Annotated in this window: 102 protein-coding genes, 1 tRNA gene and 1 pseudogene (2 of these 104 only partly in view); 44 read left to right on the plus strand and 60 right to left on the minus strand. The window is 32.7% G+C overall.

All coding sequences use genetic code 11. The features are described 5' to 3' along the window. The 7 genes from STERM_RS16965 to STERM_RS16995 all read right to left on the minus strand — a co-directional run. A protein-coding gene (locus tag STERM_RS16965; protein ID WP_012862857.1) for an autotransporter domain-containing protein crosses the window boundary here: on the minus strand, positions 1–1440 show its 5' end (the start). 4905 nt of this gene lie to the left of the window's left edge; the window shows 1440 of its 6345 coding nt (coding positions 1–1440); the start codon lies at positions 1438–1440; its stop codon lies off the left edge, out of view. Between the two features lie 330 nt (positions 1441–1770). Then, positions 1771–1977 carry a hypothetical protein gene (locus STERM_RS16970; protein ID WP_041310089.1) on the minus strand — a complete coding sequence of 69 codons (207 nt, stop codon included), beginning with the start codon at positions 1975–1977 and terminating at the stop codon, positions 1771–1773. 148 nt (positions 1978–2125) lie between these two features. Beyond that, positions 2126–9091: an autotransporter domain-containing protein gene (locus tag STERM_RS16975; protein ID WP_012862858.1), complete on the minus strand. Its 6966-nt coding sequence runs from the start codon at positions 9089–9091 to the stop codon at positions 2126–2128. 13 nt (positions 9092–9104) lie between these two features. Beyond that, positions 9105–9371 carry a hypothetical protein gene (locus tag STERM_RS16980; protein WP_012862859.1) on the minus strand — a complete coding sequence of 89 codons (267 nt, stop codon included), beginning with the start codon at positions 9369–9371 and terminating at the stop codon, positions 9105–9107. 20 nt (positions 9372–9391) lie between these two features. Beyond that, complete coding sequence (locus STERM_RS16985; protein WP_012862860.1) at positions 9392–9670, minus strand: hypothetical protein; 279 nt, start codon at positions 9668–9670, stop codon at positions 9392–9394. Positions 9671–10371: 701 nt separating this feature from the next. Next, positions 10372–11166 (minus strand): SDR family NAD(P)-dependent oxidoreductase, encoded by a 795-nt coding sequence (locus tag STERM_RS16990; RefSeq protein ID WP_012862861.1) that lies wholly within the window; start codon positions 11164–11166, stop codon positions 10372–10374. A 12-nt stretch (positions 11167–11178) separates the two neighbouring features. Beyond that, positions 11179–12021, minus strand: coding sequence for an aldo/keto reductase (locus STERM_RS16995; protein WP_012862862.1), 843 nt, complete (start codon positions 12019–12021; stop codon positions 11179–11181). Between the two features lie 136 nt (positions 12022–12157). On the opposite strand from STERM_RS16995, the gene STERM_RS17000 reads away from it, so the two are divergent. Next, positions 12158–12517, plus strand: coding sequence for a winged helix-turn-helix transcriptional regulator (locus STERM_RS17000; protein WP_012862863.1), 360 nt, complete (start codon positions 12158–12160; stop codon positions 12515–12517). Between the two features lie 118 nt (positions 12518–12635). Here STERM_RS17000 and STERM_RS17005 read toward each other — a convergent pair whose 3' ends face one another. From STERM_RS17005 to STERM_RS17055, 11 genes are all read right to left on the minus strand, one after another. After that, positions 12636–13643 carry a helix-turn-helix transcriptional regulator gene (locus tag STERM_RS17005; protein WP_012862864.1) on the minus strand — a complete coding sequence of 336 codons (1008 nt, stop codon included), beginning with the start codon at positions 13641–13643 and terminating at the stop codon, positions 12636–12638. 373 nt (positions 13644–14016) lie between these two features. Then, positions 14017–14955, minus strand: a complete 939-nt coding sequence (gene arcC, locus STERM_RS17010) for a carbamate kinase (protein WP_012862865.1) — start codon at positions 14953–14955, stop codon at positions 14017–14019. A gap of 11 nt (positions 14956–14966) precedes the next feature. Continuing rightward, a complete protein-coding gene (gene aguA, locus STERM_RS17015; RefSeq protein WP_012862866.1) occupies positions 14967–16067 on the minus strand; it encodes an agmatine deiminase in 1101 nt (366 codons plus the stop codon). A 21-nt stretch (positions 16068–16088) separates the two neighbouring features. Beyond that, positions 16089–17456, minus strand: a complete 1368-nt coding sequence (locus tag STERM_RS17020) for an APC family permease (protein ID WP_012862867.1) — start codon at positions 17454–17456, stop codon at positions 16089–16091. A gap of 104 nt (positions 17457–17560) precedes the next feature. Next, on the minus strand, positions 17561–18577 hold the full coding sequence (ptcA, locus tag STERM_RS17025) for a putrescine carbamoyltransferase (RefSeq protein ID WP_012862868.1): 1017 nt from the start codon (positions 18575–18577) through the stop codon (positions 17561–17563). Between the two features lie 672 nt (positions 18578–19249). Beyond that, positions 19250–20230, minus strand: a complete 981-nt coding sequence (locus tag STERM_RS17030) for a sugar ABC transporter substrate-binding protein (RefSeq protein ID WP_012862869.1) — start codon at positions 20228–20230, stop codon at positions 19250–19252. A gap of 18 nt (positions 20231–20248) precedes the next feature. Further along, positions 20249–21193: an ABC transporter permease gene (locus STERM_RS17035; protein ID WP_012862870.1), complete on the minus strand. Its 945-nt coding sequence runs from the start codon at positions 21191–21193 to the stop codon at positions 20249–20251. 14 nt (positions 21194–21207) lie between these two features. Beyond that, the gene (locus tag STERM_RS17040; protein WP_211205105.1) at positions 21208–22707 is read right to left on the minus strand and encodes a sugar ABC transporter ATP-binding protein; all 1500 of its coding nucleotides are present in this window, start codon (positions 22705–22707) and stop codon (positions 21208–21210) included. A 3-nt stretch (positions 22708–22710) separates the two neighbouring features. Beyond that, positions 22711–23889, minus strand: coding sequence for a hypothetical protein (locus STERM_RS17045; protein ID WP_012862872.1), 1179 nt, complete (start codon positions 23887–23889; stop codon positions 22711–22713). Further along, positions 23864–24799 carry a BadF/BadG/BcrA/BcrD ATPase family protein gene (locus STERM_RS17050; protein WP_012862873.1) on the minus strand — a complete coding sequence of 312 codons (936 nt, stop codon included), beginning with the start codon at positions 24797–24799 and terminating at the stop codon, positions 23864–23866. Before STERM_RS17050 ends, STERM_RS17045 begins: the two co-directional genes overlap by 26 nt. 10 nt (positions 24800–24809) lie before the next feature. Beyond that, complete coding sequence (locus STERM_RS17055; protein WP_012862874.1) at positions 24810–25829, minus strand: ROK family transcriptional regulator; 1020 nt, start codon at positions 25827–25829, stop codon at positions 24810–24812. A gap of 323 nt (positions 25830–26152) precedes the next feature. On the opposite strand from STERM_RS17055, the gene STERM_RS17060 reads away from it, so the two are divergent. The 6 genes from STERM_RS17060 (at position 26153) to lacG (ending at position 31434) form a co-directional block, all read left to right on the plus strand. Beyond that, positions 26153–26911, plus strand: coding sequence for a DeoR/GlpR family DNA-binding transcription regulator (locus STERM_RS17060; protein WP_012862875.1), 759 nt, complete (start codon positions 26153–26155; stop codon positions 26909–26911). Positions 26912–27040: 129 nt separating this feature from the next. Then, positions 27041–27463, plus strand: a complete 423-nt coding sequence (gene lacA, locus STERM_RS17065) for a galactose-6-phosphate isomerase subunit LacA (RefSeq protein ID WP_012862876.1) — start codon at positions 27041–27043, stop codon at positions 27461–27463. A 42-nt stretch (positions 27464–27505) separates the two neighbouring features. Continuing rightward, positions 27506–28021 carry a galactose-6-phosphate isomerase subunit LacB gene (gene lacB, locus STERM_RS17070; protein WP_012862877.1) on the plus strand — a complete coding sequence of 172 codons (516 nt, stop codon included), beginning with the start codon at positions 27506–27508 and terminating at the stop codon, positions 28019–28021. A gap of 23 nt (positions 28022–28044) precedes the next feature. Next, complete coding sequence (locus tag STERM_RS17075; protein WP_012862878.1) at positions 28045–28359, plus strand: PTS sugar transporter subunit IIA; 315 nt, start codon at positions 28045–28047, stop codon at positions 28357–28359. 16 nt (positions 28360–28375) lie between these two features. Beyond that, on the plus strand, positions 28376–30016 hold the full coding sequence (locus STERM_RS17080) for a PTS lactose transporter subunit IIBC (RefSeq protein ID WP_012862879.1): 1641 nt from the start codon (positions 28376–28378) through the stop codon (positions 30014–30016). A gap of 11 nt (positions 30017–30027) precedes the next feature. Beyond that, positions 30028–31434, plus strand: a complete 1407-nt coding sequence (lacG, locus tag STERM_RS17085; RefSeq protein ID WP_012862880.1) for a 6-phospho-beta-galactosidase — start codon at positions 30028–30030, stop codon at positions 31432–31434. Positions 31435–31526: 92 nt separating this feature from the next. On the opposite strand, the gene STERM_RS17090 is transcribed toward lacG, so the two are convergent. Continuing rightward, on the minus strand, positions 31527–32096 hold the full coding sequence (locus STERM_RS17090) for a DKNYY domain-containing protein (RefSeq protein ID WP_012862881.1): 570 nt from the start codon (positions 32094–32096) through the stop codon (positions 31527–31529). A 53-nt stretch (positions 32097–32149) separates the two neighbouring features. Then, on the minus strand, positions 32150–32566 hold the full coding sequence (locus tag STERM_RS17095) for a hypothetical protein (RefSeq protein WP_012862882.1): 417 nt from the start codon (positions 32564–32566) through the stop codon (positions 32150–32152). 618 nt (positions 32567–33184) lie between these two features. Here STERM_RS17095 and STERM_RS17100 point away from each other — a divergent pair. Genes STERM_RS17100 through STERM_RS17115 form a run of 4 tightly spaced genes read left to right on the plus strand, consistent with a single transcriptional unit; the run spans position 33185 to position 37874 of the window. Further along, a complete protein-coding gene (locus tag STERM_RS17100; protein ID WP_425277049.1) occupies positions 33185–33442 on the plus strand; it encodes a (2Fe-2S) ferredoxin domain-containing protein in 258 nt (85 codons plus the stop codon). A gap of 48 nt (positions 33443–33490) precedes the next feature. Next, entirely contained in the window at positions 33491–35221 is a 1731-nt protein-coding gene (locus tag STERM_RS17105; RefSeq protein ID WP_012862884.1) for a [Fe-Fe] hydrogenase large subunit C-terminal domain-containing protein, read from the plus strand. Next, positions 35214–36392, plus strand: a complete 1179-nt coding sequence (locus STERM_RS17110) for a SpoIIE family protein phosphatase (RefSeq protein ID WP_012862885.1) — start codon at positions 35214–35216, stop codon at positions 36390–36392. Before STERM_RS17105 ends, STERM_RS17110 begins: the two co-directional genes overlap by 8 nt. A 15-nt stretch (positions 36393–36407) precedes the next feature. Beyond that, entirely contained in the window at positions 36408–37874 is a 1467-nt protein-coding gene (locus STERM_RS17115) for a 4Fe-4S dicluster domain-containing protein (RefSeq protein WP_012862886.1), read from the plus strand. A gap of 113 nt (positions 37875–37987) precedes the next feature. On the opposite strand, the gene STERM_RS17120 is transcribed toward STERM_RS17115, so the two are convergent. From STERM_RS17120 to STERM_RS17150, 7 genes are all read right to left on the minus strand, one after another. Next, positions 37988–38749: a histidine phosphatase family protein gene (locus STERM_RS17120; protein ID WP_012862887.1), complete on the minus strand. Its 762-nt coding sequence runs from the start codon at positions 38747–38749 to the stop codon at positions 37988–37990. A 37-nt stretch (positions 38750–38786) separates the two neighbouring features. Further along, on the minus strand, positions 38787–40214 hold the full coding sequence (locus STERM_RS17125) for a family 1 glycosylhydrolase (RefSeq protein ID WP_012862888.1): 1428 nt from the start codon (positions 40212–40214) through the stop codon (positions 38787–38789). A 48-nt stretch (positions 40215–40262) separates the two neighbouring features. Next, on the minus strand, positions 40263–42110 hold the full coding sequence (locus STERM_RS17130) for a beta-glucoside-specific PTS transporter subunit IIABC (protein WP_012862889.1): 1848 nt from the start codon (positions 42108–42110) through the stop codon (positions 40263–40265). Further along, positions 42107–42964: a PRD domain-containing protein gene (locus STERM_RS17135; RefSeq protein WP_012862890.1), complete on the minus strand. Its 858-nt coding sequence runs from the start codon at positions 42962–42964 to the stop codon at positions 42107–42109. The genes STERM_RS17130 and STERM_RS17135 overlap by 4 nt, the downstream gene beginning before the upstream one ends. A gap of 341 nt (positions 42965–43305) precedes the next feature. Beyond that, complete coding sequence (locus tag STERM_RS17140) at positions 43306–43545, minus strand: hypothetical protein (protein ID WP_012862891.1); 240 nt, start codon at positions 43543–43545, stop codon at positions 43306–43308. A 36-nt stretch (positions 43546–43581) separates the two neighbouring features. After that, positions 43582–44055 (minus strand): NTF2 fold immunity protein, encoded by a 474-nt coding sequence (locus STERM_RS17145; RefSeq protein WP_012862892.1) that lies wholly within the window; start codon positions 44053–44055, stop codon positions 43582–43584. 87 nt (positions 44056–44142) lie between these two features. Then, a complete protein-coding gene (locus STERM_RS17150) occupies positions 44143–44859 on the minus strand; it encodes a GntR family transcriptional regulator (protein ID WP_012862893.1) in 717 nt (238 codons plus the stop codon). 248 nt (positions 44860–45107) lie between these two features. Between STERM_RS17150 and STERM_RS17155 the strand changes: the two genes are divergently transcribed. The 5 genes from STERM_RS17155 to STERM_RS17175 are packed head-to-tail and all read left to right on the plus strand — an operon-like array spanning position 45108 to position 48683. Beyond that, positions 45108–46100, plus strand: coding sequence for a phosphoheptose isomerase family protein (locus tag STERM_RS17155; protein WP_012862894.1), 993 nt, complete (start codon positions 45108–45110; stop codon positions 46098–46100). A 25-nt stretch (positions 46101–46125) separates the two neighbouring features. Further along, positions 46126–46563, plus strand: a complete 438-nt coding sequence (locus STERM_RS17160) for a PTS sugar transporter subunit IIA (RefSeq protein WP_012862895.1) — start codon at positions 46126–46128, stop codon at positions 46561–46563. Positions 46564–46578: 15 nt separating this feature from the next. Continuing rightward, entirely contained in the window at positions 46579–47049 is a 471-nt protein-coding gene (locus STERM_RS17165; RefSeq protein WP_012862896.1) for a PTS sugar transporter subunit IIB, read from the plus strand. Further along, positions 47039–47845, plus strand: a complete 807-nt coding sequence (locus tag STERM_RS17170; RefSeq protein WP_211205106.1) for a PTS mannose/fructose/sorbose/N-acetylgalactosamine transporter subunit IIC — start codon at positions 47039–47041, stop codon at positions 47843–47845. The genes STERM_RS17165 and STERM_RS17170 overlap by 11 nt, the downstream gene beginning before the upstream one ends. Next, on the plus strand, positions 47832–48683 hold the full coding sequence (locus STERM_RS17175) for a PTS system mannose/fructose/sorbose family transporter subunit IID (RefSeq protein WP_244407194.1): 852 nt from the start codon (positions 47832–47834) through the stop codon (positions 48681–48683). The genes STERM_RS17170 and STERM_RS17175 overlap by 14 nt, the downstream gene beginning before the upstream one ends. Positions 48684–48991: 308 nt before the next feature. Here the strand turns inward: STERM_RS17175 and STERM_RS22420 are convergent, their stop codons facing one another. Then, positions 48992–49762 carry an MATE family efflux transporter gene (locus STERM_RS22420; RefSeq protein ID WP_244407286.1) on the minus strand — a complete coding sequence of 257 codons (771 nt, stop codon included), beginning with the start codon at positions 49760–49762 and terminating at the stop codon, positions 48992–48994. Beyond that, complete coding sequence (locus STERM_RS22590; protein WP_244407196.1) at positions 49692–50339, minus strand: MATE family efflux transporter; 648 nt, start codon at positions 50337–50339, stop codon at positions 49692–49694. The genes STERM_RS22420 and STERM_RS22590 overlap by 71 nt, the downstream gene beginning before the upstream one ends. Positions 50340–50566: 227 nt before the next feature. Between STERM_RS22590 and STERM_RS17185 the strand changes: the two genes are divergently transcribed. Continuing rightward, positions 50567–51460, plus strand: coding sequence for a LysR family transcriptional regulator (locus STERM_RS17185; RefSeq protein WP_012862899.1), 894 nt, complete (start codon positions 50567–50569; stop codon positions 51458–51460). A gap of 112 nt (positions 51461–51572) precedes the next feature. Here the strand turns inward: STERM_RS17185 and STERM_RS17190 are convergent, their stop codons facing one another. After that, the gene (locus tag STERM_RS17190) at positions 51573–52325 is read right to left on the minus strand and encodes an IclR family transcriptional regulator (RefSeq protein WP_012862900.1); all 753 of its coding nucleotides are present in this window, start codon (positions 52323–52325) and stop codon (positions 51573–51575) included. Positions 52326–52613: 288 nt separating this feature from the next. On the opposite strand from STERM_RS17190, the gene rhaT reads away from it, so the two are divergent. From rhaT to STERM_RS17235, 9 genes and pseudogenes are all read left to right on the plus strand, one after another. Further along, positions 52614–53615 (plus strand): L-rhamnose/proton symporter RhaT, encoded by a 1002-nt coding sequence (gene rhaT / locus STERM_RS17195; RefSeq protein WP_012862901.1) that lies wholly within the window; start codon positions 52614–52616, stop codon positions 53613–53615. A 46-nt stretch (positions 53616–53661) separates the two neighbouring features. Further along, complete coding sequence (locus tag STERM_RS17200; protein WP_012862902.1) at positions 53662–54738, plus strand: Gfo/Idh/MocA family protein; 1077 nt, start codon at positions 53662–53664, stop codon at positions 54736–54738. Between the two features lie 19 nt (positions 54739–54757). After that, positions 54758–55642 carry an amidohydrolase family protein gene (locus STERM_RS17205; protein ID WP_012862903.1) on the plus strand — a complete coding sequence of 295 codons (885 nt, stop codon included), beginning with the start codon at positions 54758–54760 and terminating at the stop codon, positions 55640–55642. Between the two features lie 22 nt (positions 55643–55664). Next, positions 55665–55988 (plus strand): L-rhamnose mutarotase, encoded by a 324-nt coding sequence (locus tag STERM_RS17210; protein WP_012862904.1) that lies wholly within the window; start codon positions 55665–55667, stop codon positions 55986–55988. A 15-nt stretch (positions 55989–56003) separates the two neighbouring features. Further along, positions 56004–56873, plus strand: a complete 870-nt coding sequence (locus STERM_RS17215; protein ID WP_012862905.1) for a dihydrodipicolinate synthase family protein — start codon at positions 56004–56006, stop codon at positions 56871–56873. A 40-nt stretch (positions 56874–56913) separates the two neighbouring features. Continuing rightward, positions 56914–58047: an extracellular solute-binding protein gene (locus STERM_RS17220; RefSeq protein WP_012862906.1), complete on the plus strand. Its 1134-nt coding sequence runs from the start codon at positions 56914–56916 to the stop codon at positions 58045–58047. 1 nt (position 58048) lies between these two features. Continuing rightward, on the plus strand, positions 58049–59218 hold the full coding sequence (locus tag STERM_RS17225) for a CaiB/BaiF CoA transferase family protein (protein WP_012862907.1): 1170 nt from the start codon (positions 58049–58051) through the stop codon (positions 59216–59218). Next, positions 59205–60374, plus strand: a pseudogene (locus STERM_RS17230) (CaiB/BaiF CoA transferase family protein). Before STERM_RS17225 ends, STERM_RS17230 begins: the two are co-directional and overlap by 14 nt. Further along, complete coding sequence (locus STERM_RS17235; protein ID WP_012862908.1) at positions 60352–60795, plus strand: MaoC family dehydratase; 444 nt, start codon at positions 60352–60354, stop codon at positions 60793–60795. The pseudogene STERM_RS17230 and the gene STERM_RS17235 overlap by 23 nt, the downstream one beginning before the upstream one ends. A gap of 347 nt (positions 60796–61142) precedes the next feature. Here the strand turns inward: STERM_RS17235 and STERM_RS17240 are convergent, their stop codons facing one another. The 5 genes from STERM_RS17240 to STERM_RS17260 form a co-directional block, all read right to left on the minus strand. Beyond that, entirely contained in the window at positions 61143–62501 is a 1359-nt protein-coding gene (locus STERM_RS17240) for a DUF1214 domain-containing protein (protein ID WP_012862909.1), read from the minus strand. A 29-nt stretch (positions 62502–62530) separates the two neighbouring features. Further along, on the minus strand, positions 62531–63514 hold the full coding sequence (locus STERM_RS17245) for a haloacid dehalogenase-like hydrolase (RefSeq protein WP_041310095.1): 984 nt from the start codon (positions 63512–63514) through the stop codon (positions 62531–62533). A 284-nt stretch (positions 63515–63798) separates the two neighbouring features. After that, complete coding sequence (locus STERM_RS17250; protein ID WP_012862911.1) at positions 63799–64602, minus strand: hypothetical protein; 804 nt, start codon at positions 64600–64602, stop codon at positions 63799–63801. 548 nt (positions 64603–65150) lie between these two features. Next, on the minus strand, positions 65151–65681 hold the full coding sequence (locus STERM_RS17255; protein WP_012862912.1) for a flavodoxin domain-containing protein: 531 nt from the start codon (positions 65679–65681) through the stop codon (positions 65151–65153). Between the two features lie 184 nt (positions 65682–65865). After that, entirely contained in the window at positions 65866–66765 is a 900-nt protein-coding gene (locus STERM_RS17260) for a LysR family transcriptional regulator (protein WP_012862913.1), read from the minus strand. A 104-nt stretch (positions 66766–66869) separates the two neighbouring features. Here STERM_RS17260 and STERM_RS17265 point away from each other — a divergent pair, with 104 nt between their 5' ends. From STERM_RS17265 to STERM_RS17280, 4 genes are all read left to right on the plus strand, one after another. After that, positions 66870–67412: a chromate transporter gene (locus STERM_RS17265; protein ID WP_012862914.1), complete on the plus strand. Its 543-nt coding sequence runs from the start codon at positions 66870–66872 to the stop codon at positions 67410–67412. Next, a complete protein-coding gene (locus STERM_RS17270; RefSeq protein ID WP_012862915.1) occupies positions 67409–67963 on the plus strand; it encodes a chromate transporter in 555 nt (184 codons plus the stop codon). The genes STERM_RS17265 and STERM_RS17270 overlap by 4 nt, the downstream gene beginning before the upstream one ends. Positions 67964–68133: 170 nt before the next feature. Then, positions 68134–69189: an alpha/beta hydrolase gene (locus STERM_RS17275; protein ID WP_012862916.1), complete on the plus strand. Its 1056-nt coding sequence runs from the start codon at positions 68134–68136 to the stop codon at positions 69187–69189. Between the two features lie 275 nt (positions 69190–69464). Next, entirely contained in the window at positions 69465–70508 is a 1044-nt protein-coding gene (locus STERM_RS17280) for an aldo/keto reductase (protein ID WP_211205110.1), read from the plus strand. Positions 70509–70591: 83 nt separating this feature from the next. On the opposite strand, the gene STERM_RS17285 is transcribed toward STERM_RS17280, so the two are convergent. From STERM_RS17285 to STERM_RS22855, 3 genes are all read right to left on the minus strand, one after another. Then, on the minus strand, positions 70592–71509 hold the full coding sequence (locus tag STERM_RS17285) for a 2-thiouracil desulfurase family protein (protein ID WP_012862918.1): 918 nt from the start codon (positions 71507–71509) through the stop codon (positions 70592–70594). Positions 71510–71534: 25 nt separating this feature from the next. Continuing rightward, positions 71535–72896, minus strand: a complete 1362-nt coding sequence (locus STERM_RS17290; protein ID WP_012862919.1) for a deoxyribodipyrimidine photo-lyase — start codon at positions 72894–72896, stop codon at positions 71535–71537. 62 nt (positions 72897–72958) lie between these two features. Further along, a complete protein-coding gene (locus STERM_RS22855; protein ID WP_081439693.1) occupies positions 72959–73096 on the minus strand; it encodes a lipocalin family protein in 138 nt (45 codons plus the stop codon). Positions 73097–73428: 332 nt separating this feature from the next. Here STERM_RS22855 and STERM_RS17295 point away from each other — a divergent pair, with 332 nt between their 5' ends. Together STERM_RS17295 and STERM_RS17300 are read left to right on the plus strand one after the other, a co-directional pair. Next, positions 73429–74457, plus strand: a complete 1029-nt coding sequence (locus STERM_RS17295) for a linear amide C-N hydrolase (protein ID WP_012862920.1) — start codon at positions 73429–73431, stop codon at positions 74455–74457. A gap of 23 nt (positions 74458–74480) precedes the next feature. Further along, positions 74481–75794: an OmpP1/FadL family transporter gene (locus STERM_RS17300; RefSeq protein WP_012862921.1), complete on the plus strand. Its 1314-nt coding sequence runs from the start codon at positions 74481–74483 to the stop codon at positions 75792–75794. Between the two features lie 81 nt (positions 75795–75875). On the opposite strand, the gene STERM_RS22310 is transcribed toward STERM_RS17300, so the two are convergent. The 7 genes from STERM_RS22310 to STERM_RS17330 form a co-directional block, all read right to left on the minus strand. Then, positions 75876–76106, minus strand: a complete 231-nt coding sequence (locus STERM_RS22310; protein WP_041310098.1) for a hypothetical protein — start codon at positions 76104–76106, stop codon at positions 75876–75878. A 151-nt stretch (positions 76107–76257) separates the two neighbouring features. Continuing rightward, complete coding sequence (locus STERM_RS22860; protein WP_211205111.1) at positions 76258–76368, minus strand: family 1 glycosylhydrolase; 111 nt, start codon at positions 76366–76368, stop codon at positions 76258–76260. 36 nt (positions 76369–76404) lie between these two features. Beyond that, positions 76405–76788 carry a VOC family protein gene (locus STERM_RS17310; protein ID WP_012862922.1) on the minus strand — a complete coding sequence of 128 codons (384 nt, stop codon included), beginning with the start codon at positions 76786–76788 and terminating at the stop codon, positions 76405–76407. Positions 76789–77156: 368 nt separating this feature from the next. After that, complete coding sequence (locus tag STERM_RS17315) at positions 77157–77888, minus strand: 4Fe-4S binding protein (RefSeq protein ID WP_012862923.1); 732 nt, start codon at positions 77886–77888, stop codon at positions 77157–77159. A gap of 416 nt (positions 77889–78304) precedes the next feature. Then, positions 78305–78964: a hypothetical protein gene (locus tag STERM_RS17320; RefSeq protein WP_012862924.1), complete on the minus strand. Its 660-nt coding sequence runs from the start codon at positions 78962–78964 to the stop codon at positions 78305–78307. A gap of 70 nt (positions 78965–79034) precedes the next feature. Next, complete coding sequence (locus tag STERM_RS17325; RefSeq protein WP_012862925.1) at positions 79035–80024, minus strand: hypothetical protein; 990 nt, start codon at positions 80022–80024, stop codon at positions 79035–79037. A 362-nt stretch (positions 80025–80386) separates the two neighbouring features. Continuing rightward, a complete protein-coding gene (locus STERM_RS17330; RefSeq protein WP_012862926.1) occupies positions 80387–80881 on the minus strand; it encodes a lipocalin family protein in 495 nt (164 codons plus the stop codon). Positions 80882–81241: 360 nt separating this feature from the next. Here STERM_RS17330 and STERM_RS17335 point away from each other — a divergent pair, with 360 nt between their 5' ends. Continuing rightward, positions 81242–82237, plus strand: a complete 996-nt coding sequence (locus tag STERM_RS17335; protein ID WP_012862927.1) for a YeiH family protein — start codon at positions 81242–81244, stop codon at positions 82235–82237. Positions 82238–82493: 256 nt separating this feature from the next. On the opposite strand, the gene STERM_RS17340 is transcribed toward STERM_RS17335, so the two are convergent. Next, positions 82494–82871: a nuclear transport factor 2 family protein gene (locus tag STERM_RS17340; protein WP_012862928.1), complete on the minus strand. Its 378-nt coding sequence runs from the start codon at positions 82869–82871 to the stop codon at positions 82494–82496. Between the two features lie 215 nt (positions 82872–83086). Between STERM_RS17340 and STERM_RS17345 the strand changes: the two genes are divergently transcribed. Together STERM_RS17345 and STERM_RS17350 are read left to right on the plus strand one after the other, a co-directional pair. Beyond that, the gene (locus STERM_RS17345; RefSeq protein WP_012862929.1) at positions 83087–83509 is read left to right on the plus strand and encodes a MarR family winged helix-turn-helix transcriptional regulator; all 423 of its coding nucleotides are present in this window, start codon (positions 83087–83089) and stop codon (positions 83507–83509) included. After that, a complete protein-coding gene (locus STERM_RS17350) occupies positions 83502–85760 on the plus strand; it encodes an ATP-binding cassette domain-containing protein (protein ID WP_012862930.1) in 2259 nt (752 codons plus the stop codon). The genes STERM_RS17345 and STERM_RS17350 overlap by 8 nt, the downstream gene beginning before the upstream one ends. A 255-nt stretch (positions 85761–86015) precedes the next feature. On the opposite strand, the gene STERM_RS17355 is transcribed toward STERM_RS17350, so the two are convergent. Further along, positions 86016–87989, minus strand: coding sequence for an alkyl/aryl-sulfatase (locus STERM_RS17355; protein WP_012862931.1), 1974 nt, complete (start codon positions 87987–87989; stop codon positions 86016–86018). 548 nt (positions 87990–88537) lie between these two features. Further along, complete coding sequence (locus STERM_RS22315; RefSeq protein WP_169305419.1) at positions 88538–88687, minus strand: hypothetical protein; 150 nt, start codon at positions 88685–88687, stop codon at positions 88538–88540. 383 nt (positions 88688–89070) lie between these two features. Between STERM_RS22315 and STERM_RS21425 the strand changes: the two genes are divergently transcribed. Together STERM_RS21425 and STERM_RS17365 are read left to right on the plus strand one after the other, a co-directional pair. Then, positions 89071–89628 (plus strand): TetR/AcrR family transcriptional regulator, encoded by a 558-nt coding sequence (locus STERM_RS21425; protein ID WP_012862932.1) that lies wholly within the window; start codon positions 89071–89073, stop codon positions 89626–89628. Positions 89629–90243: 615 nt separating this feature from the next. Continuing rightward, positions 90244–98487: an autotransporter domain-containing protein gene (locus STERM_RS17365; RefSeq protein WP_012862933.1), complete on the plus strand. Its 8244-nt coding sequence runs from the start codon at positions 90244–90246 to the stop codon at positions 98485–98487. 226 nt (positions 98488–98713) lie between these two features. On the opposite strand, the gene STERM_RS17370 is transcribed toward STERM_RS17365, so the two are convergent. After that, a complete protein-coding gene (locus tag STERM_RS17370; protein ID WP_012862934.1) occupies positions 98714–99172 on the minus strand; it encodes a hypothetical protein in 459 nt (152 codons plus the stop codon). A 549-nt stretch (positions 99173–99721) separates the two neighbouring features. On the opposite strand from STERM_RS17370, the gene STERM_RS17375 reads away from it, so the two are divergent. The 3 genes from STERM_RS17375 (at position 99722) to STERM_RS17385 (ending at position 102163) form a co-directional block, all read left to right on the plus strand. Continuing rightward, positions 99722–100177, plus strand: coding sequence for a DKNYY domain-containing protein (locus STERM_RS17375; RefSeq protein WP_012862935.1), 456 nt, complete (start codon positions 99722–99724; stop codon positions 100175–100177). Positions 100178–100233: 56 nt separating this feature from the next. Continuing rightward, positions 100234–100476 (plus strand): hypothetical protein, encoded by a 243-nt coding sequence (locus tag STERM_RS17380; protein ID WP_012862936.1) that lies wholly within the window; start codon positions 100234–100236, stop codon positions 100474–100476. Positions 100477–101050: 574 nt separating this feature from the next. Beyond that, positions 101051–102163 (plus strand): SLC13 family permease, encoded by a 1113-nt coding sequence (locus STERM_RS17385; RefSeq protein ID WP_256595020.1) that lies wholly within the window; start codon positions 101051–101053, stop codon positions 102161–102163. A gap of 296 nt (positions 102164–102459) precedes the next feature. Here STERM_RS17385 and STERM_RS17390 read toward each other — a convergent pair whose 3' ends face one another. From STERM_RS17390 to STERM_RS17430, 9 genes are all read right to left on the minus strand, one after another. After that, a complete protein-coding gene (locus STERM_RS17390) occupies positions 102460–102660 on the minus strand; it encodes a 4Fe-4S dicluster domain-containing protein (protein WP_012862938.1) in 201 nt (66 codons plus the stop codon). Between the two features lies 1 nt (position 102661). Further along, complete coding sequence (locus STERM_RS17395; protein ID WP_012862939.1) at positions 102662–104356, minus strand: FAD-dependent oxidoreductase; 1695 nt, start codon at positions 104354–104356, stop codon at positions 102662–102664. An 18-nt stretch (positions 104357–104374) separates the two neighbouring features. Beyond that, positions 104375–104593 (minus strand): hypothetical protein, encoded by a 219-nt coding sequence (locus tag STERM_RS17400; protein ID WP_012862940.1) that lies wholly within the window; start codon positions 104591–104593, stop codon positions 104375–104377. A 121-nt stretch (positions 104594–104714) separates the two neighbouring features. Next, positions 104715–105191, minus strand: coding sequence for a MarR family winged helix-turn-helix transcriptional regulator (locus STERM_RS17405; protein WP_012862941.1), 477 nt, complete (start codon positions 105189–105191; stop codon positions 104715–104717). Positions 105192–105993: 802 nt separating this feature from the next. Further along, a complete protein-coding gene (locus tag STERM_RS17410) occupies positions 105994–106419 on the minus strand; it encodes a VOC family protein (RefSeq protein ID WP_012862942.1) in 426 nt (141 codons plus the stop codon). Between the two features lie 48 nt (positions 106420–106467). After that, the gene (locus STERM_RS17415; RefSeq protein ID WP_012862943.1) at positions 106468–107268 is read right to left on the minus strand and encodes a helix-turn-helix transcriptional regulator; all 801 of its coding nucleotides are present in this window, start codon (positions 107266–107268) and stop codon (positions 106468–106470) included. A gap of 807 nt (positions 107269–108075) precedes the next feature. Continuing rightward, a complete protein-coding gene (locus tag STERM_RS17420; protein WP_012862944.1) occupies positions 108076–108783 on the minus strand; it encodes a tetratricopeptide repeat protein in 708 nt (235 codons plus the stop codon). A 152-nt stretch (positions 108784–108935) separates the two neighbouring features. After that, positions 108936–109103, minus strand: a complete 168-nt coding sequence (locus STERM_RS22595; protein WP_280109829.1) for an ATPase, T2SS/T4P/T4SS family — start codon at positions 109101–109103, stop codon at positions 108936–108938. A 961-nt stretch (positions 109104–110064) separates the two neighbouring features. Further along, a tRNA-Leu gene (locus tag STERM_RS17430) sits at positions 110065–110151 on the minus strand. A gap of 522 nt (positions 110152–110673) precedes the next feature. Here STERM_RS17430 and STERM_RS17435 point away from each other — a divergent pair. From STERM_RS17435 to STERM_RS17450, 4 genes are read left to right on the plus strand one after another with little or no spacing between them, the layout of a single operon-like run. Next, positions 110674–111699 carry a methionine ABC transporter ATP-binding protein gene (locus STERM_RS17435; RefSeq protein WP_012862947.1) on the plus strand — a complete coding sequence of 342 codons (1026 nt, stop codon included), beginning with the start codon at positions 110674–110676 and terminating at the stop codon, positions 111697–111699. Then, on the plus strand, positions 111683–112333 hold the full coding sequence (locus STERM_RS17440; RefSeq protein ID WP_012862948.1) for a methionine ABC transporter permease: 651 nt from the start codon (positions 111683–111685) through the stop codon (positions 112331–112333). The genes STERM_RS17435 and STERM_RS17440 overlap by 17 nt, the downstream gene beginning before the upstream one ends. Positions 112334–112351: 18 nt before the next feature. After that, a complete protein-coding gene (locus STERM_RS17445) occupies positions 112352–113170 on the plus strand; it encodes a MetQ/NlpA family ABC transporter substrate-binding protein (protein ID WP_012862949.1) in 819 nt (272 codons plus the stop codon). A 16-nt stretch (positions 113171–113186) separates the two neighbouring features. Then, positions 113187–114383 (plus strand): M20 family metallopeptidase, encoded by a 1197-nt coding sequence (locus tag STERM_RS17450; protein WP_012862950.1) that lies wholly within the window; start codon positions 113187–113189, stop codon positions 114381–114383. Positions 114384–114593: 210 nt separating this feature from the next. Here STERM_RS17450 and STERM_RS17455 read toward each other — a convergent pair whose 3' ends face one another. Together STERM_RS17455 and STERM_RS17460 are read right to left on the minus strand one after the other, a co-directional pair. After that, positions 114594–114956 (minus strand): DUF2023 family protein, encoded by a 363-nt coding sequence (locus STERM_RS17455; RefSeq protein WP_012862951.1) that lies wholly within the window; start codon positions 114954–114956, stop codon positions 114594–114596. Next, positions 114926–115343 carry the 3' portion of a flavodoxin gene (locus STERM_RS17460; protein ID WP_012862952.1) on the minus strand. 77 nt of this gene lie beyond the right edge of the window, so the window shows 418 of its 495 coding nt (coding positions 78–495); the start codon falls outside the window, past its right edge; the stop codon is at positions 114926–114928. The genes STERM_RS17455 and STERM_RS17460 overlap by 31 nt, the downstream gene beginning before the upstream one ends.

Raw genomic sequence — 115343 nt, forward strand, 5'->3', positions numbered from 1 at the left:
TCCGCCTTCTGATCTCAAACCTATGGAATTTTCTCCTGCAATATTAATGTTTCCATTATTTGCTATCGCATTTGTATTAGCCGAAGTAGCATAAATACCAAACGAATTTTTAGCAGTTGAAGTTAAATCAATCACTCCGTCATTTTTAGCATTTACCCCTCCTGATAAAACAACTAAACCGCCGGAATTTTCTTCTTTTATAGTTATATTACCTGTTGAAGAATTTTCGATTAACGAACCAGCTCTTAGATTTGATCCGGCCATTATAACCAAACCATAACTTCCGCTTCCGTTCATTGTAATATTTTTATTATTTACAGCAGTTACTAAATGGCCTCCTGCTGCACTGTTTATTGCCATTCCCAGTGAACTATTCCCATTCATGATTACAGTTCCATTATTTGTCAAAGCATATGAATCAGCACTATAAGATTGTTCATTTATAAAAATTAATGCTGCCTGACTATTATTATTTCCATTAATTGTTCCGACATTTGTAGCCTTCGGGCTGCTGCTCGGATTACTCTCCATAGCTATTCCGGCAGTATTTATTGCATTTAATTCCATTGTACCGTTACCATAAAAATCTACTGTACTTCCATCTATTGAAACTGCTTTTTTTCCGGCTATATCAACTATCATTGTTGAAGCTGCGTCTGAAGTTCTGACTCCGCTGGCACCGCTATAATCTATAATAGCATCTACTACTCCATCCCCGCTGATTAGGTTAAGAGGATCGCTTGTTTTATATGTACCGGCAGGCAGATTAGTATCTCTTCCATATACCAGATCCGGTTGTCCGTGATTATATACAGCCAGATTAGGAGGTGTTATAGATACTGCAGCCGGAGTCAGCGGAATTATTTCAGGCTTTAGCGGATTAAACTCGAATAATTCCAATACAGGAACATCTAATGAATTTACCGGATTCATTCCCTGTATAGCTGAAATTAACGGCTTAGTTACATTTGGATTTATATTTACCTGCAGTCCCTCTCTGTTTATTCCTTTTAACGGTATACTTATCCCTAATTCTATTGTTTTAGGTTCCTGTTTATCTTTATACGGCTTCCCTGAAGATGATGACACATATTTTCCGTTTTCATCAAAGTATCCTTCAGTCTTTGAATTATATCTTGCATTCCCGCTTGTATTATCTCCATTCCCTCTTTCAGCATAAAAGCCTGTTGCAAAAATCTGCCATTCTAAATATTCGGGCTTTACTATGTAGTCTCCCTGTGCATATAAGTCTTTTAATTCTCTGTTTCTCTGAACGAGTATTCGCTCTATTAGTTTATATGAATCATTATTTGATTTTCCAGTTGTAATATTTTTTGTTATTTTATCATACATTTTATCATAGCCTATTTCTTTTGCACTTACAAAAGACGACGCTGCATTCAATGCTAAAAATAATAACAATTTATTCTTGTTCTTCATTTATCCTCCATTCGTTTATGGTAAAAATTTTATTTCCCGGATATCCACAGATTTCCTTAGAAAATAATTAGTAATCTATTTTACTATTTTATTTTTAATTTGTCAACATGTCAATTTCTTAATTTTAATCAAAACATTTTAACAACCTTAATAAATATCCAACTAACCGGATAGCCGTATTTAAAAATTTATATTCTTCAAAAAAAATTAAATAAAAATAATGAATACTTATTATTAACACTGTATTGTTATAAGATATATAATCAATATATGAGAGATAAAATGATATGCCGAAGGCTTTACAGCAGTTTATGACATAATGACACCTCCTTACCCTTTTGGATCAAAATTATTAGCATGACCGGCTCTGCCAAATGAAAATAATATCTTGATAAAAGTTCCTGAAGAAACTTTTAACTGTGTCAAACTGAAAATCAAAAACGGAGCATGCATCCGTGCCGTACCGTCTAAACATCCTGATTCTGCTGTAAAAATCCCTGAAGATTGTACAGACCGCCTAAGGTTGTCATATGTCACAGGCTCCGGTGCTTATCCGAATAAAAAATACAGAATCTGTATTTACCTTATTATATATAAAAACTATCTGTCAAAATAAGAAAGGAGTATTTCCGGATCGAACATACCACTATTTTATCCGAAAATACTCGCTTTTTTATCTGATTAATTAAAATACTGCCTTTAATGTTAATCCTGCCCTGTATTCTTCCTGATCATCATTTCCTATCAGATATTCTCCTGTTAAGAATATTCCGTAACGGTCGACTACTTCTACTCCTATTGAAGCTCTCGTTCTTAACGAACCTTTTTCATCTTCCGGTTTTGATAAGTTATGATATCCGTCTTCTATAGCTATGAGTCTTGCTTTTTCTCTTTCGTTCAGATTTGCAAGCTCATATTCATATGCTGCATCAAGGCTTCCTTTTAGCTCCCATGCAGTTTTTGGTCCTAACGGCAATGAAGCCTTTAATTCTATTCCCGCTCTTGGTTTTGCACTCCATGCGTCATTTCCGTCTACCTGCAGACGCTCAAGACCGCTTTCTTCAAATGAAGGTCTTGTTACATACATTGCTCTGAATGCGCCATAAGGCATTATGCTTGCTCTTTTCCCAAGTGCTATTTCTTTTCCTAAAATATTATCCGAAGTAATAGAATATGTTTCAAAATTTCCGTTCATTTCAGATCGTTCCACACCGGATGTCTGGTCAGGCCAGTCTATATTTCTGTCTACATTATGAAAGCTTACTCTTCCTGTAAGATCATTCATCAGCTTCCATCCGTTCAGCGTATATTTATTATGTAATCCTAATTGTATTGTATCTACCCATTCCTCACTGTCATTATGATCTTCGAATTCAAAGCCTGTATGAAGATATCCGAGTGAATATCCGAATGTGTGTCTGTATGTACGTTCTACTTCTCTTAGTGCAATTGCTCCCGTCGCAGTATATTTATACGGCACAACCCCGTCAGTATCCTCTTCTGTTTTACCTTTTACAGCAATTACATTTATCTTTATATTTTCTTTTGTATTATTTTCAGAATTCTGGAGCATATGCAGTGAATTTTCCAAAACTCTTGCCATATCCTCTTCTCTCTGGTTCAGGTTAGCATATACATTTCCTGCAAGACTGGCCATTGAGTGTCTGAAATTAGGTTCTGTCTGTATCATATCAATTTTGTCGTATATTTTCAGAGCATCTCCTGTCTGGTTAGCATATTTTTCATTTAATACTTTTCCAAAATCCTCATACCATAATCCGTCAGTAAATTTAGTATACGCTATTCTTGTCATTACTATATCCATTCCCTGACCTGTTGCATCCCATGTAAGCGACTGGCTGATATATTCTCCCGTTCCGTCCATTCCTCTGAATATATTTTTAAATACATATCTGTCAGATGATGTTCCCTGTGAGAAATCAGCGGCTATTTCCAGTTTTTCCGGAATTGTAGTACCTGAAAATCCTATTTTATCAGTAAAATTCGTTGTAGCTTCATTTGTGGAAGGATCTAATTTTACGATTACACGCATTGAATCATAAGAAAATTTATTTCCTACATCTATGGTAATTTCTCCAGAATTTATAAGGGTAGGTAATTCAGGCAGCGAATATCCCGCTGTTGTATATCCGTTATTTATGTATCCTGTACCTGTAATATTTCCCAGTCCGCCTACCAAACCTGTTGCTTCATCAAAATCAGATGTATATCTTATTCCGACCCCTGTATCATCTGACGGATCTCCTGTATTGGTAATTATGATATGACCTTTATTTTCTACCTTTGTTGCTGCTCCCGACAGATAAATCCCGGTTACGTCTTTTCCTGTTACCTGTATCACACCTGTAGACGCATTATAGATATATGCTCCGTTTCTTCCCGCCATACCTATAACTCCGTCTCCTGTCATCTGTATCAGTCCGTGGTTCTCTATTCTTGTATTATCAGCAAACATTCCTATTGCTCTGTCTCCATTACCTATTATATTCCCGTAGTTATATGAGGTAGTTCCCGCATCACTGGCAAATATACCCACGCCCTCTTTTCCTACAGTTATAGTTCTTCCTCCATTATTAACCACGCTTGATCCTTCACCGTACATACCAACCGAATATCCCGTTTTTACACCGTATGCATCAGTAACAAGAAATGAATCTCCCAAGGTTATATCTGCGTTATTTTCTATATACCCTTCAGTTATAAGCCCTTCCAGCTTCATAGTTCCGTCTGCCTGAAGTACTTCTGTAGTATAAACGCCTCTGTTATAAATACCTATATTTCCGGTTCCCGCAGTACCTGTAATATTGGCATTATTTATTATACTTCCGCCTTTTACCATATAAAAGACTGTATTATCTGAACCGGTAATATTTACAGCACCGTTATTTACTATTCCGCCTGAATTATTTCCGTAAGTAAATATACTGTTGTCTCCTAAAGTTATTGCTGCCGAATTCAGAAGAGTAGCCCCCGATTCCGCAATTATTCCATAGCTTCCGTAACCTATATTAAATATTGCCCCGCTGTCCGCAGTAATTCCGGCTCCGTTTATACCGTATAATCCGGCTGCTTCTCCGGCAAGCGCTTCTATTACTGCACCTGAATGAATTCTTAATAATCCTGTATCCTTATATATTCCTGTTCCCTCACTACCCGCCTTTATAGTTCCGGATACATGGTCGACCTGAGTTCCCAGACTGTAAATACCGAGTGATCTTGAACCAGCTTCTATGTTTCCTGTATTAATAATTGTATCAGTTATATTATTAGTGTATATTCCTATACTTGGATCGTTCATCAGAGAAGAATTCCCCAGTTTTATAGTTCCTGAGTTAATAATATTCTGTGTGCTGCCCATTGCATAAATTCCTATTGATTTATCGCCCTGCAGATCTATCAGAGCTGTATTATTAATTATCCCTGTATTACTATCGGTATACATTCCTACAGCACCTGTTCCTGTTCCGTTTATAGTACCGTTATTTATAATGTTTGTTCCATTATTCTGATAAAGTCCTGTAGAATTATTACCTAAAGTTATTATCCCGATATTTTCCGTTTCAGAATTAACTCCGACGTTATAAACTCCTACGGAATTTGATCCAAGTGTAATATTTCCGCTGTTTTTCAGCCTTGTTCCATTTTTACCGTAGACAGCCGCTGAATCATTTCCTAATACTATCGTTCCTGCATTTTCTCCATCTGCTGAGTAGCCCGCAGGAAAGGGCAGTCCGTATCTTCCGTCCAGAAGCATTACTACGACTCCTGTGGAAGAAGAGCTAATATTTGAAGTACTGTCTATCAGCATTGCCGAATTATTTCCATTTAGAAGAACACTGTTTGAAAGCAGTGTATTTGTCCCTGAATGAGTATAGACTGCATTTGAAAGATTTCCTACTACGTATGTAGAACCCGGAGCAGCATTTACTGCCAGATTATTTGTAAATGATGAATTTACAAGATTAAACAGTACGACATTTTTTCCGGTTATATTTATTGTCCCTGAATTTCCGTTAAACTGGCTGTTTGTAAGATAAAAACCTACTGCATTATCTCCGTTCAGATTTATTTCCCCGCTGTTTATATTTATTTCAGAGTCATCTGCATATACTGCTATACCATTTTTCCCCACAGTTATTTTTCCGTCATTTGTCAGTGTAGATTTAAATGCACTAACTCCCACGCCGCCGTCCTGAGCCGACATATTTATTTCTGAGCCTGCAAATAATTTAATCGTAGAATCTGCCCTTGTTAATGAAACATCATTATTTAGTGCATAGATTCCATAGCTTGTTGCACCGGCTGTCGCAGTTGTATTTATTAATCCTTTATTTTCTATCTCTATTTTTGCGTTACCGTAGCTGGCATTTCGTTTATTTTCTCCGTAAATTCCGGTACCGCCTTCTCCTACTGTCACTGTATTGTTATTTTGTGCAAATGATCCGTTATAAGATACTATTCCTATAGAATTTGTCCCTGTAGCAGAAATCAGCCCGTTATTTATTATCTCTCCGTAATTGGCAATTATTCCTGCCGAACCGGAACCTGTCATATTAATGACACCGCCGTTATTTACCACTATGGAAATCTCATTTCTTCCCAAAGTCCCTGCGTAATTCTCCTGTCCTATTGCATATTTGCCTGCTGTAACACTTGTCATTGTTTTTCCAGCCTGCAGTGTTACTTTTGAAGATAAAAATTCTGATCTGTTATATGCATCTGTGCTGTTATCAATATTTACGTCCATATCTATATTTAATCCGCCTTTAAATACAGAATACGGCTTATAGTTGGGATCACTTGAAGCATCTATTGTAACATTGGAAGGCAGACTCCCAATTATTCCCGCCGAAGTAGTATCACTCAAGTTTATTACCCCTCCGGGATTGTCAAGAACAAAAAGACTTGAAGTGGAATCTGTCAGTTTTATATTTAATGATCCCGGACCTATTATCATGTTGCTTAAGAAGGTATTGATTCCAGACGGTATTCCTTTGAAGTAAAAAGCTGTACCTCCTGCATTTATATCTGCCTGTATTACAGCTCCTACATTAAATTTACCTACGGGGTTTCCGCTTGTACCTGAGTAATTATATAACATAAGACCGCTGCTGTTTACTTCCAGCTTTGCAGTTCCCGAGAGATTTATTGTTGCACCATTTCCCAGATTTCCTTTATCATCTGCATAAAGTCCTATTGCACCATCAGCCACTCTAATGGTTCCTCCGGAAATTGTAGTAACTGCCGAACTATTTTTAGCATATACTCCTATCCCTTTATTTACTGAAACATCTATAAGACCTGCTGTCATATTAAAGGTTCCTTCATTATAAACACCAACAGAGCTTTCGCTTAGATCAGCTGCCGAAACCTTGGATATCAGAATATTCCCGGAGTTAGCCCCGCTTGCATCGGCAAGTATTGCCATTCCCTGTGAAGCTTTTACATCATTATTTATTTTTATTGTTCCCGTATTATTTATAAATCCTCCGAAAGCCTCATTGCTTTTTACGGCAAGCATACCAACCGACTTTTCTATATATGAGCCGGGAGTTGCATCATTATCTTTTATTTCAATCAAAGCATTGTTTTCTGCCACGGCACCGTTTGTTCCGTTGCTATCCACAGCTATCATTCCAAAGTTTTCAGATCCTGTAACATTAATTTCAGCTGATCCGGTTTTGTTATAAGCTGCGGGACTTCCTGTAAGAGCCCCTACCGAACCATAGTCCACTCTTATTCCGGCATTTTTCACTCCTGAAACATTTATTATTCCTTCATTGGTTATATCGTCCGGAGCTTTTATTTTCAGGTACATACCTGTATTTCCCCTGCTTCCGGAAACATTTATCGTCCCTAATGATGTATTTTTTACCAGACCGGTATATGCTCTTATTCCTGCTGCATTTTCTTCCAATACTGCCATTCCTGACGAAACTGAGTCTACTACTCCGTCTCCTCCGTTTATGTTTATTATTCCTCTGTTTTCAAAAACATTGTTTGTAGTATTTCTTAAAATAGAGGAAAGCTTCATCCCGTAACTTTCTATACCTCCCATTGTAATAGTCCCGGTATTTACTGCTGCCACTTCCGTATTGCCGAAATTAGGTGCAAAAATCTGTATTCCTATAGATTTTTCTCCTTTAAATGTGATTGTCCCATTATTAAATAAATTGTAAAAACGTCCGGCTGTATTATCTTCTGCAGTTAAGATCAATCCTACCTTATATCCCGTATACCCTTCAGCTGTACGTTTTACAGTAATAGTTTCGTTTCCTGCTGACGGTGAAGTTATAAGGCTTGTTTGTGTTCCTTTGGCAAGTACTCCGTCCAGTGCTGTTGATGTAGTTTCGCCTAAATCTGTTATAGTCCCTGAATTTCTTAATGTTACAGTACCATTCCCGATACTGTCTGTCTGCATTTCAAAGGCCACAACCAATGGACCTACAAGATTTATTGTACCCGTACTGTTTAGTTCCGTACCGGTTCCTACATTATCTACAGTTGCTATTCTTGATCCTCCGACCAGAAAATCCTGTGTATTCCATGTTCTGCCGCCTTCAGCAGTCTTTTGTGCAGCACTAAGCGGATTTATTGAATCAATTGTCAGGTTATCGGAAAAATTAGACACGATACCTCCGCCGCCTGTCAAATCAAAATATGCCCGTAATAAAGTAGAACTATATGCACTCCATGAATATCTTAAAGATGAAGTTCCGTCTGCTATACCTGATATAGCTCCGCCGCTGTACGAACGTGCTGTTCCTATAGCCGGATTATAAGCAGCTCCGTCTATTCCCACACCGCATGAGGTCATATTATTACAATAAGAACTGAGTTTTATGTTAAAAATAGGTGCAACGGCCAGTACCGGTGTATCTACCTGAGGACTTACCGGATTAAATGCTTTTATTGTAAGTGAAGGAACTGTCGGTGTAAGCGGTGCAGTAGGGACGAATGACGGTGCCTGTACATTAGGCGGTGCCGGAATTCCCGGTGTCGGATTTAACGGCTGTCTGTTTATTATCTTGGGAGGTATGTTAATCCCCAGATCTATTTCTTTTGGATTTTGAGGATGCTTGTATATCTTGAACCCGTCAGTTTTATTTATACTGTCCAGTCCTGAATAAAGCATTTCCCTGATTACTTTTTGCTCGCTCACTCCGAGGCTGTTTATTACATTATAATGTCCCGCCATTATTGCACTAAGCTGAACATCACTTAAAAGACCTGTGGCAGCAAGGTCTGAGTATAATTTATTATATGCATCCTCGTTATAAGTTTTTTTCCCGCTGTAAGTCTGGGAAACTGAATAATAACGGGCATTTTCAAGAGTGTTGTCCCCTCTCGTTTTTTCAGTATAAAGACCTGTAAAAAATACCTGCCATTCGAGATATTCAGGTTTTACAATATAGTCACTCTGCAGATACAAATCCTTTAATTCATTATTTCTTTTCTTTAGTACCTGTTCGACTATCCGGTAGTTGTTTTCGTTGGATTTTCCCTGTTCTATATTTTTTATAATACTGCTGTACATTCTTTCATACTTGGCAGTGGCGGCTTCTCCATAAGATGCCACTATTGCATGTAACGCTAAAAAAGATATTAATAATTTTTTATTTCTTTTCATCATTCCTCCCTTACTACCTAATATTATTTTCCGCTTTATATTGTTCTATTCTAAATAATAAATCCTCTATTTCCTGTATTTCACTCACCTTCTTATCTATCTGTCTGTCTACCTTTGTCAGCTCTTTTTCCAGTCTCTGACCGCTGTTCAGGTGTTTTCTCAGATTTGTCCACTTTCCTCTGGCTCCCTCTCTTAATTCTCTTCTATACTCATAAGTAGGTGCTGCATGCATTATTGTTCCCATCATTACCAAAAATATCCATACTATTATTTTTTTCATTTTACCTCCTGCTTAAAGTGTTATTTTCTTCTTATTCTTGCCTTTTCATCAGGCATCAGCTCATCCTCTTCTGCTTTTATTCTGTCAAGAATCGTATACCAGTAACCTCTTTTTTCCGGTAACGTTACATATATTGAACCCTGTGCATTTCTTAAAGCTCTTTCATATGAAGAGTATTTCCCGTCCTGATCATAATCTTTTGTTACGCTTTCTTCTACTGACTTGTCTACGCTTATTTCATTACTGCAAAAACTAAATGACGATATAATTAATAATAAAATAAATATAAATTTTCTCATTTTACCTCCTATTTTATAAGTTTATCAGGATATTTTATTTTTTTATCCGGTTTCGTTTTATGCTATAAAATTTCCTTTTTGAAAGTGACCTGATTATTTCTTTATTTTTCCTCCTTTCAATATTGTTTACAAGTGCTGCTTTTTTTGAATAATCTCTTATAAATATTTTACTAAATCTCATCTTTAAAGTCAATTTTAATTCAAAAGGAATAAAATTATAATAATTTGTCAGACTATTATCCGTTTGTTAATTTGTTAATTTTAACTGCAAAATATAGAAAAATCAACTGTCTAACTAAAAAATAAAAACTTTTTCGTAATTTCCCTATATATTTTAATATTATTTTTTTACAATTCGAAAACAACTTTTACTTTTGTTCTTTACAAAGTCATAAAACACTTGTTTCAAAAAAATAATTTTATTTTTTTTATATATAATATGTAAAATATTTTATATAAAATTAATTAATTTTCATTTTTTTATTGTAAAAACATTTGTTAATACATGTTTATTTGGAAACAATTTTTATTTCACAGCTATTTTTAAACTATCAGTCCACTTTCATTCAAATACATATGAAACTGAAAAATAAACAGAATCTTCTTTTGTAATATCAAAAATAAATTATTATAAAAAAATAAACAGAAGTTATAGTTTACATGATTTATACTATAACCTCTGTCTTTTTATTTTCAGTATTTTAAAAAATAGTAGGAACCAAACCTCCGTCTAGCCTTAATGCGGCGCCGGAGAAAGAAGATGCAAAAGGACTGGATATATACGCTGCAAATCTTCCGATTTCTTCCGGGCGGATAAGGCGCTGAATCTGAGAAAGCGGTCTGTGATTCTTCATAAAGTCAGACTCCCATTCAGATTCCGGAATTGTACTGTTTTGATACATTTTTCGTATCATATCCTCTACTCCTTCTGTTAAAGTCGAACCCGGCATAATTGTATTAACTGTAACATTTGTCCCTTTTGTAAGCTTGGAAAGACTTTTTGCCAATGACAGATTCATAGTCTTTGTCATACTGTACTGCGCCATTTCTCCGGACGGCATAACAGCCTCCTCGCTTGCTATAAATATAACTCTGCCAAAATTATTTTCCAGCATCTTCGGCATATAAAACTTCGCTAAGGCATTCCCTGACAGGACATTTGTATCAAAGAATTTATTCCATATATCATCTGTAATATCCCAGTATTTCATAGGCTGAAATATTCCCATATTGTTTATTAAAATATCAATCTCGGGAACCTGTTCAAATAAAAAGAATCTCTCTGCTTCTTTTGCCAGATCAGCTGCTGCACCTGTTATTGAGACATCGGGAAATTGATTTTGCAGATTCTCGACGATCTGGTTCACTTCTGTTATATTACGTCCGTTGATAACAACATCGGCACCCTCACGTGCTAGTTCTGCGGCAATAGCTTTCCCTATTCCTTTTGTCGAACCGGTTACCAGAGCTTTTTTCTTTTTCAAACCTAATTCCATGCTTCTCCTCCTTTAAATAAAATCAAATGTATCCGGATTTGGTCCCACACGAAGATTTTCATTTAAATTACTGATTATATCCATTTCTTCCTTTGTCAGTGAAAAATCATCAAGTTCTGCATTGCTTATTATTCTCTCTGTTTTTACAGATTTAGATACCAGTAAGATATTATTTTGAAGCCCCCAGCGAAGAACAATCTGAGCGGCATTACGGTTATGGATTTCTGCAATTTTCAGTATTGTCTCATTTGTTAAAATCTGTCCCTGCATCAGAGGAGACCATGCCTGTACTAAAATATCGTGTTTTTTACAAAAATCGATCAAATCTCCCTGAGTCAGCTTTGGATGGTATTCAATCTGATTTAATACAGGTGTGACTGATGAAAAAGAAAACAGCTCTTCTAAATGTGATTTATTAAAATTACTCACACCGATTGCACGTATTTTTCCCTCTTTATACAAAAATTCCAGTGCCTTCCATGATTCTTCAAAAGCATGATTTCCCGGCCAGTGAATCAAATACAGGTCAAGATAGTCCAGACCCAGCTTGTTTAGGCTTTCATAAAAAGCCGCGATAGTTTCATCATAAGAAATATGATTATTCCAAACTTTTGATGTAATAAAAATATCTTCTCTTTTCAGACCTGCCGCTTCAAGCCCTGCTTTTATTCCCCGTCCAGTCCCTTCCTCATTGCCGTATATCTGGGCGGTATCAATCAAACGATAACCATTAATAATTGCATTTTTTACATTTTCTCCGGCTTCATCATCCGATACCTTAAAGACTCCCAGCCCAAACTCAGGAATTTCCACTCCGTTATTTAATTTCACTTTCTTTTTTAATATATTTGACATCTAGTATGTCCTCCTTTTGACTAATTATTTAATATATTATATAATAATATATATAAATTAGTCCAGTACCTACTTTTAAGTTCTATACAGACAAAAAAGTAAGTTTTGTAAAAAATATGGCTTTAAGGAGAATAAAATGAATAAAAAAATTTATAATATAGGTGTAGAAGCAACTATGGAAGTAATTGGCGGAAAATGGAAGCCCATTATTTTATGCAACTTACGGTATGAGACATTAAGACCAAGTGATTTACAAAGAAAAATTCCGGAAATCAGTCAGAAAATGCTTATACAGCAATTAAGAGAACTCGAAAAAGATAATATTGTTACCAGAAAAGTATATCAGGAAGTCCCGCCAAAAGTAGAATATTCATTAAGCAGCTACGGAAAATCTCTGGGAAAGGTTTTGGATATTTTGTGCAGCTGGGGCGAGCTTCATGTTAATCATCTGATTGAAAAGGGTGAAAATGTTCAGCTAAACTGTAATAATATATAAAAAAGTACGGTTAAATCGAAACCGTACTTTTTATTTATTTTCAGAATTAAACTAATTCAGATATATTGCAAAATTTTTAAATAAGCAAAAAAAACAAGTACTTTTGCTCTGTTTATTATTAGTATATTACTTGATTTTCTATCCATTTATTATATAACTGAAGTAATTCACGCCTGTTTGATACATCTGTTTTGATAAAAATATTATGTACATGAGTTTTTACGGTACCAATCGATATATAGAGACTCTCGCTGATAAGCTTGTTATTTTTATCTTCCAGCAGATGTTTAAAAACTTCCTGTTCTCTGACTGTAAAAAGATATGTACTGCAAAATAAATGAAAAATATAATAATCATGCTCATTTTCATCTGTTTTATCTTTCAGTGCAGAGTCATTGTCATTATCTGAAACTGCTGTATCTGCAGCTTCTTTTTGCCTGGACTCGGCAAAAAAGAGATTCAGGAGATAAGGTATAAGTATCAGAGACTGACTGATTCTAAGAATATCTTCCGAAAAATTTCTGTTCGTAATATTCAAAATCGTGTCCGAATAAACATCAATGTTAAATATCACAAAGCTGTCCTCGACAAAAACAAGACACGACATAAAAAGAGTGTATGTCAATAATTTATTAACATGAATAAATATACCTTTTCTTTCAATTACTTTATTATTTTTTGACACAATTAACAAATAAGAATTAAATAAAACAAAGAAAAGATCTCCCGGCACAAAAAACAGCCAGGACTTGAAAGCAGTCCTCTGCATAACAGGAATAATAAATAAAAATATAGTCAAAAGCCCTAAAGCAAAGTACCATATTTTGGAATTCTTTAAATTAAAAAACATAGTATTAAGTGCAATATACACAGCTAATATCGAAATTATGATCAATGTCTTATATGTCGGAACAGCAATAAAGAGTTTATTGTATGAAATAGAGAAAGTTTTGATGAATTCTGTCATATATATTACAACATTATCAAATAAATATAAACTAAACAAAATACTAATTGCAAAATAGCAGTTATTCTTTGTTTTCAAATAATAAAAGCCGGACAAAGTAAGCACAACACTATATAAAATTATCAAAAATACATTATAAATGAAAATTGTAACTTCCATTAACTTTTATCCTCCTAAAAATGAATCCATTTTTTTAGATATCAAAATTATATCACAAGACAGGAAATCTGTAAATGAAAGTATTCTTATATTTTATCAGTCGAAAAGAATAACAGCATTAAATAAAATATTCATAATTTATATAAAAATTAAAAGAGCATCCCGAAAAGGATACTCTTTGGCGTATAAATTTTTATAATAAATCTTGACATACCAAATTCAAATTTTTTGTAGATATCTTTATTTATACTCTTTTACATTTACTTTTATTATAATATTTTTTGGATTATGAAAGAATTTCTTTTTTTAATACTTAATAATTTAAAACAGATACTGTAAGCTCAATCTGTGATTATTTAAAATCAGAAAATTACTATTGTGTTATTAAAGTTCCGCTTTCACCTTTTACTGCAAGCTGTACTTTTTCCAAAGAACAGATTACAGCTTTTCTGTTGCTTCCGCTCTCTACAAACATCATAGCAGCTTCAACCTTAGGGAGCATGCTTCCAGGTGCGAAATGTCCTTCTTCACAGTATTTTTTAGCTTCTTCGACTGTCATTTCCGCTAAATCTTTCTGTTCTGGTTTTCCAAAGTTTACAGCTACTCTGTCAACTGCAGTCAAAATAAATAAATAATCTGCACTGACAAGCTCTGCAAGTTTTTCCGCAGCAAAATCTTTATCAATAACTGCAGAAACTCCCTCTAAAGTGCCGGCATCATTCTTTATAACCGGAATACCTCCCCCGCCGCAGGCTATTACAATAAACTTATTTGCAGTTAAATCCAAAACTGCTGTTTTTTCTGCAATATCAATCGGTCTTGGAGAAGCAACAACCGTTCTGTAGCCTCTGCCTGAATCCTCCACAAATGTCAGATCAGGATTTGATTTTTTTATTTCATCAGCTTTTTCTTTCGTATAAAAGCTTCCAATCGGCTTTGTCGGGTTTGAGAAAGCTTTGTCATCTTTATCGACTATAACTTGTGTTACTATAGTAGCAACATTACGGTCAACCTGTTGATTTAAAAGTTCTTTTTTTATACCCTGCTGCAAATGATAGCCAATATAGCCCTGACTCATTGCTGTGCACTCTGCAAGCTCCATTTCACAAACTTTATCGTTAACAGCTGATGCTGTATCAAATGCAAGTTTTATTGTCCCGACCTGTGGTCCGTTTCCATGGCTTACAATAATTTCATGTCCGTCTTTTATAAGTCCTACTAATGGCTTAGCCGCTTTTTCAATCATCTCGATCTGTTCTTTAGGATTATTTCCTAGTGCATTTCCACCCAATGCAATAACAATTTTTGACATCTCTACACTCCTTATTTTGCTTTTGGCATATGCTGTGTTATACAGTGGACATTTCCACCGCCGTATACTACTTCTTTAGTATCAACACCTACCACTTTTCTATCAGGGAACATTTCTTTTATTTGTTCTATTGCTAAACTGTCATTTTCGTCACCATATTGAGGAACAATTACTCCTCCGTTTACGATAAGGAAATTCATATATGAAGCGATACATATGTCGCCGTCTTCACGCGGAAGAGTTCCTTCGACAGAATCAATAGCTTCGGCTCCCTGCAAAAGAATAGGTTTTTTTGTTAAACATAATTTGTGGACTTTCAGCTTACGTCCTTTAGCATCAGTTGCTTCTGTCAAAGTTTTATATGCATCCTGTGACTGCTTGTAAAATGGATTTTCCGGATCATCAGTCCAGATACATGCTACTTCACCTGGCTTTACAAAGCATGCCACATCATCAATATGACCGTTTGTTTCTTCAGGATCAATTCCGTCTTTTATCCATATTACCTTATCTATACTTAAATAATCTCCCAATTTTTGCTCTATCTCTTCTTTAGTCATATGAGGATTTCTGCCTTCACTCAAAAGACACATTTCTGTAGTAAGCAGTGTTCCTTCACCGTCAGCATGTATAGAACCGCCTTCCAGAACGAAGCCGTCTGTTCTATAGCTGTCTACTCCTTCAATTTCACACACTTTCTGAGCAATCTGATCATCATTTGCCCATGGGAAATATAAACCGTCTACTAAACCGCCCCATGCATTAAATTCCCAGTCACAGCCGCGAATATCTCCTTTATCGTTAATTACGAAAGTCGGACCGCAGTCACGTACCCATGCATCATCATTACTGGCTTCTACAACACGGATATTTTTTGGAAGAATGTTTCTGCAATTTTTGTATTGTGCATTTGATACTAAAACTGTAACCGGCTCAAATTCACTTATAGCTATAGCTACATCAGCAAATGATTTCTGGGCTGGTTTCCCGCCGTTTCTCCAGTTATCCGGTCTTTCAGGCCAGATCATAAATACACATTTTTGTTCTTCAAATTCACCCGGCATTCTAAATCCGTCTTGTCTTGGTGTCGAACCTTCAATTCTTTTAGCCATTTTCATACTTCCTTTCAACTATCATTTTATTTTTTTAACTATAATTATTAATTCGCCTATAAAAATACATATAATTGCCCCAATTGTAATCGGCAGTGTTCCTGCTAATGTTTCCGCGTCGAAACTTAACGGAACCCCGGTAAATATAATTGAAATAACCAATAAAATCATCGGAATTACAACAAGAATTTTTAAGAATGTATCACTTCCCGAGACTTTGAAAGGTCTCTCTTTGTCAGGATCAATTTTACGAAGTTTATAGAAAGCTGGGAATACTGGTATATAAGCAAGCAAGAACATAACTAAGTTCAATGCAAAGAAACTCCAGAATAAATCCTGATTAGGCAGTATCGGTGCTAATAACAATACAATTGATGCAACAATACCGTTAATTACTGCTGTTCCTACAGGCATATCATTTTTTTTGCTTTTCTTTGCGAAAGCTTTTGGCAGATCTCCATTTTCTGCTGCATAACTTGCAGTGCTGTTTACACCTAAAGACCATGAAGTCATATTTCCAAATAGAGTAAGTAAAAATAATACTGATATGATACTAATAAACGGCCCTGTCATTTTCCCCGTCATTAATTGTATAGCATCTATTAAACCGCTGCTTGTACTTACTTCAGCAGTCGGGATAGCTACCCCTATACCAAAAGCCGAGAAAATATAAATTGCAGCTATAACAAGTCCTCCGGTAACAATAGCTTTCGGGATTTGTTTATTTGGGTTTTCCATATCTCCTGCAAAGGTACAGATGATTTCAAAGCCTAAAAAATTAAATAAAATTACCGAAATAAATGAAAGACTGTGTAAATCAAATGAAGGCAGCAGTGATGAAACTGTGTATTCATTGGCAACACCTTTTGTAAAAGCAATATAAGTACCAATGACTCCGACAGTTACCGCAAGCAGTACTTTTATTACTGCAGCTCCGTTCAAAATCCACGTACTGTCAGAAACAGGGAAAAAACTTATATATACTATTATCCAGACAAATGCCAATTCTATCAGTAATGACGGGATAAGTCCTATCTGCATGCCAGTTGCTAAAGATATAATTTCCGGAAATAATACAGCCAGCGATGCCATCCATAATGGGAAATTAATCCAGTAATACCATGAAACCCGTGAGCCCCACTTTCTGCCGAAAGCATTTCTGACCCAGTCATATATTCCTCCTTCACTGTCATACGTTGTCCCTAGTTCTGATGAAATTAGACCGTATGGCAGTAAAAATGTCAGCATCAGGAATATCCACCAAAAATATTGGGAATTTCCGATTGCCGCAACCGGAGCTGCTGCTTCTACTACGAATACAACACATATTACTGCCAGTATTGCATCCAACATTCTAAACTTCTTTTTACCTTGACCTGCTTCACTCATGAATAATACTCCTTTAATTACTAGTATTTTGTTTAACTTATATTTAGTACCTCATCATCTTATTCAGCTTTGAAAAGATAAATGAGACAAGGTACTAAAATATGTTATAAAGTTTTAAAAAAATCTTCTAAATCCTTTTTAGAATCATTATATTCTGTTTCATTAATTTCTTTAGCCTGCTTGTTCATGAAATAAACAAGTAATCCTCTTATCGATGTAAGTCTGTTTTCAGCTTCGTCAAATACTATTGAGTAAGGTGCATCTATTACTTCATTAACTACCTCTTCACCACGTGATGCAGGTAAGCAGTGCATAAATTTAACTGTTGGTAATGCTTTTGCCATCATTTCAGGAGTTACCTGGTATTTAGGATAGAATATTCTCATACAGTCCTCTTTAGAACGCTCTGCATCATATAATCCGTACCAAACATCTGTGTATACGAAGTCTGCATCTTTTAATGCTTCATCTTCATCTTCAGTAATAGTTATTTTTCCGCCAGATTTTTCACAGTTCTCTCTACCAATTTTTAAATAATCCTCATTTAACTGATATCCTTTTGGTCCGTACTGCACAAAATGCATTCCCATTTTTGTTGTAATAAACATAAGAGAAGCACATACCTGTGTACAGTCACCTACAAATACGACTTTACAATCTTCCAGCTTTTTCCCTTCAGGCAGATGTTCTATCATTGTACATAGATCTCCCATTTCCTGAGTAGGGTGATTATAATCTGACATTCCGTTAATTACAGGAATAGTTGCATGATTAGCTAAGTCATAAACACTTTTATGTCTGTCTACACGCGCCATTAATATATCTACTAATCTTGATAAAACAGCACTTGTATCTTCGATAGTTTCGTGTCCGCCTAATTGAATCTGACCCGGAGCCAAATATTGACCATGTCCTCCTAATTGTTCCATCGCAGTTTCAAATGATACTCTTGTTCTTGTAGATGATTGTTGAAAAATCATACCTAATGATTTATTTTTTAATAGTTGTGGATAATAACCCGCTTTTATGCAACGTTTAATTTTCAGTGAAAGGTTAATTATGTCCATTAATTCCTCTTTAGTGAAATCTGTTGTTGTAATAAAATCTTTTTTTACCGCCATTGTTATTTCCTCCTTGAAATTTGATATGTTTTATTTCTTCTATGAGCTAATTCTACAAGAAAAATTCACGGTTTAAAATCAACTCTGCTGGTTTAGATTTATATATATTTTTAGATCATTTATATAAACCTCACTAATCTTTTTTCTGAAAATACCATAAATTAAGACTTTCTCTGTTATAAAATTTTCAGAAAAAGCTAAAAATACAAAAATTATTTTTAGATTTTTATTGAAATTTTCGTCTATTCTTATATTTTTGAAAAAGAAAGGAATATTTTTTCGAATTTATTGATGACAAAAATAAAGATAAATACAAAAAAGAAGATAATCTAAATACTTTTCAAAGTATTATTATTAATACAGAAAATTTTATAATTATTGATTTTCAAAATTTAATTTGGAAGTCAAAGCTCTTTAAATTCAATATATTAAGCGGTGTGAAAGTGTGTATTCACTTAATTTACAATTTTGCAGACTTACCTAGAGACTTTTTCAATAAAAATTATTTTAAAAAATTTATGAATATTTTTTTACTCTCCCAATATAAAAACAGTCTTTCATGATTTTTATTTATCATGAAAGACTGTCATGGTTTACGACATATAACTTTATTCAAAAACTGGGTATCTGAATTTTATGTATAAATATTTTCTTTGCTGTAATTTATTATTTTTACCATTCTCCTTTGAAGCTCTCTACATTACTTTTATTTACTTCTACCTGCTTCATTTGTGTTACAGGCTCTACTTTTTCACCGTTCAGATATTTTACGGCTGCTGTTATCGCTGTATAGCCTTCCTCTACTGCCGACATATAAGTAGTCCCGTCAATTAATCCGCTTTTTACCGCATTCAGACCTTCTGTACTCCCTCCTAATCCGATTACTAAGATTTTATCCTTTAAATTAGCTTCTTTCAGAGCCATTCCTGCACCAATAGCTGAATTATCATCCTGAGCAATTATTACATCAATAGTTTGATTTTTTTGTATTAAATCTTCCACTATTTTTAAAGCCTGCTCTTTTTCCCAGTTACTTGTCTGAGTATAAACAACCTCAAAGTTTTTATTTGTATCCAATGCTTCCATAACACCTTTTCTTCTGTTAATCTGAGGGCTTGTTCCTGGTCTTCCTTCAATAAGAACTACCTTCCCGCCTTTTTCACCTAACAGGCTTTTAGCCAGCTCCCCTGTTAATTTCCCTGTTTCTACTTCATTTTGACCAACATAAGTAATTAATCCTTCGTACTCTCCGTTTTCTTTATCTCCTATTGCATTTGTAAAAGCCAGTATCGGGATATTAGCTTCATTCGCCATTCTTACTGCTGTTTTTGCTGCATTTGAATCTACTGCTGCTATTGCTATCAAATCAACTTTTTTAGAAATCAAATCTTCTACCTGTGATAACTGCTTGCTTGCATCCCATCCGGCATCACTGTATGTGATTTCAACGTTATTTTCTGCTGCTGCCTTATCTATTCCCTCTCTTACAGCAACAAAGTATCCTACAGGACCGGGAATTAATACCCCTATTTTTTTCTTTGCTTCTTTTGTTTCGGCAGTATTTCCCGCCGCTCCCTCTGCTTTAGTTTCCTGTTTATTTCCACAACTCATTATCAGCAAGAGAATTGTGAATAAAAATATTATCTTTTTCATTAATACGACCTCCAAAATTTATTTTTTTCTTTTACTATAACTATCTAAACCAACTGCTGCTAATATTATAAGACCCTTAAATATGTACTGGAAATATATATTTACTCCCAACAGATTAAAGCTGTTGCTGATAACACTTATCAGCAAAACACCGATAATAGTCATTAATATATTTCCTTCTCCTCCTGATACGCTTGTTCCTCCGATAACTGCCGATGCTATCGCATCCAGTTCATATCCCTCGCCTGCGACAGGAGTGGCAGTACCGAGTCTTGATACCAGAATTATACCTGCCAGTGCTGCAAAGCACCCGTTTATAATGAATACAAGTATTTTGTATTTATCTACATTAATTCCGGATAATCTTGCCGCTCCTTCATTTCCACCTACGGCAAATACATATCTCCCGAACTTGGTATAGCTCAAAACTATAAATGACAGTATTATTCCTGTAAAGAATACAATTACCGGTATTGGAATCCCCAGAAAATAGTCATTCCCTATAGCTGAAAGTACATTATTAAATCCTGAAACCGGATAACCGCCCGTATACAGAAGTAATATTCCCCTGGTAATAGTGACCATTCCCATTGTGGCAATCAGTGAAGGAATGTTTACCTTAGCTACCAGCACCCCGCTCACAGCTCCTATTAATGCTCCTACACTAAGAGAGACCAGTATTGCCAAGAACAGGTTCTGTCCGCCTGACAGAAAAGTCATTGTTATTGCACCGCTCAAAGCCGCAATTGCTCCCACAGACAGATCAAAATTCCCTGATATGACTACAAAAGTCATTCCTGTAGCTATAATTCCGATTATAGATGACTGTCTCAGCAGATTCAGTATATTTGTTTTGGTCAAAAAATTAGGCGTGGCAAAGCTTATGATTGTACAAAGTATTAAAAAGCCGATTATAACACCATAATCTTTAAAGTTTATTTTATGCATTGCTTTTAATTTCATTTCTCTCTTCTCCTTTATCCGTTTAAAGAATAATAATTTATTTTATCTATTGTAATTTCATCTTCCCGGAGTTCTTTTACTATTTTTCCTTCTTTCATAATAACAACCCTGTCTGAAACTCTTTCCACCTCTTCGAGATCAGAAGATATGAATATAACGCTCATTCCTTTATCCGCAAAATCATCTATAATTTTGAAAATATCTTCTTTGGCTCCTACATCTATACCCTTTGTCGGTTCATCAAATATAAGTACTTTCAGATCCATATCCATCCATTTTGAAACTACCACTTTCTGTTGATTTCCGCCGCTGAGATTTGATACTTTTGCATATGGATCGCTTACTTTTATGGACATTTCTTCAATGGCTCTGTTAATATAATTTTTTTCTTTTTTCCTGCTTATGAACACATTGGAAATTATTCTGTCCAGCTGTATCAAAGTCGCATTTTTCGTAACAGAATGCTTCTGTATCAGTCCTAAATTTTTTCTGTCTTCCGGTATCAGTCCTATTCCTTTTTTTATAGCTGCTTCCGGAGATTTTACCAAAACCTTTTCATTATTTATAAATATCTCCCCGGAATCAAACTTTTCTTTTCCGTATATAATCTCGGCAAGCTCAGTTCTTCCGGCTCCGACCAGTCCGGCTATTCCCAGAATTTCCCCCTGATTCAGAACCAGATTTATATCTTTTAATATGGACCCTTTATTTACTGATTTCAGTTCCAGAATCTTTTCTCTTTCTGTTCCGCTTTTTCTCTTCTTTAGATCTGCACCTTTTTTTCTCTCGCCTATCATTAAAGAAATTATTTTATCCTTAGTCATATCTTTAACTTCATAGGTTCCTTCATAAACACCGTCTTTCAGTATGCTTATTCTGTCACATGTTATGAATATTTCCTCAAGCATATGAGAAATATATAAAATAGTTTTTCCTTCATCTTTAAGCATTCTTATTATTTTGAACAATGATAATTTTTCATTTTCCGATAATGAGGTTGTCGGCTCGTCCATTATTATAATATCTGCACTCTGATGAATTACTTTCATTATTTCTATCATCTGCTGTTTTGATATACTTAAATTTCTTACCTTCTCTCTCGGATCTATATCAAATTTCAGTCTTTTACAAAGCTCGTTAAATTCGCCTATCATTTTCTTTTTGTTTATAAACTTACTGTTACCCGTGATTTCTCTTCCTAAAAAAAGATTTTCCACTGCTGTCATTGTTGGGATAAGACTTAACTCCTGATATATTATATTAATTCCTTTTTTCTGTGCTTCACTGGGAGAATTAAAAGATGTTTCCTCCCCTTTGTAATACAGCTTTCCGGCTGTCTGCTTCTGAACTCCGCCGATTATTTTCATAAGAGTGGACTTTCCGGCTCCATTTGCTCCCAAAATAGCATGTACTTCTCCTTTATTTATCCCGAATGATAAATCTTTCAGTACTTCTACCTTTCCAAATGATTTACTTAAATTACTTATTTTTAAAATTTCTTCCAAATGTCTCACCTCCTATAACTTATTTTCATTCCATAATTTTATATATATATCCAGATGTTCCAAAGGCATCCTCATAAGATCCCATGACAGTACTATTCCGTCTGTTCCTGAATTATAGAAACTGTTTATTGATCTTTCCAAATAATCCGTATCGGATAATGCAATATCTTTTATTTTGTTGAATTCCAAGCCGGAACAGATATTCTTTATATCAAATTCTTTTTTTAACTGACAAAGCTCATTTTCCATATATCTATCGCTTATTTCTTCCTCTGATTCATTTATAAATCTAAAAAACTCCTTTTTTATATTTTCAGAATCTTTATTTGGAAAGCTTTTTGAATAACTTTCTATTTCAAACGGTATTCCCGCAGGTGCATATGTGGCTCTGTAGTACATCGGCTTTATGAAGTCCGCCATACTGCTTAATTTTATGATGTTCTGTCCTGTAAAATAGGCAATATGCGGTGCAAACAGATCAAGTCCTATTTTCAGATTCTTTGATCTGAAAAAATCCGTTAATTCTTCCAAAGTATCATTTATACTCTCTTCTTTAAATTTGAAAAAGCTGTCTATTATCGGATCCGAAAAATCAAACTTAAAATTTTTGTAGTCTGATATACCCATTGGATTTTTATTTTCCGAATTGCTGTCTGAAAATATATCTTCTATTTTTCTTTGTAACTCAGCAGCATTTATTCCGCTTTTTTTCATTTTATCCTTACATGTATCGCAAAAACATGTAAATACGGATTCGGGATTATTTGAGAAAGAAGGATATCTTATTTTATCCAGAAAAACTCCGTCTATATCATAATCTGCCAGATACTCCAAAAAGATTGATTTTATATTTTCTATATTATTCTTATCATTCGGACAATAAAAATTAAAGTTTTCGTCTTCCTGAAATCCGGTACTTTTGATGTTTTCATTCCGGTAGTTTATAACATCCTGAAATTCCCTGAAATAATCCAGCTCTGAAAATACAGGAAGCCAGAAATGAAGCTCAATATTATATTTCTTCAGTGATTTTTTCAGTTTTGCATAGAATTCCTTATTAAGCGCCCAGCCTATAATTACTCCGTTAACATCTGCCTTTTGAGCCACAAACTTAATTTTTTCCATTAATTCCTCTAAATTTATAATTTGGTTTTTAAAGCCTCCGCTAAAAACCTGCAGATAAGTTTTCATAATTTTCTCCTTTTGAATCTAATATTTCCAAAGCTAAATTCAGGCATCCCTCCACTGCTTCCTTATCATTTAGAATAATATTTATATTTTTCATTTTGTCAGTATGCTGTATTTTTTCCTCCAGCAGTCCGTAAATCTTTTTATTCTTTATAACACTTCCTGACAGAACCAGATCAGCCTTCTCACTGTTAAAATCTGCGTAGAGCTTTTCAGTAACTGTGTAAAAGAAATCAGAAATTCTGAGTGCCAGCTTATCGGCATATTCGCTTTCCGCAGTAAGAACAAATTTAGTTACTGATGCAATTGATTTTACATCTGTAAAGTTTTCCTGAATATATTCAAAAGGATCGCTGTCTTTTATATATTTTTCAATAAATTCCTGAAATATTGCATCTTTTGGGTATAAATTTTCCAGATATAAAAGCAGATCTTTCAAAAATTTTCTTCCAATCCAGTATCCCGAACCGATATCGCTTATCTCTGCACCCCAGCCGCCAAGTCTGTTTTCCCTGTTTTGATTATATGAAAAACTTATTGACCCTGTTCCTGAAATAATAATTATTCCGTCTTTGGCAGAACAGGCCTTAAAAGCTACCTTGGCATCATTGTAAATAAATACCCTGTCTTTTATCCCGATGTCTTTTAGTATCTCTTTAAATATTTCATAATCTTTTTCTGTATCACAGCCTGCTGCTCCCAGTACAAAACAATCAATATCCTTTATTTCGAGCTTTTCCTGCTTTAGTATTTCCTGCAGTCCTGCTTCCATATTTTCTTTTGTCTTTTCAATACCGATATTTTTAAAGTTTGTTTCACCGGTTTTCAAATAATGTTTTCTGTTTTCAGCAGTATTCAGCAGACAAAAACTGGTTTTTGTACCGCCGCCGTCAATCCCTATAATATAAGCCATTCTGTTTCTCCTAATCCTTTGAATAAAATATTTCCAATGCATTTGTAATTGTACCCTCTTCACCTAAACCATCATTTTCTATCAGTATTATTTTAGGAAGATATGTTTTTTTAAAGAATGTTTCTAATCTTTCATTCAAAATTTTAATTTCATTTTTTTGTATATAATTTGTCTCAATAAAAAGTATTTCAGGATTCAGTGTAACTATAATTCTCAAAAAGACAAATAATAAAAATTCTATTTTTTCCTCTGATTTCATTTTTTCCACAAAATATTTTTCGGCATTTTCAGAACTCATAACATCATATCTGCTTAAATATTCTTTATCTACTCCCAGATATGTGAACTCCCCGCTTAAATTGGAATATCCTTTATATAGGGTTCCGTCAGATATTATTCCGCCTCCTATATTGTTTTTTATGAAAAAATACACCAAATTTTTGTATTTTTTATACTGATTCCTGTTATGGAGAGCCTTAATTGTAAGGTTAATGTCATTTTCCACTATTACAGGAATCTGTAGTTTTTTATTCAGGGCAGCAATGATATTTTTTCCTTCCAGTTTCGGAAATGAAGGTATTTCTGTTATTTTATTGTCTTCTCCCAAAATCCCCGGTATCCCTATGGATATTACACTAATGCAGTCTTTTAGATCAAGCTCTTTTATGACCTGTAAAATTTCAGAACAAAGAATTTTTTCAGTAAAGCTGTTTCTGTTTTCTATATCAAAAACTCTTGTTTCCTGAATGCTTCCCAAATTATCGGTTATCGATATTTCCAGTCTGTCTTTTTCGAGATACACTGCCATCAGTTTTCTGTAGCTGCTGTTGATTTTATAAAAAGACGGAGGCTTCCCCTCAGTTTTCTTACGATCTGAAACTTCCTCCATAAGAAAGTTTTTTTCTACTAACTCATTTACATATTTATTTATTGTAGTTAAGCTGACAGACATCATTTCAGAAATTTGGGGCTTGGTTAAAGTATTATGTTCTTTTACGAGATTTAGTATAATCTTCTTCTTTTCCAGCATTTTTCCACCACTTTTCAATTTTTTAGTTAATAAATCAAGTTGATATATTAATGCTATAGTTTACCCTGAATTTTTTTTTTGTCAATATGCCGGAAAAATTTTCAGGCAATATTTTTTTAAAATAATAGTCAACGCCTGAATAATCAGCTGCAATATAAGTCGAAAAAAAATTGTCTGAGTTTTTCAGCTTTATCTTTTAGTAATTTATCTTCTGATTTTCGGCTAAATATAAAAGTTGACAAGCAGAGTTAATAAAGGTAAAATTAAAATAACAAATAAAAACATTTTGTAACAAAAATATATAAACACTTTTGGGAGTTGAAATGAAAGAACAAAGAATAGACCTTATAATGAAAGAAGTGGAAAAGCACGGAATTGTCTCGGTAAGTGATTTGATGAAAAAACTCGGCGTTACCAGAATGACTATAGGACGTGATCTGAAGCTGCTGGAAGATTCCGGCATGCTGAAAAGAACTCATGGCGGTGCTGTGAAAAATGATGATTTGAATCTTGTAGAGCTGACACACCTGCAGAAAAAAAATATAAATATATCAAAAAAAGAAGAAATAGGAAAGCTCGCAACTGATTATATAGAAAACGGGGATATAATATTTATAGGTGCAAGTACTACTAATGAATGTCTGCTGAAAAATATAAAGAATAAACGGATAAGAATCATTACCAATTCTTTTTATATATTTGAACAGTATAAAGGAAATAAAAATTTTGAGCTGATACTCACAGGTGGAGCATGGCGGGAAAAATCAGGTGCATTCATAGGAGAAATAACAGACAGAATTCTGTCAGAGATAAAAGTAGACAAGAGCTTTATAGGGGCTAACGGAATCAAGGATAATAATGTAACGAATTCCAACAAGGAAGAAGCAAGCCTTCAGGAGATCATTATGAAAAATTCCCAGAAAAATTATGTACTGATTGACAGTAATAAATTTGATTTAAAAGATTTATATACTTTTTACCCTACTGATAAAATCGACGGGATAATAACAGACAGCAGACTTAACCCGAATATCAAGAAAAAATATGAAAAATACACTAAGGTTATTAATACTTTTAAATAAAAGAACATCTTTTTTGAAGATGTTTTTTTATTTTCTATTGACAAATAAAAAAAACAGGTTATAATAAACATATAACAAATTGTAACATTTTATAACAAAATTTAACAAACAAAAAATGGAGGAAGACAAATGAAAATAGGTATAGGCAGTTCAGAAGGCGGAAAACATTTAAAAGAAGAAATAAAAGAATATCTATCGGCTAAAGGCTATGAAATAACCGATTACACAGATGAAAAAAATGATATCTTTGATATTTCACATAGAATATCAGAAGCAGTAATAAACTCCGAAATAGAAAAAGGAATCATTCTGGATGATTACGGAATTGCACCTTTTATGATATGCTCAAAGCATAAAAAAATAGTCTGTGCACAGGCTGCAGACGAGCATTCGGCCAAAATGACAAGAGATCATAATAATACGAGCATTATAACAATCGGATATGAAATTACCGGTAAGGCTCTGGCAAAAAGTATCTGTAATGTATTCGCAGCTTCTGATTATTCAGGCGGAAGACATCAGGTAAGAGTAGATATGCTCAATAAAATGTAATTAATCAGAAAAAAACTAAATAGTACAGGAGGAAACAAAATAATGAAAATAGCAGTCGGATGTGATCATATTGTAACAGATACTAAAAATGAGGTTGTTAAATATCTCAGAGAAAAAGGACATGAAGTTTTTGATGAAGGAACTTATGATTTTCAAAGAACACATTATCCTATATATGCCAGAAAAGTAGGTGTAAAGGTATTAAATAAGGAAGCAGATTTCGGAATAGTAATATGCGGAACCGGTGTAGGAATATCAAATGCGGCAAGTAAGGTTCCCGGTGTAAGAATTGCACTTGTAAGGGATGTTCTCACGGCTAAAACAGCAAGAGAAAAACTAAATGCAAATGTATTGGGACTCGGAGCAAGAATAACAGGAATAGGTCTTATTCAAAATATAATAGATGAGTTTCTTGCGGCTGAATATATAGAAACAAAGGAAAGTAAAGAACTGATTGAAAAAATAGATAATTTGAAAAAAGAATATGAAGAGATAAAACAGGAGAATTTTTTCGATGAATTTATTGAAAAATGGGATCAAGGATTTTATCACGATTAAAAAAACAGGAAAAGGAGAGAGTTATGACTAAAGAAGAAGTAACTATGATAGGATTTGAAATAGTGGCCTATGCCGGCGAAGCAAGATCGAAGCTTTTAATGGCAATAAAAGAAGCAGAAAACTCAAATTTTGAAAAAGCGGAGAAGCTTATAGCCGAAGCTAATGAGGTATTGCTGGAGGCTCATGGGCAGCAGACAGAAATGATACAGAAAGAAGCTGCCGGGGAGACTAATGAACTTGGCTTTATAATGGTTCATGCACAGGATCACCTTATGACAGCTATGTTATTAAAGGATCTTACACAGCATTTTATAAATTTATATAAAAAGTCTAATTAGGACAGGGGTGAGAAATATGATGAAACTGGTAAAATGGATAACGAAAATGCAGCCGTTTTTTAATAAAATATCTAATAATCCATATCTTCGTGCAATAAGAGACGGATTTATAAGTCTGATTCCCGTAATATTATTTTCAAGTATATTTTTACTTATAGCATTCGTACCAAATGCTTTCGGGTACTTTTTGCCCGATAATATTGTTACAGTATTGATGAAGGCTTATTCATTATCTATGGGGATTCTGGCAATTCTGATGTCAAGCACTATTGCAAGAAGTCTTACAGATAATTTCAACCTTAAAATGCCTAAAACAAGACAGATAAATACAGTATCAGTAATGATAGCAGCAATAATATCATTTCTTCTGTTAAGTACTGACCTGAAAGACGGGGCTATTTCTCTTGATTATCTGGGAACAAAAGGTCTTCTTACATCATTTATAATAGGCTTTACAATTCCTAATATATATAAATTCTGTGTAGGAAGAAATATTACAATCAAGCTTCCCAAGGAAGTTCCGGGAAATATATCACAGACATTTGCTGATATAATTCCTATATCACTCTCAGTATTATTTTTCTGGGTATTTGATATTTTAGTAAGAAAATTCATAGGGGTAGGTTTCAGCGAATTTATTCTGGAATTATTCAGACCGTTGTTTTCAGCAGCTGACGGATATATAGGACTTGCAGTTATTTTCGGAGCTATGGCATTTTTCTGGTTTGTGGGAATACATGGTCCGTCAATAGTGGAACCGGCAGTTGCCGCTATATATCTTACAAATGTAGAAGTGAATTTTCAGATGTTCAGTAAAGGAGAGCATGCTACAAAAGTTCTTTCACAGGGCTCTCAGTATTTTGTGGCAACTTTGGGAGGAACCGGGGCTACACTTGTAATAATATTCATGATGGCATTTATAGCTAAATCAAAGCAGCTGAAGGCAGTAGGAAAAGCCTCTTTGATTCCGGGACTGTTCGGTGTTAACGAGCCTATTCTGTTTGGTGCTCCTCTGGTATTGAATCCGGTATTTTTTATACCGTTTATACTTACACCTATTATCAACGTATGGCTACTGAAATTTTTTATAACTTTAGGGATGAACGGCTTCGTCTACAATCTTCCGTGGACAACACCGGGACCTCTTGGATTAATAATAGGAACTGGATTTTCTCCTCTGGTATTTCTACTGGTTCCGCTGCTTCTTGCAGTAGACTTTGTAATTTATTATCCGTTTTTGAAAACTTATGATCTGCAGCTCATCAAACAGGAAGAAGAGGATAATACTGCCACAGAACGGCCGAAGGAAGAAATTAAGGATGAAAAAATCTATGATATAAAAGATAAAAAAATATCCGTGCTTGTCTTATGTGCAAACGGAGCAACAAGTGGAATGCTTGCCAATGCAATAGCAGAAGGAGCAAAACAGAAAAATATGGATCTTGAGTCGACTGCAATGGCATATGGTCAGCATAAAGAGGTGCTGGATCAGTTTGATCTGATTATACTGGCACCGCAGATGGCTTCAATGCTTGATGAACTAAAAGTGGAAACAGATAAAGCAGGAATAAAATCAGTTTCTACAGGGGGAAAAGAATATGTAGGTCTGACCCGGAACCCTGAAGAGGCATTAAAATTCGCACTTAAGAATATATAGGAGGAATAAAAATGGAAAGATTGCCTGAAGATTTTATTTTCGGGGCTGCAACTGCGGCATTTCAGGCTGAAGGAGCAGTTAACGAGGACGGTCGGGGAAAATGCTACTGGGACGAATACCTTCACAGGGCAGAAAGTACTTTTAACGGTGATACTGCCAGTGATTTTTATCATAAATACCGTGAAGATACTGCCTTGTGCAGGGAATACGGAATAAACGGGATAAGAATCTCGATAGCATGGACTAGGATAATACCGGACGGTTCGGGAAAAGTAAATCAAAAAGGAATAGATTTTTATAATGACATGATTAATGCCTGTCTGGAAGCTGGAGTAGAGCCGTATGTCACGCTTCATCATTTTGATACTCCTCTGGAATTGTTTAAAAACGGCGATTGGCTGAACAGAGAAAATACAGAGCATTTTGTAAGATTCGCAAAAATATGTTTTGAAAACTTTGGAGACAGGGTAAAAAAATGGATTACAATAAACGAGCCTTGGTCTGTAGTAGCAGGACAATATATAATAGGACATTTTCCGCCGAATATAAAATATGATGTGCCAAAAGCCGTACAGGCAATGCATAATATGTGCACGGCACATGCAAAAGCCGTTATTGAATATAAAAAAATGAATTTAAACGGGGAAATAGGAATAATTCATATTCTGGAATCTAAATACCCAATATCTGAAAAGCCTGAGGATATAAGAGCAGCTCTTCTTGAGGATACGCTGGCAAATAAATTTATGCTGGATGCTTCGTTAAAAGGCTCTTATTCCGAAAGTACAATGCAGATTATACTGGAAATTCTGGAAAAATATGATGCAAAGCTTGATATAAATGAGGATGAACCGGATATTCTGAGAAAAGGAGCCGAGTTAAATGATTTTCTGGGAGTTAATTATTACGCAAGCCACTTTTTGAAAGGATATGAAGGTGAAACTGAAATATATCATAATGGCACTGGAAAGAAAGGGACAAGTATTTTTAGAATAAAAGGCGTGGGTGAAAGAGTAAAAAATCCTGAAATTGAAACAACTGACTGGGACTGGCCTATTTATCCAAAAGGTTTATATGATATGCTTGTCAGAATAAAAAATGAATATCCTGACTGTCAAAAATTATACGTAACAGAAAATGGCATGGGATATAAGGATGAATTTATAAACGGTAAAATAGAAGATATTCCAAGAATAGATTACATAAAAAAACATTTAGCAGCTATAAATCAGGCAATTACTGCGGGAGTTAACGTAAAAGGATATTTTGTCTGGTCGTTAATGGATGTTTTGTCATGGACAAACGGCTTTAATAAAAGATACGGGTTATTTTATGTAGATTTCCAGACACAGAAAAGATATCCTAAAAAAAGTGCTTACTGGTATAAAGAAACAGCAGAAAGTAAAGTTATAAAGTAAGAATACAAATATAAACTGAATTGAAAACAGAACTAAAAAAATCCAGTCTTTTATCAAAATCTAAAGGACTGGATTTTTTCTGAAAAGTCTTATTATTTTAACTTGACTATTCTTCCATCTCTGTAGTAATTATTTTTATCTTTTGCATTATATTCAACACTTGATCTTATCATTTCGGGATAAGACCTAAAAGTCTTTATATCAAAATTTTTCAATTCTTTTGATAAATAATATACTTTTTTGTTATCTTTGGAATAACCGTTTTCTAATATCTCAAACTTTTTTATATTCGCATTTTCAATTATTCCATCCATGTAAAAACCTCTTTGAATATAAATATTTTTTCCGTCTGACATATAATAAATTTGTGACTTTTCTCCGAGTGGCTTAACAGTTTCCGGATTTATACCGTCTATTACTTCAAAGCCTATATACATACTGTTGTTGTCCTTGTAAAAATAAACATTTTCTTTATCCTTATACCAGCTGCCTATTACATGTTCAAATGTTTCACAATTCATTTTATATGTGGCAAACTGCGGATGTGTAACTCCTTTTTTGACGGCTGCACCGCACTCTCTCTCTCCAATACCTTTGATTTCTTCAAAAGAAAAAAGATTTACCGACAATGATAGACACACTACTGCCATTAACTTTTTCATTTTAATTTTCTCCTTTGTTTTAATTTAGATGCTGATATTTCTTTTACCAGATTTTATTCTGTATATTCTATCCATATATCATTTTTTTCTTCTGCTGTTACTATTTCTTTCTCAGAATTTATAATTTTATTTCCATTATTGTCTATCCATATACTGTTTTTTGCGGCGGCTTCCTTTTCTGTAATTCTAATTTGATTTTCTTTTTCTTTTTTGATTCTCTCCTGATTTTTTTGTATTATTACTGATTTTATATATTTTACACCTGTCCATAAAATTTTTACAGAATAAACAACTATAAACATAGCAGCATAAAATATAAAAATAAGTAAGCTTTTCCAAAGTGAGTCAGAGGAAAGCTCAGAATCTTCAAAATTAGTGTGATTTTTATAATCAGTATTACTGTGATTTTTGTATTTTTTACTGTTCATACTTTTTTCAAACTCTCTTTTTCTTCGTTCGGATTTATACATTTTTTCCCCCTGTCAGATTAAAAAATTATATACTATTTTCATTATTAAAAAACATATCTATTTACCTGATATATTAATTATATAAAAAAACACCGACTTTGTCCAGTCTTCTGAATATTTATAATACTTTTTGCAAAAGAATAACACATATATTTATCTTTCTCTCTTGAAAAAAACAACATTAATTTTAAAAATATAATCATAAAAATAAAATTAATATATCAGAGAAAAATAATAATAAATAAATATTTTGTATATCAAAAATTTTTATATAAAGTATAATATTTTTATCTATATAATATAGTATCATTATCCTAGACACAGATATAAAATTTATACATTATTTAAAATACTTTGATTTACTAATTAAAATTTAAAATATATTATATAATAATCAAAAGTTTAAAAAGATAAAAATATATTTTAAATTGACAAGATTAGATATTATCTATAATATTTAATCTATAGATGCAATATATATTTTAATGTGTTAATATCAAACAACTCAAAGATAAAAAAATCACAATCTTTTGATAAAGTTATTTTTTATCAATTGTAAATATAGATATTAAATCAAATATTTGTGAAAAAATAAACTAAAATATCAAAATGAAAGGAGTGATAATTTTGGAACTGGCGGTTTGCATAGGAAGCTCATGTCATTTGAAAAAATCAAGAGAAATTATCCAGTTAATTGAACAGGAAATCAAAGCTAATAAATTAGAAGATAAATTGGTTTTGGTAGGCTCTTTTTGTATGAATGAATGTTCGAATCACGGAGTTTGTATAAGATTTAATGATAAAAAATATTCATTAAATACAGAACAGATAAAAAGTTTTTTTGCCAAGGAAGTTCTCGGTATTTGTTATAATTAATCTGCTTTTTACCGGAAAATCCTGTTTTTGACAAGTAAGGAGAGAAAAATGAGTTACATAAGCGTAAAAAGTTTAAATTGTAAAAACTGTTACAAATGCTTGAAATACTGTACGGTTAAGTCAATAAAATACAGAAATGACAAGGTCGAGGTTATTGATGAAAAATGTATTTTATGCGGCGAGTGTATAAATATATGCCCTCAGGAAGCTAAAAAAGTAATAAGTGACATTGATAAAGTAAAAGAATTAGTAACAAATAAGAATGTGAAAAAAATAGTAAGTATCGCACCATCATATATATCAGCCTATCCTGATAAAAATAAACTGGTTTCCGGATTATTAAAATTAGGATTTGACGGTGTAGAAGAAACAGCAGTCGGAGCTGCATATGTAACAGAAGAATATAAAAAATTAATTAATAAAATGGAAATGGACAATATATTAACAAGCTGCTGCCCCACTATAAATCTGATGATATCAAAATACTCTCCGGAATTGATAAATAATCTGGCTCCTGTACTATCCCCTGTCTTAGTACATGGAAAACTTATAAAAGAAAAATATGGTCCGGAAACATCTGTTATTTTTATAGGCCCTTGCTTATCAAAAATATATGAGATAAATCAAGATGAAGACAGCAGAAATGTTGATTTTGCAATAACATTTCAGGATTTGGACAAATGGCTCCTTGATGAAAATATAAATTTAGAGACCATTACACCAAAAGAATTTGATACGGACTCTCCGTATTCAAGAGTCTACCCTATCTCTCAGGGAATATTATATGATTTGAAAAATCATTTCAAAGATAAAGACAGCGGAGATAAAATCAGTAAATATGACTTATTAAGTGTAAGCGGCCTGAAGGATGTAGAAAATATACTGAATGAAATCTCAAACGGAAAAATCAAAAATGTCTTTATAGAGATCAACGCCTGCTCCAATGGCTGTGTAAACGGTCCAATGATGCCCAAGAACAGGACTTCTGTTTTGGAAGACACTATCAAAATAAAAAGATATGCTGAGGAAATTAAAGATAACGAAAATAAGTTTGATCGAAATGATTTGAATAAGAAATTTTTTAATGAAAAAATAGAAGATTTTATTCCGGGCGAAGATAAATTAAAGGATATACTTATGCAGATAGGGAAAATCAAAAAAGACGACGAGCTGAACTGCGGAAGCTGCGGCTATGATACATGCCGGGATAAGGCAATAGCTGTTTATCAGGGAAAAGCAGAGCTTTATATGTGCCTGCCCTATATAAGTGAAATGGCTCAAAGCCTTTCTAATGTCACTTTGAATGTTACTCCTAATTATATTATAGCAGTGAATGAAGATATGAAAATTAAAGAGTTTAATCTGGCAGCACAAAAATTATTTAAAATTTCCAGAAATGATGCACTGAATAAGTATTTATTTGATTTTATAGATCCTTCTGATTTTGTAAAAGTATTTGAAACTCAAAAAGATATAAGAAAGAAAAAGGTAAGATATGAAAATTTGGGAATTACTATAATACAGACAATAGTATATGTCAAAGATCAGAAAATAGCCATGGGAATATTAAAAAATATAACAGAAGAAGAAGAAAACGTAGAAAAAATGTATAACTTAAAATTAGATACGGTTAATATGGCACAAAATGTTATTAATAAGCAAATGAGAGTAGCTCAGGAAATAGCAAGCTTATTAGGGGAAACTACTGCCGAAACCAAAGTTACACTGAATAAATTAAAAAAATTGATAATAAATGAAGGAAATAATATAAATGAATAAACAAAAATATGTGGATGTCAGTTATAAAAGCCTGAATAAATATACAGAAGAGCTTTGCGGAGACCGGGTAGAAATAGTAAATACGGAAAACGGTGTAATTATTGTTTTATCAGACGGATTGGGAAGCGGTGTAAAGGCTAATATATTGTCAACATTAACTTCTAAAATTATTTCCACAATGATGAAAGAAGGCGCTGACATAGAAGATACTGTTGATACCATAGTAAAAACCCTTCCTGTATGCAGTGTAAGAAATCTGGCATATTCTACTTTTTCTATTTTACAGATCTCCCATCAGGGTGAAGTCTATCTGGTAGAATTTGATAATCCGGGCTGTATTTTTATAAAGGATGGGAAATTAAGCAGGATTGAATATACTCTAAGAGAAATTGCCGGAAAAAATATTAAGGAAGCAAGATTTAATGTTAATGAATCGGATGAACTGCTGTTAATAAGTGACGGTGTAGTTTATGCCGGAGTCGGAGCACTGCTGAACTTAGGATGGAGCTGGGATAATGTAGCAGATTTTGCTGTCGAAAAATTCAAACAGGAAAAGACATCGGCAAGAATGACATCTCTGCTGTCAGAGGCATGTGCCGACCTTTATATGAATGAACCCGGCGATGATACTACAGTAGTAACTGCAAAGATTATCCCCAAAAAAGTCGTTAATATATTTTCCGGTCCGCCCGAGAGGATAGAAGATGATGAAAGAGCCGTTTCTGATTTTATGCAAAATGAAGGATTAAAAGTAGTATGCGGCGGAAGTACAGCGAATATTACAAGCAGAATTCTAAAAGAAAGTATAACAACTGAATTAAACTATATAAATCCGAATATTCCTCCAATTGCCAGAATAAAAGGAATAGATCTGGTGACAGAGGGTGTATTGACACTTAGAAAGGCTTTGGAAATAATAAAAAAATATTTGGATGATCCCACGGAAAAAATAAACATAAATCTGATAGATGAGTCTCATGGTGCATCATTACTGGCTAAAATACTAATGGAGGAATGCACTCATTTACATTTATTTATCGGAAAAAAAATTAATCCGGCACATCAAAATCCTAATCTTCCTGTTGATTTAAGCATAAAGCTGAGATTATTAGAAGATTTATACAATGTAATGGAAAAAGCCGGAAAGGTAGTTGAACGCAAATATTATTAAAAAGAAGGAATCTATATGGATGAAATTAAAGATGCTGATCAGATAAAAAATGAAGTCTTACAGAAAACAGCAGAATACGCTTTTAAAAATATACTGGCAGAAAAAGCAGAAGATATACCGTTTGAAATAATATCCGGAATAAAGCCTCAATTCAGATGCTGTGTTTACAGGGAAAGAGAAATCATAAGACAAAGAGTCAGACTGTCAATGGGGCAGCTTCCGAGAGATGCGGTATATACAGAATTAGAGCCTACCCAGGTAGTACATGTAATACCCTGTGCATGTGAAGGATGCCCGATTGTTAGATTTACAGTTACAGATAACTGCCAAAACTGTTTAACAAAGAAGTGTATCAAATCTTGCGCATTTGGAGCTATTTCAGCTACCAAAAAAGGTGCATATATAGATAAACAGTTATGTAAAAAATGCGGTAAATGTGTGGCAAGCTGCCCTTATCATGCGATAGTAGATATAGAAAGACCGTGTAAAAAGTCGTGTCCTGTGGATGCAATAGAAATAGACGAAAACGATATAGCAATAATAGACAGCACAAAATGTATTAATTGCGGACTCTGCATAAATAACTGCCCTTTCGGAGCCATTTCCGATGTTTCCATGATGACAAATGTTATTAATACTTTACTTACTAATGATAATGTTTATGCTATGATAGCTCCGGCAATAGAAGGCCAGTTCGGACCTGATGCATCGATAGGGGTAATAAAAAACTGGATTAAAAAGCTGGGCTTTAAGGATGTATATGAAGTAGCCTTAGGAGCTGATGCAGTAGCATACAGAGAAGCAGAGGAATTATCGGAAAATTTTAAAAACGGGAAAAAAATGACTTCATCATGCTGTCCCAGTTTTGTAAATTTAATATCTAAATATTATGGTAATTTAGTCGAAAATATATCGACAACAATTTCTCCAATGGTTGCTACAGCACGCCTGATAAGAGAAAAGGATCCTGAAGCTGTCACAGTATTTATAGGTCCCTGCGTTACCAAAAAAAATGAAGCATTGAGCCTGTATATAAAAGAAGTTAACTATGTTATTACTTTTGAGGAGCTGGCAGCTATGTTTGCAGGGAAAAATATAGACTTATCTGCCGGTGAATGTGATGAAAATTCGGCAACCAGCTATGGAAAAGGCTTTGCCAAATCAGGCGGAGTTGCTGCTGCGGTGTTAAAAGTACTGGAAGAAAAAGGAATAAACGAGGACATAAAAATATTAAACTGCAACGGAATCGATGAATGTAAAAAAGCATTGCTGATGTTAAAAGCCGGAAGACTGAAAGAAGACTTCATAGAAGGCATGTCCTGTGTTCACGGATGCTTAGGAGGTCCTGTAAATCTAAAAGCTGTAAATGAATCCAGAAAAACATTTGATAAATATCAAAAAAATCAAAATGATAATATCTTAAAAAACAATGTCTCAAAAAAATTGGACACAATAGATATTCATAAGGTATCTAAAACTTAAGATATTTTTACTATTCTTTTATTAAAGACTGTGCAGAAGAAAAGCTTTCCAGTTTTTACACCGGAAAGCTTTTTCTTTTTACTGACTTTTTTATACAGCATTCTTATAATATTTTATTCCATATAAGAAACATCTCCTACTTTGACAAGAGTATATACTCCGTTTTGAACTTTTACAATAGTAAGACTGCAATTCCCTATACTCTCTCCCTTATACTGCTCAGGAACATATATAGATAAAATAGTAGGAATTTCACTCCCGTGAGAAACAATAAGTGCATTTCCTCCGCCCTTCATTTCTGTTTCTTTTACCATCTGTTCAACTGCTTCTTTTGAACGCTTTATTATAGCATCATAGTTTTCGGCTGTTTGTGTAGGATCATTTTTAGCTATTGCATTAGCCATTTCTTCATCAGTCATAGCTGCTGTAAGCTCTTCCCATGTTGACCAGTCTGCCTTAAATTCTATACCTTTTTCTTTAAACAGCGGTGTCCATAAATCAGCATCATCCCGTCCTTCATATCCGCCGTATCCCCATTCACGAAGTCCTGTAAGCTCTTTTATTTCCAACTTTCCGTTTTTATTTTCAGACAGGATTATTTTTGCAGTAGAACGTGCTCTTCCCATATCACTTGAATATGCTGTACGAAAAACAACATTTTTCAATCCTTTCCCGGCCTTTTCAGCCTGTGAAATCCCTACATCGGTTAACGGACTGTCAGCCCATCCCTGAACCTGACCTGTAGTATTAAACATTGTCTTTCCATGTCTTATAAAATAAAGATAAACTGCTTTATCCTGCTTGTCAGTCTTCCCATAAAGAATTGAAGCTGTAAGGATAAAAATAAACAGAACTAAAAATGACTTTTTTTTCATATCTTCCCTCCAAAAATTTGTAATTTATAATATTTTTTTATAATTCACTGCCATTTGATTTTATGACATTTTTATACCAGTAAAAAGATTTTTTCTTTTTCCGTTCCAAAGTGCCTTTGCCGTTATCATGTTTATCTACATAAATAAAACCATACCGCTTCTTCATTTCACCGGTTGTTGCACTTACCAGATCAATCGGTGCCCATGTCAGATAGCCGAAGCATTCGACATGATCTTCAATAACAGCTTTTTTTATTTGCTCAATATGCTTTTGCAGATATTCAATACGGTAATTATCCTCGATATTTCCGTTTTTATCCGGTTCATCTACAGCTCCCAGACCATTTTCGGTAATAATGACAGGAAGACCGTATCTGCGATAAACATAATTTAGTATATATCTCAAACCGACAGGATCAATGGACCAGCCCCATCTGCTTTTTTCCAGATAAGGATTTTGTATACCGCCGAATAAAGTCTCTTCATCATTTTCACTGCCTTCATAACGAGATACACTTGAAGAATAATAATTCAATCCAATGAAATCTATTTTTCCTTCTGCAAAGGCCTGTTCATCCTCATCTGTAATATCAAGACTTATTCCCTGCTCCTGATATTCACATAGTTTATAACCGGGAAATTTTCCGTTGCACATTGCATCAATCTGATAAAATTCATGCTCGTTTTCTTTGAAAGCATTCATAACATTTACAGGATTACAATTAAACGGATATACCGGTGTCAGACCAAATACACATCCTATTTTATTGCCGGCATCTATATCATGACCCAGTTTTACAGCTTTTACACCTGCCAAAGTCATGTTATATCCTATTGTCGCAAGTGTTTGCTTTTTATCCTCCATTTCAGAATACTTTAAACCCGCAATAATATATGTGAAAATATCTGATGCTTCTGTCTGGGGATCAATGTGATTCATTTCATTAAATGTAGACCAGTAGTGAACTTTTCCTTTTAACGCTTCATACATTGTTTTACAGAATTTTAAATAAAAATCTATTACTTTTCGATTTGTCCATGAACCATATTCAGTGACTAAATGAACAGGCATTTCAAAGTGATATAATGTAACTACAGGCTCTATTTTATGCTTCAATAATTCATCCACAATATTTTGATAAAACTGAATTCCCAGTGCATTTGCTTTTTCTTCATCACCCTTTGGATATATACGGGACCAGTCAACAGAAATACGCAGTGCTTTAAAACCCATTTCGGCAAATAAAGCAATATCTTCTTTATAATTATGATAAAAATCAATTCCTTCATGAGAAGGATATATTTTACCTTCCTCGATTGTTTTAGTTATTTCTCTTGGTTTTTCATAAGTACCCTGTGTTACCAGATCCATAATTCCCACACCTTTGCCGTCTTTATCCCACGCTCCCTCGCATTGATGGGCCGCTATACTTCCACCCCATAAAAAAGACTTCTTCAATACCATAAATAACCTTCTTTCTTTTCGTATATTAAATTAATTTCTAAAATATACTTATACTATTACCGTAAAAATTTCACAGTCTTTTGTTACAGCACCGGATGCTGTAGGAATCACATCCAGATAATCCGGAGTATTTGCTACAATTACAATAATTGTCGGATCATAGCCTGCTTCTATTATTCCAGAAAAATCAACTTTTGATAATAACTGCCCCGGTACTACCCTGTCTCCTTCTTTAACAACTGTTTCAAAATACTTTCCTTCAAGCTCCACTGTGTCCACTCCGATATGAATCAAAACCTCAATACCGCTGTCAGTTTTAAGCCCTATTGCATGTTTTGTAGGAAATACCACAGTTACTTCCCCTTCCAGCGGAGAAACAACCTCATTGGAACTTGGTATAATTCCTATACCTTTCCCCAATGCCCCTGTTGAAAACGCCTGATCCTTTATATTTTCAAGCTGCACGGCCTCTCCCTCTGCTGCTGATGAAAAAATGACTTTTTTATTTAACGGCTTGCTGTCCCCGCCGGGAGCCGCCACGGTATCTTTCGATTTTTCTTCAGAAGGAATTCCTAAAATATATGCTGCTATTGCTGCACCGATAAAAGCTATAACAACACTGGCAACCATAAAAATCAAGTTGGAAAAATCCTGATTCTGGGCATAAGACGGTAGTCCCATTAATCCCCAGACCATAGAATAAGTCTTGACTTTCATAAATCCGGCAAACAATCCCCCAAGACCTCCGCCTATTATAACAGCAATAAACGGTCTTCTAAATTTGATAAACGCCCCGTAAATTGCCGGCTCAGTAACACCCATCAATGCACTGAAGCTGACTGTTCCAAATAACTGTTTCTGTTTCATTTCTTTGGCTTTGAAAAAATAACCCAGCATAGCACCTGAAACTGCTATATCAGAAATCGTTGCTGCTCCAAGAAAAATAGGATCATAACCCAATTTATTCAAAAAATTTAATGAAAGCGGCATCATGAAATTTCCCGCACCCAGCATAATTAAGAAAGGCTGCAGGGCAGCATATAACATTACTACTATCCAGCTTCCGAATGTATTATTCAACAATTCAAAAAACCATCCGATTCCGTCTCCGATCCATATACCGATCGGCCCGAAAAACAGTAATGTTACAGGCAGGCAAATAACCATGATCAATACAGGATTTAAAAAATACTGCAGGAACTGCGGAATTCGTTTTTGCAGAAAAACTGTTAATTTCCCCATAAACCACACTGCTAAAATTATCGGAATAAATGAATTCGCATAAGTAGTCTGCGGCAGTGAAATTCCAAAAATACTTAATCCCTCAACCCCGTTAATAGAAGTCGATACTAAAGTCGCTGCTAAAGCTACCGCTAAATACGGGCTGGCTTTCAAACGTTTTGCACATGACATTGCAATTAAAATAGGCAGAAAATAAAATACTGCTTCACGAATTGAATTCAACAGCAGAAACGTAGACCCTTCCTCAGACAGAATCCCAGTAATGGTAAATAATGATAAAAAACCTGCAAGCAGACCTGATGCAATGATCGGCTCAATAACCGGCGTCATTATCTCTGATACCAAGTCAAGCATTGCTTTTAACGGATGCTTCTTTTCCTTGGGCATATCGTCTCCCTCAGCATTTTTTAGATCAAGCATTGAAATTAATTCGGCATGAACCTCATTTACGTGGGTTCCTACTATTACCTGATAAGCCACATTATTGGAAACAACATCAACTACTCCGTCCAGAGCTTTTAGTTCATCTGTTTTTGCTTTTGATCTGTCTTTAAGTGTAAATCTCAATCTGGTCATACAATGAACGACACTTTGAATATTCCCTTTTCCTCCTACCAATTCTATAATTTTTTTATTAAATTCTTTATATTTCATTTTTCTTCTCCTTTCAAAGTTTGTTTGTCTGAAATACGATGAATATGAAGCATTAAATACGTTTCTTCATCAATTGTTAAATTACAGTTATATTTTTTCTGAACATAAATCCTTATTTTTTGGACACAGTCATAGGCATTGCTGTATAAGGTTTTTATCTGCTGGTTCAAAACTTCGTCACCAATTACAGAATAAGGGCTGTTACTCGACACACGCTGTATAAAATATTGGAGATGGGTCATTAATCTCATATAATCCAAAGAATTTTCATCAAATGTTATCTGAAAATGATAATGAATAATGGAGATGATATCTTTCAGTGTTTCCATAGAATGTATTGCTTCATCAAGATTACTTTTTCCTTCTTCCATATTTACAAAGTGCAGTGCGATTGATACTGCCTCATCAACGGGGAATTCAGAGCCGATCTGCTCTTTTATTAAATCCAGTGCATAAATACCAATCTGAAAATGCTTCGGATAAAATCTTTTGACCTCCCATGTCAGAGGACTGCGGATAAACTGCCCTTTTTGCGCACGTTTAAGCGCAAATTCAATATGATCCAGCAAAGTCAAATTTAAGTAGTCGTTAGATTTTTTCCCTAATTTATCTTCACCGTATTTTATGATCTGATTGACCAGGGTAATATGATTCGGTTCAGAATGAGACAGTAAATAACTAAAATGCTCTAACATATCATTTGAATCCAGCACATACGTTTTTTCAATTTCATTTTCATATATAACTTGTCCAACTTTCTTTCTAAATGCTATCCCTTTCGCATAGACAATAATCTCATTCATTCCTCGTTTAACAATGACTACATTGTTATTCAGAATTTGACTTATTTTCACTTAATTTTCTCCTTTCCAAAAAAAAATCCCAAACTAACTAAAAAAGGACATTTTTAGCTAATTTGAGTTCTGCCTGCATCTATATCAGTTACATACTCACTAAAAGTGACTGCTGCGCCACTCTCATTATTTTTATGTTACAAGTATATTACATAAATGTTATTTAGTCAAGAGAGCAGATAAAAAATATTATTTTTTTTGCTGAAATGAACAGGGCTCTAATATTTAGAAATGCAGCAATATTTCTAATTTATTAAAAATATAAAACTTTACCATTCCTTCGTAAAATTTCATTATACTATAGCAAATAAATTTTCTCTATAAACTTTATGATAACAATTCTATTTATTTAGAATCTCTAATAATAATTTTTCAATTTTATCAATCTTAAAATGTAAATATTCAATCTGTTTTTCTATTTCTTTATTTTTATTGTAAGATTCTAACATACTTTCAATCAAAATTTTCTTTAAAGTTTCATGATTCTCAATCAATTCAACAGTTCTGTTTTCTGTATTATAAATACTTTTTCTAAGCTGTGCTTCTAATACATCATCTATAATATCCCCAATTAAACTCATAACTTACTTTCTCCTTCAAAATTTTTATCCATAGAACTAAAGTATCATCAAACTCCATTTTTCACTTCTGTAACGTCTGTTTTTATAACTATCAATTTTCCATAAACCGGCCTTTTTTAATAAAATAAAAAGATACTCGTCAGAAAAATTGGTATCGGTTTTTACAAATACTTCAGCACGATTCTTATTTTTTAAAATTACAGAAGTTTCGACCGGTTTTTCTATACCTGCGAATTTTAAGGGAAAACCAAAACTTGTTCTGTTTTTACCTCCATAAACCCGGTTTTTATCAGTACAAAATTCATCAAATAATGGTGTAATAAAACTAGAAAACTTGGCAAACCAATCTGTACGTTTTACATAATAATAGTCATCTCCCTGAAATTTCAGCTTCAATTCTTCTTCTTCCTGTTCATGCAATTTATAAATATTATCTTCTATCTCATTCCATTTTCCTCCATACTTCATAACTATATAAATTAAATAATCTTCAAGAGTCTGTTCATTCATAAATATCCTTTCCTAAAAAAATAATTTACTCCGCTTTCTAAATATAGTTTTTTAATAATAATTTTACTTATATAAATAAATTTATTTTCACTTTAAAGCATATTTGAATTTATCTCCTCTCACTACCTGCTTTGTAATATGAAGCGGCTTATTATAACTGTCATAAACATAATCTTCCACCAGCATTAAAGCTGACCCTCTGGGTACATCAAGAAGCTCTGCTTCCTGTGCAGAAGCATAGCATAACTCAATAGTTTTACTGCCGGCAGATGGTTCTATTTCATAATCTTTCCTTAACACTGAGTACAATGAACCGTTTAAATTTTTTGTCAGCAAAGAATCATAATCTTTTGTGAACCAGGTTGTTTCAACACAAATCGGAAGTGCTTCAATACTTCGAAGACGAATAATCTTTAGAAGTTCTTCTGCTCCGTCTAATTGAAAAAAACGTTTCTGATCCGGTGTTGCAGTTTCATAATACCTGCTAATTGTATTAGTGATTAAAGATTTTCCCATAGCATCTACATTTTCCGTAAAACTTAAAAAAGTAGATGAAGAATTTTTAAATTTAGGACTTGCCACAAAAGTCCCCTTACCATGTATTTTTACTAGAAGCCCCTCTTCTGACAAAAGTGAAATCGCTTTACGGACAGTGCTTCTGCTAATTTTATAAATATGGCTTAAGTCAAATTCAGAAGGTATTCTTTCATCCTGTTTAAACCGACCTTCAAAAATGTCATTTCTGATTATATTGGCAAGCTGTTTGTATAAAAGCTCGCTAGTTTCGTTATTTAATGTATCCATATCGGACCTCCTGAGTACTTATCTATTTACAATAAAATATATTTCTTAATATACACCTTAATTCATAAAAAATCAAGATGTATTGTGATGTCCTATATAAATATTACAAAAAATATATTTTCCATATAAAATAAATTATAAAAACAAAAAATACTTTACATAAAACTACAAGTATGCTAATATAGCAATATAACAAGAGACGTATCAAGACGTCTTCTATTTTAAAAATTTTAGAAAAGGAGAACAAAATGACTATTCAAGAAGAGGTAAAAAAAGTAATAAAAAAAGTTTTAAAAGAAAAAGAAACATCCGGAGGTATCAAAAATGTAGTGTGGATTGCGGCCGGAGGATCATATGGCGGTTTCTATCCAGCTCAGTATTTCATGGACAGAGAATGTCGAAATCTGCGTTCACAATCTTTTACAAGCAATGAATTTGTTTATGCTGTACCGGAATTTGTCGGCGAAAATACTTTAGCAGTTATTTGTTCTATGAGAGGTACAAAAGAAACCTGTGTCGCAGCGAAAGTTGCAAAAGAAAAAGGAGCAGCTACAATTGGATTATATGTCCAGGAATCGGAATTAACTGAAATATGTGATTACAATATTAAATATGAAAGCATTGCCATTGACACAAGCAAAACAGAAAAAGTAAATTCCAGCATTGGTCTTAATCTTGCTATGACATTGGTAGAAATAACTGAAGGTTATGATAATTACAGTGATGCGATGGATGCATTCGATATTGTGGACGATACTTACCGAAAAGCTGTAAATTACACTACTCCTCTGGCCAAAGAGTGGGCGGAAAAGAATAAAAACGAAAAAGTCATTTATGTGATGGGAAGCGGTCCGGCCTGGGGCTCAGCTTATATTTTTTCCATATGCAATATTGAAGAAATGCTCCAAATTGATTCTCCCGCCATAAATTGCTGTGAGTTTTTTCATGGTCCGTTTGAAGTCCTTGATAAAAATACTTCTGTTTTTTTGTTAGTATCTGAAGGAAGAGTTCGTCCGGCTGATGAAAGAGTTATTACATTTTTAAAAAAATACGGCGGAGAAAAAATAAATATTCTTGATGCTAAAGAATTGGGAATTAACAGAATTAAAGACAGTGTAAGTGAATATTTCAATCATGTGCTTTTCTCTCCTATTTTGAATAATGTATATATGCGTCAGTTGTCTTATGCCATTAAAAAAGATTATAATACCCGCAGATATATGTGGAAAGTAGAATATTAAAAAAAGAAAAGGAGAAGGTAGTGCAATGAGAAAATTTTTAATTGCTTCCCATGCTTATTTGGCAAAGGGAATGTATAGTTCTTTGGAGCTTATTATGGGTAAACAGGAGCACATACATATATTATGTGCATATACTTCAGAGGAATTTGACATAAAACAGGAAATTCAAAAAATTTTACTTGATCTATCTCGGGAAGATGAATTAATTATCCTGACAGATGTATTTGGCGGAAGTGTTAATAATGAATTTTTTGAAGTAATGGCAAAAAATCCGGATAATATATTTCTTGTATCTGGTGTAAATTTACCTTTAATTATGAATCTGATTTCCAGAAGCAAAGATGAGAAACCAACATCTGAAATCATAAATGAATCCATACAGGAAGCAATTGATTCTATCTGTTTTTGCAACGAACTGACTGAGAACGAAAATGGAAATGTTGAAGAAGATGAAGAATTTTAGAAGGAGGATGAAAAAATGATATTGCTGACAAGAGTAGATTTTAGATTACTTCACGGACAAGTGGCTGTTTCATGGACTTCTGGTTTAGGCGCTGACTGTATATTAATTGCAAATGATCAAGCAGCAAATGACAAACTGCGTAAAACAACAATGAAGCTTGCCAAGCCGTCAGGAGTAAAACTGGTTATTAAGAGTATCGAAGATGCTGTTCAGGCATTAAACAGCGGTGTAACAGATAAATATAAGCTGTTTATTGTCGTAGAATCTGTTGAAGATGCTGCAAAACTGGTCAGAGCAGTTCCTGCTGTAAACAAGGTAAATTTAGGACTTATTAAGGCTAAAGAAGGAAGCCGTAATATTTCTAAATCAATAAACGTACTTCCTGAGGAAGAAATATTAATTCAGGAAATGCTGAAATCAAATGTAGAAGTGGAAATACGCCAAGTACCTAATGATATGAAAATCATGGCTGCTAATGTGTTATAAACAAAGGAGGAAGTTTATGGTAAAAGTATTTTTAATTTTTTTAATTGCTTGTTTTGGATATAGTGATTATTTTACAGGAAAATCACTGCAAACAAGACCTCTGGTATTAGGTCCTTTGGTAGGCTTAATTATGGGAGATTTACAGGCAGGTTGTGTTATTGGTGCAACACTAGAACTTGCTATGATGGGAGCAGTAGGTGTTGGAGCAGCACTGCCTCCTGAAGTAGTATCCGGCGGTATTCTTGGAACTGCATTTGCAATTGCAGGTCATAAAGATGCAGGGATGGCTATTGCTTTAGGATTACCTATTGCCATGCTTGTTATGTTACTTCGTAATTTTTTATTTATTGTGGTTGTTCCGTTGTTTGCTAACCGGGCAGATAAATATGCAGAAGCCGGAGATATAAAAGGAGTATCAAGAATGCATTGGTTTGGAGGTATTTTTGGTATGTATCTTCCGCTCGCTCTTCTTGTTGCTGTTTCTTATTATCTTGGCATCAGTGTTATGGAACAGGTGCTTAATACAATTCCTCAATTTGTACAGGATGGTCTGAGCATCTCAGCAGGAATTCTTCCGGCACTAGGATTTGCTATTCTTCTCCGAATGATTCTGAATAAGAAAATTGCGGCATTCCTGGTTATTGGTTTTTTGCTCACTGCTTATATGAATCTCCCTGTTCTCGGAGTAGCTATCATGGCAATATGTATTATTATGCTGATCTCTTACGGAAATCTTGGAAATAAAACCGGTATTATTAGTGCTGGAGAAATGGAGGCGGAAGATGATGACTTCTAATACACAAAATATAAAACCTAATATAGAGGAAACAGCTGTAATCACAAAAAAGGACTTAAGAAAAGTCTTCTGGAAATCTCTTCCTTTTGAAATTTCTTGGAATTATGTACGGCAGGATCATATGGGCTTTGCCTATTCCATGACTCCAATCCTTGAAAAATTATATAATACAAAAGAAGAAAAGGCAGAAGCCCTGAAACGTCACATGGAATTTTTTAATATTACTGTATATTTTTCAACATTAGTTTTAGGAATTGTAACTGCAATGGAGGAAAGACGTGCAAAGGATCCTGATTTTGACACAGCTTCAATTAATAATGTCAAGGTCAGTCTGATGGGGCCGCTGTCCGGAATCGGCGATTCTATATTTCTTGGAACGTTAAGAATTATTACTGCAGGTATCGGTGCATCACTGGCAATGAATGGGAGTATTTTAGGTGCGGTTGTCTTCTTGCTTCTTTACAATATTCCGGCCTTCGCTGTCCGATATATAGGAATGATGAAAGGCTACCAAGTGGGAACAGATTTATTGGATAAAATACAGAAATCCGGTTTAATGGATAAAGTTAGTAAAATGACTGGAATACTTGGTTTAATGACAATAGGTTCTATGATAGCTACAATGGTTACTGTGCATGTACCTCTAAAATTCGGTTCAGGAGATGCAGTAACAACATTACAGTCAATTTTAGATTCTATCATGCCATGTTTTCTGCCTGTCTGTGTAACAAGTGTAATTTATTGGCTGTTAGGAAAAAATCTCAAAACTACAAGTATCTTACTCGGAATTATTACAGTATCTATTCTATGTGCCTTCTTCAATATTCTTACTGTATAATTTAGAAGCTCTCCAAACTGCTCTGTTTAATATACAGAACCTCAGCATAAAGATCTGGAAGATTTACTAAAATTACATGTTAAAAACTTCTTCTTCAGCATTCAAAATTTATATCAAATAGTATGCCAAGGGCAGTAATATAAAAGGGGCTGTATCAAAATAGAAATATTTAGAAATTAGTGACAAGATATTGATAAATTTATTTTTATAATCAGCATATCTTATACTAACATAAAAAAATATATCTATTTTGATACAGCCCCTTTTTATAATTACTTATTTTTTTAGAAATAGCTGCATACATTTTATTACCGTTTTGTCAGATTCTGTGCCCATGTATATTTCCTGTAATACCAGAAAACAATTGGTATTTTGATACACTCATCAAGACATAAGATAAAATAAACTGCAAGTACCGGAAGTTTAAAGTAAAATGCTGCTGATAATGCAGCAGGCATTACAATCAGCCACAGCACTACCCCATCACAAATACACCCGAATTTTGATTTTCCTCCTGCACAGAATATACCGCCGATTACCATATTATTAATAGAACCTGCTATCATATAGTAGCTGCAAATCAAAAGCATTCCAGAAAGATATCCGGTTGCAGTTTCTGTGAGACCGGAAAACTTTAAAATCAGGGGACGCATTAAAATTAAAAGTATGCAGGTAACTACACCTATGATACCCGCTAATTTTACAGAATGTTTTGCCAGTCCGATATTATTCTTCCCTAATTCATTTCCCACCAAAATCACACCTGCAGTACCAAGACCTTTAGATACACAGGCAAGAGTATTCCGCACAATATTCACAAGAGAGCTGGCTGCTACAGCATCATTGCCTAGATGTCCTATAATTGCTGAAAAAATCGTCACTCCCCCGCCCCAGAAAAAATAGTTGCCGACAATCGGCAGGGTATATCGATTAAAATCTTTTTGAATTGTTTTATCTGTATGAAAAAGATAAGACACCTTGATTTTTATACTATTTTGTTTTATAGATTCACTTAATGTCCATACCAGCTGAATACACACAGCTAATACAGTTGCTATGGCAGCACCCGGAATTCCCATACCCGGAATTCCGAATATTCCAAATATAAAAATCACATTGAATATGATATTCAATATCATTGAAGAAGAACCAATCAGCGTACTTTTGGCTGTTTTTCATAATACAGAGATACATCTGTGACAGTCCGAGAGGTACATACGAAAATCCTACAATCTGGAGGTACTCTGCCCCCCGTTCAATTAATGCCGGCTCATTCGTCAGCATCCCCATAATCTGTTCCGGAAAAACAAAAGTACATATTAAAAATATGGTCACTACAATTATTACATATTTTACAGCCAGCGCAAGAATCATTTCAACTGTATTCCGTTCTCCTTTCCCCCAATATTGTGCTGCCAGTATTGTTGTTCCCTGTACCAGAACAGTTATGCATAAATTCAAAATGAAAGTTATCTGCCCAGCCAAAGAAACTGCTGCTAATGCTTCCTGTTCCAAAAATCCAAGCATTACCGCATCAGAAGCACTTACCATAGCTGTCATAAAATTTTGAAATGCTATGGGAATAACCATCGCAGCCAAGGTACGGTTAAATTTCTGCTGTTGTTTCTGGGTTACCTCCAGTATATTCTCATTCACGTTAATTCTCCTCTTTTATAAAATTTTATATTAAGTAGTAAATCTGCCTTTTGATAAACATCCTCATTTTTTTCCACTCTGCTGTCTCTGTCTTTATTATATTTATTGTAATCTTCCTTTATCAAAATAGCAAATACCTAATTCAAAAACCATATTTTGCTTTACAGGCATATTAGAGAATTGTATAATAGAAACAAAGTATATACTATTTTGCAGGAGGTTTATAAATGGAAATACGGGTTCTTCGTTATTTTTTAGCTATAGCCAGAGAAGGAAGCATCACAAATGCTGCTAATTTTCTTCATGTAACACAGCCTACGCTATCTCGTCAAATCAAAGACTTAGAAGATGAGCTGGGAAAAAAACTGTTTGTCCGCGGCAGCCATAATATGTCACTTACCAGAGAGGGAATTATATTTTACAAAAGAGCAGAGGAAATCATATCTATGGTGGATAAAACCGAAGCTGAATTTAAAACTATGGAAGATTCAATTGCAGGAGACATTTATATTGGCGGCGGAGAGACCGAGGCTATAAAACTAATTGCAGAAGTTATCAGTGAATTACGGGAAAACTACCCAAACATACACTATCATCTTTACAGCGGCAATGCATTTGATGTAACAGAGCGAATTGACTGCGGATTATTAGACTTCGGAATTCTTATCCAGCCGGCAGATATTTCTAAATATGATTATATTCATATTCCGGCAAAAGATACATGGGGTGTTGTTATGAGAAAGGACAGTCATTTAGCAGAAAAAAAATTTGTTACAAAATATGATTTATTAAAATTGCCGTTGATATGCTCCAGACAGGCTGTATCAGACAGCAGCACAGGAAATGAATTTGCTGATTGGTTTGGCAGAGATTTTAAAAAGCTGGATATTGTAACTACCTTCAATCTTATTTATAACGCCGCTATTATGGTAGAAGCCGGAATTGGATATGCTATCACAATTGATAAAATTGCCAACACAACAGTAGGCAGCAACCTTTGTTTTCGCCCGCTGGAACCAAAATTAAACTCCGATCTGGATATAATTTGGAAGAAACATCAGGTATTTTCTTCTGCGGCTGAACTATTTTTAAAAAGAATTATGACACATTTTCAGAAATAAAAATAGTATATTTCACTATATCAAAAGAGAATAATTTTGCAAATAAAAAAACACCTTTTTTATTTTTAATATCAGGTGTTTTCTATTTTATTTATCATTCATAGTAAACTTATCAAAAAGAAAATAATCTGTTTTCAGTCAGTTTTTTATGTTTGTTCATTATTTCCAAAATGGGCTTTAAGTCCGCCTGTTCCAAAGTATAAGCGGGAAAAGTCACACTAAAAGCTGCAAACATTTTATTTTGCTGGTAAAGCGGTAAAGCGACACAGCCGGCATACATATTTGCTTCTCTTAATTCAAGTGCATAATGATCGTTTCTGATTTTATTTAAGTTGTCAATAAGAGTATCTATATCGCCCACTGAATATTCAGTTAGCTTTTGAAAAGTATAGTCTTTATACAGCTCTTTTATTTCTTCATTCGAATACTGGCTTAAAAGCATTTTGCCCACAGAAGTACAATGTGCAGGAAGCCGTAAACCTACATTATACATCAATGACAATTCGTTATTGACTTCATATTTTGATAAATAAACAATGCTTTTATTGTCAATAATTCCGACATGACAGGTTTGATTTATCTCCTGACTTAGTTCCTTGGTCAAAATCGAAAGTACCTGTGATAAGTCAATATTACCTATACATACAGCACAAAGCTTTACAAATTCAATTCCTGCATAATATTTTTTTGCCTCTTCATCATACATTATGTAGTCATTTTCCAAAAATTCTTTTATTAGACTAAACACAGAGCTTTTAGGTGCTTCCAAAGCATTTTGTATTTCCGTAAAAGTTAGTCCGCTTCTGTTATTGGCTAAAAATTCAAGGAATCTAAAAGTTCTATTTGCCGATTTTACTTTTGACATATCAATCTCCATTATAACTTTATAATACACTATTAATACTGAATAGATAGTGACAGTATAACATACATTTTTAATATTTCAAAATATAAGCTTATTATTGAAAAAATAAAAAAATTATATTGACAAATAAATTTTTTAGGGTACAATCAAATTGATTAGTTCATAAATAGAACCTATAGTTCTCAAATGTGAACAAAATTGTTTCAGCATCTATAAAATAATATGGCCGTATTATATAAGTAAAAAAGTAAAAAAATTTTCTAATTTTTGTCATAGGAGGAACAGAAAATGTTTATTTATGGTTTTGGAGTATTATTATTGGCATGTCTATTCCAAGGAAGCTTTGGAATTTGTTTTAAAAAATATCAGCCGTTTTCATGGGAAGCTTTTTGGGCATTATTTTCTATTATAGGGGTTTTATTTATTCCACACATGTGGGCATACATAGAAGTTCCGAATTATATGGAGTATATTTTACAAACACCGGCTCATGTATTATTTATAGGAGCACTGGCAGGCTTTTTCTGGGGAATCAGCGCTATTTGGTACAGCAGAGCTATTGACACTATCGGTGTCTCGCTGACTTCCGGAATCAATGTCGGTGCTTCGACTATTTTAGGAAGCTTAATTCCAATGGTTATATTAAAAACTGTACCTGCCGCAAATGTTCTGATGGTATTACTGACTGGTCAGGCGATTATGCTATTAGGGGTCGGTGCATTAACTAAAGCAGGCTTAATGAAAGGCTCTGCTGATTCTGCCGGTAAAGGTTCGTCTTCTGCCATGAAAGCCGGTATTATTCTTGCTCTTATTTCCGGTTTAGGAAGTGCCTCTTTAAATATAGCCTATTCTTATACACAAGTTCCGGTGCAAAATGCAATTGCCGACGGAATTCCGGCAATCAGTGCAAGTCTGATTTCATGGCCTGTTGTATTTTTCGGCGGGTTTCTGGCTAACTTCTTTTTTGCCCTATCAAAATTAATCAAAAACAAAACATATAATAACTATTTTGAAAAAGGCTGCGGAATCGCTTATGCAAAAGTTATACTTACTTCTTTTGTATGGTTTGCGGCACTTGCAATTTATGGTAAAGCATCATCAATGCTGGGACCTTTAGGACCTGTTGTCGGCTGGATATCATTTAACGGTATTGCACTTGTAATAGCTAATTCATGGGGTTTAAAGGACGGAGAATGGAAGGGTTATCCGGAGGCTAAAAAAGTTATGCTTATCGGTAACGGTATATTGATTCTGTCATTTATTGTACTTGGTATAGCTAACGGCATGTAAATTAAAATAAATATTTTATAATTGTATATTCTAGGAGGTTTAAGAAATGGTAAAAAATGTATCTGAAATGACTTACGCACCTGTTACACCTGATAATGCAAAAAATATTGTTATAATCGGAGCAGGCGGGATTGTATCAGGAACTCATCTGCCGGCATATAAAATTGCTGACTATCCTGTTAAAGCTATTTATGATATTGATTTTGAAAAAGCTAAAAAAGTGGCACAGGAAAATGATATTCCCAATGTCTTTGAAACGCTGGAAGAAATTATTGATTTCGGTGTAAAAAATGATGCAGTATTTGATATAGCTGTTCCGGCTTCTGTCTTAGGAGATATCCTTGAAAACATTCCGGAAGGTTCTGCTGTATTAATGCAGAAACCTATGGGTGAAAATATTGAACAAGCTGACAGAATCATGAAAATATGCAGAGAAAAAAAATTAACAGCAGGTGTTAATTTTCAATTGCGTCAAGCCCCTTATATGATTGCAGCCAGAAAGTTAATCGAAGACGGGGTTATCGGTGAAATAGTCGATATTGACTGGAGAGTAGTCGAATTACATCCGTGGTATTTGTGGAGCTTCTTATTCGGACTGCCTCGTATGGAAATATTATATCACAGTATTCATTATATCGATGCTATCCGAAGTATAATCGGAGATCCTGATAAAGTATTCAGCAAAACCATGCCGCATCCCAAAATGGAAAACCTCAGTCAGACAAGAACCTCTATCATTATGGATTATGGTAACACAATAAGAGTAAATTTACATATTAACCATTGCCACGATTATGCCCTCGACTATCAGGAAAGTACTTTAAAAATTGAAGGGCTAAAAGGTGCCATAAGAATAACCCTCGGATTAATTTTAGATTATCCTGCAGGACGTCCTGACAAGCTTGAGTATATTACTGATGACGGAAAAGGCTGGAGAGAAGTAGAAATTCAAGGTTCTTGGTTCCCAGAAGCATTTATAGGTACAATGGGCGGACTTATGAAAAAAATAGAAGACCCTGATTATAACTACATGAATAGTATTGACGAAGCTTATAAGACTATGTGTGTCGTGGAATCCTGCTACGAATCAAATGAAATAGGCGGACTTAAAGTAAAATATTAAAGAAATAGGAGAAAACTATATGATTAAAATTATTGATACGCACCTTCATATCTGGGACAGAAATTATTTGAACCTGCCATGGCTTGACGGTGATACAAGTGTACTCTCAAGAAATTATTCTTTAGCTGATTATGAAAATTCTTTAAATGAAAAGACTCTTTATAAAGTGGAAAAGGCAGTGTATATCGAAGTTGATGTTTTAGACAGCCAAAAAGAAAAAGAAAATGAACTTATTATTGATCTTTGCCGGATTAAGGGCACTTTAATCAAAGGAGCTGTTATTTCAGGTGATTTAACTAAAGAAAGTTTTGCGGACTATATCAAAAAATATAATGACATCAAATGTATCAAGGGAGTCCGGCAGGTTCTTCATGTTCCTTCTGCTAAGCCAAAAACTTGTTTAAGTGAAATTTTCATAAAAAATGTTAAGCTTCTGGGGAAACTGGGACTGGTTTTTGAAGGCTGTGTCCGTGTAGAAGAGCTGGGCGACTTGTACATGCTGGCTAAAGAATGCAGAGATACTGTGATAATTTTGAATCATATGGGTATTGTTGATCCTGATATTATAAGCTCTGTCACTCCTACCGACAAAGAAACAAAATATAAAGAAGACTGGATAAAAAATTTAAAGGATTTGGCATCATTATCTAATGTTGTCTGTAAAATATCCGGTCTTAATCCGGCAGGCGAGTGGAATACAGATACTCTCCGGCCGTCTGTAAATACTGCTTTAGATATTTTCGGCGAAAACAGGGTTATGTTCGCAAGCAATTACCCGGTTTGTAATATATCTACTAAGCTGGATCCCTGGATCAAAGCAGTAATTGAAATTACAAAAGACAGAACAGAGAAATTTGTAAATAAACTTTTTTATGAAAATGCAAATAAAATATATAAATTATAAAATATTTACGGAGGAAGAATATATGGCAAATATACAAAGATTCGGAAGTGTTTCAAAAGTAAAACCTGAAAAGCTCGAATATTACAAAAAGCTGCATGCTAATCCATGGCCGCAGATTAACAGTATGATTAAAGAATGTAATATTCAAAACTATTCCATTTATTATAATGACGGGTATTTATTTACTTATTTTGAATATATTGGAAATGACTATGAAGCTGATATGGCTAAAATGGCATCTGACCCTGAGACCCAGAGATGGTGGGCAGAATGCATACCCTGCCTGAACCCTCTGTCAGATGACGGTCCCTGGCTTAATATGGAAAGAGTTTACAGATTAGATTAAAAAGGAGAAATTATTTTGACTAAATTTTATGTTGCCTCAGTAACACCTTTTGACATTGATAATAAAATCAATGAGAAGGTATCGGAGGAATTAATGAATATGCACATTAATCAAGGTGCGGACGGATTTTTTATCGGCGGCAGCAGTGCTGAAAATTTCTTAATGACTGAAGAAGAAAGATTAAAATCATTTGAACTGGCGGGAAAATTTAAGGACAAGACTGATTTAATTGCACATATTGGTGACATTAGTACTGATAAAGCAATATTTTATGCCGAATATGTAAAAAAACTCGGATACAAAAAAATATCAGCTGTTCCTCCTTTTTATTTTGGATTTGGTCAAAAGGAAATTGCAGATTATTTTTATGACATTTCAAATGCTGTCGACATGCCTGTAATATATTATAATATTCCTATAAATACTCATAAGGAAATTGATCTGAACAACAGTGATACTTTAAAATTATTAAAGTCCGGAGCAATCAGCGGAATCAAGCATACTAATTTTGATATTAACCAGATCGAGAGAATAAAGAATGTTAATAATAATCTGCACTGTTTCGGAGGATTAGAACAAAATATGCTGCCGTTCTTATCATTTGACTGTGATGGTTTTATTGGAAGTACCTTTAATTTTATGCTCCCGCATTATAAAAAGATAGCTTCACTATATTCGGAGCATAATAAAGAGGCATTAACACTACAGACAAAGGCCAACAATATTATGTCGGTTATTTGGAACATCGGATTATTTCCGGCTATAAAATATATTCTTACAAAGCAGGGTATTGATGTCGGAACTGCAAGAAAACCTTTTATTCAATTAACAGATGAAGAGAAAAAAATAATCGACAAAGTAATTGCTGAAAATTTATGTAATTAAGGAATCCTGTTAATTGATAAAAAGAAAGGAATGAAGTATAATGGGTATAAAATTAAAAGGAATAACATGGGCGCATACCAGAGGGTATGTTCCTATGGTTGCCACAGCACAAAGATTTAACGAACTTAATCCGGAAATTGAAATAGAATGGGAAAAACGCTCTCTCAGAGATTTTGAAAATGCTCCTGTGGAACAATTGGCTGAAAAATATGACTTACTGATTATTGATCATCCGTGGGCTGGATTTGCATCAAAAAACGGCGTTTTAATTCCGCTTGAAAAATATTTATCCAAAGATTTTTTAGATGATCAGCTTAAAAATTCCGTTGGCCAGTCTCATTTGAGCTATAATTTTGACGGGTTTCAGAGTGCCTTGGCTGTTGATGCCGCCTGTCCAGTTTGTGTTTACAGACCTAAATACTTTGCTGATAAAAATCTGCCTAAAGACTGGAATGAATTATTGGAATTAGCGAAAACAGGTATAGTTATTTTTGCAGGACAGCCGATTTATCTATTGATGGATTTCTACATGCTCTGTTCTACATTAAGTGATAACCTGTTTAAAACAGATAAAGTTATTGATGATGATACTGGTATTTTGGTATTAGAAAAGATGCGGGAGCTTGCCGGTTACTGTACAAAAGAAATTTTCAGCTGGAATACAATAAAAGTTAATGAAATTCTGTCTTCAGAATCGGATTATTATTACTGCCCTTATGTTTACGGCTTTTCCAATTATTCAAGAGCCGGATATGCCAGGCATATTTTGAAAGCTGGCGATATCATTCAATATGAGGGAAGACAAATGAGTGCTGTATTAGGCGGAACAGGTTTGGCAGTTTCGAGCAAATGCAGGAATATTGGCGCTGCAATAAAATATGTTGAATTCACCGCTTCCAAAGAAATTCAAAAAACTTTGTTATTTGATAACGGCGGACAGCCGGGACACAGAGAAGCCTGGCTTGATAATGAAGTCAACAGAAGAAGTCTGAATTTCTTCAAGGATACACTCAAAACACTTGATAATTCTTATTTAAGACCACGTTATGACGGCTATTTATATTTTCAGGATAATGCCGGAGAGATAGTCAGAGATTTTATTAAAGACGGCGGAAATGTTAAAGACACTTTAGAGAAGATAAACAGTTTATATAAAAAATCTAGGAGTAAATAAGATGAATTTATTAGATGGTATTATTGTTTTAGACTTTAGTCAATATCTGGCCGGCCCTTCAGCGACTTTAAGATTAGCTGATTTAGGTGCCAGAGTTATTAAAATCGAAAGAGTTAACGGCGGAGACGGCAGCCGGTCTATGCAGCTTAAAAATCTGACTGTTGATAATGACAGTTTACTATTTCATACAATAAACAGAAATAAAGAAAGCTTTACCTGTGATCTTAAAAATAAAAATGACCTGAAAATGGTCAAAAGGCTTATTGCTAAAGCTGATGTCATGGTGGAAAATTTCAGACCGGGAGTTATGGACAAAATAGGTTTAGGCTACGATATAGTGAAAGAAATTAATCCGAAAATTATATACGGTACTGTTACGGGATACGGGTCAGAAGGTCCGTGGGCTAAAAAGCCCGGTCAGGATTTACTTTTACAGTCTATGTCAGGTCTAACATGGCTGAATGGCAACAGCGACCAGCCTCCTATGCCGTTTGCTCTGAGTATAACCGATATTTATACCGGAGTCCATTTGTCAGAAGGAATTTTAGCCTGTTTATTCAGAAGATTTAAAACGGGAAAAGGCGGACTGGTTCAGGTAAGCCTGCTCGAATCCATTCTTGATATGCAGTTTGAAGTTATTACAACATATCTTAATGACGGAAAAAAGGCTCCTAAGAGATCAAGCTATAATAATGCACATGCATATTTAAGCGCTCCTTATGGTATTTATGAAACATCTGATGATTATATTGCATTAGCTATGGGATCTGTCTTAGAGTTAGGAGAAATTTTAGGTATTACAGAACTGAAACAATATAGTAATACTGAAAGCTGGTTTGACAGCAGAGATGAGATAAAACAGCTAATCGGTGATAAGCTTAAAACAAACACTGCTGAATACTGGCTGGATATACTAAAAAAGTCCGGTTATTGGTGTTCGGATGTCCTAAACTGGCAGCAGCTTTTAGAATCAGAAGGATTCAAAATTTTAGATTTTATTCAAAATATCAAAAGACCAAATAGTCAAGATATTTTCACTACCAGATGTCCGATTAAGATAAACGGAAAAAATTTAAAATCTGCTAAATGGGCACCTAAATTAGGTGAAAATACAGAAAGTATTATTGAAGAATTCAAATTAAGAGGTGAAATTCAAAATGAAACCACTTGAAGGAATAACAGTTTTAGACTTTAGCCAGTTTCTTTCAGGACCTTCTGCATCCTTAAGACTGGCTGATCTGGGAGCTGAAGTTATTAAAATCGAAAAAACTGGTAATGGCGATATCTGCAGACAGCTATATGTCACAAATGTAAAAATTGACGGCGAGAGTTCAATTTTTCATACAATTAACAGAAATAAAGATGGTATATCCATTGATCTAAAAAACGATGATGAATATAATAAGCTTATACCATTAATTGAAAAAGCCGACATAATAATTATTAATTTCAGACCCGGTGTTTCAAAAAAACTAAAACTGGACTATGAAAGAATTAAAAAAATAAACCCGAAAATTATCTATGCTGAAATTACCGGATATGGAAAAGAAGGACCGTGGAAAGATTTAGCAGGACAGGATTTACTGGTGCAGTCTATTTCCGGTTTAAGCTATCTAAACGGCAACAGTAATCAGCCTCCGACACCTTTCGGCTTATCAGTGGCTGATATGTTTGCCGGGCAGCATCTGGTTCAGGGAATTCTGGGAAGTCTGGTAAAAAGAGAAATAAAAGGTGAAGGTTCTTTAATAGAGGTTAGTTTATTAGAATCAATTTTGGATATCCAGTTTGAGTTGTTCACCACATTTCTTAATGATGGAAATGAGCTTCCTGAAAGAAGCAGTATAAATAATGCGAATGCGTATATAGGAGCACCTTACGGAATATATGAAACATCAGACGGATATATTGCTTTAGCTATGGTTCCTGTTACATATTTGGGAGAATTAATATCCTGCAGAGAATTAGAAGAATATACAGATCCCAAAACCTGGTCAACCAAAAGAGATGAGATAAAATCTATCCTCGTTTCTCATTTGAAAACAGAGACTACTTCTTATTGGTTATAAATTTTAGAAAAAGCTGATATTTGGTGTTCAGATGTGTACAGCTGGGATAAGCTGTTTGAAACTGACGGTTTCAAACAGTTAAATATGATTCAAAAAATTAAAGTCAACAGTGAAGTCGAAATAGAAACTACAAGATGTCCTATCAGAATAGACAAAGAACTGTATACAAGCCAAAAAGGTTCGCCAAAAATCGGTGAACATAACACAAAATATCTTTGTAAGGAAAGAGGTAATAAAAATGGAAAAAGAAATTTATTATGAGGATTATGTTGTCGGCGACAGCAGAAAAACTTACGGAAGAACTGTTACAGAGACTGATATAGTTATACATGCCGGACAGACTGGTGATTTTTTCCCTCATCATATGGATAAAGAATGGTGTAAAACAACTGATTTTAAACAAAGGATAGCTCATGGGACTTTAACATTTAGTATTGGTGTCGGTATGACAGCCAATGTTATAAATCCGGCTGCATTTTCTTACGGATATGACAGATTAAGATTTTTAGCCCCTGTTTTTATAGGGGATACAATTACTGTCAAGGTAACTATTAAAGAAAAAAGAGATCATCCTAAAAGAGAAAATATGGGATTTGTTATAGAATTAGTAGAAATTTTTAATCAGGATCAAAAACTTGTATTAGTTTGCGAGCACTTGCTTTTATGTCAGAAAAAAGGTTAGTACTAATAAAACCGGTGTTTGAAATTCCGGGTAAAATCTAAAATAATCAATATAATTAATTATGTACAGGGATTTCCATCCCTGTTTTTTTAATGTTATCAATTAAAAGAAATATCTTTCGTATACTGATTACTTTTCAGTCGTAAACTCTCTTTTTATTTCACTTATTAAGGATTAATAATACAAAAGTACGGTTTCAGGATAGCCGTACTTTCTATATTTATTATATTGAATTTTCAATTATTTAACCGTAATTACAGCAGGCTGACTCCATTTTTAGAAGCAGGAAGTCAGTTTGATGCTTTATTTTCTTATGATAATATATTTGATTTTAATATTCTAAATCATTATTTTATTTTCTGTATTGCGGGCGGAGTCCATGAACCATTTCTCACTACTTCTTTTGGTACGTATAATCTAAATGTTAATACGAATTCTCTCCCTTTTTCTGTTGGAATCCAGTTTTCTCTAAAAGCTCCTTTGGGAAGCTCCGGCCCTGCCCAGATAGTCAGCGATCCGTCTTTATTTTTATTCAGCTTAGTCATATTATTCACATTATATTTATTTAATGCATTTTTTGCTACATGATAGTCAGGAGTATTATACAGTGTTATAGACCAAAATGCATCAGCCATTAAATCTGGAAGTTCATCTTTTGAAAATACTATTTTATATGTATTATTTCCATTTAACAATTGATTCGACCCTGCATCTTTTGTTCCGCCAAAATAGATTGCTTCATTTGTTGTATTAGCCCAAATACCGCCAAAATTAATAGAATCACGCAATACAATATCATCTCCGAAATTTCCAGCTCCGTAGGTAGCAACCCAGCCATCTTTTTCAACACCATAACTCGTTGTTTTTTTCATAAATTCAGGAATTGTTTTTGTTTGTATGATATTTTCAATATATTTTTTAGCTTCATCGGAGCTTTTCATATAATCCGCCACTTTTTTCACTGTTTTCTGATATTCAGGTGCTTTAGGCATAGAATCAGGATATGATTTCAGTACTTCATCTACTTTTAGGAATATATCCGCTCCTATTAATTTCGAGTTGCTAAAATCCGGTATATTTACTACAGGTTCTATCTTTATACCTGCAGGTGCTTCCAGAGTAAATCTCTTCTGCAGTCTCACCGCTTCATCCGGGGTTCCTTTTAGCTCCACACGTGCCAGCATTTTTACCTTATTAAACGGCACCTCTACTTTCAAAGCATCCTTTGGAATATTTTTAGGATTGCTTCCTTTCAGCACTATGGCAAATTTACCGTATGGATGCTTGGGATAGGTTCTTTCATTTATATTTGCCACGACTTCTCCCCAGCCGTCCAAAAGCTGCACTGTATAATAACGGTCTTTTATTTCCGGTACGTTCAGAATAACTCCGTTGTTTTTATCCACAGCTACCCAGGACTCCAGATATACTACATCCAGATTCGGATTTGCGAATTCAGTCAATCCGGGAGTATTATACTTTATTTTATTATAATTATTTTTTTCTATATTTACATCCTGATTCTCCTGTCTTATCACTAAATACCGCCCTAATAAATACAGATAACTGTCTGTTACTTCTTTCTCTGTAGGCTGTACAGCGGAAAAACTTGGAAAAGTTAATAAAAACAGTATTCCTGATATCCAAATTTTGAAAATATTTTTTTTAATAATTTCTGTTTTTTTTATAAAATTATCGGCTCTCATAGGCATTCTCCTTAATATAGTTATTTATATCAAAATATTTCTTTCCAGTCATTTTTCATGCTAACCACATTCCATTTATATTTATCAGCCCAATTCAAAGAAATATTGTTCTTTTCGCCGTATTTAAATTCACGTTTATCATCATCATGATTTATTAATACCTGCAAAGTTTTATAATTTTTATTTCCATTTTGAGAGTAACGAAGCATGTATATATCTCCGCCGGCTCCCACATTTCCAACTGAAATAACAGGTGCTTTCCCAATAATCAGGGCTATATTTGCTGCTTTTTCCCTGCCGTCGTTATATGAGTTTAATTCAGGTTCTAAAATCATCTCTCCTGTAGCCTCGTTATAGCTGTATTTATTGGACGAACCTATCACATTTTCTGAATCTATGCCGTATAGTTCTTTGCTCATCCCTCTCATAAAATCCACTGTTCCGCCTGAACAGATATAAACCTTAAATTTATTCTTCTGCAAATATTTTATGAGTTCTATCTGCGGTTTATAAACTATCTTATCTATAGTTTTGTTTAAATGCGGATATGTAGTCTTAAAAACAAAATCTTTAACTTCTTCTCTCAGCTGTCTCTCACTTATATTTGTCAAGGTTTTCAATGTCAGGCTTATTACTTCATCTTCATTTGCAGTTTTCAAATACTCATTATCTCCTGTCACAATAGCTTTAAACGGTTGTTTTTCCAGCAGACTTTTATCGCTTTCAGCCATTTCCTTTACCTTCTCGATAGAAAACAATATCTGAATTAACGGTTTTTCAGGTACCAGTGTTCCATCATTATCAAAGGTTGCTATTCTGTCTTCTTCCGGAATATAATAAGGACTTTTTTCATTAACTGCATTCTCTACATAGTTTATAATGTTTCTTTTTGTATTTGTATTATTCCAGCTGGGCAAAGGATCTGCCTGTTCACTGATCCCCATCATGAAAAAAACTGTAACAAACAAAATCCATTTTATTTTTATCAGCATAAGCAGGTACTTCCTTTTCATAAGTTTTTTTATACGACTGCCTGTTATTACTTGGATTACCAATCAAAATCGTTACTCAGAACTATTATTATAAAAATCAGATTCTAACATTTCATAATAACATTTTCATATACAAGATTCTAATTGAGTTATAACAAAATTTATTTTAAAAGTCAATTAGTTTATTAAAGTATTTTTCCAAAAACCGTATAATTATTTCAAAACCACTGTAAAAACTGAACTTTTTACTATTTTAAATTTGTTTCTTTTTATTCTCTGCTATTATAATTTTTTATAATTTTAATTTATTCGATTTTATGAAGTTCAAGTACTTCATCCCATATTTTTCTTATTTCTGTTGTTTGAAAGTAATTAAAGAAAGCTGTCGGATTTGGCAAATTTTCATCTTTCATTATTTCTGTTTGTGTTAGCCTTCTCCCATATATTTTATAATATTCAAATAAAATATTCCCTAAATATTGTTTTGTATACTTCGTATTTCTTTCACACCGTTTTTGAAACCCCGCCAGTTCTCTCAAATTATTCATATTTGTAAATCTTATTCCTAATACTGATTTAGAATATGGAAATCCATATTTTTTCAAATCTGTGAAACTGGCTCCATATATTATTTTTCCTACTTTCATAGATACATTTCTGTAAAAATTTATTATTTCTTCATTTGTATCCGTGACTTTATTCAATTCTCTTTTCGGTTTTTCTCCAAGAAAAATCAGAAATTTATTCCAGCTTCCAAATCGAATTCTGATAGAATCCACTCCAATTCCTGTTTCCTGTTTCATTAATTTTGAAGTTACATTGCCATACATTGCTTTTACTCTGGTGTAAGCTTCAATAATTTCACTGTCTGAATATGAAGAAATTCTGATTTTTATTCCGAATATATCCTCTAATTCTTTTTTCGTCCAAATTTTTTTTATTGATTTATAACTTGGCATTCCTTCTAAAATTTCTATTTGAGACATATATTTCAGTTCTCCGTGTTTTATTTTCTCCTTTATTAAATTCTGGAGTTCTTTTTTATTCTTACTTAAATTTTTCCCAAAATTTTTCTTTGATTTTAGTTTTTCTTTATTTGTTTGTTCCATGTTTTCACCACCGATTTATCGAACCGGGAAACATAAAAAAATATGCTCCTCAATTCCTTTCTATAAAATAGAACAATGATCTATAATTGTAATTATATTATTTTCAATTTAATTTGTCAACGGAAATTTTATTTTCGTATAATTATAGTTTTTAATTAGGTTTTATCCTATAGAATTTCGGCTTCACTTTTTTTATTTTATAAAACCACAAAATATTTTACAATCTTTTTATAGAACATCGATCTAAAAGTATCAAATATTATTTTTTATGAAAGAATATACTTATGACAAAAAAATTAAGAATATATTTCGATACACATGTATACAATAATTCACATCTTAAACTTTATTATATTTTTTTATATTTCAAAAAAATAGAGCTTTTTATCACTCTATTTTTACTAATACAATATTATTTATTTATATTTTCGATTATATCCGTCTACTTACTTCCTAAAATCCAAGAAATTTAAAACTTCTGTTTTCCAGCTTTATAATACATTATTTACAGTGTATAGTTAAAATTCAGCCAAGCTCGTATTTTTCAATTACCTGTCAATATGATTTTTTATATAATCAATAAGCGGCGTAATATCATTTTGTTTTGTAAAATCAACTTCTTTTCCGTATGTATCAATAAAGGCACGTTCCTCATTGTTTAATTGTGTATAGTCTTTATTGCCTATAGTCATTTTTTTCATCACAGCCATCATCCCTCGATGGACAATGTTCAGCTTTTTATAATCGATACCGCCGCGAAAGTGAAAGACTTTTACTTGATCCCTTAGTTCTGCGGGCAGATTCTTATCCAGTATCTTCGAATAATCCGTTTCTTCGGGATTTGCCAAACCTACAGTAAAAAGGATAAGTTCCTTTGGCGGATTTTTTGTTACTAAATTAATTCCAAGAATACCGCTTGCATAAAGCCCTCCGCCAAATATAACAAGATCATAATCAGAGATATCTTCTGATTTAACAGACGATCTTTCAAGCAGCTTTGCATCTAATGCCTCTGCAATCCATTCTGCATATTGTTTAGTCGTACCATAGTGTGATTTGTAAATTACTGCAATTTTCAAATCATTTCCTCCATTCCTGATATACTTTGCTGTGTAATTTGTTATTCATATAAAATTCCTTCTGATTTAGTCAGAACCTGCAGATTCTCATAAAAATATTCCGGTGTTTTGAATATATTCTTTGATAATATGTGAATTATATCTTTTTTTCAATCATTTTTCCAGAATTATAATATCTGATTCTTTATTTTATAAAATTTGCATATTGTTCCTCGGCTTTTTTGAAATAGTTAATAATATCAGTATATCTTTTATTCCCGTTTTTTCCTTTCAGAGTTATAACATAGTTAACAGTAGACATTTTACAGCCGTCAATATAAAGCCGTTTAAAAATCCCGTCATTTAAATACTGTATTGCCAAAGGCTCCGGCAGTACCGTTATACCCATACCGGCTTGGGCGGCCTTTATAAGAACTTCTGTATTAATGCTTTCTAATACAGGCGATATATCAGCCTTGAGTTCATGCGTTAATTCATCAAAGCAGTCTCTCAATGTGCTTCCTTTTTCCCTTAATAAAAACGGAAGACTAAGCAGGTCATCACGGTTAATTTTTTCTTTGCCCGCAAATTTACTATGTGAAGAGCATACTAAAAAGAGTGAGTATTCAGAAAGTATCTCTGTATTAAATCCTTGATTTGATTCAAAACCTTCTATAAAGGCGATATCTATTTCTCCGTTCAGCAATCTCTGCTGAACCTGCTGAACATTCTCCGAATATATCTTCAAAGGAGTTTCGGGATACTTAATTTTGAACTGTTCTACTGCATACGGCAGAGAGTTCATCGCTATAGTCAGACTTATTCCTAATCTCAGAGGAATTTTCCCGCTGCTGTGGCTGTCAAAATTTTTTAGAGCTTCAAAATCTTCCATTAACTGATCTGCCTTAATTCGGAATATCTTTCCTGCTTCATTAAGATGCAGCTTCCCGTTAATTCTGTCGAAAAGTAAAATCCCAATATCAGTTTCAAGTTCTCTGATTGTTTTGGAGATTGCAGGCTGTGATAAGTATAACCGTTTTGAAGTTTCTGTTACAGACATAGTTTCACATACTGCCAAAAATATTTCTAACTGCCGTATATTCATTTTTTCACCCCATAACTTTTTAGTTATACTAATCTTACCATATATATATTTTTATTCAAGTTAAGAAACTGATAATATATATTCAAACACTTTAGGAGGTTTTCATGAATAAAAATTTTATACTGCTTAAAATTTATTTGCTGGCAGGAGCATTCACATTCTCAGGCGGTATGGCTATGCTCCCTCTTATTGAGAGAGAACTGTGTGAAAAGTACGGCTTAATCGATAAGGAAAGCTTATACGAATATACAGCCTTATCCCAAACATTTCCCGGAGTTATCGCCCTTACAAATGCCTGCTTTGTGGGAAAGAAAATAAATGGCACAGGCGGTATGATTTTTGCCGGAATCGGAGCTATTTTACCGGCATATATTCTAATGTCCCTTGCTACATTACTTTATCAAATGCTGCCGCAGCAGGGTCCGATATTAAGTGCATTAACTGCTGTCCGTGCAACTTCCGCATCTTTTTTATTTGCCGCAGCATACACAATTGCAAAGTACAGCTTGAAAGACAGAGTTAATATAATTATTGCGTTAATCTGCTTTATATGCACAGCACTTAATCTTGTCAAAGCACCAATTTTGATTGTGATTTCAGCTCTTATCGGAATCTTTATTATTTTCACGGGAAAGGATAAAAAATGATACTTTTAATATTTTTTACATTTTTAAAAATAGGATTTTTAGGATTTGGCGGCGGATATGCAATGCTGTCACTGATTTTTGAAGAAGCATCTAAATTTGGGATGACTGCTGATCAATTTGCTGATTTGAATGCTCTGGATGTATTAATTCCCGGACCTATTGCTGTTAATTCAGCGACATATGTAGGTCAGCTGTATGGCGGTTTTTCCGGAGCCCTGGCAGCTACAGCTGCTGTCAGTATTCCATCACTTATATTTGTCCCTGTCTTTATGCTGTATGAAAAAAAAATAAACTGCAACAGTTATTTGAATGCCGCTCTAACAAGTGTCAAAGCTGCCTCTGCAGGGCTTATTTCCGCGGTTGCATTATCTCTCATGCTTACAGCTGTAATAAACACATCTGATCTTTCTGCCCGGCAGTATTTTAATTTTGACTGGTTTTCTCTTATAATAATGACTGCAGGATTTATATCCCATATTCGTTATAAAATCAATCCGGTTGTAATCACATTAGCTGCCGGAGCTGCTGGATGGTGTATTTATTTTATCTGATCAGGACTATATTGATATCTTTATTTCTTTACATATTTCCTTTATATTTCTTATTATAGTTTTTAAGCATGAAAGGCTATGTAAAATAAGTATTTGAACATTATACCAAACTTTTTTATAATTATAATATAAGAAAAATATAAAATATTAAATTATAAGGAGGCAATATAATGAGTAGATCATTTCTGTCATTTTTTAAAAAAACAGCTGTCGGCATAGCCTTAATAAGTATGGGTGCGGGAAGCAGCCTGAGAGCCGATACAGTGAGCGGGGCAGATAATTTTTATAAAAGCAGCAGGGTAAATCAGGAAAAAGTAACATTTCAAAATCAATATAGAATGAAAGTTACAGGAAATTTGTTTATTCCTAAAAATATGAAGCGGAATACTAAAAACCCCGCAATTATTATTGGACATCCAATGGGAGCAGTAAAGGAACAAAGCTCTAATTTATATGCACAAAAGCTTGCAGAACAAGGATTTGTCACACTGACAATAGATTTATCCTTTTGGGGTGAAAGTGAAGGGGAGCCGCGTAATGCTGTATCACCAGATATTTATTCCGAAGATTTCAGTGCAGCTGTGGACTATCTGGGAACCCGTTCATTTATAGATAAAAATAAAATCGGAGTACTTGGAATCTGCGGCAGCGGAAGCTTTGCAATAAGTGCAGCAAAAATAGATTCCCGTATAAAAGCTGTTGCTACAGTGAGTATGTATGATATGGGAACTGCCAGCCGCAGTGCACTTAATAATTCAATGTCGCTTGAACAGAGAAAAAATCTTATTGCCAAAGTTTCAGAACAGCGTTATGTCGAATTTAACGGAGGACCTACTGAATATACAGGAGGTACAGTACATAAAATTGACGAAAATTCTTCTCCGATTGAAAAGGAATTTTATGAATTTTACCGTACTCCACGCGGAGAGTACACTCCAGATGGGTCATCTCCTGAATTAACAACACATCCGACACTGACAAGCATCGTAAAATTTATGAATTTTTATCCGTTTAACGATATTGAAACTATTTCTCCGCGTCCAATGCTATTTATTACTGGGGATCAGGCTCACTCTAAGGAATTTAGCGAAGATGCCTACAGACGGGCTGCCGAGCCAAAAGAGCTGTATATTGTTCCCGGAGCAGGACATGTTGATTTATATGATCGTGTTAACTTGATTCCTTTTGATAAATTAACAAATTTTTTCAAAACAAATCTAAAATAATGATGTATAGTCATTAAGCTTAATTAAGTCAGACTTTCTTCTTAGCTTCATTCAGGAAAATCAGAACAATATTCAGAAAAATTTGTTCTGATTTTCTTTAAAGAATTAGATTTTTTCTGTTTCAAAGCACATATCCCCCGCACTTAGTAAAAAAAACATACAGATTCTGTTTTCTAAAGAAAGGAATGAATATTATGATCATAAACTTCAATAATAACAACTCTGTCAGCTTCATTTCCCATATCCAAAAGCTGATCAATTTCAATTTCCGCATAATGCCCGAAAAGAATACCATAATGCAGATATCTGACAATATTCTTGAGCATGCTTTTAAAAAAATTAAAAGTATAAGCATAAAAGCTGCTGTTTTCAACAAAATAATCAATACAGTTTTCAATAGTTTCTGTATACTTAGTTTATTGATTTCTTTCTCTGCCTGCAGCCCGAGCTCAACAAACAATGTCGAACCGCCTGCCTCACCTGCCAAATCTGCTGTATCTGATGTTTCTTTTAACTTTGATACAAAAACAGTAAAGTTAAACAGCGGGTATGAAATGCCTGTCATCGGACTCGGCACATATAGTTTAAAAGATGATATATGTGTAAATTCTGTGTCTGCTGCACTTAAGAACGGATATAGACTGATAGATACTGCCTATATATATCATAATGAGGAAAGTGTCGGCAAGGGAATCAGAGAGTCAGGTGTTCCGAGAGAGGAAATTTTCATCACAACAAAACTATACATGAATCAATATGCAGATGCTGAAAATGCGATCAATGAGGCTCTGAAAAAACTTGATGTCGATTACATAGACCTAATTCTGCTGCATCACCCCGGTGCTCATGATATAGAAGCATATAAAGCAATGGAAAAAGCGGTTAGCGAAGGGAAAATCCGTTCTATCGGACTATCTAATTATTACATAGACGAGCTTGAAGACTTTCTTCCTCAAATCACAATAATGCCGGCACTTATTCAAAACGAAATCCATCCGTATTATCAGGAAAATGAAGTAATTAAGTATATGCTTGAAAAAGGAATAGTAATGGAAGCATGGTATCCTTTAGGCGGAAGAGGTCATACCGCTGAATTGTTTAATAATGAAACTATAGCAGAAATTGCAAAAGTACATAACAAATCATCTGCTCAAATTATTCTCAGATGGCATCTTCAAAAGGGTGTCGTTGCTATACCGGGATCAAGTAATCCGGAGCACATCAAAGAAAATATGAATATCTTTGATTTTGAATTAACTGCTGAAGATATGAAAAAAATTAACTCGCTTGACCGAAATGAAAAACATGACTGGTACTGATATTTTGAGATAGTATCCCAATTTCCGTGTAAACTTCAGCCGTTCCATAAAAAAATGCCTTAAATACAGGCATTTTTTTACATTCAATCTTTTTTTAACATTATACTTATTGGAGAACTCCCGAAACTCAATGATTCTAAATTTGACAATTTTTCTATTTCTAAAACCTCTTCTGCTAAATGTGTTATATTTCTTAATTCACTAGGTTCCATGATCTTTTCAGATTTCAAACCATACTTTTTTGAAAGATATTTATAGTTTTTCCATAGCATATTTTTTATTTTTTCTGTACTTGAAGGTTTACGGAGTAAATCCATTATTTCTTTTTTTATTTCATTTCTTTTTTGAAAATCATAAGTTTTTAACATTGACAATTTTCTGCCTATTTCATCTGCATTTTGACGGTTAATTTCCTGAACCAAGAATTTTAGTGTATGCCATATTTCATAAATTTCATCTGCTTTTTCAAAATTTTGCTCTTTTAACCATATATATGCATACATCCTTCTTCTCCAGTCCCACCATTTTATCGGACTTTGCAGGTCAGACGAAGGAATAAGGAAAATGTTCTCTTTTAATAATAATGAGCCAAAAATTCCCGGCGGCTTTCCCAGCCTGCTGTTTTTTAAGGTTGTTCTATAAACTCCGCAAGACGGACTCCCCTCCATATAAATAAATACATCTGCTTTTACTCTTTTTAAAAATTCTAAACTCTCTGTCATTCCTCTAATTATTTCATGATTAACCTGCTGACCATTAGAATTTTTCACAATTGCTTTATTATCCCAAAAATCATCACCATTTCCCCCTACTAATCTTATGGGCTTTCTTGGTACTCCTAATTCTGACAATACTTCGGGACATATTGGATGCCATATAAAAAGTTCCTTTTCTCGTTTTAAATATCCCAGCATATCCCAACCTTTAAAATTATATCTTACTTTTGCACCTAATTGACATGCTGATATGCCTATGTTTATTTTTCTCTCTAATCTTTTCATGAAATTATCACCATTCCTAAAAAGTCTATAGTTTATTTATCTTCTCCACATATTTCTCTATATCAAATTTCCTTTTCAAACCATTTGAGTTCATATATCTTAATTTTCCGAAAATATTTCTTTCATTCCAAGCTCTGTCATGTTTTCCAAAACACCATGCTATTCCTGCATAACCGTTTTCATCTCTGCCGTCAATAAAATACTTATTATTCAGATATTTTATTATTTCATAAGCTTCTTCAAATTTTTCAGTCCATTCTATTATTTTTTTTGCCCAGTACATTCTCATATAGCCATGCATCTTACCTGTTACCATCATTTCTTTCTGAGCCGAATTCCAGTATTCATCATGTGTTTCACTTTTTTCAAGAATTTCTAATGAATACACATACTCTTTTTGATCATTTTTGTGTTTATTCATAGTTTCATATGCCCATAAATATGTCATATTTTGAAATTTATCGTAATCTTGATTATAATAAATAAAATTTATTGCCAATTCTCTCCTTACTATAAGTTCTTCCAAAAATTCCTCCAAAGATTCTCTGTTTTTTTCAGATTTTGAAATTTCTTTTGCCACAAATAAAGGAGATATATTTCCAAAATGCAAATAAGGAGACAAATTTGACTGATATTCTAATTCAGGATTATTTCTAAATTTACTGTATCCTTCTAATTTTTCAGAAATAAAATTTTCCAGAATTTTTTTTGCCGTATTTTCTCCTCCGGTAAAGTAATTTGATTTTCTTACTGTTTTATCTATATTCAGGCTTTCAATTATTTCATGTATTTTTTCTAAATCAAAATCAGTTTTAATTTCATCTAGATAATTCATTTCATATTTAGTATATTCAAAATCTTTATTTAAATAAAAATCTAAAACCTTATGTAATTTTCCTCTGAGAGTCCTTGCTGAATATTCTTCTTTTAAAGATGCTATTTCTATCGGCACTACTACATCTGATTCTATTTGAATCATTCTTACAGAAACTTTTTCCCCGACTTCTTCTCTTATTTTTCTCAAATATTTTAAATATGCCCTATCGGTTATAATACAGACAGATCTTTTTGAATACTCCAAAATCTTAGTTATCAAAGGACTTGAATCTAAAACTATGAATCTAATCCCTCTGTCTTTTAAGTTTTTCTCCGCATCTTTAAGCGATTCAAAAAGAAAATAACAGCTTCGTTCATTCATTTCTGAAAATTTTCTGTCAAAACAAAAAATTACCAATAAATTTTTTTTTAAATCATTTGCTAAATGAATTGCATATTCTAATGAATGATTATAGGAACTTCTTATGCTTCTCTGCATCCAGTAAATAATAAAATCACCGTTTTTATCCATCTTTTTATTATTAATACTTTTTATTCTATTTTCAAACATAATTATCCTCTGCCTATTCTAAAATTTTTTAAGTAATTTTGCATCATAGCCATTTTGACTAATTAATTATATATTTCTTCCTCTAAGCTATCTTTCCGGTTTAATACCCAAGGGTAATTTCCCCTGTTTCCGCCCGCTGCTGCATATTGATAAACACTATCTGCATATAATACGTCATAATCAGCTCTAAAAAAACGGATAAAATATACTTTTTATAACTCTTTATCAATAATCCTGGTTTTTCTTTACCACTTTGACAAGTCTATCAGTATTTAAATAATATTCTTTCATTACATTAACCAAATTTTTTTAAATCTATTATTTATTTCAGGCATTTCATATATACTTTTCTAATACTCTTCCGATTATTTCACTGTAAAATATCTAATAGTTTATTTATTAAATATATTCTTATTATACTATATAAACAAAAATTTTCCACTCCTTATTTTTATACTTTTATAAATTATATTGCTTTAATTTTCTACATGTTATATAATATCATTAAATTTATATTTATGGAGGTACTAAAATGGAAAGAATCAAGAAATTTTCATTTTTATTTTTTCTTTTTTTGTTTGTAAGTACAATATTTTATGCGTGTACAGTTATTTACTGGAATAAAAACCCTGATAAACTTATAGGGAGAAATATGGATTGGTATACAAATGTAGAAACTGAATTTTGGGTACTTCCCAGAGGTATAAAAAGAGATGGGATGGTAGGGAAAAACAGTATGAAATGGGAATCTAAATATGGAAGTACGATTGTTTTTTTTGAGGCCCCCATTGACGGAATGAATGAAAAAGGTCTTACAGGTCATGTTTTATGGCTTGGCGAGGCAGATTTCGGTAAAAGAAATGAAAAAACTCAAGGTATGGCCTTAGGTTTCTGGCTGCAGTATTATCTTGATAATTTTGCTACTGTTAAAGAAGCTGTGGCATTCACTAAAAAAACTAATTTCCAATTAGTTGATACGGAATTTGAAGGAAGAAAAGTCGGAGTCCACCTTTATTTAGCCGATGAAAGCGGAGATATTGCCGTGATAGAATATGTTAATGGAAAGCCGGTAATTTATCATGGAAAAGAATATGTTGTTATGACAAATTCACCAACTTATGATAAACAGATAGAAAATTTAGAGCAGTATAAAGTCTTTGGCGGATCTAAAGAACTTCCCGGAAGCTCTGAAGCAGCAGACAGATTCGTAAGAGCAATGTATTATCTTGAAAATTTACCGCAGCCTACTGACTATGAAGATGGAATTGCCAAAATATTCAGCGTAACAAGAAATGTTTCACAGCCTTTCAGAATTAATAATAATCCTGACAGACCTGACAGCAGTACTACAAGATGGAGAAGTGTTATAGATATAACTAATAAAATTTATTATTTTGAAGCAACAAACAGTCCGAATTTAGTTTGGCTCGATATGAAAAAGGTTAACTATGAAAAAGGCTCTGATTTAATGAAAGTTAGAATACAGCCAAATGATAATATTGGTAATATAACTGCTAAACTTCAGAAAACTGAAATGTATAAAATACCATTACCCAACTAAAATAATAAAATCTAAGGAGAAAAATGAAAAAGTTAATAAAACTATTAATGCCTATGGTAATTTCTCTGTCAGCCAGCGGAGCCAGCATCGACTATCTGATGAATAATTCCTCTGTTTATCTGGGGAATCCGGCTCAAACTGCTAATATTTCTGTAGAAAGTGCATTTTTTAATCCGGCAGGACTTGTATATTTAGATGACGGACTTTATTTAAATATAAATGCTTTTTTATCAAGTGTTGAAGAATCTACAGTTTTAGACGGTCAGAAATACAAGGCTGATGATTTTCCGGTTACTCCTAGTTTTAATCTGGTATATAAAAAAGAAAAATTCTCATACTATTTCAATACAAGCATTATAGCCGGAGGAGCTACTTTAAATTTTAAAGACGGTGTACCGGGTTTGGAATTAGCAGCTCAGGGAATAAATAAACTGGATCCGCTGAAAAATACTTCCAGAGCTTTAAACGCAAATTTAGAAAATGGTAACTTTGACGGAGAAAACCGATACTTTCAGGGTGCTGTGGGAATAAGCTATCTTTTGAATGACAAGGTTTCTGTTTCATTAGGAGGAAAATATGTTTACGGAATAAGAAAACTATCAGGACATGCAGAATACTCCTATAACAAATCCAGTCCTCTGGGTGCAATAGTTGACGGCAACGCACTTCATATTGATTCCAAAAGAACTGCTGACGGATTTGGGGGAATTCTGGGAATAGATATAAAGCCTACCGACACCTTAAATATAGCCTTAAAATTTGAAACTCCCGTTAAACTAAATTTCAAAGCTAGCACTAGTGAAGATGAAAAAATTTATCTTGGATTTCTGAACAGAAGTCTGGGGATATCGACTTTTTATCCTGAATATAAAGATGGAAATAAGATGCGGCGTGATCTGCCTGCCGTACTATCAGCAGGAGTATCCAATAAGATAAATAAAGTAACGCTTTTATTTAGTTATAGCCATTATTTTAATAAAGCTGCCAATATAGATAATCAGAATTATGATGACGGAAACGAAGCAGGTATTGGTATAATGTATGATATAAATGATAAATTTACCTGGACAGCCGGAATAAATATAGCTGATACCGGTGCTTCAAGAGCTACTTATGATGATACGGAATTTGCCTTAAATTCTCAGTTATACGGAACAGGTGTAATATTCAAGCCAAATGAAAAAAATGAATTTGTCCTTTCTTTGGCTTATATCCATTATAATTCCGAAAATGGAGTTGACGAACACTTTGTTCCGGGAGCGGATTTTGAAAAATCAAAAGTCCGGTATAAGAAATCAATAACCAGTCTTGGACTTGGCTATACATATAAATTCTAAAAAAATAAGGATTGCCTTTTCAGGGTAATCCTTATTTATATTTAGAGAAAAAGTGTAAAAAACCTGTATTTTCTAAGCTTATTAAAATCTGTCCGATAGTTCCGCCAGAGATTCAATTATTAATTTATAATCGAAGTTATTTTTATATTTCATATATTTTATGAAGAAGTTATTTTCCTTCCCCAAGCTTAATTTAGAATTCCGGGCTTTTCCATTATAAAGAAAACTAATTCCTTTATCTCCTTTTCTTAAGTTTCCATGTTCTCTTTCCCCATGAACCAAATTTTTTGTAAAAATAATTCTTACTGTCATAAATATTATATTTAAAGCCTTTGTTTCCTTTTGATGTTTCTTTTCCGGTAAAATTCTTGTCCATGGAACAGAAAAACGCTAAGATTTAAATCTTATTTCTGTCATTAATGCAGTGTCTTCTTGATAATAACGTAATGATCAGGGTAAATCTTTAAATCCGATGTCCCTTCTGAAACTTTTTTATATCCTGACAGGAAGACTCTTTTCCATCTTCTAAATTCATACCTTCTACTTGATAAGCAGATATACTTGCTCCCCGCAAAAAATTTTAAGAAATAGCTTTCAAATATTATTTTAATTAGACTGTTATTTCGATCTGATTATCTTCAACAGCCACTATACAGCTCTCGTAATATCCATCACCAGTTGTACGTGGTCCGCTTATTACCTCATAACCGTCTTCTTTCATTTTTGATGTCAAAGAATCGACTTTTTCTTTACTCCCTACACTAAAAGCCAGATGTATAAAACCAGTTCTGGTTAAAGTTTTTTTTGTATCCTCCATTATTTCCTTAGTCATTATTTCTAAACGCGCTCCATCTTCAAAGCTGAGAAAATAGGATTTAAATCCTGTCCTTTGATTATGGTACATCTCATTTGATACAGCATCAAAATATTTTATAAAAAACTCTTTTGCCGCCTCTAAGTCATTTACATACATTGCAATATGTTCGATTTTCATATTAGATCTTCCTTTCTATTTTTAATCATTCAATAAATGGTAAATGGATTTCATACTCTAATAAGTACAGTAATATTCAAATTCCGGTTTTTCAATTCTTTTTTTGAATATTAATACAGGCCCCTAAATATTTCTTTTGATGTGTATCACTGCTAATTGTGATAATCTTACCACCCAGTTCTTTTTATAATTTTAAAATATTCTAGATGGTGTCAATTCCTTTATATTTCTTATTTGTTAATCAATATTACTCAAAATTATTTTTCTAATCTCCCTTCAGAAACTTTCGTCAAATCTTAACAAAAGCGTATAATATTATATATAGATTGTCAAGGGATTAAAGTATAAAGTAAAAATTTTGAACAAGTTTATTTCAATAATCTTGTCAATATCCAAATTCCAAATACTAAAGCTCCAAAAAATGAAATAAGATTGTATTTTCCTGAAAAGCTTCTAATTCCTATACTTAATGTTTTCCGCTCAGGACACTCGGCAATACATGATAAACAGTTTATACATTTTGGATTTAATATTTCATTATGTCGAGAAACTTTTATTTCCATTGGGCAGGATTTATCACATTTTTGACAGTTTACACATTTTTCATTATCTCGTTTAATAGTTAAAATTCTCCCAAAGCTCAAAAGTCCGTATCTGGCACCGTCCACACAAAACCATCTACAAAATGGTCTGTCTATAAAGAGAGAAAATATAAGAAATATTATAAGTACAACTAGTGAAATTATTGCTATTTGCTTGCCTCTCAATAAACTAAACATTATTTTCCTTGCATTCAATACATCTGTAATAAGTATAACACTTATAAATAATGGTATATAACGTATTGGTGATAATATTTTATCAATTTTTTCAGGAACATTATAAGTTTTTCTTATAAATTTTTTTCTAATTTTACTCATATACTCTTGTATTGTTCCAAATGGACATATCCATCCGCAATGATAACTTCCTATCAAAAATGTAACACTCAGTACAATTAATCTTGATATTGAACGCTCTAAAATTGTAACAGAAAATATCATAAAACCTAAAAAAATTATTTGTATTAATATTCTAAAATTCACCACTTTTTTTATCATCTAAACACTCCTTTTCTTTTACTATATATTTATTTTATCATTGAAATGTGTCAATTTTATGTTTTAAAAAATGTTTTCATATTCTGAATTGTAATAATTATTGCTCCACTAAAAAAAGGAACTGTACCAAAAAATTTTTATTTTTATACAGTCCTTTGTATGAAAGCGGGAAAGATCACGACTTGTTTTTGTTCAGCTTTATTGTACCAAAATAAACTATTGTATATATTCTGTCTGCTGATGATAAACTATCCCTTACACTTTTTGTAATTTAAAATAATTTTATATTATAATTCATTGCTATAACAGAATCTTCTTCACACTTCATTTTATCATATAATTTTTATTCACTTACTTAAAATACTAACTTTATGAAAGTACAAACTTAGGGAGCCATACTTTTTATTAGTTATCCTTTACTTTATAAAAATCCTGCTTACATTTGCTTCAAAATTTTCAAAATTTATTAGGTAATACTTTTTATTGTTATTTAAAAAATCTCTGTATATACCTATAATTTTTATTTTATTATCTGCAGTCAGCTCTTCTTTTAATATATCTAATTTCCCAAAATTTGCTGAATTAAGATTATGTGTAAACGTTTTTAACAATTCATCTGTTGAAAACAGCTTCTCCATTTTAGACTTTTCATTCCATTTATACTTTATATACAGTCCGTCTTTTTTCATTTCATAATCATAATCTGATCCAAAATCTTCAAAAAATATAAAATCAAAATCTTCATCATATAATTCTGATAAAACTGATGTTTTTTCAATGATTTTCTCTTTTTTCCAGCCTGTACACTCTTTCTCAGGCAGAATTTCACAGCTTGTATATTTATAATCTTTTATCAGTATTTCCTGACTTCTCACACCATTTTTATTGTATTTTAGTAAAAAATTCTTTCTATCATTAAGATAATGATTTCCTTTATTATCATTTAATTCTAATATAGTATAGAGCTCCCCGTTCTTTATTCCTAACGCAGTTTCCTTACCTGTTATATAATCAGGTGGTGTTGATATACTAATAAAAAAAACCGCTATAAATAAAAAAAATACTTTTTTTCTCATAAAAATTCTCCTTCTTATAAAATAATTATTAATGAAATTCTATTCAAAACTGACAATTCAAAATATCAATTTAATTTCTTTCAATAAATTCTACTTTTTTATTCTCTATATAGAATCCTACACTTTCTCCTTCATAAGTACTAAAATAAAACATATAATCTTCCGGCATGTCATAATTTATTGACTCCATAACCATAATAATAAATTTTTGCATTTCTTCTTTTGATAATATTGCATTTTTATCATTTTTTACCATAAAATAAAATGAGCCTGGATAAGACTTAAGAGAATTCTTTGGTTTATTGGTTATACAATGGTATTTTATACTGCTTCCTTTTGATTTCTCATTACAAGATTCTATTTCATCCTGAATAGTATTTTCAAGGATTTCCTCAATCTCATAATTGGAAAGAGCATCTAATTTTCCTCCTGCATACTCCTCAAGAATCTTTCCTCTTAAATTTTCATTTGAAATTTTGAATTTTATATTATCAAGACTGTCCATATTTGTTTTACTGTAATATTTTGTATTTTTCCCATCAAGTATTATTTTTTTACCATTTATCTCAAATTCTTTATTACTGAATTTTTTTAGTAAATCCCCGTATCTTTTTTTAAAAAGTACACCTAATATCTGCTCTTCTATTCTTAACTTGAAATCTGAATTATCCAGATCAATCTTTCTGTCCTTTGAATTAATTTTTCTCATATAATCAGTGTACCATTTTTTTGAATTAGTTTTATGGACAATCTCTTTTTTTATTATTTCGGAAGTAGTAACCAAGACTCTGATTTTACCGTAAACTTGAAGGTCTCCTTTAGTTTTGACCGGAACAAATATCACTTCTTCATTCTTGAGTTTTCCGTCTATTCCATAGTAACTGTTTTCTATATCTGCTATTACCGATATTCCATTTGTATCTGCAATTTTCTGCTCAATTTCAAATTTCAGTTTCTCATCTTTTTGAAATTTTTGTAAAAATTTCTTCCCCTCTTCACTTGTACATGAAAATATTAAAAGTAAAAATAAGAATGAAATTATAAGTGTTTGATTTTTCATTTTTTCTTTTTTTCCTTTTCTGTTTTTTTTGTATAACAATCTGTAACAATCATACCAGATTATTTAATTATTTTGAAACTTCACGGTCTTAGACTTAATTTTCTGTATCTCTTTATATCATATTTTTATAAAATATCAAAACATTACAAATAAAATTAAATATGTTTTATTCTTATTCATATTTTCCAACATCTTTTTCTGTTATTTTATCATTTTTTATCTTCAAACTAAAAGCTTTCTGGTTTTTATTCTCTCTAAAGCTGCATTCAAAGAGATTTTCAGATAAAATAAAACAGGCTGACCTCTATATAGCAGAAAATTCAGCCTGTTTATTTTTAATTGTTGTTTTTTGCCTTCAATTCCTAAAATTTTTGGAGTAATTCAGTATTGTATCCTCTCTTTTGAGCAATATCCACTAATTTTTTATATACATCATTTTCCATGGTCTGTTCTCTGCTTAAAATCCATAAGTAATTTTCAGTTCCTCCGCCCACTGCTGCATATTGATAATCATTATCCACATACAGCACATTATAATCTCCTCCAAAAAAAGGTATAAAGTATACTTTAAGTAATCCGTTATCGATAATTTTAGCTTTTCCTTCTGCTGTCTTCTCTTTATTTTTTATTTTATCATATCCTTTATTTACTACTTTAATACTTCCATCTTCATTTAATGAATATTCCGCCGTTGCATTAATAAGATTTTTTTCAAATCTGTTGTCTATTCTGGCTATCTCATACCATTTTCCCAAATATTTTTCACTATTAAAATTTTCAAGTTTTTTCAGTTCTACTTTATTACTCGAACAAGACAGTACAAATAATAAAAGTAAAATGATATATAGATTTTTCATACTGATCACCTTTCTATGTGTTTTTTAATAATATACCATTTTTTCGATCATTTGCATATAAAAATATTATTCCCCCATTTCGAATTATATTATCAGGCTATTTCTAACGGAGTTTTCTTACCGGAATATTGGCAGCTTTAAGTCTGACACAGCTGTTAATACTTGCAGAATAATCTACTGCTAAAGAAAGAGAGCCGTAACCTTTTGATCAATTACTTGTTCTATCTCTGTCTTCAACATAATTATATATAATTTTATTTTATATATTTATAATTATTTATAATTTTTTATTATATATAATGAATGATATACTTATCATATATAATAAATGTATCTAAAAATACAGAAAGGAAATCATATATGCTATCTTTAAATAAAATTAGAAATTATATCCCCGGAATTATATTATCAGTTCTGATTATGCTGATTTCACAATTACTTTCCCGCATTATTCCTGTTATCGGCAGTGCTACTATAGCTATTCTTTCGGGGATCATATTAGGAAATATTTTTTTTCATTCAAATATATGGAGTAAAGGAACAGGATTTTGTGAAAAGACATTACTTGAAATTTCCGTTGTTCTTTTAGGATTTTCTATAACAATCCAATCCATAATTACATTTGGTTTATCCGGGATATTTTTTATATTAACTCTCATAATTGGAACCATAACTGTTTCTATGTGGCTGGGTCGTAAGCTGGGCTTTTCAAAAAAATCAACTGTGATGATGGCAGTTGGCAATGCAATATGCGGCTCTTCAGCTATTGCTTCAATCGCTCCCATTATTGATGCTGACAACGGGGAAAAAGGAAGAATCATCACTCTGGTTAACTTATTAGGAACGATTTTGATGTTGGGAATGCCTGTATTGGTAGTACTTCTTTTCAAAAATAATCCATTAAAACAAGGAGCTGTTATAGGAGGAACTATACAATCTGTTGGTCAGGTTGCTGGTGCCGGAAGTATATTAGGTGTTAAAATTCTTAATATTGCCATGTTATTTAAAATTATAAGAATAATGTTTTTAGCCTTTGTAGTTATCTTTTTTTCATATTTTGGAACTTCTAATTCAACAAATGAGAAAAAAATAGTCTGGCAGAAAATTATTCCATGGTATGTAATCGGATTTCTGTTAATCGGTATAATAAATAGTTATTTTCCTATTTCAAAACAAATAATACTTAATGCTCACAATTTCGGGACTTATCTAGAAATAACTGCATTAGCTGCTATTGGTTTACGTTTAGATATTTCTGCTTTTTTTAAAGAAGGAAAAAAACTCGCTCTGTACGGTTTAGGTGTGGGATTTTCACAAATAGTTCTGAGTTTTATTTTTATTAAGCTTTTTTATTAAAATTATCAGATTTAAAGTAATGAAAAAGTCCAAAAATTGAAAAAAGAACAAAAAAGACTGATAGTTAACAACTAAAAGTCTTTTTTAGTATATCTCAGGTATTTTAAGCATTTGTGGCTTTTATTTATCATATAAAAATTTAAAAATACTAATTACTTTTAATCTTTTCAATTAAAAAGCAAAAATATATATTTACACTATTTGAAAAATTATAAAACATAAAAAAATAAAACTATTTTCTACTAGAACTAATACTTTAACTTCTTTCATTCATGCTATCAAAAGGTATCTTAGAATCGGCTACAACCTGCCATAATTTAACTTTTTCTTTTTCTACTCTAATTTTCCAAAAAGCTGGGATTTTCCAATACGAATTTTTATTTCCCTTATAACTTCCGCTGGCAAAACCTAATAGACCAATTGAAGCATTGCTTTTGAAATATTCCAATATTTCTATATGATAATCAGGAAACCATTCAAAATAGTCTTTCCAGCCTTTTGACATCTCTTTTTTTGTTTCCTTCCTGTTCCAAGTGTCAATAAATTCATGATCTTCACTCATTAATTCTATAATTTTTTCAACATTATGTTCATTTATTGCTTCAACAAACTGTAAAATAATATCTTCAATCATATATAAGTCTCCTTAATCTTTTTCTCTAATTATAACATGAACCACAAAATAATAAATGATATTATGATATAAAACTATAATTTAAAAACAAGCTTTTTTGACTATTGAAGCAACATAATTTTATTCAATTTTTTTGTAGCTCTACAATATATTTTCTTGACTTATAATTTCATAAACGATATAATTTCTAAAAAGAAACTACTTAGGGAGGTATAATGAAAAATGCTTTAATAGAACTGCAATGTGAGATGGTAGCAGAAAGAACTTATGTTAATCCAAATAATCTCAGCTGGCTTCAATATGATATCTTACATTTTATCAATCTGCATAAAAATATTCTGCCGTCAAAATTAAGTATAGAATTAGGAGTTGCCAGATCAAAACTGTCAAAAGCTCTGAAACAATTGAAACTGCTTGGATATATACAACAAGTGCCCAGTGATCATGACGGGCGTGAGCTTATTACTTCCCTGACTCAAGGCGGAGCTGAATTTTTACTAAATATTTATAACAATCATGAATCTATTTACAAACTCGCAAAAGAAATTTTTTCTGAAGAAGAACAAAAAGAATTCACAAGACTAGCAAAAATACTTTCAAGTAAACTAAGAAATGAAAGGATAAAAAATAATGGATAATATTCAAATAATTAATGCAAGAACTAATAATTTAAAAAATATTTCTTTAGAAATTCCCAAAAGAAAAATTATAGTTGTTACAGGTATTTCAGGTTCCGGAAAATCATCTCTTGTTTTTGACACAATTGCTTCTCAGTCGCAAAGACTGCTGAGTGAAACTTTTTCCAGCTATATACAACAGCTTCTGCCTCATTATGAACAGCCTAAGGTGGATAGAATTTCAAATTTACCTGTATCTATAATCATTAATCAAAATAAAATAACCGGAAATGCTCGTTCTACTGTCGGAACCATTACTGATATATATGCAAGTCTGCGGCTTTTATTCTCACGAATTGCCAAACCATTTATCGGCTATTCCATGAATTACTCTTTTAATTCTCCCGAAGGAATGTGCCCAAAATGTAAAGGACTAGGAGTAATAAAAGAAATTAATATAAAAAGTCTGATAAATTTTGAAAAATCCTTGAATTCAGGTGCTGTCCAATTTCCAACTTTTCAGTCGGGAGGATGGAGGTTAACAAGATACACAGAGTCAGGAAATTTTGATAATGATAAAAAAATCAAGGAATACACTTCTAATGAATTATCTATGCTTTTATACAACACCGGAAGCTCCCCAAAAAGCCCGACCAAAAACTGGCATAAAACAGCTCGGTATGTCGGCTTGATTCCCAGAATAACCAAGGCCTTTATTGAAACTGATAATACTAAATATAAGAAAGATTTAGAGAGAATTTTAGAAATTAGAATTTGTACTGAGTGTTCAGGTACAAGAGTAAATAAAAAAGTACGCAGTGCTAAAATTTTGAATAATTCCATTTCTGATTGTGTCAGTCTATCCCTTGATGAATTGAGAATATTTTTAGATAAAATAAAGGAACCTGAAGTTGAAATTATATTAATGGATTTAAAAACAAAGCTTGAGAGCTTACAGAGCCTCGGACTAAGCTATCTTACTCTTAACCGGGCAACAACAACTTTATCCGGCGGGGAATCACAGAGAATTAAAATAGCAAAGCATCTAAACAGCTCTTTATCTGATATTCTTTATATCTTTGATGAACTTAGTACAGGTCTTCATCCGGAAGATCTCACAGGAATTATAAAAATATTATATAAATTAAAACAAAAAGGAAACACAATTATACTAGTAGATCATGATCCGGATATCATAAAAATTGCAGATCATATTATTAATTTAGGTGAAGGAGCCGGAGTAAACGGGGGCTGTGTCACTTATCAAGGAACGTATGAGGGATTACTTGCTTCTGATACGCTTACCAGTAAAGCTTTGAACACTTCACATCTTTTGAATAACAAAAAGCGAAATTTCCAAGAATTTTATGAACTGCAAAATGTTAGTTTAAATAATATAAAAAATATTTCTATAAAGATTCCTAAAAATGCATTTACTGTAGTAACTGGTGTAGCAGGATCTGGAAAAAGCTCCCTTATCCGACATTTATTTAAAAATAAATTTTCTGATGCAATGATATTAGATCAAAGTCCTGTCCATAGTTCTTCACGTTCAAATATCCTCAGTTATCTGGGTGTTTTTGACACTATAAAAACTTTATTCAGTAAAGTATCCTCAAAAAACATATCTCATTTTTCTTATAATGGAAAAGGAGCATGCCCTGTCTGCAAGGGAAAAGGATATATAAAATTAGATCTGGCTTTTTTAGGAGATACAAAACAGCTTTGTGAAGGCTGTCGCGGGAAACGCTTTAACAATGAGACTTTATCCTATTACTATAAAAACAAAAATATTGATGATGTATTGAACTTAACAGTTAAAGAAGCCGAGAGTTTTTTTGATGATACTAATAGTGAAAAATTAAGCCGTATGCTAAGTTGCTTAACAATGGCCAATTTAGACTATTTAAAGTTAGGCCAGTCTCTTGATACATTTTCCGGCGGAGAACTGCAGCGGTTAAAAATAGCCAAAACTCTCTTTGAAAAAAACAGTAAGCTGCTAATTTTAGATGAACCCAGCACCGGGCTGCATGAATCTGATGTTCAAAATTTACTAGAATTATTTTTCGTTCTGGTAAAAAATGGAAATACGCTGATTGTCTTAGAGCATAATTTATCTATTATATCTCAGGCTGAATGGATTATTGACTTAGGACTTTACGGCGGCGTTCTTGGCGGAAAAATTATTTTTCAGGGATATCCCGGAGACATAATTGATCACCCTGTTTCTCTTACAGCTAAACATCTTAAAAAATTTTTGAAAATAAAGTAAATATATCATTTTTGCTGATAATTTTTCTAAATGCAAATTTACAGTCAAAAGTTTTGATTAATAGCTAAAGCTCTTGATTTTTTTGACTTAAACAAGAATTATGAAATACAGACTCTTCCACCTTCCCCTGATAAATCTGTCTAAGTATTATTTATCGTCTAAATTTCACTTTGTATAATAATTGCTAAAGTCATAATTTTATCAGCAGACAAAAAATTATTAACCAAAAAATGAGCTTTTAGCTCATTTTTTTTATTAAGGAGTCACTATATTAAAGTCCGGTTTGAAATTATCAAATAATCCCATATACTCCTTCAATTTTTGTGTATTTCCGTTTACCTTTACATTTCCGCTTGCTATCTCTTTATCCAGTGTAGTTTCACCCATTTGAATCTTATCCAGAGTATCTCTGTTTATTGTTAATGTGACTTCTGCCTCATTTTTGAATGTGTCTACTTTTCTGTATCCCAATACTGAATTCTCCAGATTAACTGCATATTTCTCTTTTATATCCGGTAATTCCAGATTCAGTGTTAGTTTCTTTCCTTCTGCCCTGTCAGCATTAAGACGGATTCCCATATAATCCATATACATTTCCATAGTCATGGCTTTTATTGCATCAGGAGTATTAGCCCCAATTTTAGTAGGTATTTTAGGTGTTCCGTTTCTTAATTCATAAGCTCCCACTAAATACTCATTTCTCCATGTAGGATCTTCTGCCTGATATCCTAATTGCTCTAATGCGTCAGCAGCAAGATTTTTTGCTTCCTGATTTTCCGGCTCTGCGAAAACCACTCTGTTCATTACTTCGGCTACCCATCTGTATTCACCTTTATTATAGTACTCCTTAGCTTTTTTTATTACAGCCTTGGAACCGCCCATAAATTCCACATATCTCTTAGAAGCCTCTTCAGGCGGAAGCGGATTCAGATTCGCAGGATTACTGTCATACCATCCGAGATATCTCTGATATACAGCCTTTGTATCATGACTCAGACTTCCGTAATAACCTCTTACTGACCATTCCTTATCCAGTCCGTTTGGATAATCTATCTTTTCTGCTATTTCATTCATTGTGTATCCTTCATTTGCCAGTCTCAAAGTTTGATCATGTATATATTTATAAATATCTCTTTGTTTTGCCAGATATCCCTTTATATTTTCCTGTCCCCATTTAGGCCAGTGATGCTGTGCTATTATTACTTCTGTTTTATCACCGTAGTCTGCCAATAAATAATCTAAAGTTTTCCACCAAGTCATCGCATCCCTTACCTGAGCACCTCTTAAAGTGTATAAATTGTGCAGGGTGTGCGTAGCATCTTCTGCTGCATTAACCATCTTAAATTGTGGAAAATACATAAGCATTTCAGCTGGTGCCTCAGTTCCCGGAGCCATTATAAATTCTACCTGAATCCCGTCTATATTTTTTGTCTCTCCGGTTTTGGAAATGATATCTGTAGGACGAATAAGACCAACAGAACCAATAGGTACTGTTTTCCCAAGACCTGCATCTATCTGTCCCTTTTCTCCTCTTGCCAGTCCCGGACCATACTGATAAGTTCCTCTTCTGTTCATGGCATTTCCGGCATAGACATTTTCACTGGAAGCCTCCTGAAGAAATCCTTCCGGAGCATAAATTTTTACTTTACCTGATTTTACATCTTTCTCATCTACTACTCCGTGTATACCTCCGTAATGATCTCCGTGACTGTGGGTATATATAACTGCCTTTACAGGTTTTTTTGAAAAGTTTTTGTAATAGAGATCCAGTCCTGCTTTTGCAGTTTCTGCGGCAGTCAGCGGGTCTATTATTATTAATCCTGTATTTCCTTCTATAATGGTCATATTGGAAAGATCAAAACCTCTTATCTGATATACCTTGTCAGTAACCTTGAAAAGCCCGTTATATTTATTCAGCTGTGCAATTCTCCACAAGCTTGGATTAACAGAATCAGGCACTTTTTTACTATCAAGAAAATCATAATCTTTCAGATTCCAGGCATCTGATCCAAAGTTATTTTTTATAACCTTATCAGGTATTGTATCTATAAATCCTCTTTTGGCATCCTCGTAATCCTGTGTATCATTAAACGGCAACTCTCTTAACACCTGTTCATTTTTCTCTTTTGTGAAAGATGTAGCCGGCTTAGGCTGTTCCGCAGCATAAAATGCAGTTGTTATCACTAGTGACAGCATCATATACTTCAAAATATTTTTCCTAATATTCATAAGTTTCCCTCCAGTTTTATGTTTTAAAAAAATGATAATTTATTTTATATATTTCTACATACAATCATACTAATTCCTTTATAACAAAATTACCATTTAAAGTCAATTAATTTTTTTACAAGTATGTCTATATTTTAAAAATTACTTCTTCAATTAATTTTATTTCCGCTTAAAATATAGTCTTTGAGATATCTCATATTTATAATTTTATTTTACACTCAAAATTATTTATATCTGTATTCTATAAGTGTAAAATACATATATGCTATATTCTTACCGGCTTATTCGAATTTTTCGGTAGTTTTTCCTGATTATCTTTTTACTTTCATATTTTCATGACTCCATAGATTTTAGAACATAAATCTAATATAATAATGAACACTGTTCTTACTTTATCAAATAAAATATTATTTTCAATAACTTTTTCAAAATAAATTAGATCATCGTTCTATTTTTTGAATTATATTATCTTTTATTATATTTGTCAATAAAATTTTACTTTTATATATCACATTGTAAAATACTGATTTCAAAGATACTCCTGCTTTCTAATCTTCTTTGTTGTCATCCCCCATTCCATATTCTCCAGTAAAGAACATCCCGTATCTGAACTTAATTTTTCTTCCCGGCATACCTCCTGCTTTTACAGTCCCTTCATTATCTGATGCTGAAATTGCTACATTCAAAACTAACATCATAAATAGTTTTTTAGCAGCTTTAATTGTTCTCTCCTTCAAACTCAAGGTATAACATATTTACAACCTTCTTAGATATATTAAATTTACCGATTATATTTTTCAGTTCATACTATTTCCAGCATTTAGCTTCTATCATATATTTTTTAGACCTTAGTTCTACTCAATAAGTATATTATCTTTAATTTTATCCGATAATGAAAAATTTCCCTTTCAAATTTTTTTAAATTTTTATGCATTAAAAACCTTTATTTTCAATAACTTTTATTTCATTAATCATTTTTTTATTTTAAAAAATCGGAAAAATATTTTATAATCAAATATAAAAATAGAACTTAATTCTAAAAAATATGACATGATTTATTTTTCAAAGAAAGGGTCTGACTATGACAAAAAAAACTAAGGATAAAATTATTTTTACAGCAGAATCTTTACTGGAAAGCAATGAATATAAAGATATTTCAATTCGGGAGGTCGCTTTTTTATCTGGAATCTCCATCGGGACATTTTATCGTTATATGAACTCAAAAGAGGAGCTTCTGGAACAGCTAAAGATTAAGTTTGACCAGAAAGTATATAATACTTTATTAAAACAAACCAAAGGGAAAAATCCAATAGAAAAAATTTTGATTTTTTTTGACACTTATATAAATTATATTACAAAATATAATTACAAATTTTTTGTTTTTTTTATTCCTACATTATTAGAAAAACAGGATTTTATCTCTCAATCAAAAAATTTATGCCTTTTGAAACAATATATAGAAGAAGCCTATGAAAGTGACGGATTTAATGATATTTACTCACAGGACTATATTTTCCGTACTCTCTCGTCATTTTTTATAGGGACAATTTTTAATTGGTGTTTTTCAATGGGAAAATCAGATATGAAAAAAGATTTTTTCTCAAATTTTGATACTTTAATTAGTAAATTTAAAAACTGAATTTTATCACGAATAATATTATATAACAAAATATGATTTTTATCTTATATAATCGCATAAAGACAGAAAAATCCTGTCTTATTTTTTGATTTGATTTTTAAAATAATGCATAAAAAATTCTGATTACTGTATAAATAAATATTATCTTTTATTGCTAAAACTATTCAGTTCTGACTAAAGAATTTCCCGGTTCATTCCAGCCTTTCCTTCTTGTTTCCTCTTCTATTTTCAATTATTTTACAGAAAATTATTTTCTTTCTGTTCAATAATTTCTAATTTTAGCACTTTCTATTCCAAAAAAATTCATTGAAAAATATTAATGATATTCGCATATTTTAGAACAATATTCTATATTATTTCAAAAAAATTTAAATCCTCTAAATTAGTAGAAGAATCCTAAATATGGAACTTTATCTCTGTTTTTCTTACTTTTGACCATAGACAGCTTATTTTCTCCACGCAGTTTTTAAAAAAACATCTAATCATTGATTTTATTAGATTTTTTTCTTTAAAAAAATATGTTGAAAAATTTAAACAAAAGGTATATAATAAAAAAATAGAACATAGTTCTAATAATTTTAATAGCATATAAAACTAAAAAGTTTAGGAGATAAAATGAATAAGAAGATATTAATGTTTTTGGCATTAAATGCACTAACATCAGCTTATACAATGCCAGTAAAAAATGTAGAGAGCAGCAATTTATATAAAAGCATTACTAAAAATATAAAAGAAAACAAGCCAAACGAAAAAAACTACAAATTAATCGAGGATATACTCAATAAAAAAAATAAGGAACTAAAAGATTTATACTCACAAAGTGATTACATTGTCAAACCTGAGTATTTAGAATGGCAGATCTTTTTTTCGGCGTTCTATGGAGATACAAACAAAGGCGGAAAAAAATCCAATGATTTTTACACTCCGGCAGGAGAAGCAAAATCAGTGAATCTGGGTATTTATGTACCAGTAAGAGATATAGAAAATTTTTCTATAAACAGAGTGCAAAATTTAGCACCTGTAATAGTAGACAACACTGTACCAAAAGAAACTAGAGCCAGAAATCTGGAATTCATAAGTGCAGAAAAACCGGAAATTGACATAGACGTGACATCTCCTTCTCTTCAAATCTCTCCGGTTGCCGTTGAGGAAAAAGATGTTAACCTGATTACAAGTCTGGAAGCACCTCAGGTTTCTTTAAATGATGTAAAAGTGTTTAATCTCAAATTAAATGTACAGTCAAACTCAAAAGACAGAACACTCACTGGAAACAAAACAGTCTCTGCAGGAGAAGTTCTAAGTTCTTCGTCGGCTTACGATATAGGGCTTCGGGCAGAAGGTAACTTTACTGCTTATCTTCTGGGGAATTCTTCTATAGAAAGACAGAATGCAAGTGCAATGTCTGTTTATCACGGTATAGGAATGAACGGAACATCTTCCAATCCAAATGCTGCAATATCACTGAAAGAATCAAATACTGCCGGAATAGCTGTTTCTCCCGATAATGTAAAAACATCATTTTATACGCCTCATGAATGGACAGCATATAATTACGGAACTATCATCGGAGAACAAAAATCAGGCAGCGGAATTTATACAAAACAGATAGGCTTTGGATATATACCATCCGGTTCAAAAAATATTCAGGTCAGAATGAATAACTATGGATCAATAACAATGAAATCACCTAACAGTGCAGGGTTTCTTCTTATGCCTGATGCAGATCAGGATTATAATCTGAACGGAGCAAAACCGCTTTCTCCTGTACCGCCGAGAACAAGCTATGACGGAGGTTACACATATACGAATAATGATTATGATCAGAAGAATGTAAGATTTTTTGCACAGAGTCTGGGAACAATAAATATTTACGGATCAAGAAGCTACGGTATGATGACTTCTCCTTATGCAGGGAATGATATGGGGCATAATTTTGGAATAAGTACATACGGTGCGGAGACATCAAGCATTCTAAACAAAGGTACAATCAATGTACTTGGTGATGAATCAACAGGTTTTGCGATAAAAAAATCAATTCATTCTGTTTCTAATAACGGTATAATAAATATAGGAACAGATCCATTAAACGGGGCATTTATACAGGACAATACAAATGGAAACAGCATTTATGATGAAAGCGGAAATTTGATCTCAACAGGAGATATAAATAAAGTCGAGAGAGCAACAGGAATGTATACAAGTCAGGCTATTATCGACTATGCAATAGCATTTGACGATCCTACGACTACACCTATTCAGGTATTCGACCAAAACAGACGTGGCGGTTCCACAAATAACGCTGTAATAAACATATGGCATAATGCCGTAGAAAGTTCGGGTCTTAGAGCAGAAGGAGAAGGCTCTGTAACCAATGTCGGAGATATCAATATTTACGGAGAAAATAACTATGGAATAGCTGCCAGAGATAATGGATATGTCAGAAATATGGTAAATTCTAGCTATAATGTCGGAGTATACAATCCTGTCACAGGTCAGTGGTCTGTTCAGCCTATGGGCGGACAGGCTGCAGCAATAACTGTTAATTCCCAAATGTCAGCTGCCGGTTATGTGGACAGAGGTGCTGCACTTGAAAATTCAGCTATCATTACAGTGAATAATGATAATTCGGCAGGATTCTATGTAAGAAGCGGAACAGCAACAAATAATGACAGAACTTCACAGCCTTCTAATTACGGTTATGGAAGTATTACGGCAAATGGCAGCGGATCACACGGCGTATTGGTAACTAATGAAGACGGAACAACTGCAAAATTTGTAAACAATGGACTTATTGAAACAAAACACGACGGGACAGTTGCCCTTTACGGAGTGAACGGTGCCCAATTAAGCAATTTAAATAAAAACGAAAAGGAACGTCATTATTTGGATGACGGTACAGGAACAGCAGTAACAGCAGCAAACTGGCTAGCAACAGGACATACCTTTGATACAAGTGCAAACTGCGGTAGAATCACATGTTATCTAAATATTTATTCAAAAGTAGTAGAAGTTACCGATCTTGCCCAAAATGCACTGATTAAAGCCGAAGATGGAGGAACAGGTATATGGCTTGAACAAAACAGAGGAATATTTACGCCTGCGGCTCCTGTAAGTACAATAACAGGCGCAGCAATATACGCCCCTGTAGAAACAGGTAACAGCACCGCTAATTATACTGCAATAGGAGTTTACTCCGACGGAATTGCCAAAGCTTCGTTTTATAAAGGCAGTTATTATGATCCGTCAAATTACCCGAAAGACATGGCTTCTATAAAAGTAGGAGAAAATGGGATAGCACTTTTACATAATTACCATGACAGAATAGGTATGACAGGAGCAAATAAATATTTTGGCGGTTCTACTGGAATATTCAACATAAAAGCATTAAATGCTGACCTTGGAAAAAATTCAATACTCGGATACTCAAATTCCGGTATCATAAACACAGATGTATTTTCAAATGTTCAGTTTACATCTCTGGGAGATGGAGTTATATTTGCATATGTTTCTAATAACGGAGAAATAAATGTAAATAATACTTATCTGACAGATTTTCTGATAAATCCGGGTGCAGTACCTACTGGACAAAATATAATGCCATTTACAGCTGAAAACGGGATAATAAAAAATACTGTTACCGATGGTACGACAGGAAGCACCGGGATTCCAGGACTTCTAATGAATACAAAAATCGGTCTTCAGTCATTTTCAAAAGATAATACAGCTGTAATTTTGAATAAAAGCAAAACTGCTTCAAACAACTACGGAACAATCACAATGACAGACAGACCAAATGACGGAGCTATAGCTTTATACAGCAAATACGGGAACATATTGAATGATACCGGTGCAAAGATAAATCTTTCAGATAAAAATTCAGCAGGTATTTATGCAGTAGAGGAAACAGACGCTGTAAATAACGGAATTATAAATATAAATGAAAAATCCTCAGCAGGAATGTATGGATTATCAGAAGATGCTATTAACCCTACAAGAATCGGACTAAGCGGAGTTGCTCTTACACAGAGTGCAAATGCAGAAATAAATGTAAATAATGAAGAAAGTTCCGGTATCTATGGCGTAAACCTAGGAACTGTATTGGGTAAATCATATACAATAAATAATGCCGGAACGATAAATGTAAAAGATAAAAACAGCATCGGGATATACTCAAATAATGTAAATATAACAGGAGTAGGAACTATAAAGCTGGGAGACACAGCTTTAAGCACAGCAGGACACAGAACAGCAGTATATGCAAAAGGCCTGGAAGCAGCCGTGACTGTAACAGGAGCACAGATAGATCTGGGAACTACAGATCAGACAAATATAGCTTATTATATAACTGATAATGCAAAGCTTGCAGGAAGCAGTCATGGACATATAGACGGCTATGGAATAATTGTAGTCGGGAAAGATACAGAAATAAGTGATTCAAAAATTAACATGAATATAACAGGTGGTGACGGTCAAATAGGACTTGCCGTTCTTGGGACAGATAATTACAGTTATACCAGAGACATAAGTGCAGGCAGTACAGTAGCAAACGGCAGCAATAAGTACTATGGAGTGGCACTATACACAGCAGACCAGAACATAAGCAGTCCAATAACAAACAAACTAACTGCCGGAATGAACGGAGTCGGACTTTATGCCGGAGGTAACACAGGAAGTACTCTTACATATAATGGAGAAATAACTGTAGGGGACGGGACAAGTGCCGGAACAGGAATTTTTGTAAAAAGCGGTTCAGATGTAACACTGGCTTCAGGCGGAAAAATAACTCTTGATGGTGAAAACGGAGTTGGTGTCTATGTGGAAGGAAATGGAGAATTCACATTTGACAGCGGAAGCAGTATAATTTTTAACGGTTTTGGAATAGGAATCTGGGGAGAAAACGGATCTGTGATTAATGATAACGGAACAGGTACAATAAGCTCGCCTACAGGTGCCTTTATAATAAGAAGCAGACTGGCAAACGGTATAATAAACATAAATGCACCGGGAATAACGCTTGGAAACGGGTCAGCAGGATATGTTGTCAACGGCGAAATTAACAATCTTTCAGGCTCTACATTAGTTACAAATCCTTTTTCCGATAACATAATAGCCCTTATAGCCGAAGGTTACAAAGTAGTTGGTGCTAATACATATGAGACAAACAACTTTGGAAAAATATATCTTACTAATTCTTCAAAAGGTACAGCAATGTATCTGAAGAATGCAAGAGGAATGAATGAAGCGAATGGAATAATTGTTCTTGGAAATGAAGGAGTGGGACTTTACGGAGAGGAAGATTCTGCTACAGATCTTACTGAGCTTAGAAATTCAGGACAAATAATAATGAATAGTTCAAGCTCACAGGCTCTTTACGGAAAAGGAATATCTCTGATCGAAAATAACGGCACAATTAGCTCAGCTGCTGCAGAAAATACAGGAATATACAGTATTTACAATAATAATGCAGTAAATACAAAAATAAACAACTCTGGAACAATAACACTGGGAGACGGAAGTTTTGGAATATATGCCGAAAATTCCTATATAACAAATACGGGAAGTATAGAAACCGGTAATAAAACGGTAAACAGCTCTTCTGCGGGAATATATGCCAAAAACAGTATCGTAGCAAACAGCGGGGATATAAAAACGGGACAGGATGGAACAGCTTTTGTAGGTGATAACAGTATAATAAACCTAAACAGCGGAAATTTTGATGTTTCAACCGGAAGTCTTTTATACGGAAAAAATAATACTGTAGTAAATTATAACCTTGCTAACCAGACAGCTGACTGGATAAATCCATATATCAGCCTTGAAAACAGTACATTAAACGTGTTAAATACAGCTGTTTTAAATGTAAAAAATAATTCTGCCGGAATACTTATCATAGGAAATACCGGGACTGTAAACGGAGACATAACAGTAAATGCTGAGGACAGCGGAAAAGGAATATACATAAAAAATCTTGGTACAGCATATATAAACAATACAAAAATAAATGTAAACGGCTCATCTGCAAATGGCCTTGTACTGGAAAACTCAAGTGCAGACAATGCAAGTACAGTAAATGTAAATAACACAGGTACCGGAATATTTTCACAGCTTACAACGGCCGGAAACACAACAGTAACAAATAACGGAACTATAAATGTAAATTCCGTACTTGGAACAGGTATATATGCCTCAGCAGTGAATGCAGGCGGAACAATTCTCGGAACAACAACAGTAGATAATAACGGAACTATAGTGTTAAGAAACAGCACTGATATAAACAGCGATTCTCAGATAGGAATTTATGGCACTGCCGGATCAGCAATAAATAATAATAATTCGATAAGCGGCGGAAATAACGTAATAGGAATTTACGGAACAGCTTCCTCAGTAACAACAAACGGAAGCATAATACTGGGAGACCGTTCGGCAGGTGTATATATGAATGGCGGAAATCTTATAACAGGTACTAATACTTTAATAAAAGTCGGCTCAGAAGGTGCTGCGGCAATTTATGCCGTACGCGGGGCAACTGTGGTAAATAACAGCAGCAATATACAAGCAGGGCAAAACAGTGCTCTGATATATGCACAGGATACCGGAACAGTTGTAAATAATCTGGCAGATTTAAATGTTGTTGAAAATGGAATTGGTTTTTACGGAGATAAAGGAACTGTACATAATAACGGCAAAATAAGTGCAAACGGATCAGATGCAGTATTTTTCTACTCTAAAAACGGCGAAATAAATAACAGCGGACTGCTTGATTCTGCTGGTAATACAGGTGTTATAGGAATTTACGGGGAAAATTCAATAATAAAAAATAACGGAAATATCATTTTGGGAGATTCAATAATAAATCCTAATGATATAACACAAAGTACATATGCAATAGGAGTTTACGGAAAGGCTTCCGAAATAAAAAATACAGGAAACATAAAACTGGGAGCTAATTCTGTAGGAATTTATTCAGACTATAATACAACAGAAGCACAAAATACCGGAGATATAGAATCATCTTCTTATGGAGCCATAGGAATATTCGCAGAAAACGGTACATTTAGAAATATGGGAAGAATCATATTGTCCGGGGATGACTCAATAGGAATGGCCGGAAGAAACAACGCTACTATTATTAATGACGGTCAAATAACTATGAACGGAAAATCAGGGATAGGAATGTATGTAACAAATAATTCACATGTATATAATAACGGCGTAATAACAATAAATGGCGATAATGGAACAGGAATACAGATCGGAGCTAATTCTACCCTTGAAAATGAAGGTACTATAAACTTGAACGGATCAAACGGGGAAAGTGTGCTTTACGGGGAAAGTACAAAATACCAGATTCCAAGTATCATAAATGCAGGAATAATAAATGTGGATGAAAAATTTGAAACAAACGGTGTTAATGTAATAGTAAAAGTAAATCCTGACACTGTAAGAAAACCTGAAATATCTGAAATAACTGCAAGTGATTATGAGCTAAGTGATATAAACGGTAAATTTCTGATATCAAACGCCGTACAATTTAATGCGCAGTCATTTAATGTGGACGGACCGGTAAAAATAATGAGTACTTTTTCTCAGGGAACAAATGCTGCAGCATATAAACTCGAAAATGTATTTAATCCTTTGACACCATACGGCGGACCAAATACAAATAAAATATCAGTACTAAGCGATTCGTATACTTGGGATGCAATACCGGTAATAAGTGATACGGGAGGCGTGACTATATGGATGCAGAAACAAAGTTATAAAGATCTTGCAAACAGCAGATGGTATAATGAGTTTGGCGGAACGCTTGATCAGAAATATTTAGATGCTGAGGGTAACGCACTAAAAATTTATGATAAAATAGATAATATAAGTACTGCGAAAGAATTCGACCATATAATGAGCAGTCTTGGCGGAAATATGTATGCCAATATGAATCAAAGAGAAAAGACAGCAATGGATACTTTAGGTACATCTCTGAATTTACTTCAGGATTCGAAGAATAACACAAAAGAAAATGTAAAAATAAATGTAATAGCAGGAAAAGGAAAACTGACAGAGAATACAGACGGAGTAACAGGTTATAATTATGAATCTACAGGAATACTTGCTTTGAGAGAAGTCGAAAGAACATATAAACACACATTTGGTTATTCAGCAGGATACCTACATACAAATTATGAAATGAATGACGGAAACAGCAGCGAGGAAGATGCTGATACATTACAGCTTGGATTACACAATAAGTACAGATCAAATGACTGGGTATTAAAAAATGATTTATTAGGAAGAGTAAGCTTCCATAATACAGACAGAAACATCGACTGGGTAAATGCCGGAAAGTCAGAAATGAACGGAACATATGAAACATACAGCATTACAAGTAATAATAAGTTCGGAAAAGAATTATCACTGGGTAAAAATATGAGTTTCACTCCATATGGCGGACTGGATGCAACATATATAACAAGACCGACATTCAGCGAGAACGGACTTGAGGCTCTGGAAGTAAAAGGAAATGATGCATGGAGTATTATGCCAAAAGCAGGAGTGGAGCTAAAAGGAGAGCTTCCGCTGGGAGAAAAGAAACAGTGGAAACTAAAAGGTGCAGTAGATGTAACATACGGATATGAACTTGGAGCTCTGAATAAGAGAGAATATGCAAAACTTGTAAATGTGGAAACAGATTACCATAAGCTGTCAAAACCGGAAGAAGAAAAAGGAGTACTAAGCACTAAAGCAATAATAGGTGCAGAGGTAGAGGACAGATACGGTATCTTTTTAACAGGTGAATACATAACAGGAGCTGACAGTGAAAATGAGTATAGAGCAGGAGTAACTTTGAAAGCAGTATTTTAATCAGGAAAGTCATCTAAGAAATTTAAAAAATGAGAGAATATTAAAATGTGCGAAATTTCGTGTAAACTCTGGATAGTTCAATAAAATCAGTCAAAACCACCCCTTGACGGGGTGGTTTTATGTTTCGTACATAAAACATACTCGACTGACTTAAGTCTAAAATTAAAATAGAGACTTTCAGTCACTAACTGCTAATCTCTAATTTTTTTTAAATTTATATTGTTAATTAATTACATATAAGTATATTTTGTTGACCCATTAATTCAAATTTAGAATTTGGGACAGACATAAAACGTCTGTATATACTTCCAGTATCTCCATCAAATGCAAATCGAATTTCTTCGCTTTCATTCTTATCACTTATAATAAATTTAAATGCATAAATTTTTGAATTGGGTACTTTTTCTACGAATTTATAAGTAACCTTTTTATTCGGATTGTTTTTCTTATAGTCTTGACGAAAAATATCCTCAATACTTTTGAGGGCTTTGCTGCAGCTAATTTTACTCTTAGAATTTCCAGAAGGACTATTCGTTCTACTGCTTCCGTCAGCTCCACAAACAAAAGGCGGAATTCCTACCCCACAGCCATAATCATAAGAATTCGTTCCAGAATCATAATTTGCAGCTAACTGGACGTTAAGAATTCCAAATAAAATTATGATAAAAAATAATAACTTTTTCATATCTAATCTCCTTTGAATAAATTTGTTCTACATTGAACATTAATTAATTATATTCCATTTACTAAAAAAAACAATAATAAGATTTCTTAAAATTTAAATTATAAATTTACCGGTAGAAACTTAGTATTATTATTCCAACTTTACTATTTTGATATTTTTCTGAAACATTATAACTTTCTAGTAAATTAATTTCAGAACCGCCTAATTCAGATACTTATCTATCTTTTTTATACTCTTCAATATTTATAATTTTTATTTTTTTCTTTATCCTCCCAATTGACATTATCATCAATAAGCTTAATTATAGTAATTAAATTCGTTGATTCAACATCATTTAGTGTTACGGAATTATATTTAACATTTTAATTGAGATTCACTGCAATAAAAGCAATTATAATGATTTAAATCTATATTATTATATTAGAAAACATTTGACGCCATGTCAAAAAAATGATAAAATTTTAAAATAGATTAAATATAATTAATCAAATACCAAAAAGACAACATTAATCAGTTTTAATGTTAACAAATATTCAAAGGAGATTATTTATGAAAAAAAGGTTATTAGTACTATTTTTAGTTTTGGGTGTGATTTCTTTTTCTACTTCCTGTTATATTTATGAATATGAAAAGAAAGATGGAAAAGTAATTTTTTCTCAAAGTATAGTTCCGGGAGGACACACAATTAAAACGAATCAAGTGAAAAAAGCTGATCTAAAAACTTTTGAAGTATTAGATAAAAGTGAAAAAGTAGCCAGAGATAAAAAAAACTTTTATTATATGGGGAAATTAGTAAAAGGAATAGACGGTGAAACAGTAGAAGTAGTTAATGTAGAAACAAAAAATCCAGATATGGGAAAGAAAATAGTTGACGGAATAGAGGTTACTGTGAGACTTTCAACTGCGGCTCATTGTTTTAAACCATATATTACTGAAGTAAGAGATAAAAATGGAAATCATTTAATAATGGATATTCAGTCCGGAATGTATGAGCTGGTTGAATAATTTTCAGATAAGAAAGTGTTCTAAATGAATATATTAAATTGAGCTAGGTGAAGAAAATGCAGAATTTATTTTTAATTAAGACAGCCAAAATACTAAATATGTTACTAATAGGTATAATGGCACTAATGATGATAAAGGGTGTTTCCGGAGCTCTTACAACATTAATATCAAGTATTTTAATTTTTATATCTCCGGTTGTCACACAATTAATGTTATTAGGAATTTTAGTATTCATACTATCAGTAATTTCAATTATAAAATTAAGAAAATACGAAAGAATAGTTTTATTTAAAAAATAAATACAGATAATTAATAATAATTATCAAAAAAATACGTTAAAGTATTATAAATACTGACGTATTTTTTTAGTCTCCCTCTGGTTGTCCCTTTGCCGGTATTATCTCATATAAGTCTGTAAATATTATGTTTACAAATAAATACCAGTCTTTACTAAAATTATTTTTGCAAACTTGTAAAAAACAATAGATAATTTTAAAAGAAAAATGCCAAAAATCTAGGTATATATAATTGACTTACATATAAAAGACTACTTTAATTATTGAATTATATTCAAATTATTTAATTTTAATTTGTTTCTTCTGTTCTCGGCTTTTCCTCCGATCCCGGAGATTGCTTTGGTCTTTTATTAACAGTAATATGTAAGCCTAATAATAGCAGCGTTAGAATAACTTTCCCTAATTTTTTTTATCTAAACATTCTTTTTTATAATAACAATATCAATAATTAAATATTTTATCAATAAAATTTAAAAACTATTTTTTTCTAGATTTATGCCGGAAGTATGTGATAAAATATTTCAATAAGTTAAAGGTTGAGTACGTTTGGAGGATTTTCAGATAGATGAATAAAAAAATGTTTTTTAATAAATTTCAGGAAGAGCTTGTTTTTGTGGTAGTTTTTTTTATATTAATAGTTGCAATGATTTTTAAAATGCCCAAATTGGAATATATTGATTTTAAATTGATTTTCATATTGTTTGATTTAATGATCATAGTATATATATTTGAAAAATCACGTGTATTAGAAAGTATAGCAATGAAAGTATTAAATAATAGTAAGAATTTGAGGCAGCTTATTTTCAGCTTAATAATTTTGAGCTTTTTTATAAGTATGCTTCTTACAAATGATGTAGCTTTATTTTTAATAATACCTTTGACATTAATAGTAGAAATTGAATTAAAAAAGAATTTGATATTCCCTGTGGTTTTGATAACTATAGCAGCTAATCTGGGAAGTAGTGTGACACCGTTTGGAAATCCACAAAATCTTTTTCTTTTTCTATTTTATAATTTTAATATTATAAATTTTCTAAAAATAACTTTACCTTTAGGAATTATAAGCTTCGTATTATTATCTGCAACACTTATTTTTATAGAAAAAAAAGAGTTTAAAAGAGAATTTCCTGCTGTTCACTTTACAAGCAAAAGTAAGGTAATTTATTTTAGTATTCTATTTTTTATATTAATTTTATCAATATTCGGGTTAATAAATTATATATTAATTACAATAATCTTACTTATCTCGGTTTTAATGTTTGAAAGAAAAGCTTTATTTAAAATTGATTATTTTTTATTATTAACATTTGTATTCATTTTTTTAATCGTTGGAAATATTAGTTCATCAGTGTACATAAAAGAATTATTTGATAAGTTTATAACAAGTTCAAATCGTGTATATTTTTTATCAATATTCTCTAGTCAAATAATAAGTAATGTTCCGGCAGCTATCTTAATTTCACATTTTACTGATAATGCCAAAGAATTAATATTAGGCGTGAATATCGGGGGTATTGGAACATTAATTTCTTCGTTAGCCAGTCTTATATCTTACAAATTATATACAAAAAAGAAAAATAAAATAGAAAAAAAAGTTTATTTAAAGCTTTTTATATACTGGAATGCTTTATTTTTATTAGTATTAACATTATTTTTTTATAAAATAAAATTCTTATCTATAGTATTTTGAATTAAGCAGTTAACTATTCAAAATATTATAATAAAATTTATAGCAGAAAATTCTTTATTTCTGATGTATGAAAAATTTTGGAAGAGAGAAAATAACTTACAAAAAATCACAGGATAAAAAGAAAATAATTTAAAAATCCTTCATACGTCAACATGTATATTTTACTTTCTAGCTGGAGCAATTATTTTCTTTATTATAAAAAAATAAGTGTAAATGTTTGAGTATTATTACAAATACTTTTACAATTACACTTAACGGTACTAAAACTTGACTTATTTTTTAACCAAAAGGCTAAATTACCATAATGACGGCGGCAAAACAATGTCAATTGCACGTTTCGGACATTCCATCCAGCATATTCCACAATGCCAGCATTCTTCTTCATAAGTTACTTTAGGTTTTTTAATTTCTTCCTGCCAGGTAAAAACATCCAAAGGACATAAATTATAACATTTTTTACAACCAATACATTGGTTATCATCTACTTTTGTCGGCATATTAACATCCTTTCTCTATATTCTCTTGTTTTAAATCCGGAACTTCTCTTATCTCTAAAATAGATTTTCCATTTTCCATTCGTTGATATGTTGCCATATTAGTTCTAAGCGGGTCTATTTGAGGATAATCAGCTCTAAAAAAACCTCCTCGTGTTTCTTTTCGTTCTAAGCAGGCATATATATGTACTTCTGCCAAATCCATAATATTACGAATTTCAAGACATCTAGTTAAATAATGAGGTGTTTTAGCCATTAATTTAGGCAAAAATTCACGTTTTAATGAATTCAGACGTCTTAATCCTTCTCTAAGCTTTCCTTCAGATTTATTTATTCCTACATATCTTTCACAAATATGCCTAACTGAGCATTCCAATTCCATCGGCTCTATTCCATTTTGGATGTCCAAAGGAGACATGGCTAATTCTTTGTGTGCCATTACCTGTTCAATGTTAATCGATATTTTTCCTACTGTATTAACAAATTTATATATATTATCCCCTATATATAACCCACTGGGAATTGAGCCGCTACAGCCTGTTGCTCCAGCCGTACAATCCCCTGTTGCATAGAGACCTTTAATACTTGTTTGAAATTCATCATTTATTAGACATACTCCGCTGCTTAATGAAAATTGATATGGTTTTAAAGCCATCAATTCATAACGGTGTGTTTTTGGATTGAATCCTCTATCTTCTGCTATTTTGAATGATACTAACCTTTCATCTGTATAACATACTTCAATCCTTTTATGCCAGTCATCAGATAAATTTTCAATACTTTCATAAATCGGAGTCAATCCTTTTTTTTCTAATTCAGCATATTGTTCTGTATTCGGATTCAAAATTTCCTGTCCATTCCATGTAAACACTTTCATTGGAATTCCTTCATTAAGTGGTAAATTTCCATAAGAAATAGTTAAATCGTCTCTTATCTTGAAACCAAACCCTGTCAATTCCATGTTAACCAGTTCTCCGCCTGCTCTGTATACAGCTGCATGTCCATCTCCTGAAAGCGAAGCTGGACAAAAATGATATTTAAATTTATATTTTCCAGGTAACGGAGTTTCCCCCTCATAGCAACGTCCAAAACTCCCTGTTGCAACAACAACAGCTTTTGCTTTGATTACTATAAATTCTCCTGTTCTGCTGTTCAAAGCTGTTGCTCCGACTATTTTGTCTTCATTAGTTAAAAAATCTATTATTGGTGTCCATTGTAATATTTCTACACCTCTTTCTTTAACTGTTTTTGCAAGTTGAGGTTTTATGTTTTGCCAGTGTACCCGCAGTGTCCCTCCACCCCTCATACTATTTTCAGGTTCAGGCATCCATCGGTATTCTCCGTCATCCCATTTACTTGAAACCCCAAGCTTCTCCAATTCTTCCAATGCCCAAAAGGCACTATCATAAATCTTATAATTAAGATTAGGATCTAAAAATCTTCCGGGTCCATTGGTCATACTAATAAATTTTTGAGCCTTATTTACCATATTTAATACTGAAGTTCCTTTCGGAAACCCGCCATAATGATCAATACCCATTGCAGCACTGCCACTTCTCTCAGGATTGGCCTTTTCAGCAAGAACAACCTTAAGACCATGTTCCGCAGCTTTTGCAGCAGCACAACATCCTCCAATACCTCCACCCATAATTAATACATCTGTTTCTATTACTCTATCTGCAATTTCTTCTAATTTCATCTAATACCTCCTTATACTTTATTTTTTCAGCAGCATCATTTCTTCTGCACGTTTCTTAACTTCTGATTCCTCAAATTCAATATCTCTGTACCGGATTGTTTTAACATATTCAGGAACAATTTTTTCAGATGCTTGTAAATAGCTTATATCATTTTCTTCCGCATATTCTTTTATAAGTTTCCATAATGGAAATTCAAATTTTTCCTCATAATGTTTATCTGATGTTGGTTCTAACATAATTATCCTCCTATTTTTATAATAATGAGTATACTCATTATAAGTATACTCTTTTTTTTAATTTTGTCAAGTTTTTTATAAAACATAAAAAAAGAGCTATATCAAATGATATAACTCCTAATTACTTTTTGTCTTGACTGCCTAAAAAATAAAGTTTTAAAAGAATTTTTTTTAATTCACTTTGCTCTTTTTCTGTTAGTAAATTCATAAATTTATCCAAAATAGATTTAGAGGCTTTATCTATTTTTTTTATAATTGGTTTTACCTCTTCACTAAGTTCGATTATAGTTGCACGACGATCTATCGGGTCAGGTAAACGTTTTATATAATTCTCAGCTTCTAAAACATCAACGAATTGTGTTACAGTTCGTGCTTTTATTCCTAATCTTGATGCTAACTCATTCATTCTTAATGAACCAGCTTCAGAAATTTCTAAAAGAACACGAATTCGGGAACCTGTTAATTGTTTTGGTAAATCATACAATGATAACTCATATTCAAATTCCTGCTGTAAAAAATGACTTACCTTAAACAATAATGGTAATATCTCTGATACTGGTATCTCTTCTAGTTTTAGTGACATTTCCGAATTAGACATAAACTCTCCTTAATATATTTCTTGATTAATGGTATTCTTAAATATTAATATACTTCGATTTTACAATTTTGTAAAGACAATTTCTTTTTGAATATAATATTCCCAGCTTTATATATAGTTGATTTTGATATTTTGAACAATTCACAAATTGATTTTATCCCTGCTCTTTTTGAAGATATCAATAGTATACTCCTTTTTTGGTGTTACACTGAAAAGTTAGACAAAATTACCTTGCTGATGTACGATAAAAAACTAAGGGCTGAGTCAATGAGAAAATAAAATAAATATGACAAGGTATCTAAACAGACAAATGTCTGAAGGAATTATCGTGTGAATAATGTAGTAAGTATAGAAAGCTTGATTTAATACATGTGTTGTTTTTCACTCTGGTATAATATAACTCTTAAATGACAGCATGTCAAGCAAATATCATTATTTAGAGTGTTTCAAATTCTCCAAAAAACTTTACACAGAATTTCCTGCACTCACCATTTATAAATTCATATTTTGGTATTTTCAAAGCTGATTTTTATCATCTACTGATTAATTATATTAACTGAAAAAATCGGCTTTAAAAGCCAAAATCTTTTGAAATTTCATATTTTTTAATACAGGGTAGCTTGGTGTAAAGTACGGACTTGGGAGAGCCGTACTTTTATAATATATCTTTCGCCCCCACTACTAAACTTCGAATATTATATTTAAAAAAACCGATACCTTAATAAAAATGATATCGGAATTTTTGAAGTTAATAAAAAAATATATTTCTATGAATAAAAAATTCTATCCAAAAGACTTTTATTTAATTTTTTTGATAATTTAATTCCCATATTATTCCGAAATTATCTTTTATTTTTACATATTTTGAATCCCAGAAAGTTTCATGTAAATCTATTAGAAATTCACATTTTTTTTCTCTTAATTTTTTGCAGATATTATTTAAATTATCTTCTGTTTCTATCTCTAACCAAATCGAAATTTGACCACTACTCTCTGATCTTGCTCCTACTCCATCATATTGCTCTGCTTTATCTCCTACTAGTATTTTATTTTCTCCTAATAAAAGAATCGCATTTAATATCATATCCTCCCCATTTTTTGTTTCAATATTATATTCACTTGCTAAAGCTTTTTCTACAACCTTAGCTTCAAATATTTCTTCATAAAAACTCAATGCTTCATCACAATTTCCATCAAATGTTAAATACGGAAGTGCTGATTTTATCATAAATATTACCTCCTAAAAATATATTAATAATACAATTATAACAGAATATTAGATCTTTTTTTCTTCTGAATTGCTATTTTTTTTCAAAATTTTTTCGACCAATAATTGAGAAACATTGAATACAATTGGTGGGTCGTCTTCTTCTGCTTCTCTCAAAACAATTTTAAATTTTTTTTCTTCCATTGAGGGAAAGTTAATCGATTCTTCTACCATCCCTCTCAAAGCTTTATCAAACTTGAAATAATCTAAAGGATTATTACTTTTCTTTATCGCACATGACAATAAGTAATATTTTCCATCAGGAATATTTTTTAATTTACAAGTTCTCTTATTTAGTAATGCTTTTCCAACAATAGGCTTGTGATTAGGAATTGGTCTTATGAATAACCCTACAAATACTATATATTCTCTGTATGTTTTCGGAAAAATTATCTCTACCTCACAACTTCCTCTATTTCTTTTCATTTTTTCAGAATTATGTTCTATCTCAAAACATTCCTTAGTCTCTTCAAAATTTTTTATTACTCTAAACGAGTTTAAATACTTTTCTTGATACTGTTTAGGTGATAGACCTGTATACTTTTTAAATAAATTACTGAAACTGCCAGCACTCAAAAATCCACTTTTTAATTGTGCATAAAGTATACTATTTCTCTTTTTTAGAATTAATCCAATACTTTTGTCTATCTTTAAAGTAGAAATATATTCTTTTATTGTAAATTTTTTTATCCTCTTAAATTCTCGACTAAAATGATACTTACTAGAATAAAAATTATCAGAGATGTTTTTTAATTTAATATCATTATTAAAATTCTTTTTTATATAAAAAAATACTTCTTTTATATTCATTTTATACACCTTCATTTCTATATTAAATGATATGATATCAAATCAATAAAAACAAGTCAATGTATAAAATTTATATTAGATAATATGACTTAAGAATAAATATAAAACCTGTTATCCAAATTTTCAAAAAAATTTTTCAATTATTCTGTTTTTTTATCTACAGGATTTGTTTCCAAACTTTGATATTTGAATTTTATCTCATTCTTTACTATTAAATCATAAGTATAATATTTTTTCTTAGCATGATTTTTTATCTCCTCATCTCTAGTTACTACTTTATCCCGAATATCAGGTCGACGATACTTCTAGCATAAGAACTCTTACTCAACCATATGAGTTTTTCTTGTAAAAACTGCTCACTCTATTTGAATTCTCTATATCACAATTTCCCCTTATTAAATCCTGAACAGTTTCAGTTATCCTTCTTTAGCCATTTCAGTGAATTTTACCCTTATATCCCCTGTTAAAGGGAGTGTTGGATTATATGCTTTCCAATAAATACCCTTTGGGAGGGTTTCTTATTCTTTACCTGTTCTCATTCACGATGCTGCAAAGATATATTATTATTCAATCTTGCAAGAAATGGTATTACATCTCCTTCTTCCACATAATCCAGATCATAACTTATTGTTGACAGCAAGCCTACGTATTTATTAATTACAATATTATCTTCCAGTAAATAATCCCATGCCAGATAATATGCAAGACTGTTCTTAAAATCTTTGTTTTACTTTTTCATTCCTCACTTCCTTTTATATTTGTAATAAAAAAGCAAGACTAATTTATTTACACTTAGTCTTGCTTTGATTAATATCCCATTTTTTTTATTTCTTCTAAGTTATTTAATATTTCTACTTTTTTATTATTATTTTCATTTTCAAGATTCATTTCATAATATTCTTTAGCCAATCTATATTTTTTTTGCTCAAAATAACAATCTCCCAAATTAGTTATTGCTTCGATATTCCCCGCTTCAATTGCTAATTTATAATATTTCTCTGCTAAATCCCATATTTTTTGTTCATGATACAAAACTGCCAAATCATTAAGTGCAGTTTCACTTCCATCTGCTATTGATTCTTTATAATATTTTTCTGATAATTGGTAATTTTTTTCCATAAAATAAATAGCCCCTAAATTAGTTTTAGATACAATATCATTTGGCTCTACCAATAGATACATATTATAATATTTTTTGGCCGGCTCAAGTTTTTCTTGCATAGTATACAAATAAGCCAAATTTTTTATTGCTGTTGTATTCCCGCTATCTATAGCTGATTTATAATATTTTTCTGCCAGTTTATTTTCATTCTTTGCTAAATAAATATTTCCTAAATAATTTAATCCTATTCCATTTTCAAATGAACCTGCTTGTTTTAAATATTTTTCTGCTTTAATATAGTCATTTTCTGTATAATACTTTAATCCTATTTCAAAATTTTCTCTTTCTGACTTTCCTGAACAAGAAATGAATAAAAATATTCCTAATAAAGCACTTATGATTGTTTTTAACATTTTTCCTCCATTCCCCAAAATTATACAACTATATTAAAAAAATTTCAATTTCTTTTATAAGACTAAATATTCACTACTATATCCCACAATTTCGGTGCGATACTGTTCCAGCTTCATCAATACACTCTGACAGTCATTAGCATGAATAGTGCTTAATCCCCTGCATGTCCCAAGTTCCATGCTTTGAGCAACCCCAATGTTTCCTCACCTCTTCTGAGCTCCCCTACAATAATTCTGTCAGAATTAAATCTCATAGAACTTTGAAGCAGCATTTTCATAGATACATGATATGTTGTTGTAAGAAAAACAGAATTCTGAATATTACACTGTTAATTTCAGAGTATCTTCCAGCAAAAATACTCTGTCTTCAGTCCCTGTGAGTTCATTTATACACCCATTGATAAATGTTGTTGCCCCGGAACTTGTCCTTCCTAGGATTAGAATATTCTTTTTATTTAAATTCTTTTTACCAGAAAATCTTTCTGTTTCTGAGTTATTATTCTGCCTTCCACAAATACTCTCTCAGGTCTCTTTCTTATAGAGAATACCGGCTTATATGGTATCAAATATTATCCCTTCAAATCTGTTACCGTTTGGCAACACAGCACTTACTTTTGGTTCCTTTCTTGTTACTGCTTTTTTATTATACAAAGTAATTATTTCTATACTTCATAATGAATTGTCCAGGCATCCTCCATTTTTTAAAATCATTATTGAACCTTCCAAGAAACGATATTACAGTTCCTTTTTCCGCATAACCCAGATCATAATTTCTTACTCTTATTGTTAACTGCAAGCCGCTGTATTTATTAATTACAACATTATCTTCCTGTAAATAATCCCACGGAAGATAATACGCAAGACTATTCTTAAAATCTTTGTTTTACCCTTTCATTCCTCACTTCCTTTTGTGTATATAATAAAAAACAAGACCAGTTTCATTTAGTCTTGTTTGAAGTTTATTATTTAACTTTTTTATTTATCACAGTTATATTTATAAATTTTATTTTTATCTTTTCATTTGATACAGTTTCCTTCCAAAGTATATTCAAATGTCTTTATATCCACATTCAATTTTTCTCCGTTATAATAGTAATCATTTTTATCTTTTGAAGAAGACAATTTAAAAGCCCTCCAAATTGTTTTGTCGAACATAGAGGACTCTGATCATGAAGATATATATAATTTATTCAAATTACTTATTGAGAAAATCGATCTTATAAAAAAAATCACCATTAACACTAAAAACCTACATCAAATAGAATAGTGTAGGAGTATACATGGTGCGAAAGACGGGACTTGAACCCGTACAGCCTTATCGGCCACAAGGCCCTCAACCTTGCGTGTCTACCATTTCACCACTTTCGCATACCACTATAGTTTATAGTATTTTGGATTTTTTTTCAAATTAAAATTAATTAAAAATAATTTTTTAAACTCAGTCATCATTTTACATCTCTATATTGTATATTTTTCCCTGTTAAATCTGCATCTTTACATTTTTATAGTTCACAGATTCATAAAACACAGCCCAAAACAATCCATATACAATATATATATTAAATATGATATTTAAATATTTGACTTATATATGAAAAAGTTATATATTAAAGCATAATAAATTAACAAGGAGGAAATCAAATGTCTGTAATATTCTTTAATTTTGTTTCAGTAAACACAATGTATATGATGTTAATGTGCATGTCTATGATGATGTACACTTTTTTACATACTGAAATAAAACAGAGAATAAAAAAAGATATTTTGAATTGCTTATTAATATAAATAAACTAGTTATCACAGTTTAAAATTATTTAATAATAAATAACAAAAAATACTTTGGAATTTTCTGAAGTATTTTTTTTATTGAATTACAGAAAGGAGTTACAAATGATAAAAATTGAAAATATTTATAAATCATTTGATCACAAAAATGTACTTACCAATATCAGTCTTGAAATACCAAAAGGCAGCATCTACGGCATCATAGGTTACAGCGGCGCCGGAAAAAGTACACTTATCAGAATTATCAATGCACTGGAAAGACCTGATTCCGGTAAGGTTTTTATTAATAATACCGAATTATATTCTCTTGATAAGAAAAAAATTCAAAATGAAAAGAAGAGAATAGGAATGATTTTTCAGCACTTTTATCTTCTGAACAGTAAAACTGTTTTTGATAATGTGGCAATAGCCCTAAAAATAAATAAAACAGATAAGAAAGAAACAGAAAAAAGAGTTATGGAAATACTCCGATTCGTAGGACTGGAGAACTATAAAAACAGTTATCCCGAACAGCTTTCAGGCGGACAGAAGCAAAGAATCGGCATAGCAAGAGCATTGGTAAATAACCCAAAAATACTCTTATGCGATGAAGCCACTAGTGCTCTTGATCCGGAAACAACCAAACAGATACTGGAGCTTTTGCAGAAAATAAACAGGGAACTTGGGCTAACAATAGTACTTATCACACACCAGATGGAAGTGATAAAAAACATCTGTGACAGGGTTGCAGTCCTTGAAAATGGCAGTATCATAGAAGAAAATGATGTTTTTAATATTTTTGCTTTCCCAAAGAAAACTACAACACAAAAATTTGTGGAAAGCATACTTCATCAAGATATCCCTGATTCTGCTTACAAGCATCTTATAAACGGCAGACTTTACAAACTTACATTTTCCAAAGGACATGTTGATGAACCGGTTTTATCGAATATTACAGCTGAAACAGGAGTTAATTTCAGTATTCTCCAGGGAGTGGTTACAGAAATACAGGAACATTTCTTTGGTCAGCTTATTGTGAAGCTTACATCGGCAGATAAGCGGACAGATACCGCTTTAGAAAAACTAAAAACTTACGGAGTAGAAATACAGGAGATAAAAAAGGAGGAAATACACTATGAATGTTTCACTTGAACAAATAATTAATGCCACATGGATAACTGTTTATATCTCGGTATTTTCATTTATTCTGGGTACCCTTATAGCTTTTTTTCTGGGCTTTACCTTATATTTTACCAGAAAAGACGGAATATATGAGAATAAAAAATTATATGTCATTCTTGATATAATAATTAATTTTATCAGATCACTGCCGTTTGTAGTACTGCTGCTTCTGCTTATTCCTGTAACAAGACTTCTTGTAGGAAGTGCAATAGGTCCAAATGCAGTGATTGTATCCCTTACATTTTTTGCCGCGCCATATATTGCAAGACTCGTGGAAAGCTCCTTGCTTGAAATAGACCATGGTATTCTGGAAGTAGCAGATTCATTGGGGGCCAATACTCGTGAACTTATTTTTTACTTTCTGCTTCCCGAAGCTGCTTCATCTTTGATTTTTAATCTTTCCATTGCATTTGTAAGTATAATAGGTGCAACAGCAGTGGCAGGAACCATAGGCGGCGGCGGACTCGGAGACCTTGCGATTTCATTCGGATATAACAGATATGATTACGCGACACTTGTAACCGCTGTGGGAATAATAGTAATTCTCGTACAGCTTGCACAATTTTTAGGAAAATATTTATCAAATAAAGCAAAATATTTATAAAATTCAGGAGGAAAATATATGAAAAAAAGAAATTTATTACATTTAATCACATTACTGGTTCTGGTATTTTTTATCACAGGATGCGGAGCGAGATCAGGGAAAAAATACAGAGTCGGTATAAACGGTTCTACTTCCAGACAATGGGAACACATAAAGAAAGAAGCTGCTAAAAAAGGGATAAATCTGGAAATAGTTTATTTTTCAGACTATGTTCAGCCCAACAGAGCTCTTGTAGATAAGGAAGTAGATATAAATGCCTTCCAGACTCTTTCGTTCCTAAATACATTTAATGAAACAAATAAACAGGATATAACTCCTATAGGAACTACAATTCTGGCTCCAATGGGAATTTATTCAAAAAAGTTAAAGTCTCTTGATGAGCTGCCGGAAAAAGCAAAAGTAACTATTCCAAATGATCCCTCTAATCAGGGAAGAGCATTAAAGCTTTTGGAAAAAGCAGGATTAATAAAATTGAAAGACAGTAATGGAAAAATAATAAGCAATAATGACATTGCCGAAAATCCAAAACAGCTGGAAATAATTCCGCTGGCTGCTAATCAGCTTCCTCAGACTCTGAATGACACCGAAATATCAGTAATTAACAACGGAGTGGCAGTAGATGCCGGCTTCTCACTTAATCAGGCTATTTTCAAGGAAGATAAGCTGGCAAAAGATTATATAAATGTTATTGCTGCGAGACAGGACAATAAAAGTGATGAAAATCTTCTGGAGATAGTAAAATTATATCAGAGTGATGATGTAAAAAAAATCATAGAAGAGGAAACAAAAGGAAACTCTATTCCTACATTTATACCATTATCAGAGATAGGTTTTTAGAAAAAAGGAGGACAATATGATAAAAACAGAAAAGGAATTAATAATAGAATTTACTGATAAAAACAGCGAAGTTCTTATAGAAATTGCAAAATTTATTCACAGTAATCCCGAGCTCGGAAATCAGGAATTTTTATCTGGGAAGGCACTCGGCAGCTTTCTGAAAAAACATAATTTTACTGTGACACATAATATCGCAGGACATGAAACAGGATTCACCGCAAGAAAAGTTTCATCCAGGCCCGGTCCAAAGATTGCTTTTCTTGCTGAATATGATGCATTGCCTGAAATAGGACACGGCTGCGGTCATAATCTAATAGGAACTGCAAGTGCAGGAGCTGCCGCGGCAATAGGAAATATCATTGAAAGCCTTGGCGGGGAAGTTGTTGTTTTCGGTACTCCTGCTGAAGAAGGCGGAGATAACGGGAGTGCAAAAGCAAGCTTTGTTAATGAAGGTTTATTTGACAATATAGATGCAGCATTAATGTTTCATCCCGCCAACAAAAATTCTGTTACACAAAAAACACAAACTGTGGAGCCTGTGGATATAGAATTTTTTGGAAAAACAGCACATGCTGCCGGCAGTCCTGAAAAAGGAATAAATGCCTTACATGCTCTCATACATTTTTATAATACTTTACACTCACACCAAACAGGAAAATTCAAAAATCTTAATATACATGGTGTTATTACTGATGGAGGAAAAGCACCCAATGTAATTCCTGATTACGCCAAAGCCAGATTTTATATCCGCGGAGCTACTTCCAATGAAAGCAGGGAGGCAGTAAATACCATAAAAGACATACTCACAGGTATTGACAAAGCTTTTAATACTACATCAAAACTTACATATTTTCAAAACAGGGTTGATCATTTTGTTCTTACTCCGGAGTTTGATAAATTATTCAGCAATATTTATGAAGATTATACCGGCCTTACAATAGAAAAAGGACAGATAAAGCCAGGAGGTTCTACTGATGCTGCTAATGTAAGCCATGTCACACCTGTAATTCATCCCTATCTTTCAATAGGCGACTCTTCACTTACAGGGCATACAACTGAATTTGCAGATGCAGCATGTTCTGAAAAAGGCTTTGAGACTCTTCTGTTAGCAGCAAAGCTTCTGAGCCTCACAGCTCTGGAGCTGTATAAAGATTCAGAATTACTTGAAAAAATAAAAAACGACTGGAATAAAAGGATTGACTCTCAAAAATAAAAGGGATTATATAGATTTTTAGATAATTAATAAAGGATTGACTGTATTTTACAGTCTCTTTTTAATTTATTATTTCAATAAAAGAAGAGACTGCCGGAAACAGATTCCCGATTTTATCAGAAATGTCTGCTTCTGGCAGTCTCTTTAATTGGAAGATAAAGAGAATTTTCTTTATTTTAGCTATATATTAATATAATCTAAAATACCATATTAATTGCTGTCCGTCTTAAACTTCAGATATCTTTTGCTTTGTTTAAGAGGATCATAACCAAGTAGTATACCCAGAATAAAATCTTCTTCGGGTGTATATTTTTTTAGTGAAGTTTTATTAAACTTCTTTATTATATCTATACATTCTTTTTCTCCAAAAAATAAATTACATTTATCGTTACTTACTTTTTGTACAAAAAATGAAATGGAATTTTTCTCTAATTTTTTTACCATATATCCCATAGTATCTACAGGAGCAGTATGTAAAACCAAATGTCTCAATCCCTTGTTCAGTTCATAGATATGATGGGCAAAAAGTTCATAGTTGTATTTTATAAAGCTTTTTTTATCTCCTCTGTCCATTTTTCTACCCTTTCATCAGTTAAGTCTGACTGATTTACTTCATCTATTGCTAATCCTAAAAATTTTCCATCCTCTACACCTCTTGATCCGTCGAATGTGTAGCCGTCTGTTTCAGTCTCTCCTATCAAGATAACACCGTTATCTTTTATTTTCTCATGTATGATTCCTATTCCGTCTATAAAAGTATCGCTAAATGATGACTGATCACCTGTTCCGAAATAAGCTACTTTCTTTCCGCTTAAATTTAATGAAGGCATATCATCCAATACTCCCTGCCAGTCATCCTGCAGATCCCCGTAACCCCAAGTCGAAGTCCCCATTATGATTACATCATAATCATTCATCTTCTCAAGATTTCCTGCTATATTATATACATCTGCATTGTCT

The organism is Sebaldella termitidis ATCC 33386, assembly GCF_000024405.1.
GTDB lineage: Bacteria > Fusobacteriota > Fusobacteriia > Fusobacteriales > Leptotrichiaceae > Sebaldella > Sebaldella termitidis.

Excerpts from the sequence above, each read along its gene's own strand:
- STERM_RS21425 (WP_012862932.1), top strand. The coding sequence starts at position 89,071 with ATGACAAAAAAAACTAAGGATAAAATTATTTTTACAGCAGAATCTTTA.
- STERM_RS17270 (WP_012862915.1), top strand. The coding sequence starts at position 67,409 with ATGATACTTTTAATATTTTTTACATTTTTAAAAATAGGATTTTTAGGA.
- STERM_RS17055 (WP_012862874.1), bottom strand. The coding sequence starts at position 25,829 with ATGCTGGAAAAGAAGAAGATTATACTAAATCTCGTAAAAGAACATAAT.
- STERM_RS17205 (WP_012862903.1), top strand. The coding sequence starts at position 54,758 with ATGATTAAAATTATTGATACGCACCTTCATATCTGGGACAGAAATTAT.
- STERM_RS17225 (WP_012862907.1), top strand. The coding sequence starts at position 58,049 with ATGAATTTATTAGATGGTATTATTGTTTTAGACTTTAGTCAATATCTG.
- STERM_RS22310 (WP_041310098.1), bottom strand. The coding sequence starts at position 76,106 with ATGACAGTAAGAATTATTTTTACAAAAAATTTGGTTCATGGGGAAAGA.
- STERM_RS17335 (WP_012862927.1), top strand. The coding sequence starts at position 81,242 with ATGCTATCTTTAAATAAAATTAGAAATTATATCCCCGGAATTATATTA.
- STERM_RS17380 (WP_012862936.1), top strand. The coding sequence starts at position 100,234 with ATGCAGAATTTATTTTTAATTAAGACAGCCAAAATACTAAATATGTTA.
- STERM_RS17155 (WP_012862894.1), top strand. The coding sequence starts at position 45,108 with ATGACTATTCAAGAAGAGGTAAAAAAAGTAATAAAAAAAGTTTTAAAA.
- STERM_RS17400 (WP_012862940.1), bottom strand. The coding sequence starts at position 104,593 with ATGTTAGAACCAACATCAGATAAACATTATGAGGAAAAATTTGAATTT.
- STERM_RS17345 (WP_012862929.1), top strand. The coding sequence starts at position 83,087 with ATGAAAAATGCTTTAATAGAACTGCAATGTGAGATGGTAGCAGAAAGA.
- STERM_RS17245 (WP_041310095.1), bottom strand. The coding sequence starts at position 63,514 with ATGAAAAGGAAGTACCTGCTTATGCTGATAAAAATAAAATGGATTTTG.
- STERM_RS17350 (WP_012862930.1), top strand. The coding sequence starts at position 83,502 with ATGGATAATATTCAAATAATTAATGCAAGAACTAATAATTTAAAAAAT.
- STERM_RS17385 (WP_256595020.1), top strand. The coding sequence starts at position 101,051 with ATGTTTTTTAATAAATTTCAGGAAGAGCTTGTTTTTGTGGTAGTTTTT.
- STERM_RS17290 (WP_012862919.1), bottom strand. The coding sequence starts at position 72,896 with ATGTTTGAAAATAGAATAAAAAGTATTAATAATAAAAAGATGGATAAA.
- STERM_RS22315 (WP_169305419.1), bottom strand. The coding sequence starts at position 88,687 with ATGATGTTAGTTTTGAATGTAGCAATTTCAGCATCAGATAATGAAGGG.
- ptcA (WP_012862868.1), bottom strand. The coding sequence starts at position 18,577 with ATGGCGGTAAAAAAAGATTTTATTACAACAACAGATTTCACTAAAGAG.
- STERM_RS17185 (WP_012862899.1), top strand. The coding sequence starts at position 50,567 with ATGGAAATACGGGTTCTTCGTTATTTTTTAGCTATAGCCAGAGAAGGA.
- STERM_RS17320 (WP_012862924.1), bottom strand. The coding sequence starts at position 78,964 with ATGAGAAAAAAAGTATTTTTTTTATTTATAGCGGTTTTTTTTATTAGT.
- STERM_RS17115 (WP_012862886.1), top strand. The coding sequence starts at position 36,408 with ATGGATGAAATTAAAGATGCTGATCAGATAAAAAATGAAGTCTTACAG.
- STERM_RS17390 (WP_012862938.1), bottom strand. The coding sequence starts at position 102,660 with ATGCCGACAAAAGTAGATGATAACCAATGTATTGGTTGTAAAAAATGT.
- STERM_RS17280 (WP_211205110.1), top strand. The coding sequence starts at position 69,465 with ATGCCCGAAAAGAATACCATAATGCAGATATCTGACAATATTCTTGAG.
- arcC (WP_012862865.1), bottom strand. The coding sequence starts at position 14,955 with ATGTCAAAAATTGTTATTGCATTGGGTGGAAATGCACTAGGAAATAAT.
- lacB (WP_012862877.1), top strand. The coding sequence starts at position 27,506 with ATGAAAATAGCAGTCGGATGTGATCATATTGTAACAGATACTAAAAAT.
- STERM_RS17160 (WP_012862895.1), top strand. The coding sequence starts at position 46,126 with ATGAGAAAATTTTTAATTGCTTCCCATGCTTATTTGGCAAAGGGAATG.
- STERM_RS17005 (WP_012862864.1), bottom strand. The coding sequence starts at position 13,643 with ATGGAAGTTACAATTTTCATTTATAATGTATTTTTGATAATTTTATAT.
- STERM_RS17455 (WP_012862951.1), bottom strand. The coding sequence starts at position 114,956 with ATGGACAGAGGAGATAAAAAAAGCTTTATAAAATACAACTATGAACTT.
- STERM_RS17370 (WP_012862934.1), bottom strand. The coding sequence starts at position 99,172 with ATGAAAAAGTTATTATTTTTTATCATAATTTTATTTGGAATTCTTAAC.
- STERM_RS17175 (WP_244407194.1), top strand. The coding sequence starts at position 47,832 with ATGATGACTTCTAATACACAAAATATAAAACCTAATATAGAGGAAACA.
- STERM_RS17030 (WP_012862869.1), bottom strand. The coding sequence starts at position 20,230 with ATGAAAAAGATAATATTTTTATTCACAATTCTCTTGCTGATAATGAGT.
- STERM_RS17140 (WP_012862891.1), bottom strand. The coding sequence starts at position 43,545 with ATGAGTTTAATTGGGGATATTATAGATGATGTATTAGAAGCACAGCTT.
- STERM_RS17450 (WP_012862950.1), top strand. The coding sequence starts at position 113,187 with ATGATAAAAACAGAAAAGGAATTAATAATAGAATTTACTGATAAAAAC.
- STERM_RS16990 (WP_012862861.1), bottom strand. The coding sequence starts at position 11,166 with ATGGAATTAGGTTTGAAAAAGAAAAAAGCTCTGGTAACCGGTTCGACA.
- STERM_RS17220 (WP_012862906.1), top strand. The coding sequence starts at position 56,914 with ATGGGTATAAAATTAAAAGGAATAACATGGGCGCATACCAGAGGGTAT.
- STERM_RS17240 (WP_012862909.1), bottom strand. The coding sequence starts at position 62,501 with ATGAGAGCCGATAATTTTATAAAAAAAACAGAAATTATTAAAAAAAAT.
- rhaT (WP_012862901.1), top strand. The coding sequence starts at position 52,614 with ATGTTTATTTATGGTTTTGGAGTATTATTATTGGCATGTCTATTCCAA.
- STERM_RS17440 (WP_012862948.1), top strand. The coding sequence starts at position 111,683 with ATGAATGTTTCACTTGAACAAATAATTAATGCCACATGGATAACTGTT.
- STERM_RS17315 (WP_012862923.1), bottom strand. The coding sequence starts at position 77,888 with ATGATAAAAAAAGTGGTGAATTTTAGAATATTAATACAAATAATTTTT.
- STERM_RS17120 (WP_012862887.1), bottom strand. The coding sequence starts at position 38,749 with ATGAAAAAAAAGTCATTTTTAGTTCTGTTTATTTTTATCCTTACAGCT.
- STERM_RS17355 (WP_012862931.1), bottom strand. The coding sequence starts at position 87,989 with ATGAATATTAGGAAAAATATTTTGAAGTATATGATGCTGTCACTAGTG.
- STERM_RS17275 (WP_012862916.1), top strand. The coding sequence starts at position 68,134 with ATGAGTAGATCATTTCTGTCATTTTTTAAAAAAACAGCTGTCGGCATA.
- STERM_RS17170 (WP_211205106.1), top strand. The coding sequence starts at position 47,039 with ATGTGTTATAAACAAAGGAGGAAGTTTATGGTAAAAGTATTTTTAATT.
- aguA (WP_012862866.1), bottom strand. The coding sequence starts at position 16,067 with ATGGCTAAAAGAATTGAAGGTTCGACACCAAGACAAGACGGATTTAGA.
- STERM_RS17415 (WP_012862943.1), bottom strand. The coding sequence starts at position 107,268 with ATGAATATAAAAGAAGTATTTTTTTATATAAAAAAGAATTTTAATAAT.
- STERM_RS17210 (WP_012862904.1), top strand. The coding sequence starts at position 55,665 with ATGGCAAATATACAAAGATTCGGAAGTGTTTCAAAAGTAAAACCTGAA.
- STERM_RS17260 (WP_012862913.1), bottom strand. The coding sequence starts at position 66,765 with ATGAATATACGGCAGTTAGAAATATTTTTGGCAGTATGTGAAACTATG.
- STERM_RS17000 (WP_012862863.1), top strand. The coding sequence starts at position 12,158 with ATGAATAAAAAAATTTATAATATAGGTGTAGAAGCAACTATGGAAGTA.
- STERM_RS17330 (WP_012862926.1), bottom strand. The coding sequence starts at position 80,881 with ATGAAAAATCTATATATCATTTTACTTTTATTATTTGTACTGTCTTGT.
- STERM_RS17200 (WP_012862902.1), top strand. The coding sequence starts at position 53,662 with ATGGTAAAAAATGTATCTGAAATGACTTACGCACCTGTTACACCTGAT.
- STERM_RS16995 (WP_012862862.1), bottom strand. The coding sequence starts at position 12,021 with ATGTCAAATATATTAAAAAAGAAAGTGAAATTAAATAACGGAGTGGAA.
- STERM_RS17080 (WP_012862879.1), top strand. The coding sequence starts at position 28,376 with ATGATGAAACTGGTAAAATGGATAACGAAAATGCAGCCGTTTTTTAAT.
- STERM_RS17125 (WP_012862888.1), bottom strand. The coding sequence starts at position 40,214 with ATGGTATTGAAGAAGTCTTTTTTATGGGGTGGAAGTATAGCGGCCCAT.
- STERM_RS16975 (WP_012862858.1), bottom strand. The coding sequence starts at position 9,091 with ATGAAAAGAAATAAAAAATTATTAATATCTTTTTTAGCGTTACATGCA.
- STERM_RS17165 (WP_012862896.1), top strand. The coding sequence starts at position 46,579 with ATGATATTGCTGACAAGAGTAGATTTTAGATTACTTCACGGACAAGTG.
- STERM_RS17420 (WP_012862944.1), bottom strand. The coding sequence starts at position 108,783 with ATGTTAAAAACAATCATAAGTGCTTTATTAGGAATATTTTTATTCATT.
- STERM_RS16980 (WP_012862859.1), bottom strand. The coding sequence starts at position 9,371 with ATGAAAAAAATAATAGTATGGATATTTTTGGTAATGATGGGAACAATA.
- STERM_RS17105 (WP_012862884.1), top strand. The coding sequence starts at position 33,491 with ATGAGTTACATAAGCGTAAAAAGTTTAAATTGTAAAAACTGTTACAAA.
- STERM_RS17405 (WP_012862941.1), bottom strand. The coding sequence starts at position 105,191 with ATGTCTAATTCGGAAATGTCACTAAAACTAGAAGAGATACCAGTATCA.
- STERM_RS17310 (WP_012862922.1), bottom strand. The coding sequence starts at position 76,788 with ATGAAAATCGAACATATTGCAATGTATGTAAATGACTTAGAGGCGGCA.
- STERM_RS17300 (WP_012862921.1), top strand. The coding sequence starts at position 74,481 with ATGAAAAAGTTAATAAAACTATTAATGCCTATGGTAATTTCTCTGTCA.
- lacG (WP_012862880.1), top strand. The coding sequence starts at position 30,028 with ATGGAAAGATTGCCTGAAGATTTTATTTTCGGGGCTGCAACTGCGGCA.
- STERM_RS17145 (WP_012862892.1), bottom strand. The coding sequence starts at position 44,055 with ATGAATGAACAGACTCTTGAAGATTATTTAATTTATATAGTTATGAAG.
- STERM_RS17190 (WP_012862900.1), bottom strand. The coding sequence starts at position 52,325 with ATGTCAAAAGTAAAATCGGCAAATAGAACTTTTAGATTCCTTGAATTT.
- STERM_RS17045 (WP_012862872.1), bottom strand. The coding sequence starts at position 23,889 with ATGAAAACTTATCTGCAGGTTTTTAGCGGAGGCTTTAAAAACCAAATT.
- STERM_RS17445 (WP_012862949.1), top strand. The coding sequence starts at position 112,352 with ATGAAAAAAAGAAATTTATTACATTTAATCACATTACTGGTTCTGGTA.
- STERM_RS17110 (WP_012862885.1), top strand. The coding sequence starts at position 35,214 with ATGAATAAACAAAAATATGTGGATGTCAGTTATAAAAGCCTGAATAAA.
- STERM_RS17020 (WP_012862867.1), bottom strand. The coding sequence starts at position 17,456 with ATGAGTGAAGCAGGTCAAGGTAAAAAGAAGTTTAGAATGTTGGATGCA.
- STERM_RS17050 (WP_012862873.1), bottom strand. The coding sequence starts at position 24,799 with ATGGCTTATATTATAGGGATTGACGGCGGCGGTACAAAAACCAGTTTT.
- STERM_RS17265 (WP_012862914.1), top strand. The coding sequence starts at position 66,870 with ATGAATAAAAATTTTATACTGCTTAAAATTTATTTGCTGGCAGGAGCA.
- STERM_RS17340 (WP_012862928.1), bottom strand. The coding sequence starts at position 82,871 with ATGATTGAAGATATTATTTTACAGTTTGTTGAAGCAATAAATGAACAT.
- STERM_RS17130 (WP_012862889.1), bottom strand. The coding sequence starts at position 42,110 with ATGAAATATAAAGAATTTAATAAAAAAATTATAGAATTGGTAGGAGGA.
- STERM_RS17075 (WP_012862878.1), top strand. The coding sequence starts at position 28,045 with ATGACTAAAGAAGAAGTAACTATGATAGGATTTGAAATAGTGGCCTAT.
- STERM_RS17060 (WP_012862875.1), top strand. The coding sequence starts at position 26,153 with ATGAAAGAACAAAGAATAGACCTTATAATGAAAGAAGTGGAAAAGCAC.
- STERM_RS17235 (WP_012862908.1), top strand. The coding sequence starts at position 60,352 with ATGGAAAAAGAAATTTATTATGAGGATTATGTTGTCGGCGACAGCAGA.
- STERM_RS17295 (WP_012862920.1), top strand. The coding sequence starts at position 73,429 with ATGGAAAGAATCAAGAAATTTTCATTTTTATTTTTTCTTTTTTTGTTT.
- STERM_RS16985 (WP_012862860.1), bottom strand. The coding sequence starts at position 9,670 with ATGAGAAAATTTATATTTATTTTATTATTAATTATATCGTCATTTAGT.
- STERM_RS17285 (WP_012862918.1), bottom strand. The coding sequence starts at position 71,509 with ATGAAAAGATTAGAGAGAAAAATAAACATAGGCATATCAGCATGTCAA.
- lacA (WP_012862876.1), top strand. The coding sequence starts at position 27,041 with ATGAAAATAGGTATAGGCAGTTCAGAAGGCGGAAAACATTTAAAAGAA.
- STERM_RS17035 (WP_012862870.1), bottom strand. The coding sequence starts at position 21,193 with ATGAAATTAAAAGCAATGCATAAAATAAACTTTAAAGATTATGGTGTT.
- STERM_RS17090 (WP_012862881.1), bottom strand. The coding sequence starts at position 32,096 with ATGAAAAAGTTAATGGCAGTAGTGTGTCTATCATTGTCGGTAAATCTT.
- STERM_RS17095 (WP_012862882.1), bottom strand. The coding sequence starts at position 32,566 with ATGTATAAATCCGAACGAAGAAAAAGAGAGTTTGAAAAAAGTATGAAC.
- STERM_RS17365 (WP_012862933.1), top strand. The coding sequence starts at position 90,244 with ATGAATAAGAAGATATTAATGTTTTTGGCATTAAATGCACTAACATCA.
- STERM_RS17395 (WP_012862939.1), bottom strand. The coding sequence starts at position 104,356 with ATGAAATTAGAAGAAATTGCAGATAGAGTAATAGAAACAGATGTATTA.
- STERM_RS17375 (WP_012862935.1), top strand. The coding sequence starts at position 99,722 with ATGAAAAAAAGGTTATTAGTACTATTTTTAGTTTTGGGTGTGATTTCT.
- STERM_RS17150 (WP_012862893.1), bottom strand. The coding sequence starts at position 44,859 with ATGGATACATTAAATAACGAAACTAGCGAGCTTTTATACAAACAGCTT.
- STERM_RS17250 (WP_012862911.1), bottom strand. The coding sequence starts at position 64,602 with ATGGAACAAACAAATAAAGAAAAACTAAAATCAAAGAAAAATTTTGGG.
- STERM_RS17435 (WP_012862947.1), top strand. The coding sequence starts at position 110,674 with ATGATAAAAATTGAAAATATTTATAAATCATTTGATCACAAAAATGTA.
- STERM_RS17325 (WP_012862925.1), bottom strand. The coding sequence starts at position 80,024 with ATGAAAAATCAAACACTTATAATTTCATTCTTATTTTTACTTTTAATA.
- STERM_RS17410 (WP_012862942.1), bottom strand. The coding sequence starts at position 106,419 with ATGATAAAATCAGCACTTCCGTATTTAACATTTGATGGAAATTGTGAT.
- STERM_RS22420 (WP_244407286.1), bottom strand. The coding sequence starts at position 49,762 with ATGGGAATTCCGGGTGCTGCCATAGCAACTGTATTAGCTGTGTGTATT.